Genomic DNA, 91,392 nt, shown 5'->3' with positions numbered 1-91,392 from the left:
AGCAACGGCATCGCCTCCGACACCGTCACCAGCTCCCGCAACGGAGACCGCTCCAGCACCTCCACCACCTCCGGCACCAACGCACCCGCCAGCCGCTCCAGGACCGGTCGGTCGTCGTCGCGCAGGGAGTGGGCGGCCCGCAGCACCGTGGCGCGTCCGGCGCGGTCGGGCACCCCGGCCGCCGCGCGCTCGTGGAGTTCGGCGCCCTCCTCCAGGACGAGGCCGGTGTCGATCCCCGCCGGGATCTTGATCTGGGCGTTCCGCCGCCAGGTGGTGATCGGATCAGCCCACCCCTCCACCCGGAACGTCCAGTGGCCCTGGGCGTCGGGGGTGACGTCGGCGCCCCAGCGGTCGCTGCCGGGGGCCAGTTCACGCAGGGGGGTCCAGGGGGCTATGCGCCCGTCGGGTCCGGTGAGGACGACATTCGCGCCGACGGCGCCGTCTCCTTCACGGAACACGGTGGCGGAGACCTGGAACGTCTCGCCGACCACCGCCTTCGCCGGGTGGCTGCCGCCCGCCACCGCCGGCCGGACATGCCGTACCGGGATACGCCCGATGCCGGGCCTCGCGCCCATGGTCCTCACCTCCGTCGTGCCGCGAGCCGGACCTTCGACGGCCCGGCTGATCCGATCGCCCCGAGCCCGAGCCCGGCCCTCCCATGCCCGAGCCCGATCACCCAAGCCCGAGCCCGATCACCCTCACCCATCACTCACCACCGGTCACCCGCCATAAGTCGCCCACGACCCACCACGATCCGATCACCACCAGCCACCAGCCACCAGCCACCGGCCACCAGCGGGCAGCCACCAGCCACAGCCCGACACCCCGGGTCCGGATCCACCCGGCGCCCTGACCTACCCGTCAAGGCCCCGCCGGCCGGAACCCGCCTACATCCCCACCGTCGTACGCAGCACCCCCGGCGGGCCCCGGCGCACCGGACGCCCCTGACGGCGGCGGCCGTTCTGCTCCCGCATGTATGTGGTGAGGGTGGTGCGGAGATAGCGTTCGGCGGCGTCCGCGGCCTCCCGGGCGCAGCGCTTTCCCATGAGCACACACAGCGTGTAGCCGGAGTCCTCGAACACGGCTCGCACCGCGCGGTCGGCCGGTGAGGCGAGCATCATCCGTTCCCAGGACCGGTACCGCCGCAACTGCCGGGTGACCTCGGCCTTCGCGGGTAGCAGCATGGCGCGGTTCACCTTCCGGGCGACGAAGGCACGCTCCCGACCGTCGGGCGCCGCTCGAAGCCTTCACTCATGGTGCACGGACGGCGACGCAGCGTCTTGTTGGTGCTTCAACCATCTGAGAGGTCCACCCGTTCATCCCGCATATGCACTCGAACGCCCCAACCATCACTCCCGCCCCGGCCTTCACCCCCGGCCCCCACCGCCCCCGACGCCTCACGACCTCTCTCGTGTTGCACGAATGGCGTAGTGCCCGCACGGTGGAGGTGACTCAGAAGCGATCGGCGCTCACATTCCGTGCTCGGGTCCGGGTCCGCCCGGCCCCGGAGGGATGCGCGCCGCCGGTGAGGAGCCGACGACGATGAAGACCGCAGTGCCCTGCTATTACCACCTCGACGTGGAGGCCGACCCGGAGCGCGTGGGACAGGTCAAGCGCATCCTGACGGCCCACTTGCGCTACTGGGATCTCGACCCGCTCGTGAACCTCGTCTGCGACGGAGTCGGACTGCTGCTGGAGGCCATCGGGGAACACGCCACCGACAAGAGCGCGTCGGTCGAGCTGTGGTGGAACGGCCAGCACCTGATCACCGCCGTGGCGGAGAACGACCGCGACCTGCGTCCGGACCTGGAACTGCGCGGCTGTCTGGAACGCATCGCCGCGCAGAGCGACGGCTGGGGCTGTTGTGCCACCGGCACCGGCAGCCAGGTCATCTGGTTCTCCCAACGCGCCCGCGACGGGGAACGCGTCCCCCTGGTCCCGACGGCCCCCGAACCGCGGCTGCGCGAGGTGCTCCCGTTGCCCCGCGCCCTGCCCCTCGCCGCCGTCGCCGCGGCTGCCCCCTGGCTGCCGGAACATCTGCCGGACCGCGTCCTGAACGGCGTACCCGCACCGTGTCCTGAACGGCGTACGGCACCGTGTCCTGAACGGTGTACCGGGCCGTCTCCCGGAGGGCGTACCGGACCGGATCCCCCGCGGTGTCCTGGAGGGCGCGCGGTGACCCAGAAGCCGTACCGGAAGAAGAACAGCGGGGCGGGGACCGAGGCCGGGGTGTCCGCGTGGAGCGGGCACCCCTACCCCTTGGGTGCCTCCTTCGACGGACAGGGCACCAACTTCGCCCTGTTCAGCGAGGTCGCCGAGCGCGTCGACCTGATCCTCGTGGACGACGACGGACCCGGCCGGAGCGTCCCGCTCACCGAGGCCGACGGTTTCGTCTGGCACGGCTATCTGCCCGGCGTCCGCCCCGGCCAGCGCTACGGCTACCGGGTGCACGGCCCCTGGCACCCCGCCGCCGGCCGGCGCTGCAACCCGGCCAAGCTGCTCCTCGACCCGTACGCCACCGCCGTGGACGGGCAGATCGACAACCACCCCTCGCTCTACGAACGCGCCCCGAACGGCCCCGACCGGGCCGACAGCGCCGGGCACACCCTGCTCGGTGTGGTCACTGACCCCTTCTTCGACTGGGGCGACGACCGCCCGCCGCGCCGCCCCTACGCGGACACCGTGATCTACGAGGCCCATGTCAAAGGGCTGACCATGCGTCACCCGGAGCTGCCGGAGGAACTGCGCGGCAGCTACGCCGGGCTGGCCCATCCGGCGGTCGTGGAGCATCTGACCTCGCTCGGGGTGACGGCCGTCGAGCTGATGCCGGTCCACCAGTTCGTCCAGGACGGCATCCTCCAGGACCGGGGCCTGACCAACTACTGGGGCTACAACACCATCGGCTACTTCGCGCCCCACAACGCCTACGCCGCCGGCGGCACCCGGGGCCAACAGGTCACCGAGTTCAAGGCCATGGTCAAGGCGCTGCACGCGGCCGGTCTCGAAGTGATCCTGGACGTCGTCTACAACCACACCGCCGAGGGCAACGAGAACGGCCCCACGCTCTCCTTCCGGGGCATCGACAACGCCTCCTACTACCGCCTGGTCGACGGCGACCGGGGCCACTACTACGACACCACCGGCACCGGCAACAGCCTGCTGATGCGGCACCCCCACGTCCTTCAGCTGATCATGGACTCGCTGCGCCACTGGGTGACCGAGATGCACGTCGACGGCTTCCGCTTCGACCTCGCGGCGACCCTGGCCCGCCAGTTCCACGAGGTGGACCGGCTCTCCGCGTTCTTCGACCTGATCCAGCAGGACCCGGTGATCAGCAGGGTCAAACTGATCGCCGAGCCCTGGGACGTGGGGGAGGGCGGCTACCAGGTCGGCAACTTCCCGCCGCTGTGGTCGGAGTGGAACGGCAAGTACCGGGACGCCGTACGCGACTTCTGGCGCGGCGAGGAGCACACCCTCGGCGAGTTCGCCTCCCGGCTCACCGGCTCCGCCGACCTCTACCAGCACAGCCGGCGTCGACCGCGCGCCAGCGTCAACTTCGTCACCGCGCACGACGGATTCACCCTGCGCGACCTCGTGTCGTACAACGACAAGCACAACGAGGCCAACGGTGAGGGCGGCCGGGACGGCGAGAGCGACAACCGCTCCTGGAACTGCGGGGCCGAAGGCGCCACCGACGACCCCTCCGTCCTGGAACTCCGCGCCCGCCAGCAGCGCAACTTCCTCGCCACCCTGCTGCTGTCCCAGGGCATCCCGATGCTCGCGCACGGGGACGAACTGGGCCGCACCCAGCGCGGCAACAACAACGCCTACTGCCAGGACGGCGAGATCTCCTGGACAGACTGGCGGCTCACCGAGGAGCAGCGCGAGCTACGGGACTTCACCGCGTACGTCATCGCGCTGCGCGCGGCCCACCCGGTGCTGCGGCGCCGGCGCTACTTCCGCGGCGAGCCCCTCACCGGGGCCGGACGGCCGCTGCCCGACCTGGTCTGGCTGGCCCCGAACGCCCGCGGGATGACCGAGCGGGACTGGCAGCGCCCTGATGCGCACACCGTCGGTGTCTTCCTCAACGGCGACGCCATCGCCGAGCGCGATCCGCACGGGAGGCGGGTCGTGGACGACTCGTTCCTGCTGCTGTTCAACAGCTACTGGGAGCCGGTCGACTTCCGCCTCCCCGACACCAGGTTCGCCGAGCGCTGGACAGCGCTGATCGACACCTCCGACCCCCGGGGCACCCCCGACGAGACGGAGCACAAGGCGGGCACCGGCCTGACCGTCGCACCCCGCAGCCTGGTCCTGCTCTCCCGCCCCGCACGCGTCCACGGGGACGAACCGGACCACTGAGGGGAAGGAAGGGGTGATCCGCGGGCAGCCGCCACCCGCGGAGCCCCTGACCCGGGTCTGACCTGGGTCTGCCACGGAATCCCACGGGAATCCCACGGGAGTCCACCGGGATCCACGGGGATCCCCTCGGACTCACGCTAGGGCCGCCGCTGCGACGTCACCGTGAACTGCGCCCCGTCCGGATCCCGCAGCACCGCTTCGTCGGCCGCCTTCGTCAGCACACTGCCGCCGTGCTGTTCCGCCGCGCGGGTGCAGGCCGACACGTCGTCCACCGCGAAGTGCACCTGCCAGTGCGGCCGGACCGTGGGATCGGGGGCCGCGCCCAGCGCGCCCGAGCGGATCCGCGCGACTACCTCCTGACCCCGGCGCAGCACCACCTCGTCGCCCTCGTAGTGCACCTCGCAGGAGCCCGGCCGGTCCGAGGCCCACTCCAGGACCTCGCCGTAGAAGATCGCCGCGTCGAAGGCGTCCCGGGTGTGCAGCCGGATGAAGGCCGGGGCCGAGCGGTGCCACACCTCCCAGTGGCCCACCAGCTCGCCCTCCCAGATCCCGAAGGTGGCCCCGTCCCGGTCGGCGACCAGCGCGGCCCGCCCCGGCGGCAGCGAGATCGGCCCGACGGCCACGGTGCCGCCCCGCTCCCGGGCCCGGGCCACCGCCGCGTCCGCGCTGATCGCGGCGAAGTACGGGGTCCACGCCACCGCCATCTGCCACATGCCCGCCACGGCCGCTATCCCGGCCACCGGCACACCGTCGGCGAGCGCGATCCGGAAGTGGTCGCCGAGGGTCGCCTGCCGCCACTGCCAGCCCAGCACCGCCGTGTAGAACGCCTCCGTGGTGTCGAGGTCGCGGCTGGTCAGACTGACCCAGCAGGGGGTGCCGAACACCGAGTCCGTGTAGGCGACGTCCGGCGCGGGCCTGGCGGGTGTCGTGCGCTGGTTCATGAGACTCGTCCTGCTCTCGTCGGCCGTCGGCCCTCGGTCGCCCGGTCAGACACCAGTCTCCAACCGGAATCGCCCAGGGGCCTGCCGAATGCCTGGCACTTCCGCCCCCCACCTGTGTCGGAAGGATCGTGGACCGAGGGCTGCTGAGGGAAAGCGGAGGCGTTCTTGACCTGCCCTTGGGGCAATACCTCTGTAACAGAGCTAATGTAAATCATATGGACCAGGAATCGTTCCCCGAGGAATTCGCCGACGCGCTGGTGGGCGTCCAGCGGCTGATCCGCCGCCGGGTGCGCGCCGAGATGCCGGACCCGAGGCTGCGCGGCGCCGAGGTGGAACTGCTGCGCCTGGTGACCGCCCGCCCCGGTATCCGGATCTCCGAGGCCGCCAAGAAGCTCTACCTCGCGGGCAACTCGGTCTCGACGCTGGTCAACCAGCTCGCCCGGGACGGCTGGCTGGTGCGGGAGACCGACCCCGCCGACCGCCGCGCCGCCCGACTGGTGCCGACCCCGGCCGCCGAGACCCGGCTCGCCGACTGGCGCCGCCGCCGGGCGCGGCTCGTACGGCAGCAGGTCGCCCGATTGGACGACGCCGACCGCGCGACTCTGCGCGCCGCGCTCCCCGCGATGCGCCGCCTGGCCGAGTCCCTGCGTGAGGAGGACGTGTGACCACCGAGAGCGCTGTTTCCTGCACCGGCCTGACCTATGCCTTCGGCCAGACCAAGGCCGTGGACGCACTGGATCTGGCCGTGCGCGAGGGCGAGGTCTTCGGACTGCTCGGCCCCAACGGCGCCGGGAAGACCACGGCGATCCGCTGCATCACCACCCTGCTGCCGGTCCCCGCCGGAATGGTGCACGTCTTCGGCCGGGACACCGCCAAGGACAAGATGCGCGTCCGCCGACTGCTCGGCTATGTGCCGCAGCAGCTCTCCGCCGACTCCGGGCTGACCGGCCGCCAGAACGTCACCCTGTTCGCCCGTGTCTACGACGTGCCGCACCGCGAACGTGCCGAGCGGGTCCGCCAGGCGCTGTCCGCGGTCGGTCTCTCGGATGCCGCGGACCGGCTGGCCGGCACCTACTCCGGCGGCATGATCCGCCGTCTCGAACTCGCCCAGGCACTGGTCAGCGCGCCCCGGCTGCTGATCCTGGACGAACCCACGATCGGCCTGGACCCGATCGCCCGCACCGACGTCTGGGAGCACATCAACGCCGTACGCACCGCCACCGGCATGACCGTCCTGGTCACCACCCACTACATGGACGAAGCCGACCAGTACTGCGACCGCGTGGGCCTCATGCACCACGGCCGGATCCGCGCCCTCGGCACCCCCACCGAACTCCGGCGGGGCCTCGCCGAACGCCGCTCCGGCACCACCGCGGCCGACGGACCGCTGCCGACGCTGGAGGACGTCTTCCGCGACGTCGCCGGCGGCGGCCTCGACGACGAGCCAGGAGACTTCCGCGATGTCCGAAGCACCCGCCGCACCGCAGGCCGCGTCGGCTGACCCGGCCGCCCCCTCCGACATAGGGCTGCTGCTGCGCCCGCCCCAGCCCCGCGCGGGCTGGCGGCTGCTGCCCGCCCGGGTGGCCGCCATGTGCGCGGTCGAACTCCAGAAGCTGAGCCACGACCGCACCGAGCTGTACACCCGGGCCGTCCAGCCCGCCCTCTGGCTGCTGATCTTCGGCCAGACCTTCACCCGCATCCACGCCATCCCGACCGGCGGCGTCCCCTACACGGACTTCCTGGCCCCCGGCATCATCGCCCAGTCCGCGATGTTCATCGCGATCTTCTACGGCATCCAGATCATCTGGGAGCGCGACGCGGGCGTCCTCAACAAACTCCTCGTCACCCCGACGCCGCGCGCCGCGCTGATCACGGGCAAGGCGTTCGCCTCCGGCGTCAAGGCGCTCATCCAGGCCGTCGTCGTGATCATCATCGCCGCGCTGCTGGGCGTCGCCCTCACCTGGAACCCGCTCAAGCTCCTCGGTGTCGCCCTGATCGTGATCCTCGGCTCCGCGTTCTTCGCCTGTCTGTCGATGTCGATCGCCGGGATCGTCCTCAACCGCGACCGGCTGATGGGCTTCGGACAGGCGATCACCATGCCGCTGTTCTTCGCGTCCAACGCCCTGTACCCGGTGGACATCATGCCGGGCTGGCTCCAGGCCGTCAGCAAGGCCAACCCGCTGAGCTACGAGGTGGACGCGCTGCGCGGGCTGCTGATCGGCACCCCCTCGCATCTGGCGCTCGACTTCGGGGTGCTCGCCTTCGCCGCGGCGGTCGGCATCGCCGTCGCCTCCTCGCTCCTCGGACGACTCGCCCGCTGACCGACCGTCGCGACCGGACCGTCGCGACCGGACCGTCGCGACCGGACCGTGGTGACCGGACCGTGGTGACCGGCCGTCGTACCCTCCCGCCGTGACCGGACCGTGGACGGCCGACGTGATGTGCAGCACGCGCGCCCCCGGCCCCGCGCCGGCTCCCCGAGCGTTCTTCCTGGGCACGGCTTGATCACCGATCACCGCGTCAAATTCCCTGATCACAGTGCGTTCCGTGTATTTGACAGTGTGCTCGGGGCACGGATAGGAAGCAGGCTCTTGGAGTGCGAGGGGTGCGAAAAGGTGCATGAGCCGAATGTGGTCGGGGATTGGCAGGAGTACGACGAGCACCCCGGTCTGCGTGTCCGCGTCCACCGGCTGCACGCCCAGGAACCACCGCGCGGTCGCGACGACACCGCGGAGGGGCTGACGTACTTCACCCTCCGGGTCACCGTCGAGAACCGCGGCTCCCGCCACTTCGGCGTCCACCTGGAGGACGGCCAGCTCGATGTGCGCGTCGGCCCCGACGGCGAGAGCGCCTTCCTCGACTGGCGCAACTCCCAGTTCATCGAGGGCTACGACGTCTACCCGCTGCGCCGGGCCACGGCCGTACTGTTCGCCGCCGCCCCCGAGACGGCGCTGTCCCGGGTGGACGTCCAGGTCCAGCTGCGGATCGACGAGGAGTGGACCGAGCGCCGGCTCTGGTCCGGCGGCCTCGGTCTCCAGGACGACACCACCGGCCCCTGCGCGCCCACCGTCCACGAGAAACTGGCCCACCAGATCAGCGACTTCCTGCGCGACCAGGCGGAGGAGGGCAGCGCGTGAGGCGCTGAGCCGCGTCCGGTCGGCCGCCCCGCCGCGGGTCCCGTCAGTGCGGGATGCCGTCGATGATCTCGCGGGCGCCCTGCCGCAGCAGCGCCACCGCCACCGACGTGCCGAGCGTCGCCGGGTCCAGCCGGCCCGCCCACTCGTGCGCGTTGAGCCGGGTCTTGCCGTCCGGGGTGAAGACACAGGCCCGCAGGGACAGTTCCCCGCTCCGGTCCACGCGGGCCACACCGGCGATCGGGCTGTTGCAGTGCCCCTGGAGCACATGGAGGAACATCCGCTCCGCCGTCGCCTCGCGATGGGTGTCCGGGTCGCCGAGCGCGCTGACCGCCTCTATCACCTCGGTGTCCCCCTCGCGGCACTGCAACGCGAGGATGCCCGCCCCGATCGGCGGCATCATCGTCTCGGTGGAGAGCACCTCGCCGACCATCTCGGTCCGCCCGATCCGCTCCAGCCCCGCCAGCGCCAGCAGCAGCGCGTCCGCCTCCCCGGCGGCGAGCTTCTCCAGCCGCCGGTTGGCGTTGCCGCGGAACGGCACACACTCCAGATGCGGGTGGGTGGCGGCGAGTTGCGCGATCCGGCGCACCGACGAGGTGCCGATCCGGGTACCGGCCGGAAGCGCGTCCAGCGTCAGCCCACCCGGATGGACGAGCGCGTCGCGTACGTCGTCCCGCTCCAGGAACGCCGCGAAGACCGTGCCCGCCGGCAGCGGCCGGTCGGCGGGCACGTCCTTCACGCAGTGCACGGCGAGATCGGCCGCACCGGCCAGCAGCGCCGCGTCGACCTCCTTGGTGAACGCGCCCTTGCCGTCGACCTGGGACAGATCTCCCAGCCACTTGTCACCGGTGGTCTTCACCGGGACCACCTCGGTGCGCACACCGGGGTAGTGGGCGGTCAACTCGGTGCGCACCCGTTCCACTTGGGCGAGTGCCATGGGCGAGTCGCGGGAGACGATGCGGATCAGTTCGGGGACCGGCATGGGGACACGATAGTGGGTCGTCGCGCGCCCCTGTGCCGCGCACCGCTCAGGCGTGCGGGTCGAACGGGATGCCGGACGGCTTGGCCGTCGCCAGGTGCGAGGCGAAGCCGCTGTCCCGCAGCCCGAAATTGGCGCTGCCGAAATCGTGGGACGTCAGCCGGTCGCGGATCCCGGCCGGGTAGCCGTTCCAGCCGACCAGCGGCGGGTACTGCCAGGTGCCCTTGTGGTTCTCCGGTGGCTCGTCGTTGAGGCCGGCGGCGCGGAAGCAGTGGGTGCTGATGCCGTCCTTGTGGTAGACGATCTTCGGGTGGGTGCCGTCGAAGCGGATCGCCGAGGCGTTGTGCACGGTGAACGAACCGTGGTTCGACGTGGAGACGTACTGCACCTGGTTGTCCCGCACCCACACCACGACGTGCTCCCAGTCGTGGCGGTGCCCGCCGAGGCCGGTGCCGGGCAGGGCCTGGTCCTTCTCGAAGTACAGCGCGTAGACGATGCCGCACCAGCCGTTGTTGCACTTGTAGCGCGCGTAGCCGTTGGTGGTGTCCAGGTCGACGGCGTCGCGGCAGTTGCCGTTGAGCGCGCCGGTCGGGGCGAGGCCCGGGTTGAGGGTGCCGTCGGGGCCGATCGCGGCCGTGGAGTAGCAGCCGTCGGTGTCGTAGTCGTAGGCGGGCTGGAAGGTCCGCTCGAAACCGTCGGCGTCGGCGGGGAGCGCGGGCGGCGGGGCGGCCAGCGCGGTGCCGGGGAAGGCGAGCACGAGGGCGGCGGCCCCGGCGAGAGCGGCCGACAGCCTTCGGGAGCGGCGGGGGGACTTCTGAGACCTCTGGGGGTTCTGGGACTTCTGGGACGGCACGGCTTCTCCTCCGGGCAGGGCCCAACGGGGTGGGGGGAAGGACGGGTCGGTCCTGACGGGGGGTTCAGTCTGCCGTCGTTGTGCTGTCCATGCCAAGAGTGAGGGGTGTCACGGCGGTGAAGCATGGGGCAACAACCGGCACTCAGGACGCTCCGGCCCCGCCCTGTCGGCCCGCGCCGTCACCCCGGGCGCTGTCCGTCGGGCGCCCCGGGCAGCAGGGCCGAGGACTCCTCGGGCGTGAGATCCTGCCGCAGCCGTAGCCAGGACGGCTGACGCAACTGCCCGAGGCGGGTACGGGTGCTGTAGCGGACCTCGCCGACCAGCCGGGGGAGCACCCAGTGGACGCCCGCCACGGCGGGGACGGGGTCGAAGGGGCAGACGGCGGTGGCGTACGACCCCATCAGCGCGGCCAGTTCACGCCGCTCGGCCTCGCTCCAGCCGGTGCCGACATGACCGACGTACCGCAGCCGCCCGGCGCCGTCGAACTGCCCCAGCAGCAGCGACCCGGGCAGCCCGGTCAGCCGTCCCCGGCCGGGCTGCCAGCCCCCCACCACGACATCGACCCCGAGCGTGTTCCGGATCTTGATCCAGGAGCGGGACCTGACCCCGGGCCGGTACACCGAGTCCAGCCGTTTGCAGACCAGCCCCTCCAGCCCGTGCTCCCGGGTGGCGCGCAACGCCCGCTCGCCATGCCCCACGAGCGCGGCCGGCGTCGACCAGTAGGGCCCGGCCAGCCCCAGCCCCTCCAGCCGCCGCCGACGCTCCTGGTACGCCTCCCTGAGCAGCGGTCTCCCCTCCAGGTGCAGCACATCGAAGAGCACCAGATGCACGGGAGTCTCGGCCGCCCGGCGCGCCGCCCGGCCCGGCGCGTGCGCGAGCCCCATCCGCGACTGGAGCGACTGGAAGTCGGCCCGCCCGTCCGCGTCCAGCACCAGCACCTCCCCGTCCAGCACGGCCGCCGTGTCCCCCAGTGCCCCGCCGAGCGCCGCCAGTTCCGGATAGGCGCCGGTGATGTCCTCCCCGGACCGCGCCCGCAACCGCAGCCTGCCGTCCCCTTCCAGGTACACCACCGCCCGCTGCCCGTCCTGCTTCGTCTCGTACGCCCACCGGGCATCCTGCGCGGCGGGCGGCAGCGAGCCGGGCGTGGCCAGCATCGGCTCGATCAGGGGGAGGTCCACGGCTAGAGATCTGAACCCGCCCGTGGTCCGCCACGCCCCGCCGGGCCCGTATTCCCCTGAACGGCGGGCGGCACCCGGCCGCGCGTCCGACGCCGCGGGGGCGAGAACCGGCCGTCGGCACCGCACCGGGCAACCCGGCCGATACGGACGCCGTCCGTCCTAGGGCACGGAACGCTTCCCGCCGCCCGAACGGGCCGGAGCCGCACCACCGGTCGGCGCAGCCGCACAACTCCGGCCCCCACCCCTGGATCTTGGCCGACGGCTTACTGGAGCGAGACGGACCAGCGTGGACTACTTGAGTCAGGCAAGCAGGAGATTGGGTGATCCGCATGCACTCGTTATCGTCGGCAACCCCCGTTCCCCCGACGGCCGCAGGCCCCGACGACATCGCCCGGTGCACCGACCTCGCGCGGGGCGCCGGCCAGCGCCTGCTGGTCGTGGTGCCCGAGCCGGATGTCGCCGAACTGCTCACCAGCACCCTGACCCTGGCGGGCTACCAGGTGACCCGCGCGTTCTCCGGCCGGGAGGCGCTCGCCCGGGTCCGGACCCAGCCGATCGACCTGATCGTGCTCGACCCACCCCTGCCGGACACCGACGAACTGGCCCACCGGTCCGACGCCGTCCCCGACCCGTGCCCCCCGGTGCTGCTGCTGGCCTCCTGGGACACCCTCGGCGAACTGGTGAACGACCCCATCCCGGTCCGGAGCGACTACGTCACCAAACCCTTCCGCGTCGCCGAGGTCCTCGCCCGGATCGGCGCCCTGCTGCGCGACACCGTCCCCGGCCCCGCACCCCGGGACGCCCCGCGCTACGCCGATCTGCTCCTGGACGACCCCCTGTGCCGCGCTCGCCGGGGCACCCGCACCCTCGACCTCACCCCCGCCGAGTACCGACTCCTGCTCCACCTGGTCGACAACGCCCACCACGTGCTGTCCAAGGACCAGATCAGCCAGTACGTCTGGGGCGAGTTCCGGGGCGACAACGCCATCGAACAACTCGTCTCCCGGCTCCGCCGCAAGGTCGACCGGGACGCCCCCGCGCTGATCCACACCAGACGCGGCTTCGGCTACTGGCTCGGCCACGCCGACATCGAGACGGGTACCGGACCGGACCCCGCGATGTGACCTGCGCCACGTCAGGGTTCTGTCAGCCGTCTGACCGCAAGGCGTCAGTTCGCGCTGTTTGTATGGGCCTGTCGAGATCTCACCCCCATCGCCCGGCGCCTCCGCCCAGGCGGAGCCCTGCCCACCGAGGAGAGACATGGCCGACACGTCGACCGGCACGGCATCCCCGGCCCCCGCCTACCCGATGCCCCGCGCGACCGGCTGCCCCTTCGACCCGGCACCGGAACTGCTGACCCAGCGTGAGCGCGGACGCCTGGTCCGGGTGCGGCTCTGGGACGGCAGCACCCCCTGGCTCGTCACCCGCCACGCCGACCAGCGGGCCCTGCTCCTCGACCCCCGGGTCAGCGCCGACTTCACCAAGCCCGGCTACCCCCTCCAGACCGCGCGCACGGAGGACGACCCGGACGACATCGGCTTCATCACGATGGACGACCCCGAGCACGCCCGGCTGCGCCGCATGGTCACCGCCCCGTTCACGCTGCGCCGGGTCGAGGCATTGCGGCCCGGCGTCCAGCAGATCGTGGACGACCTGATCGACGGGATGCTGGCCGAGCCGGGCCCGGTCGACCTGGTGCGCGCCTTCGCCCTGCCCGTGCCCTCGCTGGTGATCTGCGCGCTGCTCGGAGTCCCCTACGAGGACCACGATTTCTTCCAGGAGGAGAGCCGGACCCTCATCCGGCTGAACGTGCCCAGGAAGGAGCAGACGGCGGCTCTGGACCGGCTTGTCGCCTATCTGGAGAAGCTGCTGGACGACAAGGCCGAGCACCCCGCGGAGGACCTGCTCTCGGACCTCGCCGCCCGGATCGCCACCGGGGAGCTGACCCGTGAGGGGGCCGCGCGGATCGGCGTACTGCTGCTGATAGCCGGTCACGAGACCACGGCGAACATGATCGCCCTCGGTACGGCGGCGCTCCTCGCCCACCCCGAACAACTCGCCCTCCTGCGCGACACGGACGACCCCGAGGTGATCGCGGCGGCGGTCGAGGAACTGCTGCGCTATCTGACCATCGTGCACAACGGCAGGCGCCGTGCCGTACTGGCCGACATCGAGTTCGCGGGCGAGGTCATCCGGGCCGGCGAGGGACTGATCCTCCCCAACGAACTCGCCAACCGCGACCCCGACGTCTTCCCCGACCCCGACCGCCTCGACCTGACCCGCGGCAACCGCCGCCATGTCGCCTTCGGCTTCGGTGTCCACCAGTGCCTCGGCCAGCCCCTCACCCGGATGGAACTCCAGGTCGTCTACGGCACCCTCTACCGCCGGATCCCCGCCCTGCGCCTGGCCACCGCCGCGGAGAGACTGCCGTACAAGCACGACGGCTCCATCTACGGCGTCTACGAACTGCCGGTCACCTGGTGACCCGCGTATCGACAGGAGGCAGGGCATGAAGGTGGAACTCGACGGGAACCGCTGCGTCAGCTCGGGCCAGTGCGTGATGTCCGCGCCGGACGTCTTCGACCAGAGCGAGGTGGACGGCGTCAGCTTCGTGCGGGACGCGGAGCCGGGCCCGGAGACCGAGGAGGCCGTCCGCGAGGCCGTCAGCCTCTGCCCGGTCGGCGCGATCACGCTCCTGGAGGACTGAGGGGCCGAGCGACCGAAGGGACGAGGGCGCGGGGGATCCGAGGCGATCCGGGGCCGGGCAACTTACTTGACTTAGGCAATGATATGGTAAAGTCCGGGTATGCCCGCGAAAGACTTTCCCCCCGCCTCACCGGAAGTGACCGAGATCGAGCGCGCCTTCACGCGCATCACCTATCTCAGCTCCCGGGCCCGGCAGCACGACAAGCTGATGGCCGCGGCCGGGGTCCCCCTGGACCGGGCCGCCACGGCGGTGCTGCGGCGGATGGCCGACGGGGAACCGCCCCGGCCGGGCGAGCTGGCGGCCCGGCTCGGGGTCGAGGCGTCCCATGTGACGCGTACGGTCCAGCAGTTGGAGCGGGCCGGGTATGTGTCCCGGGTCCCCGACCCCGACGACCGCCGTGCCCAGCGGATCGAACTGACCGACGCGGGCCGCGACGCCATCGCCCGCGTCCGGGACGCGGGCGCGCGTGGCATGCAGGTCGCCCTGGCCGACTGGAAGCCCGAGGAGCTGCGGCAGCTCGCCATGCTCTTCCACCGCATGGTGGACGACTTCCTCACCCACATGACGGACGAGGACACCGAGGAACAGCCGGGCCCCCGGGCCTGAACGCCCGCCGGAACACACCGCGTCAGCCCTTCCGCCCCGACAGCCCCTCGGCGCCCTCGGCACCGCGCTCGGCCCGCTCCACGGTCCCGCCCGCCCCCGCCGGCTCCCGCAGCCCCCGCACCAGCAGCCACCCGATCGCGGGGAGGGCGACGAGCGGCACCAGGGCGGTGCGCAGCGTCGTGGCGTCGGCGAGTGCTCCCAGCGCCGGGGCCGCGAGGCCGCCCGCGCTGACCGCCAGCCCGAGGGTCACCCCGCTCGCCGTGCCCACCCGCCGGGGCAGACAGTCCTGACCCAGCGTGATGTGCAGCGCGAACGGGACGTAGAGCCCGGCCGAGACCAGCGCCACGAAGCCATGGACCGCCGGTCCCGGCACGAGCAGCAGCCCCGCCACGGCGACGACCGTCAGCGCGTACGAGTGCCGCACCACCGCCATCCGCCCGTACCGGTCGGCCAGCCGCCCGCCCGCCACCGTGCCCAGCGCGCCGCCCGCGTACAGCACGAACAGCGCGACGGTCCCCGCCACCTCGCCGCCCCCGGTGCGCTGCCGCACATACAGCGAGACGAACGCGCTCAGCCCGACGAACACGATCGACCGGCACACGATCGCCCCGCTCAGCCGCAGGAACGCGGGCCAGTCGTCCCGGCCGGTCGCCTCCCCGCGCGCCGCGACCGCCGCCGGGCCCCGGCGCGCGACCAGACACAGGACCGTGCCCAGCAGCGCGGGCACCACCAGCAGGGGAGTGGCCCCCAGCGAACCCGTGGCGACCACGGCCGACACCAGCAGCGGCGCCAGCGCGAACCCCACGTTCCCGCCGAGCGAGAACCAGCCCATCGCGGTCTCGCTGCCCCGCGCCGCCGCGCGGGCCGCGCGGGCCGCCTCCGGGTGGTACGCCGCGACCCCGACCCCGGACAGCGCGACCGCCACCAGCGTCGCCGCGTACGCGTCACCGACCCCGCTCAGTGCCACCCCGACCCCGGACGCCAGCACACTCACCGGCAGCAGCCAGGGCATCGGCCGCCGGTCCGTGAGCACCCCGAACAACGGCTGCACCAGCGACGACAGCAGCGAGGCGGCGAGTACGACCCCGGAGGCCGCCGCGTACGAATAGGCGCGCTCGGCGACGAAGTACGGCACCAGGGCCGCCACCGCCCCCTGGTAGATGTCCACACAGGCATGGGCGACGGCCATCAGCGTGATCGGCCGGCGGCCCGGCGCCGTGGATACGGTCCTCATGGAAGCGATCGTCGCCCGCGACACAGGTGTCCGGCTTTCAATAAACTGCCGGATGATGCCGAACATCCGCCACCCCCGCCCCGCCACGAGGGACACCGCCGTCCCCGACACCGCCGTCCCCGACACCGCCGTCCGCCACACCCCGAAGGCCCCGACGCGCACCCAGCCCCTGGCCGCCGGCGGCCGGATCGACGCGCACCGGCACGACGAGCACCAGATCGTCTACGCCGGCTCCGGCGTACTGGCCGTCACCACGGAGACGGGCACCTGGTTCGCCCCCGGCACCCGCGCCCTGTGGGTGCCCGCGGGGACCGTACACGCGCACCGCGCCCACGGCCGACTCGATCTGCACCTCGTCGGTCTGCCCGCCGACGACAACCCGCTCGGCCTGGACACCCCGACCGTCCTCGCGGTCGGCCCGCTGCTGCGCGAACTGATCCTCGCCTACACCCGCGACCCCGAGGACACCGGCCCCGAACGCCGCCGGCTGCTCGCCGTGCTCCGCGACCAACTGCGCGCCTCGCCCCAGCAGCCGCTGCTCCTGCCCACCGCCACCGATCCCCGGCTGGCCGCCGTCTGCGACCTCGTCCACGCCGACCCCGCCGACCCCCGCACCCTCGCCGCCCTCGGCGCCGCGACCGGCACCGGTGAACGCACCCTCAGCCGGCTCTTCCGCGCCGAGTTCGGCCTGACGTTCCCGCAGTGGCGCACCCAGTCCCGGCTCTACCACGCCCTGGCCATGCTCGCCGAGGACCTCCCCGTGACGACGGTCGCGCACCGCTGCGGCTGGTCCTCCGCCAGCGCCTTCATCGAGGTCTTCCGCCGCTCCTTCGGCTGCACCCCCGGCACCCACCACCGCCGCGCCCGCACGGCAGCGGCATCCGATGACCCACGAGTACGATCCGGGACGCGACCGCCCCGGCGACCGGCCCCGGCGGACCGCGCGACAGCGCGGGCATCAGCGCCGAGAGGGAAGCCATGACAGGACGAGTGAACGTCGGAGACACGGTCGAGGACTTCGAACTGCCCGACGAGACCGGCACCGGCCGGAGGCTGTCCGCACTGCTCGCCGACGGACCGGTGGTGCTGTTCTTCTACCCCGCCGCCATGACCCCGGGATGCACCGCCGAGGCGTGCCACTTCCGCGACCTCGCCGCCGAGTTCGCGGCGCTCGGCGCCCGCCCGGTCGGCATCAGCGCCGACACCGTGGAGAAGCAGCGGGAGTTCGCCGGGGCGCACACCCTCGGCATGCCGCTGCTGTCCGACCCGGACGGCACGGTCAGGGAACGGTTCGGGGTCAAACGGGGGTTCACCCTCGCCCCGACCAAGCGGATCACCTTCGTCATCGCCGAGGACCGTACGGTCCTGGAGGTCGTCCGCAGCGAACTGCGCATGAACACCCACGCCGACCGCGCCCTCGCCGCCCTGCGCGCCCACCGCGGCTGAGGGGCGGAAACCGGCCGAGGCGTGCGGCGGTTTCCCGAACGCCGGTTCGCACGGGGGGCGATCCGGGATACTGAGGCGCATGCGGTCGCCGAGCAGAGCCTGCGCCGCCCTCGGACTCGCCCTCGTGGCGGCCGTCGGCTGCACCGACACCGGGGACGACGGCTCCGCCGAGCGCCCCTCCCCGTCGAACGTGCCGTCGGCCACCGGCACCCCACGGCCGAGCCCCAGCCCCAGCACCGCGCCCCCCGACCCGGTCTCCCTCCCCGGCCTCGCCGCCCGCGAGCACACCGGCACCGACCTGCGCCTCGGCGACGTACGCGTCCGCGACGACGCCTACACCCAGTACGCCGTCACCTACCGGGCGAACGGGCTGACCATCTCCGGGATCATGAACATCCCCACGGGCGACGGCCCCTTCCCGGCGCTGGTGCTCGCCCACGGATACATCGACCCGGACGAGTACACCACCGGCCGCGGCCTCGCCCGCGAACAGGACCGGCTCGCCCGCGCCGGCTACGTCGTCCTGCACACCGACTACCGCAACCACGCCGGGTCCGACGACGACCCCGACAACGACCTCAACCTCCGTCTCGGCTACACCGAGGACGTCATCGGCGCCGTCCTCGCCCTGCGCTCCTCCGGACGCGACGAGATCGACGGCGACCGCATCGGGCTGCTGGGCCGCTCCATGGGCGGTGGGGTCGTCTACAACACGCTCGTCGCCGCCCCCGGACTGGTCGACGCGGCCGTCGTGTTCGCGCCCGTCAGCGCCCGCCCCGAGGAGAACGTCGAGCAGTTCCAGCGCGACGACCCCGCCACGGCGGAGGTCGAGGCCGAGCACGGCACTCCCGAGAGGAACCCCGCGTTCTGGCGCGAGATGTCCGCCCTCACCTACGTCGACCAGGTCACCGAGCCACTCCTCATCCACCACGGCACCGCCGACGGGACCTGCCCCGTGCGATGGTCGCGCGAGGTGGCCGAGGTGTTCGACCGGGCGGGCAAGGACGTGGAACTGCGCACCTACGAGGGTGAGGGCCACACCTTCTACGGGCAGTGGCCCGACTCCATGGAGTCCACCCTGAAGTTCTTCGGCGACCGCCTGAACTGAACGCGTTCCCCCACCGGAGGACTTCCCCCGGTCAGCACTCCTCGTGCACCTCCGGATCACCGCCCAGCCGCCGGTGCCCCCGCTGCCGCGCCGGGTCGGCCGACTGGGGACGCGGACCAGGCCCCTCGACCGTCCCGTCCTTCCCGCCTCATGGACAGGTGTCAGGCGATCAACCGCGGGGACCGATCACGGCCACCGGCGGGTTTATGAGAGGTGGCCTGGAGCAACCTGTCGCGCGGGAGGCACTGTCGCCACCGCCGGTCATCGCTGCCACGATCTTCACAGGGGCCGAGCCGATGACCGAACGAGCGACGGAGTGGGCATGAGAACGGACACGGGAGTGACGGTGGAGTCGGGTGGGGGGATCGAGGTGAAGCCGGTCGCCGGATTCATCGGCGCCGAGATCACCGGCGTGGATCTGGCCGAAGGGCTGGACGACATCCAGGTGGCCACCGTCCGGGCCGCGGTGCTGCGCTGGAAGGTGGTGTTCTTCCGGGGACAGCGGCTGGACCACACCGCACACGTACGGTTCGCCCGCCGGTTCGGGGACCCGGTGGTGCTGCGGCGGCGCGGCTCCGCCTCGCCGTTCAGCCATCCCGAGGTCGAGACCACCGCCGACCGGCTGGAACTGGGCGGACGGTTCGGGATGGGGCACGACGAGTGGCTGCGCCGCCGCCGGCACATCCCGCAGCGCGGCTGGCACTGCGACCACGGAGCCCGCATCGACCCACCCGCCGCAACGATTCTGCGCGCCGACACCGTCCCGCCCTACGGCGGCGACACCACCTGGGCCAACCTGGCCGCGGCCTACGCCGGACTCTCCGCCCCGGTGCGGCGGTTCGTGGACGGACTGCGCGCCGAGCACCGGCTGGGCGTCGGCTACCAGTCACGGCCCGGCGACGACGCGTACGTCCGCCATCTGCTGGACCACCAGATCGCCACCCTGCATCCGCTGGTCCGGGTCCATCCGGAGACCGGTGAGCGGGTGCTGTTCGTCAACGGCTACTACCTGGACCACATCGCCGACGTGTCCCGCGCCGAGAGCCGCCTGCTCCTGGAGATGCTCCTGGAACAGGCGACCCGGCCCGAGTACACGGTCCGCTTCCGCTGGGAGCCCGGCAGCGTCGCCTTCTGGGACAACCGCGCCACCATCCACCTCGCGCCCTCCGACAACGCCCATCTCGGCCACCCGCGCATCATGCACCGGGTGATGGTCGGGGGCGATGTGCCGGTCGGCATCGACGGCCGGCCGTCGGAGGCGATCGTGGGCAGCGCCCCCGGAACCTGGTGACGCGTCGCCCGCCGCGCACCCGGGGCGACCGGTCTCAACCGGCCGGTCGGCCCAGCGCCGGCCCCAGCCGGGTCGCCAGGTCCGTGAGGATCTGCACATAGTCCTCATGATCGAAGGAGAACGGCAGCGCGAACGCCACCTCGTCCACCTCACGGAACGCCGGGTGCGCGTGCAGCCGCTCGGCGATCTCCTCCGACGTGCCGACCAGGTCCGGCGCGAACATCATCCGGGCCGGCCCCTGCGGCACCTTCGTGCGCGGGGTGCGCAGGGCGGCGTACTCCTCGTACTTCGCGCGCTGCGCGGGCGTCGCGGAGTCGGTGGGGACCACCACCAGACCCTGCGAGACCCGGGCGGCCTCCCCGTCGGGGTGGGCCGCCCGGAAGGCCCGGATGTGGGAGAGCTGGATCTCGGCGAAGTCCTGCGCCTCCTCGGCCTTGACGACACTGCTGGTCAGGAAGTTCATCCCCTGCTCACCGGCCCAGCGCGCCGAGGCCAGGCTCGCCCCGCCGTACCACATCCGGCGGCCGAGCCCGGGGGAATGCGGCTGCACCCGGTCCGAGTACACCTCGAACCCCTCGGTGCCGCTGAAGTCGCTCGCGGACGCGCCGCGCACGAGGTCCAGCAGCCGCCGCACCCGCTCGTACCCGAACTCCTCCGCCTCCGCCGTGTCCGGGTACAGGGCCCCCTTCACCCGGTCGAAGTGGGCCGGCGGGCCCACACTCACCCCGGGGTTGAGCCGGCCGCCCGACAGGACGTCGACGGTGGCGAGATCCTCCGCGAGCCGCAGCGGGTTCTCCCAGCCCAACGGGATGACCGCGGTGCCGAGTTCGATCCGGCTGGTGCGCTGCGAGGCCGCGGACAGCACGGCCACCGGGGAGGAGATGCCGTACTGGAGATGCCGGTGGCGCACCCACGCGCTGTCGAAGCCGAGCCGCTCACCCAGCTCGATGATCTCCAGTGTCGACTCGTGCCCCCGGCGCGGATCGTCCCCGTCGAACAGACCGATGGTGAGAAATCCCAGCTTGCGCAGGGGGCGTGAGGCGGCGGCCACGGGATCCACGGGTTCCTCCGTACGGCGTCGGTGGACAGCTCTCGGCCTCCCGTCAACCGCGCGGCGCCGCCCCGTGTTCCCGGACGGTCAGTTCAGCGGGTCGAGGGACATCCGCGCCTGCTGCGGATTGCCGTCGTGGACCAGCGACTCATGGTTGCCGACGTCGTCGAAGGCGAACGCGTACGCCTTGCCGTCGGCCATCCGCTCATGGATGGCCCGCGCGTAGTGGTTGGTCACCCCGTCCTTGTAGAAGTTGGTTGAGGATCCGTCCGGTTGCTGCGCGTTGACCAGCAGCGTCGACCGGTTGAAGCCCGCGCACAGGGTGCGGGAGATCGGCCCGCGCACGGCGTCGTTCGGCGCGTCGAGCAGCCTGTGGCAGCCGAAGACACTGTCGGCGTCGGGCTTGCGGAAGCTCGTCACCGTGGCCCCGGAGCCGTCGGTGAAGTTCATGACGTCACCGGAGACCCGCCCGAAGTACTTCACGCTCGGCCGGTCACCGAACGGTGTCACCGTCAGTGTGGTGGTGGCGTAACGCTGCCAGACCCGGTTGATGTAGTCGTCCATCACCGAGCGCGGCAGCGCCCCGGTCTCCACCCCGTACAGCGGCGCCAGCGCGCGCAGCACCGTGCCGTCGGGCCGGGTCTGGATCAGCCCGGACCAGCCGCCGGACTGGGCCCGCAACGCCTGGAACACCCCGGTGTAGCCGCCCGCCTTGAGCTTGCCGGTGCTGGTCACCCCGCCGTCGGCGCGCTGCACCCCGACCGAGTAGGGCGCCGAGAACATGTCGACCTGGGTGCTGTTGAGCCAGATCCCGGCGTCGTTGAGCGTGTACTCCGACCAGTTGAAGAGGATGTTGCGGTTGGGGTCATTGGGGTTCTGCACGGCGGGCTGCACCAGACCGCCCGTGGTCAGCCGGAAGTCGAGCTTCTGCCCGTAGGAGAAGTAGATGCGCCCGGAGAGCTTGGGGATCCGGATCGTCTTCGACTGCCCGGCCGCCGGTCCGGGGATCGACGCGTCCGGCGCGGGCGTGGGCGGATTGCCCCCGGCGGGCCAGGCGTGGAAGGTGCCGGACGCGTCCGCCCAGCCCTGCCGGCCCTCGGGCGAGGTGCCGAGGACGTAGACGTGGACCGCGTCGGCGCGGCCGGAGTTGTTGGTGAGCGACAGCGGGATCGTGGCCGGTACGGCGGCCCGCGCGTCGGCCGGTCCGCCGAGCGAGACCAGCGTGGCGACCAGCGCGGTCGCCGCGGCCGAGGCCAGCAGCCGGGGTCGGGTGAGGGTGGGCACTCTCCACCTCCGTGCGGTGTGGGGGGACATGCGGGTGGGGGGGGATACGAGTGGGGCAGTGCAGGCAGTGCAGGCAGTGCAGGCAGTTCGGGTGGTCCAGGCAGTTCGAGCAGTTCGGGCAGTTCGGGCAAAGGGTGGTCCGGACCAAGCGTGAGAGCGCTCTCAATCTCTCGCCGCGACGCGAGCATGTCAATGCCGGGGGGCGGGCGGCCGAGAAGTCGGGGCGCACCCGGCCCGTCGCCGGGAAACCCGAAGGAGCCCGCCGCAGGTACGACGGGCTCCTTCAGGGACGCTTCAGAACGTACGGCCGAGCAGATCCAGCAGCGCCGCCCAGTGCCGTGCGTCCGCCTGCGCGTCGTAGACGGACGTGTCCGCCTGGGTGAAGCCGTGGCGCGCGCCCTCGTACACCTCGCAGGTGTGCCGTACGCCCGCCTCGGTCAGGGCCCGTTCCAGCCGCTCCACCTGGTCCGGCGGCATCGACGGGTCGTTGTCGGCGTGCCCGAAGTACACCTCGGCGGTGATGCGGTCGGCCGACCGGTGCGGACCGTCGGGGGAGTCGGGTGCCAGCGCGGCGCCATGGAACCCGGCCACCGCCGCGACCCGCTCCGGATGGGTCCCCGCCGTGAGCAGGGCGAGCCGGGCACCCATGCAGTACCCGGTCACCGCGACCGGCCCGTCCGCCACGCCCGGATCCTCGGCGAGCCGGCGCAGATAACCGGCGGCGTCCCTCATCGCCAGGTCGGGGGTGAGGGCCCGCATCATCGGCACCAACCGCTCGAAGATGCCCGGACGGGCTTCCAGATCGATGAACCCGGGCAGCTCCACCACCGGAGCCCGCCCGTGCCGGTAGAGCACATTGGGCACCAGCACGGCGTACCCGGCCCCGGCCAGCCGGTCCGCCATGGCCCTGAGCCCCGGCCGGGGCCCGAACGCGTCCGGGAACATCAGCACCCCCGGGTACGGGCCCCCTCCGGCGGGACGGGTGACGTACGCGTCGGCGACGCCGTCCTCGGTCGGCAGGTCGACGGTGGAGCCCTGTACGGCGGTCATGCGGGGTGCCTCCTGCGCGGTCGACGGTGAGCGGCCCGGCGGGCCCCGGCGCTGATCATCGTGCCACGGTCACTCGAACCGCGAGGTGTCTCCCGCGCCGCGCCGTACGATCTCCGCCTCACCGTCGGAGAAGTCGATGACCGTCGTCGGCTCGGTGCCGCAGTCGCCGGAGTCGACCACACCGTCCAGCACATGGTCCAGCCGGTCCTTGATCTCCCAGCCCTGGGTCAGCGGCTCCTCCTCGTCCGGCAGCAGCAGGGTGCTGGACAGCAGCGGCTCGCCCAGCTCGTGCAGCAGCGCCTGGGTGACGACATGGTCCGGGATGCGCACACCGACGGTCTTCTTCTTCGGGTGCTGGAGCATCCGCGGCACCTCCTTCGTCGCCGGGAGGATGAAGGTGTAACTGCCGGGCGTGGACGCCTTGACCGCACGGAACACGTCGTTGTCGATCCGGACGAACTGACCGAGCTGCGCGAAGTCCTGGCACACCAGGGTGAAGTGGTGCCGGTCGCCGAGTCGGCGGATGGAGCGGATCCGGTCGATGCCGTCCCGGCTGCCGATCCGGCACCCGAGCGCGTAGCAGGAGTCCGTGGGATACGCGATCAGCGCGCCCGCGCGGATGCTGTCGGCGATCTGCGCGATGGTGCGCGGCTGGGGGTTGTCGGGGTGCACGTCGTAGTACTTCGCCATTGGCCGAGCTTATGCGGTGCGAAGGCGGGGGGCCGTACCCGGCTCACGGACGGTGCCGTGAGGTAGCGTCCGTGGGGTGACCGGGCCGACACCAGCCAGGAAGAGGAGTGGGGCGCCATGGCCGGCCAGGAGGGGGACGGCACCGTCCCGGAGAGCGACAGAGCCGAGGCGGGGGCGGACTGGGCGGGCGCGCTGCTCGACCAGCTACGGCCGTCCGGGCGTGACCCCGGCCGGGTGGTGGCCTGGCTCGCGGACACCGTCGGCGGAGCGGTCTGTGTCCTGGACGCCCAGGGCACGGTGCTGGCGGGCCACCGGATCCCGGTGGAACCGGAGCTGATCGGCGCCATCACCGCCGGACGGATCGCCTCCGCCTCGCTGGAGGACGCCGGACGCCATCTGCGGCTGGTCCGGGTGGAGCTGCCCCCGCCCGCCACCACGGGAGTCCTGGCCGTCGTACGCCCGGAGCCCTTCGACCGGCGCACCGCCGAGGTCGTCAACCACGCCGCCTCCGTCCTGGAACTCCTGCTGCGGGCCAGGGAGTCCACCGCGGCCGGGATCCGGCTGAAGCGGGCCGCCTCCGATCTGCGGCTGGCGATCCTGCAACTCCTCATGGTCCAGGACATCGTCGCCGCCCGCCGGGTCGCCGCCGGACTGTGGCCTGGCCTCCTCGACACGGACGCGGCCAGCGTCTACGTGGCGGAGACCCACAGCAGGGAGCGGGACCGGCTCGCCGAGGACTGCCTGGACGCCACCGGCGAGCGGGCCCTGGTGGTGCGCTGCCCCGCCGTGGACGAGCATGTGATCATCGTGCTCCCCGACGAGGCCGAGGCCCGCCGGTTGCGCACCCTGGTCGACTCCCGTCCCGGCTCCTTCCTCGGCGGCAGCGTCCGCCAGGCCCTCGCCGCCACCGCCACCGCCTACGGCCAGGCCGTGAGCGCGCTGGCCGTCGCCCGCTTCCGCCCGGAGCAGTCGGCGGTGTACGCCGAACGCACCCACCCCGAGCTGCTGATGGACCCGGCCGGGCTGCGCGCCTGGTCCAGCCGGCTGCTGCGACCGCTGGACACCCTGCCGCACCACACCCGCGCCGAACTCCTCGCCACCACCCGGCTCGGCCTGGAGTTCACCGCCGTGAGCGCCGCCAAGGTGCTCGGCGTCAGCCGCAACACCGTGCGGGCCCGCATGGACCGGGTCGAGAGCCTGCTCGGCACGGACTTCTCCGACCTGACCGTACGGGCCGCCGTCCATCTGGCGCTGAACACCGAGGAGAGCCACGGCGAGACCGAGCGGCCCGGCGGCCGGCCCAACCGCCCCGAACTGGGCGACCTCCTCGCCGGTCCCGCCCTGCGCACCTGGTCGCAAGAGCTGCTCGCCCGGCTGGACACCGACGGCCGTGATCTGCGCCGGACCCTGCGCACCTGGCTCGCGGCCGGCGCCAACGCCGAACGGGCCGCCCAGTCGCTCGGCGTGCACGCGCAGACCGTACGCGACCATGTGCGCGGCGCCGAGCCCGTCCTGGAACGCCAGCTCCTCGCCGCGGGCAGTGACCTCTACGAGGTCGTCCTGTCCCATCTCGCCCTCGGCGAACTGACCCCGCCCGCCCTGACCGGACGCCCCGCCTGACCCCTCCCTCCGCCACGGGCTCCCCTCGTCGCGTCACAGCGAAGGGGGGAACACCTCCGGCTCGCCGCCCGGCCGCCCGGCCACTCGACCGCTGAACAGGCCCACGACACCGTTCCCGCCGTCCGAGTAAGGAACCACGCCATGACCGCCCCGCACGCCTTCCCCCTGGAGCCCACCCCGATCCATGTCCCCGACGAGGTCCTCGACGACCTGCGCGCCCGTCTCGCGTTGACCCGGCCGCCGTTGGACGAGGGCAACGCGGACTGGTCCTACGGCGTCCCGGCCGACTACCTCGGCGAGCTGGTCGCCCACTGGCGGGACGGCTACGACTGGCGCGCCGCCGAGGCCGCCCTCAACGCCTACGAGCACTACCAGGTGGACGTCGCCGGTGTCCCGGTGCACTTCCTGCGCCGACCCGGCCGCGGCCCCCGCCCGATCCCGCTGATCCTCACCCACGGCTGGCCGTGGACGTTCTGGCACTGGTCGAAGGTGATCGACCCGCTCGCCGACCCGGCCGCGTTCGGCGGTGACCCCGCCGACGCGTTCGACGTCATCGTGCCCTCACTGCCCGGCTTCGGTTTCCCCGGCCCGCTCACCGGCTTCCCGGACGTCAATTTCTGGAAGGTCGCCGACCTCTGGCACACCCTGATGACCGAGACCCTGGGATACGAGAAGTACGCCGCCGGGGGCTGCGACATCGGCGGGATCGTCTCCAGCCAGCTCGGCCACAAGTACCCCGACGAGCTGTACGGCATCCACATCGGCTCCGGGCTGCCACTCGACTTCTTCACCGGTCCCCGCGCCTGGGACTTCGCCCGGAACCGGCCCCTCACCGACGACCAGCCCGCCGAGGTCCGCGCCCGGATCATCGACCTGGACCACCGCTGGGCGTCCCACCTGACCGTGCACATGCTCGACGGCGCCACCCTGGCCCACGGGCTGAGCGACTCACCCGCCGGACTCCTCGCCTGGCTGCTGGAGCGCTGGAACGCCTGGAGCGACCACGGCGGTGACGTCGAGTCCGTCTTCACCAAGGACGACCTCCTCACCCACGCCACCATCTACTGGGTGAACAACTCCATCGCCACGTCGATGCGTTACTACGCCAACGCCAACCGCTACCCCTGGACCCCCGTCCACGACCGCACCCCGGTCGTGCAGGCCCCGGTCGGCCTCACCTTCGTCACCCACGAGAACCCGCCCGGCGTCCACACCGCCGCCGAGCGCGTCCAGGCGTTCGAGAACGGCCCGCTGGCCGACTGGTTCCACCACGTCAACGTCAACGCCCACGACCACGGCGGCCACTTCATCCCCTGGGAGAACCCCGACGCCTGGGTGAGCGACCTGCGCCGCACCTTCCACGACCGCAGGCCCACCGCCGCGTGAGAGGCGACCCGGCGCCCGTGGGCGGGCGGAACCCGGGTCCCGTGACATCGGTTCACGGGACCCGGAACGCCCGCCGGTAGGCGCCCGGAGTCGTCCCGGTCAGGGCACGGAAGCGGCGCCGCAGATTGACCGCGGAGGTGAGACCGACCCGGCCGGCGATCGTCTCGACCGACAGATCCGTCTCCTCCAGCAGGGTCCGGGCCGCCGCCACCCGCCGGGAGAGCAGCCAGGCACCCGGGGCGGTGCCGAGCTGATCGGCGAAGCGCCGGGCCAGAGTGCGGGGCGAGACACCGACGTGCGCGGCCAGATCGGCCACCGACAGCGGGGTGCCGAGGCGTTCGTCGGCCCACTCCAGCAGGCCGTCGAGCGCCTCCCCGGGCGGTGGCGGCGGCGCGTACTGAGCCTGCCCGCCCTCCCGGTGCGGCGGCAGCACCATGTGCCGCGAGAGCAGTGCGGCGTACGCGGCCCCATGGTCGTGCCGCACCAGATGCAGGCACAGGTCGAACCCCGCCCCCGCGCCGGCGCTGGTGGCGACGTCACCGTGATCCACGTAGAGCCGGTCCGCCTCCACCCGTACCCGGGGGAATTCCCGGCGGACCCGCTCGGCGTACGACCAGTGCGTGGTGGCCGAGCGGCCGTCCAGCAGTCCGGTGCGGGCCAGCGCGAACACCCCGGAGCAGATCGTGACCAGCCGCGCCCCACGGGCGTGCGCCCGCAGCAGCGCCTCGCGCACGGCCTCGGAGAGCGGCGCCTCCACCGGCAGCCAGCCCGGGATGATCACGGTGTCCGCGGTCGCGAGCGCCGACAGACCCCGCGTCACCTGCATCGCGTACCCGCCCGTGGTCGGCACGAGTCCGGGCGTCTCCGTGCACGTCTCGAACGCGTAGTGCCGTGGCACCGCCGGCCGGTGCGTGCCGAAGACCTCCACGGCGCAGCCGAGTTCGAACACCGACTGCACCGGCCGGACCAGAGCCACCACTCGATGCATGGCACGAAAGTACCCCATGATGTCATCGCGGACACTGTCCCGCCGTGGCCCGCGCACGGCACTGTTGCAGCCATGCATCCCGAGATCCTGGCGCAGGAGGGCTACACCTCCGCCGCCGTCGAAGAGTCCCCGGTCCGTGAGCTGTTCCCCGGAATCCGGCTGCGTCCCCTGTGGCAGGGGCCGACCGGCGCCCAGGCCCATGTGCTGGAGATGGAGCCGGGCGCCTCCTGGCCGCACCGCGATGTCCACGACCCCGGCCCGGAGGAGGTCTACGTGCTCACCGGCACCTTCAACGACGGAGCGCGTGACTACCCGGCCGGCACCTTCCTGCACGCCCCGGCCGGTTCCTGGCACGTTCCGTCGACCACCACCGGCTGCACGCTGTTCCTCTTCTACCCGGACAGCTGACCGGCCGTCCCTGGCATTTTGTCGTTTATGCGGGCATGGGCCGTGGTACTCGGCGGTCGTAACCGGCACCCGCGAGCCCGCGGGCGCCGACCGCACGGTCCAGGAAGGGCGTGGACACCATGGCCAAGGACGAGAAGGCCCGAGCCAAGGCCCAGCAGGCCAAGGGAAAGATCCAGAAGGAGGCCGGACGCGCCGTCGGCAACGAGAGCATGGCGGCGAAGGGCCGCGCGAAAGAGGCCGAAGGCGACGCACGGCAGGCCAAGGAGAAGACGAAGGACGCCTTCCGCCACTGACCTGCCCACGGTCGCCCGCGACCGCCCGTGACCGCCCGCGGTGACTCCGGTCAACTGGAAGGGACGGGTGAGGGGAGCCGCGTACCGAGTACGACCCTCTGTGCACACCCGACCACCTTGAGCGTGATCCCGCAGGAGGTGGTGGGGCCGCCGAGGCCCATGACACCTACCGGGCAGTGATCGCGGCCTTCGGGCTCCGGCACACGGCCGAGGGCGGTTGCGCGGTCGCCCCACCCGGCTGAGCACCCCCGACGATGCAAAGCGAAGCAAACCGGACTCACCTGTGCACGGCTGAGCCCTCACCGCGACCGAGCGGGCATCGACACGGTTCACAATCGGTCCGCGGTCGACATAGGTTCAACAAGCGGTGGGGGCACGACCGGTACGGGGGTCCGGTCGGGCCCCCAACTCTCCCGGCCCTCCTGCCCCGCCCCGCCTCAGCCGCGCAGGCGCACCGGCACTTCCCGCCAGCCGAACGCTATGAACGACGGCACCTGACGCAGTTCCTCGGGCGGCACCGCCAGCCGTATCGCCGGGAAGCGCTCGAACAGGGCGGGCAGCGCGGTCAGCGCCTCCATCCGGGCCAGCGGGGCGCCGATGCAGCGGTGCACCCCGACGCCGAACGACAGATGCTCGTCCGCGCCGCGCCCCGCGTCGAACACGGCCGCGTCCGGCCCGTACCGCGCGGGATCCAGCCCGGCGGCGGCGTACGTCGTGATGATGGCGTCCCCCGCGGGCACGGTGACCTCCCCGACCTCGATGTCCGCCACCGCGTACCGCAGCGGCAGCGCGGCGATCGACGGATGCACCCGCAGCGTCTCGTCGATCACCGCGTCCCAGCCCACCGCTCCGGAACGCACCGCGGCGAGCTGCGCCGGATCACTCAACAGCGCCACGGCCGCGTTGCCGATCAGATTCACGGTCGTCTCGAAGCCGGCGCCTATGACCAGCAGCAGGGTGTACAGCAACTCCGCGTCGCTGAGCCGGTCGCCGTCCTCGTCCCGCACCCGGATCAGCTCGGTCGTCAGATCGTCGCCGGGGTGCTCGGTGCGGTACCCGATCAGCGCCGGAAGCACGGTGCCGATCTGCTCCTGGACGAACGCCGCGTGCTCCGGGGTCGGATCGGAGGTGTCCATGATGGCGGCGACCAGCCGGCCCGTCGTCTCCCGCAGTTCCTCCGGCACCCCGAACAGGTCGCACACCATCCGCATCGGCAGCGGAAGCGCGAGCAGCGCCCGCACATCGACGACCTCCTCGTCCGAGGCCGCCAGCGCCTCCAGCAACTCCGCGGTCATCGCCTCCACCCGGGGGCGCAACACCTCGGTGCGGCGCAGGGTGAAGCTGGGCGCGACCAGCTTCCGCAGCCGCGCGTGCTCGGGGCCGTACGTCGAGAACATGTTGACCACCCCGACCCAGCCCAGCACCCAGCCCCACGACGGATGGTCGGCCAACTCCCCCCACAGACTCCAGTGCCGCCGCGGATCCTTGCTGACCCGCGGGTCGAGTATCAGATCCCTGAGGGTGTCGTACCCGGTCGGCGCCCACGCGGGGATGCCGCCGGGCAGCTCCACCGGCACGATCGGGCCGAGGGCGCGCAGCCGCGCGGCCTCGGCGGCTATGTCGGCGCCGAACGGATCGAGGGGTATGCGGCCGGCCGCGGTCACGGCGACTCCCCCGGCTGGTCGGGGGAGCGGGGGCTGAACCGGACGGGCAGCGCGGTGAGCGAGCGGTGGAACGGCCCGGGACGCCAGGTCAGCCGCTCGCGGGGCAGGACCGGCTCCATGTCGGGCAGCCACTGGGTGATCCGCTCGATCGCCTCGGTGGCGATGAGCAGCGCCGACTGCTTGACCGGGCAGGCGTGCGGCCCCGCCGACCAGGACATGTGCGAGGCGTCCCGGGGCCGTACGTCGTACGCGTCCGCCTGCTCGGCGAAGTGCGCCAGCGCCCCGTAGGAGATCACGACAGGAACGGCCGCGCGGATCCAGGTGCCGTGGAACGTGAGGGCTCTTCGGGCGTAGTGGATGCCGTAGTTGGCGAGCGGCGTCTCGTGGTGCAGCACCTCCACCACCGCGTCCATCACGGGCCGCGCGCCACTGGTGAGCGTGGAGTAGAACAGCGGGTTGCCGAGGATCCGCGACAGCGCGTTCGACACCAGGTTCGCCGTCGGCTCGTGCCCGGCGGCCAGCGTCAGCCACACCTGCCAGGTGACCTCCTCCGGGCTCAGCCCGGCCGGATGGTCCAGCAGCGCGCTCGGCATGTCCTCGCCGCGCCGCTCCACCTTCGCGGCGATCAGCTCCAGCACATAGACGCCGTACTCCGCCTCCCCCTCGGCCGCCTGGGCGCCGCCCTCCATCATCTTGCCGAGGGCCACATTGAGCCGCTCGCTGTGGCTGTCCGGCAGCCCGAAGAGGCTGTTGAAGACCAGCGCCATCATCGGCCGGGCGAAGTCCGCCACCAGATCGGCCTCGCCGCGCGGCCCGAACCGGCTCACCAGCAGCCGCACCGCCCGGTGCACCCGCTCCCGCAGATCGTGCGGCTCGATCAGATCGAACGAATCGATCAGCGCGGTGCGGTAGCGGACATGCGCCTGACCGTCGGCGAACAGGGTGTTGGGCCGCCAGCGCATCATCCCGAGCACCGGCGAGTCGTCGGCGACGGTCCCCTCCCACGGCCGGGGATCATGCGAGAACGTCTCCGTGTCGTGCAGCAGATCCAGCGCCGCGCGCCGGTCGGTGACGACGTACGCCGGTACGCCCGGCGCCAGTTCGGCCCAGCCGACCGGCCCCTGCGCGGCGAGCGAGGTGTAGTACCGATAGGGGTCGTGCGCGAAACCGTCCTCCCACAGCCGCACCGGCGCGGCACGGGAGAAGGTGTCCTGGGCGGGAGGATAGGTCGTCAAGGAAGCTCCGCGGGGGTGCTGTCGATGAGGTGCTGGACCAGCGAGATCAGCGCGTCGATCGAGGAGATCTGGTTGCGGGCGTCGCACGTCACCAGAGGCGTGTCGATCTCCAAGTCCAGCGCCTCGCGCAACTGGTCCTCGCTGTAGTGACGGGGCGCGTCCGGGAAGGCGTTGAAGGCCACCGCGTACGGCAGTCCGCTCTCCTCCACCAGACCGAGCACGTCGAAGGACTGGTCGACCCGGCGGCTGTCGACCAGGACGAGAGCGCCGAGCGCCCCGTAGGCGATGTCGTCCCAGAGCGAGCGGAACCGCTCCTGGCCGGGGGTGCCGAACAGATACAGCACGATCCCGTCCGGCAGACTGATCCGCCCGAAGTCGATGGCGACGGTCGTCGTCGACTTCTCCCGCACCCCGTCGAGATCGTCGACCTGTGCGGACGCCTCGGTCAGCTGCTCCTCGGTATGCAGCGGGCGGATCTCGGAGACCGAGTCGATGAGGGTTGTCTTTCCCACCCCGAAGGGGCCCGTGACCAGGATCTTCAATAACTCCTGGGCGGTGTCGGGCAGGTGGATTCCGCCCTCTCGGGCGGTGTCGCTAGCACTTGAGGGCGCGGAGGCCATCGGCCACTCTCTTCAGCAGATCGGGGGCGAACCGTTCGGCGGGCGGGATCGGCGCGCGGGCGAGGATCAGGCCACGGTCCACCAGACAGGCGGCCAGCACACGGACGGCGGAGACCGGCAGCCGCAGCAGGGCCGCCGCCTCGACCACGGTGAGGGATCCCTCGTCCAGCACATCCAGCAGGGCGAGTTGAGCGGCGGGCAATCCGTCCGGAAGGTCCTCGCCACTGCCCGTGAGCACCGACAGGCGCTCCAGGTGCGGGCGGCTGGGCCGCGCCACACCCCCCGTCGACAGATACGCGGGAACCAGGGGACGGCCGCCGCGGCGGCGGCCCGTCATGCCGGAATGCCGCCGTCGGAGCTTCGGGGCGCGGCGGCCATCGCCTTCTCGCCCAGCCGGGCCACCTGGGAGTGGACCCGGTGGGCGAGCAGGTCCAGGCGCACCTCGGGATCCCCGAGCGCGGCGACGACGGTGCCGTGGTCCGTCGGCACGATCAGCACATAACCGTGCTCGGACTCGATGACGATCTGGCGCACCTCCGCCTGCTCCCGGTCGGCGAAGGCCGCAGCCGCCGTCCGGGAAGCGCCCTGCACGGTACTGATAATGGCCGCCACCCGCTCGGCCGAGGGCCGGGTCAGGACGTCGGTGTACCCGGTCACGAGCCCGTCCCGGGTCAGCAGCACGGCCGCCCTCACGTGCGGCACCTCCAGAATCGGATCCAGCACCCATGCGGTGTCGCCCGCGTCGCGGCTGCTCATCGGGCCGCTCCCTCTCCGTGGTCGGTGTGTTCGGTCTCGTGCCCCGTGGTGCCCGGAACGGCGGCCGGATCGCCGCCGTCCGTCGCGCCCCGGTCCGTGTCGCCGTGGTCCGTCTCGCTCCGGTCCGTGTCGCCCTGGTCCGCTCGGGCCGCCGCCGTGCCGGACTGCAATGCCCCGAGCGCGGCGGCGGCGTCCTCCGGCCTGCGTGCGGCGGGTATCGGTGCGGGCGCCCGGCCGGCCAGCGCCGTCGCGCGGGTACGGCGTCTGCGCCGCGGCAGCCCCTCGCGCTCGCGCTCGCTCTCGTGCCCGATGGTGGGCACCGGTTCCGGCTCCCCGCCGAAGCCATGCGGCACCGGCTCGGCGGACCGCACCGGCAGCTCGGTGACCGGGTCCGCGACGACGGACAGCGCGTCGACGCCGCCGCGGGTCGAACGCGGGGCCGCCGCCGCGGGCGGCTTCTCGTCGGGGTCGACCCGGGTGAGCAGATGGCTCTCGACCCGCAGCACCGCCCGCACCCCGCCGTACGGCGACGGCGACGACAGGTCGACGCCCAGGTCGAACTGGCGGGTGAGCTGGCCGATCGCGGCGAGCCCCATACGGGGCGGATCGCCCAGGTCGGTCAGCAGGATCGGCTCGCCCCCGGCGACCAGCCGCTGGGCGCGGACCCGCTCGTCCTGAGTCATCCCGAGCCCGGCGTCGTCCACGCTGACGCACGCGCCGTGGTGGACGTGTTCCAGGTTGACCGTGATGTCGGTGTCGGGCGAGGAGTGGCGCAGCGCGTTGTCGAGGAGTTCGGCCACGATGATCGCGACCGGTTCCACGGCGTGCGAGACCAGCGCCGTGCCCGCCTCCAGATGGTTGTTGACCCGCACCCGGTGGTAGCCGGCGAGCCGGGAGAGACCGCCGGTGACCGCGTCCACCAGGTGCGACTCCTCGCGGGCCAGGCCCACCCACGCCCCGCAGACCACGGCCGCGACCTGCGCCCGACGCAACGACTGCTCGTTCTCGTGGTCGAGTTCGAACAGGGTCTGCGTCAGTTCCGGGTCGTCGTAGCGCTGCTGCATCCCGCGCAGGGCGTCCTGGAGGCGGTACAGCGCGGCCTGGATCTCCCGGGTGGCGCCGCGCATCCCGGCCTGGGCGGCGGCGTCGATCCGGGTGCGCTGGGCCACGAGTTCGATGCGGAGCGCGTTGAGCACGTCCTCCACGGCGATACCGAGCGGGGTGCCGGCGTTCTGCGGTCCGCGGGGGCCCGGGACCGTGAGGTGCGGATGGGTGAGCTGCCGGGCGGCGGCCGGCATCCGGCGGTCCACCAGATGCTCCAGTTCCGCCAGGAAGGAGGTCGTGGCGGCGTCCAGCCGACCGCGCAGGGCGTCGATCTCGGCCCGCTGCCGGGCCTGTCTCCGCCGGGACCGCAGCAGGCCGCCGCCGAAGGCGATGGCGGACAGGGTGCCGGCGGCGAGACCGCCGACGGCAAGCTCCGGTAGTTCGATCATTCGAGTGCGTTCCAGGGAGGGTCGGCGCGAGCAACGGGAAGGAGCGGGCCGGACGTTGGGAAGATCAACAGGCCCTGTGACGTGATGCTCGCAGCACAGTACACACTGTCATCGCCGGACATCGCGAGGCCCGGGGGCGACCACACGCAGGATCTGCACGGTTGTTGACCTCTTCCGCGGCAACTGTCGCAAATGCCAAGCGAGTTGTGTGACAGGTTGACTCGCACGGGTGACGGCGGCTCACAGGTCGACGCGTCGGACGGACGCGATCCGGAGAAACACAGCGTGACCAGGCGACCTACGAGGAAATCCCAGGGCCGGCACGGGATTTCCCCGAAGAATCCGCTGGTGGATCGCGCGGGGCCAAAGGAATGGGGCAGCTGTTCGGCCCAAAGGTATGGGGCAGCTGTTCGGTCTTCCTCGGGACGGAGAGCGAGCACAGCGGGCCGAGCGACTCCGAGTACGCCGCCGCCCGCCCGGCCTTCGACGAGGTCCACGGCACGGGCTGCCCCCACGCCCCCGGGTACCGCCCGGCGCCGTACGCCACCGGCAACCCGGCGCGACCGGTTCAGGGGAGCGGCTGTTCCGCCCAGATCACCTTCCCGCCGGGCAGATAGCGGGTACCCCAGCGGTCGGCGAGCTGGGCCACCAGGAAGAGACCGCGCCCGCCCTCGTCGGTCATCGCCGCGTACCGCAGATGCGGAGCGGTGCTGCTGCTGTCGAAGACCTCGCAGATCAGGGAGCGGTCGCGGATCACCCGGACCCGGATCGCGGAACCGCCGTAGCGGAGCGCGTTGGTGACCAGCTCACTGAGGATCAGCTCCGTGGTGAACCCGGCCTCCTCCAGGCCCCACTCGGCCAGCCGCCTGCTCACCTCCGACCGTACCCGCGCGACCGCCGCCGGATCGGCCGGCACCTCCCACTCGGCGACCCGGTCGGCGCCCAGTGCCCGCGTCCGCGCCACGATCAGGGCGATGTCGTCGCCCGGCCGCTCCGGCAGCCGCGCGTCCACCACGGCCCGGCAGGTGTCCTCCGGCGACGGCCCCGCCCGCTCCAGGGTGGACCGCAGGATCTCCAGTCCGACGTCGATGTCCCGCGTCCGGTCCTCGACCAGACCGTCCGTGTAGAGCACCAGCCGGGTGCCCTCGGCCAGTTCGATGTCCTGCGTCTCGAACGGCAGCCCGCCCACCCCCAGCGGCGGCCCGACCGGCACGTCCGCGAACTCCACCCTGCCGTCCGGGTGGACCAGCGCGGGCGGTGGATGCCCCGCGCGGGCCATCGTGCACACCCGGGTGACCGGGTCGTACACCGCGTACAGACAGGTCGCCCCGGTCACCACGGAGGCGCCGTCGATCGTCTCGTCCTGGTCGATGCGGCTCACCAGTTCGTCCAGCAGGTGCAGCAGTTCGTCCGGGGCGAGGTCGAGGGAGGCGAAGTTGTGCACCGCCGTGCGCAGCCGGCCCATGGTGGCCGCCGCGTGCAGCCCGTGCCCCACCACGTCCCCCACCACCAGCGCGACCCGGGTGCCCGACAGCGGCAGCACGTCGAACCAGTCCCCGCCGACCCCCGCCCGCGCGGGCAGATAGCGGTAGGCGATGTCGAGCGCGTCCTGCTCGGGCAGGCTGCGCGGCAGCAGACTGCGCTGGAGCGTCACCGCCATCGTGTGCTCCCGGGTGTAGCGGCGGGCGTTGTCGATGGAGACCGCCGCCCGCGCGACCAGTTCCTCGGCGAGCGCCCGGTCCTCGGCGTCGAACGGCTCGGGCGCCGAGTACCGCCAGAAGTTGACCAGCCCCAGGACCAGGGAACCCGCCCGCAGCGGCGCGGTGATCAGCGAGTGGATGCCGTACTCCACGATCTGCCGGGTGCGCTCCAGGTCCTGCGCCTGCCAGCCCGGCGCGGCCCGCAACGTGGGCTCCACCACCGCCTGCCCGGTGCGCAGGGCACGTGCCTGCGGCGACGACGGCACGAACCGGATGCTCCTGCCCACCGGATACAGCGGCGCGTCCGTCCTGACCCCGGTGAACGCCGCGCGCCGCAGCTCCGTCCCCGCCTCCGGCGGTTCACCGACGAGCACCGCGTCGAACAGATCGACCGACACGAAGTCCGCGAACCGGGGCACGGCCAGCTCCGTCAGCTCCTTCGCGGTACGGCTCACGTCCAGACCGGTCCCGATGGCCACACCGGCGTCGTAGAGCATGTCCAGCCGCTCACGGGCCACCTCGGCCCGTCCGGACAGGGCGCGCAGCTCGGTGGAGTCACGCAGGGTGGCGACACTGCCCGCCGGGCCGCCGCGCAGATCGGTCGGCCGCTGGTTGATCGCCAGCAGCCGGTCCCCGACCAGCCGCACCTCGTCCGTCACCACCCGCCCCGAGGCCAGTAGCTCGGCGGTGTCCGGATCCAGGCCGAGGGCCCGCACCTGGCGGCCCTCCGCGTCCGGGGGCAGGTGCAGCAGCCGATGCGCCTCGTCGTTGGCCAGCAGCAGCTCACCCCGGCCGCCGACGATGGTCACCCCCTCGCGCACCGCGTGCAGGACCGCGTCATGGTGTTCGTACATCCGGGTCATCTCGCGCGGGCCCAGGCCGTGCGTCTGGAGCAGCAGCCGCCGGGACACGAGTGCCGTCCCGCCGGTGGCCAGGGCCACCGCGACGGCTGCGGCGGCGAACACCAGCGGCAGCTGCCGGTTGGCGGTCCCGCCGACGTGCGCGGCGGTGATCCCGGCCGAGACCACCCCGACCACCTTGCCGTCGGGCGCCTCGATGGGCACCACCGCCTGCACCAGCCGGCCGATCGTGCCCTCGATCTCCTCGGTCACCGCACGCCCGGCCAGCGCCGGGGCGAGGCTGCCGACGAACTTCTTGCCGATCCGGTCCGGCTTCGGATGGGTGTAGCGGATGCCCTGGGTGTTCATGACGACGATGAAGTCCACCTGGGCCGCCTTGCGCGCGGCCTCCGCCTCGGGCTGGAGCAGCGCCGTCGGATCCGGGGCGCTGAGCGCCGCGCGGGTGCCGGGCGCGTTCGCGAAGGTCTGGGCGACGGCCAGCGAGCGGTCGGTGGCCTCGCGGGTGCTGTCGTAGCGGCCCTGGAGCACCAGCGCCAGCACCGCCGCCAGGACCAGCACCAGCGTGATGACGACCTGGAACAGAAAGACCTGACCGGCGACCGTACGTCCGCTCAGCGCCGCCCACAGGGACGCGAGGGTGCCGGGCCCGGAGCCTTCGCCCGCCGCACCGCCGCCCTCCCCGGACGCGGGGCGCGCGGGGTCGGACCCGCCCGGCGCACCGGCTTCCCGGACGCGGCCGTTCGAGCGCTGCGGGCGCCCTCCGCCGAGGCGACGGTTCGACCGACTCTTCCCGGTGCGCCCCAAAAGCCGGACCATGTGCCCTGTTTACACGCCTCCGACCCGGGAGGCGAGAGGTGTCACACAAGGTGACCGGCCGCGCACACGGTCCTGGAGGGCGCGGCGGGGGCCGGGACGTGAGGTGCGCGCGGCGCGCCGAGAAGGGCGGGGGCCGGGCTCTCCGGGCGGGGGCCGGCCCTCCTCGGCGCGCCGCGCCCGCCCCCTACTCCGTGTCCACCTGAGCCGGTGTCCCGGTGTCCGGTGTTCCGGTGTCCGGTGTCCTTCGCGCGGCCAGGAGCAGGGCGATGTCGTCCGGTCGGTCGGCCGTGTGGCGGGTCGCGGCGGTGAGCCGGTCGGCGACGGCCGCCAGCCAGCGGGTGCCCGGCCGGGTCGCGGGAGCCCCGCCGCGCGCCAGGGCGGTGCGCAGGGCACCGATGCCGTCGTCGATGTCCAGCCCGGGCCGTTCCACCAGCCCGTCCGTGTACAGGGCGAGGATCGCGCCCGGCTCCAGCGTCACCTCCGCCACCGGGTAGCGGGCGTCCGTGATGACACCGAGCACGACTCCTGCGGGCGTGTCGAGGCGCCCGGTACGGCCGTCCGGGGCACGCAGCAGCGGCGGCGGATGACCGGCGCGGGCGATCCGGGCCCGGCCGGTGGCCGGGTCGAGCCGGATGTAGCAGCAGCTCGCGAACTGGCCCGGGTCCAGATCGATGAGGAGGCGGTTGGTGCCGCTGAGCACCTCGTCGGGCGGCCGGTCGTCCAGCGCGAAGGCCCGGACCACGCTCCGCAGCTGTCCCATGGTGGCCGCCGCCTGCACCCCGTGCCCCTGGACGTCCCCGATCACCAGCGCGACCCCGTCCCCGGCCTCCACGACGTCGTACCAGTCGCCGCCCACGTCCATGCCCTGGGTGCCCGGCAGATAGCGGCCCGCGGTCTCCACCCCGGGCGGGGCGGACAGCCGCCGGGGCAGCAGGGCGCGCTGGAGCCCCCGGGCGAGGGCCGCCTCGGAGTCGTAGCGCTGGGCCTTCTCCATCGCGTGCGCGATCAGCCCGGCGAGCGCGGTCAGCACGGTGCGTTCCTCGGTCGTGAAACGGCGCTCGCGGTCGAAGCCGAGGATGCAGGAGCCGACCCGCCGGCCCGACGCGATCAGCGGCAGAAAGGCCCGGGCGCCCTCGGTCGCGTCGAGCGGGATGCCGGGATAGGCGTCGGCCAGGTCCCGCATCGAGCCGAAGAACAGCGGTTTGCCCGTGGTCAGCGTCTCCACCCCGGGCAACCGCTCCTCTAGCCCGACCCCCTCGAACGGCTCCAGGAACCCCTCGGGGAAACCGGTCTCCCAGGCCCGGTACAGATGCCGGTCCTGGAGCAGGTAGATCGCGAGCCTGCGGCCCCCGAACGCGGGCAGCAGCTCCTGCACCACCACCGCCGACACCTGCTGCGCGGTGACCGCCTCGTTGAGCGCGATCGCCAGCACGATCGGCCGGTACGCGGGCACGCCCGACGGGATCGACGCGGACTGCCCGGCGACCGGCTCCTCGGGACCGGTCGTGCCGTCGGCGGCCGGGTTCGACGGCACCACGGAGAACGTCAGCAGATCGGGGCCGGGGTAGACGGAGACGGCGAGCCAGTCGCCCTCGTAGTCACGCGGGTCGTCCTCCCGGCCGTCCCGGTCTCGGCCCCCGCCTCGGTCCGGGGACGGGGACGGGGCGGCCGGTGGCCGCTCCACATGGAAGTGCACCGGGTCCGGCGACAGCAGGGCCGCCCGTAAGTGGTCCTCGCAGGTCGGCTGGGAGAGCCAGGGCACCGACTCCCACAGACCGCGGCCGACGAGCCGGGCACGGGGAACCCCGAGAAGCCGCTCGGCGCGGGGATTGGCGTAGCCGACGACACCCAGCCGGTCCATGGTGAACACCGCCTGCGGCAGCCGGTCGGCGGCCTGGCCCGCCACCGGGCCGGCGTCCATCACGACACCGTGCACGAGCCGCGACCCGTCCGGCGGCCACAGATCCACCAGGCGCAGCGACCCGCCCGGGATCCGCACCGGCACGGGGTCGGCCGGGGGCTTGCCGTGAGCCGTCTCCCGCAGCAGTGTGACCAGCCGCCGCGCGTCACCGGGGGCGAGTGCGGTCGTCAGCGCCGCCTCGCCCGAGGACGGCTCGTCGGCGGGCAGCCCCAGCAGGGCCCGTACTCCGTCGTCCGCGGTCAGCGCGTCCGCCACCGGGTCCCAGGTGAACCGTCCGGTCCGCCCCGCGGCGGAGTACTCGGCCGGTGGCAGGGTGCCCACCGGCTCGGTGTCCCAGACCAGTGCCGTGCCGTCCTGCGCCAGCCGTCGCAGCCGGGCCCCCAGCCCCTCGGCCAGCCGTGTGAGGCGTTCCCGCTCGGGGAGCAGTCCGGCCGCGTCGGTGGCGGGCGGCAGCAGCGCGGTCAGGGCGCCGCCCGTCTCGTCGCCCGCCGGCAGCGGCACACTGATCGTCGCGAACGGGTAGGGCAGCGCGGCGGCGAACTGCGGATAGCGGCGCATCATCTCGGTCGCGTTCGGCAGCACGATCTGGGCGCCCGTGCGGAAGGTGTCGGCGATCGGCACCGGCCGGTCGATCTGCACCTGCCACCAGGGGCGGAACAGCCGTGCGGGCAGGCCGGTGAGTGCGGCAAGCCGCAGCACGCCGGGGTCGGCGGAGCGCAGGAACACGCCCACGGCGCGCGCTCCCACCGCGCCCGCCGCCTCCGTCGCGATGTCCGCCAGCAGTGTGGCCAGCCGGTCCCGTCTGTCGTGCGGGTCCTCGGCGCTCGCAGTCATCCGGTTCTACCTCGTCCCCGCGCCGCGCAGGCGACACAGCAAGAATGCGCCCCCCGGCGCCGTGCCCGCATCTGGACGAGCACCGGATGCCCCCCTCGCCGCACAGCACCGGGACACCGTCCACCGGGCGGACGGCCTCCCAGGGTGTATCAGCACAGGCACCGGCGCCGTAACCCCTCGGACGCGGTGAATGGGATCGGGGCGAGGGGGCAACAGGCGGGGTAGGGACGGGAGTTCGGTGTGCGGGGCCGTTCGGCCCATGGGCGGCGCTCCTTCGTAGGGGACATGAGGAGGTGACTTGCGGGGGGTGACATCTGGGGAGGGGGGACCTGCGGACGGGGCATCCGGACAGGGCATCCGGACAGGGCATGCGGACGGGCATCCGCACGGGACGTCCGGACGGGCCACGCAGACGGGACGTCCGGACGGGACATCGGGAGGGGCGGCCCGGGGGCCATCGCTCATCCGGCGAGGCTCGCCCGCGCCGCCGTCAGCGTCCGCCCGGCGTAGCCGCGTCCGAACAGGAGCACATGGACGAGCAGAGGGAAGAGCTGGTGCAGCGGTACGCGGTCGCGCCAGCCGTCGGCGAGCGGCGCGGCCTGCTGGTAGCCGTCCCGTACGGCGTCGAGGTGGGGGCAGCCGAAGAGGGCGAGCATCGCGAGGTCGGTCTCCCGGTGGCCGCCGTGCGCGGCCGGGTCGATCACCCAGGCGTGTCCGTCCGCACCCCACAGCACATTGCCGTTCCACAGGTCGCCGTGGAGCCGCGCGGGCGGTTCGGCCGGTCCCGCCAGCTCCGGCAGCCGCTCGCAGACCCGCTCGACCTCACCCGCCTCGGCGGAGGTGAGGCCGCCCCGGTCGACCGCGCCCCGCAGATACGGCAGCACCCGGTGCTCCGCGTACCACCCCGGCCAGCTCGCGGCCGGTTCGTTCCGCATCGGCGCCAGCCCGATGTACGCGTCCCGGGGCCCGTCGGGCGGGGCCGCGCCGAACGCCGGGGCGCCCGCCGAGTGCAGCGCGGCCAGTTCCCGCCCGAACCGTACGGCCGTCCCCGCGTCCGGCACTCCCGTGGGCACCCGCTCGGTCACCAGCCAGTCCCGGTCGTACCCGTGCACGGCCGGTACCCGTACCGCGTCCGCCGCGGCCAGCCACCGCAGCCCGGCGGCCTCGGCCCGTGCCGCGCCCGGCCCCTCCGCCCGCTTGGCCATCACCAGTTCCCTGCCGGCGTCCCGGTGCCGGTCCCTGTCCCGGTCCCCGTTCCCGCCCCTGCCTCCGTCGTGCAGGGCGACTTCGGCGACCGTCCCGGACACCGCCCGCACCTGCCCCACGCCCCGTCCGGTCAGCCGTGCCACCGCCCCGGCGGCCCCGTCGACCCCGCTCATGGGCGGCCTCGCATCAGCTCCATGCCGCTCAGCGTAGGGAGTGGGCACGTCCGTTCGGTCGCGCCGGGCGGTGGGGTCGTCCGGTGGGCGGTACCCGGACGACCGTCGCCGCGCGGCCGGGTGGGACGGTCGCGCGGATATCCGGGGGCGGGCATCGGAGTAAACGGGAGGAAATCCGTACCGAGAGCTTGCCGAGCCGTTGTGCCACCACTTAATTCACACCCTGAAGTGTGTCGGATCCGATGCGGGCCGTGCGGCGCAGCGCGCTGCAAGTGCATGCGCGCCCGCCCGACCGGGACACCCCGCACCGCGCACCTGCTCGTTCACCCTGCCCCCTGGCGGAGGAGCCGCATGAGACTCAGCCGGGGTCTTCGCCGAACGCGGCGGACGCGCGCGTGCTCATGGGGGAGCGCTCACGCCAGGGACTTCCCCACCCCGGGACCTCCGCCGACGGCCAGAGCTGCACCGGGGCACTTCGTCGGTGCTCCGGACCACCGGGCATGCTGGGGCCGATGGTTCCGCACCTGCCCGCCGCGATCGCCGTGGCGCCGTCCACCGCCTCAAGGGAGTCCCCCGCATGCCCACCGCCGACCTGATCCTCGCCGGCGCCCGCGTCCGTACCCTCGACCCCGCCCGGCCCACCGCCACGGCGGTCGCCGTCACCGACGGAGTGATCAGCGCGGTCGGCGACGCCTCGGACGTACGTGACTGGCGAGGACCCGGCACCCAGGTCGTACGGCTGGACGGCGCTCACCTCGTCCCCGGCCTGGTGGACTCGCACAGCCACCCGGTGTGGGGCCTGGAGTTGGCGACCGGCGCCGACCTGTCCGAGGTGACCGGGCCGGCGGAACTGCGGGCCGCGCTCACCGCCGCCGAGCGCGTCGACGGCTGGGTCATCGGCTACGGCCTGGACCACAACGCCTTCGCGGGCCGGCCCATCGACCGCGACCTCATCGAGGACGTGCTCGGCGACGCCCCCGCCTTCCTGCGCCTGTACGACGGCCACTCCGCCCTTGCCACCGGCGCCGCGCTCACCGCGGCCGGGGTGAACGGGCCGCGCGCCTTCGCCCAGCGCTCCGAGATCGTCTGCGACAGCACCGGCCGCCCCACCGGACATCTGATCGAACACGCCGCGATGGACCTGGTCACCGCCGTCCTGCCGCGGCAGTCGTACGCCGAACGCCGCGCCCGGCTGGTCGCCCTGCTCTCCGCGATGGCCGCGACCGGCCTCACCGGAGCGCATGTCATGGACGGCGGCGATCTCGACCTGGTCACCGCCGTCGCCGAGGAGACGGTGCTGCCGCTGCGGCTGCGGTTCGCACCGTGGTGCATGCCCGGCGCGAGCAAGGAGGAACTCGACGCCCTGATCGCCCTCCAGGGCCGGGGCGGGCGGCACTGGACCGTCGGCGGCGTGAAGTTCTTCATGGACGGCACCGTCGAGGGCGGCACCGCCTGGCTGGAGCACGCTGACTGCCACGGCCAGGGCACCGAGGCGTTCTGGCCCGACCCCGAGGCGTACGCCTCCGCCCTACGGCATCTGCACACGGCCGGCGTGCGCACCGCGACCCACGCGATCGGCGACGCGGCGGTGCGGCACGTCCTGGACGTGGTGGCGGGCCTCGGCGCGAGCGGGCGCCACGCCCATCGGATCGAGCACATCGAGACCGCCCCCGACGCACTGCTCCCGCGCTTCGCCGAACTGGGCGTCGCCGCCTCGATGCAGCCCCCGCACACCGCCTACACCCGCGCCGACGGCAGCGACGAGTGGTCCCGCCGTCTCGGTGAGCGCCGCGCCGACCGCGCCTGGCGCCTGCGGGACCTGCGCGACGCGGGCGCCACGGTCGCCCTCGGCTCGGACTGGCCCATCGCCCCCTTCGACGCCCGTACGGTCCTGGCCACCGCCCAGGCCCCCAAAGGTGCCGCGTCCCGCCGCGCCGGTCTGACCGGCCTGGAGGCACTGGAGGGCATGACCACCCACGCCGCCCGCGCGGCCGGCGAGGCGGACCTGGCGGGCCGGATCGCCCCCGGCCACCGGGCCGACCTCACCGCCCTCGCCGTGGACCCCGTGTCGGCCCCGGCCGACGAGACGGCGACGGCGGACGTACGGCTGACGGTGACGGGCGGACGGGTGACGCACCGGGCGAAGTGACCCCTCAGGACCACAGGCCGCAGGGTTCTCGACGCCTGCCCTCACCCGGCTCGACGCCCCAGGGCCTGCCGTCCGAGGCTCGGCTCCCCCGTGCCTGCCGCCAGGGGCCCGGCTCCCCAGGGCCTGCCGTCCGAGGCTCGGCTCCCCCGTGCCTGCCGCCAGGGGCCCGGCTCCCCAGGACCTGCCGTCCGAGGCCCGGCTCCCCAGGGCCTGCCGCCAGGGGCCCGGCTCCCCAGGGGTCCCTGGGCCCGGCGCCCAGGGACGCCGCCCCCAGGCCCTGCCGCTCAGGCGTCCGGTGTGATCACGACCTTGCCCACCGCCGTGCCGGACTCCGCGTGTCGCAGCGCGGCGGCGGCCTCGCGCAACGGGAAGGTCCGGTCGACCCGCGCCTCGATCGCGCCGGACCGCAGCAGCTCGAAGACCTGCTCCAGGTCCGCCCGCAGCTCGGTCCGGTAGCGCTCGGGGCGCCGTGACTTCCCGGCCCACAGGTTGAAGAAGTGGGCCCCGCGCCCGTTCGGCAGCGCGTTCCACAGCGCGAGCCGGGCGACGAGCCTCAGCACGGTGAGCGTCCCGTTGCCCGCCCGGTCGCGCGTGGCGGCGCTGCCGTACGACACGAGCGTGCCGCCGGGCGCGAGCATCCGCCAGGAGTCCCGGACGCCTCGGCCGCCGACGTGGTCGAAGACGGCCGCCACCCCCTGCGGCGCGCGCTCCCGCACCTGGGCGAGGACGTCACCGCGGTAGTCCACGGGCTCGGCGCCCAGCCCGGCCCCGGCCCCCTGGTTGCGGGCCGAGGCGGTGCCGATGACCCGGACCCCGTGCGCGCGGGCCAACTGCACCAGCACACTGCCGACCCCGCCGTTGGCGCCGTGCACCACGACGGTGTCGCCCGGCCGGACCCGGGCCGTGCGGAACAGCATCCGCCAGGCGGTCGCGCCGTTGGTCACCAGCGTCTCGGCGTCGGTGGCCGACACCCCGTCCGGCACGGCCACCAGATCGCGGCTGTCCAGCAGCACGCGCTCGGCCCACCCGCCGGTCTTGGTCAGCGCGGCGACCCGGGCGCCCACGGCCAGCTCGGGCTGCCCCGGCACCGGCGGCCCCAGTTCCTCGACCACCCCGACGACGTCGTAGCCGGGGACGAAGGGGAAGGCGGGCATGTCGTAGTACTTGCCGCGGCGCATCTGCTGCTCGGCGAAGGTGACCCCGCTCGCCTCCATCCGGACCAGGGCCTGACCCGGGCCCGGCCGCGACAGCTCGCGGACCCGCACCTGGAGCGACTCGGGTTCACCCACGGCGGGGAGGACGATCTCGGTGGTGGTGCGCATGATGACTGCTCCTCATGAAAGAGACGGAGAGACGGAGAGACGAGTGAGACAAGATGACGTGGAAGAGTGGTTAGTCACTCACTCTCCTGTGCCGAGAAAGGGCGACCGTCGGGGAGTCGCACGGCCGCCCGCTGCCCGGAAGGGTCAGTAGTGCCTGATGCCCGCGGCCAGCGTCCGCATCCACGGGGTGTCGAGACCGTCGCCGTCGAGGGACGCGATCAGATGGCAGAGTGCCCCGGTGGCGAAGAACCGCTGGATCTGCCGGTCGTCACCACCGGACGCGCCGCGCGTGTACTCCACGACGCGCGCGTAACCGGCACGCACCGCGTCCCGCACCGCCGGCTCGGACACGGCCGCCGCCTGTGCGTGCAACTGGACGAGCAGGAGGTCGTTGTCGCTGATCAGGCGGGCGTACGCATCGCCCATCGAGTCGAGGACGGCCTCCGGCGCGCTGCTGGTCGCCCGGGCCGCGCCCTCCTCCAGGGCCGCGCGCACCCGGACGAAGCAGTGCTCCACGACGGCGGTGAACAGTGCCTCCTTGTTCGGGAAGAGGCGATAGACGTACGCCTGCGAGATGCCGGCCGCCTTCGCCACCTCCGTCGTCGTGGTGCCGAAGTACCCGCGCGCCGCGAACGCCCCGATGGCGGTGCGGAGCACGGTCTCCCGGCGTTCCTCGGCGGTGGAGAGTCGACGCTGTTCCTTCTTCATGTGAGTACTCAACCACTCACACCCGTCACTGTCAACGCTCGCCCCTTCCCGCGGCGGCGGGATTTGCCGAACCGGCAACAAGCCTCGCCCGCCGGTGGAGGGCCCCGGATGATCGAGGCGGGGCCGCGGCCACCTCGGTGGACAGCAACCGGCGCGGCCATTCGCGACCGTCCAGGAGGACGCCATGCCACAGCCCACCGCCCCCAGCGGCCCCATCCACCGTCTCGTCCCCTCGCCCGCGGGCCGGACCCACCTGGTGGAGCAGGGCCGTGGCCCGCTCGTGCTGCTCGTGCACGGCTTCCCCGAGGGCTGGTACGCCTGGCGGCACCAACTGCCCGCACTCGCCGACGCCGGACATCGCGCGGTCGCCCTGGACGTCCGCGGCTACGGCCGCTCCTCGCGCCCGGCGGCGGTGGAGGCGTACCGCCTGCTCGATCTGGTCGAGGACGCCGTCGCCGTGGTCGAGGCCCTCGGTGAACGCACCGCGGTGATCGTCGGCCACGACTGGGGAGCCGGGGTCGCCGCCACCTCCGCCCTGCTGCGGCCGGACGTGTTCCGCGCGGTCGGCCTGCTGAGCGTCCCGTACACCCCGCCCGGCGGTCCGAAGCCCACCGACGTCTTCGCGCGCATGGGCGGCGACGAGGAGTTCTACGTCTCCTACTTCCAGACGCCCGGCCGGGCCGAGGCCGAGATCGAGCCCGACGTCCGGGGCTGGCTCGCCGGCTTCTACGCCGCCCTGTCCCCGGGCACCATGCCCGGTCCGGACGCCCCGTCGCCGTACTTCGTCGCGCCGGGCGGCACCCTGCGGGACCGCTTCCCCGCCGGGCGGCTGCCCGACTGGCTCGGCGAGCGTGAACTGGACGTGTTCGCCGGGGAGTTCGAGCGGACCGGATGCACGGGCGCCCTCAACCGCTACCGCGCCATGGACCGCGACTGGGCGGACCTGGCCGACCACGCGGGCGCCGCTGTCACCCAGCCGTCCCTGTTCATCGGCGGCGGCCTCGACGCCTCCCTGAACTGGCTGGCCGACGCGATCGAGGCGTACCCGGTCACCCTGCCCGGCCTCCGCGGCTCCCACATCATCGACGGCGCCGGTCACTTCGTGCAGCAGGAGCGCCCGGCGGAGGTCAACCGGCTGCTGACGGAGTGGCTCGCCTCGCTGGACCGGTAGCCGAGGGAGCGGCAGTCGCAGGGCGAGTGGCCGATGGAGCGGCAAAGGGAATCGCCGGGCGCCGCCGGGGAGCCGTCGGGCAGGGAACACCCCTCGGCCCGACCCGAAAGAGCAGGGGTTTAACATGTGAGCGCCGCCTAGCTCGAAAGATAAGCCTGTGACTGTCAATGACGACTCGTTCACCCACTGGAAGAACCGCGAGGAGACCGCGGAAGCGATGATCCCGGTCATCGGGAAGCTGCACCGCGAGCGGGACGTGACCGTCCTGCTGCACAGCCGCTCCTTGGTGAACAAGTCGGTGGTCAGCATCCTCAAGACCCACCGATTCGCCCGCCAGATAGCCGGCGAGGAACTCTCGGTCACCGAGACCATGCCGTTCCTCCAGGCGCTCACCACCCTCGACCTGGGCCCCGCCCAGATCGACCTCGGCATGCTCGCCGCGACCTACCGCGCCGACAGCCGCGGTCTGTCCGTGCGGGACTTCACCGCCGAGGAGGTCGCCGGGGCCACCGGCGCCAACAAGATCGAGTCCCGTGAACCGCGCGACGTCGTCCTCTACGGCTTCGGCCGCATCGGCAGGCTCGTCGCCCGGCTCCTGATCGAGAAGACCGGCTCCGGCAACGGACTGCGGCTGCGCGCCATCGTCGTCCGCGACGGCGGCGGCCAGGACCTCGTCAAGCGCGCCTCGCTGCTGCGCCGTGACTCCATCCACGGCCAGTTCCACGGCACCATCACCGTGGACGAGGAGAACAGCACCATCGTCGCCAACGGCAACGAGATCAAGGTGATCTACGCCGACAGCCCGGCGTCCGTGGACTACACCGCGTACGGCATCAAGAACGCGATCCTCATCGACAACACCGGCAAGTGGCGCGACCGCGAGGGCCTGTCGCTGCATCTGCGTCCCGGCATCGAGAAGGTCGTCCTCACCGCCCCCGGCAAGGGCGACGTCCCGAACATCGTGCACGGCGTCAACCACGACACCATCAAGCCGGACGAGCAGATCCTGTCCTGCGCCTCCTGCACCACCAACGCCATCGTCCCGCCGCTCAAGGCGATGGACGACGAGTACGGGGTGCTGCGCGGGCACGTGGAGACCGTCCACTCGTTCACCAACGACCAGAACCTGTTGGACAACTACCACAAGTCCGACCGTCGCGGCCGGTCCGCGCCGCTCAACATGGTGATCACCGAGACGGGCGCCGCGTCGGCCGTCTCCAAGGCGCTGCCCGATCTGAAGGCCCGGATCACCGGCAGCTCGATCCGGGTCCCGGTGCCGGACGTGTCGATCGCCATCCTCAACCTCCAGCTGGCCCGCGAGACCACCCGCGAGGACGTCCTGGAGTACCTCCGCACGGTGTCGCTGACCTCGCCGCTCAAGCGCCAGATCGACTTCATCAGCGCCCCCGACGCGGTCTCCAGCGACTTCATCGGCTCCCGCCACGCCTCCGTCGTGGACGCGGGCGCCCTCAAGGTGGAGGGCGACAACGCCATCCTCTACCTCTGGTACGACAACGAGTTCGGCTACTCCTGCCAGGTCATCCGGGTCGTCCAGCACGTCTCGGGCGTCGAGTACCCGACCTTCCCGGCGGCCGTCCCCGCGGTGTGACACCGACCTGATCGGCCTCTTCGGACCGGCCTCCCCGCTGTGAGGGGAGGCCGGTCCGTGTCGTGCGGGCGGCCCGCCCGGGGAGCCGCACCTGCTTCCTAAAGGGTTTAGGCAGATGCATAATGGCTGTCGGTGGAGAGGAGGGTCATGGCACGCGCAGGACTGTCCGCGAGACGGCTCACCGAGGCCGGCGCGCGGCTCGCCGACGAGGTCGGCTTCGACCAGGTGACGTTGTCGGCACTCGCGCGGCACTTCGACGTCAAGGTCGCCAGCCTCTACTCCCATGTCCGGAACTCCCAGGACCTCAAGGTCAAGATCGCGCTGTACGCCCTGGAGGAACTGGCCGACCGGGCCGCCGCCGCCTTGGCGGGCCGCGCGGGCAGGGACGCCCTCTCCGCCTTCGCCGACGTCTACCGCGACTACGCCCACGAGCACCCCGGCCGCTACGCCGCCGCCCGCCTCCGGCTCAGCCCGGAGGCCGCCGCCGCGAGCGCGGGCGGTCGGCACGCCCAGATGACACGGGCCGTCCTGCGCGGCTACGACCTCACCGGAGCCGACCAGACACACGCCGTCCGGCTGCTGGGCAGCGTCTTCCACGGCTACGTCAGCCTGGAACTGGCGGGCGGCTTCAGCCACAGCGCCCCCGACTCCCAGGTCAGCTGGGAGCGGATCGTCGACGCGCTCGACAGCCTGCTGCGGAACTGGCCCGAGCCACCCGACGCCGGGTCGCCCCGGCCCCCGGCGTAGCCCCGCGCCGACGCCGTCGACCCAGCCGGAGCGGCCGGAGCAACCGACGTACGGCACACCCCCCGAAAGCCGACGCACGCCCCCACCCCGAACCACGAGGGAAGTCCCGATCCATGACCACCGACCCCACCTGGATCACCACGCCCATCACCCCCGGCATCCTGCGCGGCGCCCTCGAACTGGAGCACACCGCCCACGGAGTGCTGCCGCACCGGCTGCCCGCGTCGGCACGGGCGCAGAACACCGACCCGGGGCTCGCCCTGGCGGAGTCACAGCCCTCCGGCGTACGACTGGCCTTCCGCACCGCCGCCACCGTCGTGGAACTGGACACCCTGCGGACCCGGCGCGTCTACCTCGGGGCCCCGCCGCGCCCGGAGGGCGTCTACGACCTCCTCGTGGACGGCCGGCTCGCCGCGCAGGCCGTCGCCACCGGGGGCCACATCCTCACCGTCGACATGGCGGCCGGTTCCGCCGAGATCCAGGCGGGCCCGCCCGGCATCGCGCGCTTCGCCGGACTGCCCGGCGGTGAGAAGGACGTCGAGATCTGGCTGCCGCACAACGAGACCACCGAACTGGTCGCCCTGCGCACCGACGCCCCCGTCACACCCGCCGCCGATCCCGGCCGCAAGGGGTGGCTGCACCACGGCAGTTCCATCAGCCACGGCTCCGACGCCGCGAGCCCCACCACGACCTGGCCCGCCCTCGCCGCCGGTCTCGGGGGAGTGGAGCTGACCAATCTGGGCTTCGGCGGCAGCGCGCTGCTCGACCCGTTCACCGCCCGCGCCATGCGGGACACCCCCGCCGACCTGATCAGCGTCAAGATCGGCATCAACCTGGTGAACACGGACCTGATGCGGCTGCGGGCCTTCACCCCGGCGGTCCACGGCTTCCTCGACACCCTCCGCGAGGGCCACCCCACGACCCCGCTGCTGGTGATCTCGCCCATCCTCTGCCCGATGCACGAGACCACGCCCGGCCCCAGCGCCTTCGACCCCGACTCCCTCGGCACCGGACAACTGCGGCTCACCGCCGTGGGCGACCCCGCCGAGGTGCCCCTGGGCAAGCTCACCCTGACCGTGATCCGCGACGAACTCGCCCGGATCGTGGAGCAGCGCGCGGCCGACGACCCGCACCTGCACCACCTGGACGGCCGCACGCTCTACGGCGAGGCCGACACCGCCGAACTCCCGCTCCCCGACGGACTCCACCCCGACGCGGCGACCCATCGCCGTATGGGCGAACGCTTCGCCGAACTGGCCTTCGCCCCGGACGGCCCGTTCGGGAGGGCGAGTTCCTGAGCGGACCCCGCGCTCACCCCGTCCGGCAGGCGTCCAGCGCGCGCAGTGCCTCGCCCGCCGCGTCCGCCACCCACCCGGGCGCCCCGGCGGCGAGCCCGGTCAGCCGCGCCCGCACCCGCACCGCGTCCGACGCCGGCACCCCGACCGCCGCCGGCCAGTGGGCGAGGCCCGTCGCGGCACGATGGACGACCCGGTCGTCCGGATCCTCCAGGGCCCCCACGAGACGCGGCAGATCACCGGGGGTACCGGCGTCGGTGGCGTGGTCCGGGTCCAGCAGGGCCAGCAGAGCGGCCCGGACCTCCGCCGACGAGCCCCCCCGGTCCCACGCCTCCCGCACGAAGGGCAGCGCCTCCGCCCAGCCCACGAGCACCTGCCCCGTGCGCCGGACCCCACCCCGCCCACCGGCCAGATGAGCCACCAGCGCCTCGGCCACCGCCCGCCGCTCCCAGGGCCACAGCCCGGCGTCCACCAGCGCGGCCAACCCCTCCACCGCCCCGGCCCGCACCTCGGCCCCGGACTCCTCCAGCAACGGCAGCAGCAGCCATACGGTGTCCCAGCGCCCCGATCCGCCGAGCGCCTCGGCCGCCGCACCGCGGGTACCGGAGGGGAGCGCCGGGTCGGTGAGGGCCGCGCGCAGACGGGCCTGGGCGGCCCGGGTGCCGGCCATGCCCAGCGCCCGCGCCGCCGCGGGACCGGCCCGGCCGTCCCCCAGCCACCGAAGGGCCGGCCGGACCGTCCCCTCCTCGCCCGCCCGCGCCAGCGCGTGGAGCAGCCAAAACGCCGCCTCCGCGACCCGCTCGGCTTCCAGTGCCGTGCGCAGCGCCGCCCGTGTCCCGGGGGCGTCGGCCCGGTGGCGCAGCCGGGCGGCGACCACCGCGCGTACCGCCGGTGAGGGGGCGCGCAGTTCGGCGAGGAGGGCATCGTCCCAAGGCCGTTCCGCGTAGATGCTCCGCAGGGCCAGCAGTGCCGGTTCGCGGGCGGGGTCGTCGGCGCGGTCGGCCGCGCGGACGAGCGCCGCGGGGACGGCGGGGTCCTTCCGCGCGTCGTGGACCAGCGCCCACGCCCGCCCCCGCACCCCGGGCACCGGATCACCCAGCAGCCCGACCAGCGCGGGCGCGTCCCCCACCGCGCCCAGCGACCGCAGCGCGTCCAGGGCGTTGATCCGCGGAGGGTGATCGGGGTCGCGGAGCAGTCGCCCGAAGGCCGCGACGACGGCCGGTCCGCGCAGCCCCAGCCGGACCGCCGCCAGGGAGGCCCGACGGCGTACCCAGGGGTCGTCGTCCGCCATCAGACCCGGGAGCACGGCGTGGCCCGCCGCGCGGACGCCGAGCCTGCCGAGTCCTGTCGCGGCGCCCTCACGGACCTCCGGCGAGGGATCGGCCGCCGAGCGGATCAGCGCCGGGGCGTGCTCGGCCCGCCCGACCCTGCCCAGGCCCTTCGCCGCGGCGGCCCGCCGCCAGGTGTCGCCGGTCTCCAACTCCCGTAGAAAGAAGGCGATCTGGTGTTCCCGCTCCATGCGCACCCCGGTCGGTAAGACCTCCGAGGCGCGGGAAGGTTGCGCCGGGGCCGGGCGGAGGGGCGGATGCGCCGATCGGGCGCGCGGACCGGGCGGGCCCGCGGGAGCCGGACTAGCGTGGCCGTCGAACGGGCCATCGAGGTCGTGCTCGGCTTCTTGAAGGGGTCGCCCATGTCGAGGAACACCGACACCGTCGAGACCTATCTGGACGGGTTCCGCAGGAACGACCACGCGCAGATCCTGTCCTGCCTCACCGACGACATCGAGTGGACCGTCTTCGGGGCCTTCCGCCTCAAGGGCAAGCAGGCGTACGACGAGGCGATTGACGGCCCCGGCTTCGCCGGCCCGCCCCGTCTGGAGGTGGTCCGCATGGTCGAACAGGGCGATGTGGTGATGGCCGAACTGACCGGCACCGCGCCCCGGGACAGCGGTGCCGAACTGCGGATGTCGATGGCCGAGGTGTTCGTCATGCGGGACGGGAAGATCGCCGAACGGCGGGCCTGGGTGATCCCCCTGGCGGACAACGAACACCGCTGAGGGCCCCGCCCGGACGGCTCAGTGTGCCGCACCGGCGATCGGCAGGCGCTCGGTGAAGGTGCCGCCGCCGTCGCGGGACTCGTACACGCCGTCCTGTGTGGCGGCCAGGAGGTGGTCCGGCGACTCGGCGGTCAGGGCCTGGGGCGCGCCACCGGGAACCGTGCCCGCCTTCTTCCAGGTGGTGCCCGCGTCGGCGCTCAGGTGCAGGCCGCCGCCCTGGTCGAGGCCGTACAGGGTCTCCGGCTCGGGCCAGGACAGGAACGCCATGACGGCACCGGAGCCGTCGGCGAACGTCTCCCCGCCGTCACCGCTCCGCGCCACCCCGGACTCCGTGGTGGCCAGCACCAGGTCCGGGTCCTCGGGGCTGACGGCGAGGTCGAGGGCGGCCAGTTCGGCCCGGGTGTCCCAGGTGGTGCGGTCGGTGCTGACCCGCAGGACCCCGTTGGTGCTGTCGTAGCCGTACACCGTGTCGTGCGCGTACTCCAACGCGTGGAAGTCGGTGGTGCCGGCCAGGGAACGGGCCGTCCAGGTCCGGCCCGAGTCGCCGGACTCGATGAGGCCCCGATCGGCGGGTTCGTCGCTGCCGGGCTCCGGGTGCCCGCTGCCGAGGAACGTCTTCGCGCCGATGACGGTGAAGCCCATGTAGTCGGCCTTGTCGCCCACCCGTTCGGCCGTGTCGTCGTCCGACACGGCGACGACGCCTTCGTGGGTGGCCACGTAGAGCCGTCCGTCGGCCGGGTCGACGCCCACTCCGTGGACATGGCTGACGGTCGGCCCCGCGCCCCCGGTGGTGCCCGAAGCGGGCTCCGCCCCGGCACCGGAGTCGGAGGAACAGGCGGTGAGGGTGGCCGCGAGGAGCATCCCGGTGGCGGCGGCGAGCGGACGGAGCGGGGTCTTCATACCGGCGTTCTTTCCGTGGGGGCGCGCCCGGGTCCGGACGGCGGGCGCGGGGCGAAGTGCGGACGGCGGGCGCGGGGCGAACCATCTCCTAAGCATCTTAGGTGTCAGGGTTCCGGGATGATCGGCGGGTGTCGGCCCGGCGGGCACCGGGTCCGGGAATCGGGTACCAAGACAGGGGAGCGGGAACGGGCGTCGGGGCAGGGACACCGCCGCACGGGCACGGCGGCCAGGCACCGCGCCAGACGCGGGCGCGGCCAGGCACCGCGCCAGTCACGCCCCGGCCAGGCACCGCGCCAGACACACAGGCCAGGCACCGCGCCAGACACCGCGAAGGAGACACCGATGAACGCCACCGGCCGAGGGCGAGGCTCACTTCAGCATCCGCGCTTCGCCCGCCAGTATCTGAAGCTCGCCCCCGAGGCCGACCGGCGCGGCGGCACCGCCCACCGGGCCCGGTTGGTCGCCGGGCTGAGCGGGCGGGTGGTGGAGGTCGGTGCCGGGCAGGGGCGGAACTTCCCCCACTACCCGGACACCGTCACCGAGGTCGTCGCCGTCGAACCCGACGACACCCTGCGCTCCGTCGCCGAACGGGCCGCGGTCGCCGCCCCGGTGACCGTCACGGTCGTGTCCGGCGAGGCGGCCCGACTGCCGGTCGGCGACGGCGAGGCCGACGCCGTGGTCGTCTCGCTCGTGCTGTGCTCGGTCACCGATGTGCCCGGCGCGCTGGCGGAGATCACGCGCGTCCTGCGGCCCGGCGGTGAACTCCGCTTCTACGAACATGTCCGCTCGGCCCGTCGCTGGGCGGGTCTGCTGGAGGACGCGATCACCCCGCTGTGGCGCCGGATGGCCGGCGGCTGCCGGCCCAACCGCGACACGGAGGCCGCCGTCCGCGCCGCCGGATTCACCGTCACCACTCTCGACCGCTTCGGCTTCTCGCCGTCGCCGGGCGTGCCGAGCATCCGGCACATCGTGGGCAGCGCCGTACGACCCTGACGGCCGGGTGGAGGAGCCCGGCCGCCGGGTCAGCAGGACCGCCGCCCCGTCACGCCGCCTTGCCGTTGGTGCAGGCCGCGCCGGGCTCCGGGGTCTGGGCGCCCTGGATGTACTTCTCGAAGAACTCGTCGACCCTGGGATCCGACGCCTTGTCCACCTTCAGCTGATGCCCCCAGGCCGACAGCGTGATCGGCGACGACGTGTCCTTGTAGGGGCTCATCAACGTGTACGGGGTGCTCTTCACCTTCTTGGTGAGCGCCTCCACGTCCGCCTTCGCCGCCTTGTCGTTGTACGTGACCCAGACCGCGCCGTGCTCCAGGGAGTGCACCGCGTTCTCGTTCTGGATCGGCTCGGTGTAGACATCGCCGTTGCAGTTCATCCAGGCCGCGTTGTGGTCACCGCCGACCGGCGGGGTCATCGGGTAGTCGACCTGCGACTCGACATGGTTCTGGCTCAGGTCGTCCCAGGTCTTCTCGCCGGAGACCGGAGCGGCCTGCTGCTTCTCCTTCTCGTTGGCGGAGTCCAGCAGATACCAGCCGCCCGCCGCCACGGCGACGACGATCGCGGTGGACGCGGCGATGGTGAGGATCCGGTTGCGGCGCTCACGGGCCCGTTCGGCGCGGCGCTGCTCCTCTATTCGGGCGCGGCGCGCGGCGGTCTTGGCCGCCTTGGTGGCGGGCTTGCCTCTGCCCGCGCCGGGGTTCGGGTTCGGGTTCGGGTTCTTGGATTTGGCCGTGGCCATGGTGAAGTCCTTTGGGTGCAGCGGTGATCGACGGATGCCGGAGAACCGACGAAGAGGAACGGAAGGGCGGGAACGGGGACGCCCTAGGTGCGCAGCACTTGCAGGAGATGCAGGTCGGGTGGGCGCGGCGGTGGCGCGTACCGGGTGGAGCGGAAGGGGACCCCCGCCGGGCGGGAGTCGATCAGGGCGGGCGGGACCAGCGGCTGCGGCTGCGGGCCGGGTCCGGTGGTCGGGGTGTCCACCGCCGGTGCCCCGTCACACTGCTGATGCCCCGGGGACAGACAGGCGAGTCCGCGCGCCTGGCCGTCGGGGGTGCCATGGGTGACGTAGGCGACGGAGGTCGGGGCATCCGCCGACGGGTACTGCGGCGGGTACGTCTTGGCGCACAGACAGGCCACGCCGAAGAGCGTGGCCAGGGCCACGATGAGGCCCAGCACCATCGAGACGGAACGCCGCCGCACGGTCATGGTCCGGCGGCCCCTCGGGGCTCGGTGGCGGGGAAGGCACGGGTGAACACCTAGGCATCATAGGAGGCAGCGGGGGTCCGTGATGAGGGGGCCGCCACAAGTCTTGGGGAGAGCGCGCTGTCGGCGCGCGGGACGGGTGTGATGTCAGGTGCCCCGGTCCGCGGGTGCCTCCGACAGCGGGCACATGTCCAGGGGGCAGGCGTTCATGTGCAGGAGCGTCAGGGCGGGTTCCACGGCCAGGGCCACCGGCAGCGCGGCGACGGCCAGCGCCACCAGTGCCCCGGCCCCCACCACCGCCCCGTGCAGCGGCCGGTGCGGGGACAGCAGACGCCTGACTCGGCGCACCACATCGCCGCCCGCGGACAACGAGGCGGCCGGGGCGCCCGCCCCGGCCAGTTCCACCAGCGCCCCGGCGAGCGCCGGCCGCCCTGTGTCACGGGTCGCCGTGTCGTCGACCGCCATCTCCACCAGACGGCGGGTCTCGTCGGCCGCCGTCCGGAACAAGGGGACCCGCCCGAACGCCCGGGCCAGTGCGTCCGCGTACCCGAGGACCAGATGGTGGCGGCCCCGGATGTGCGCGCGCTCATGGGCGATCACCGCGGCCAGGGCGCCCGGCCCCAGCGCGGCCGGCGTCGCGGACGTCAGGACGATCCGGTGCCCGAGGCCGGGCAGACAGTACGCCGCCGGACGCGCGTCCTCCAGCACCGTCACCCCGAGGTCCGCGCGCGGCGTGCCGACCAGCGCCAGCACCGCGGCGTGCCGGGACCGCGCCCGCCGCGCCCGCACCAGCCCGGCGGCCAGACACCAGCCGACCCGGCCCACCACCCCCACCGCCAGCGCGACTCCGGCCGTCGCGACCGCCGCCCCACCGGGCGCCGCGTACCGCGTCCGCAGCACCGCCGCACACGCCTGGAGCAACTCGGCCAGCCCGCCGCCCACCGCAGGCGACGGCACCGCGACCGCCAGCCCGGCCAGCGTCACGGACACCACCACGGCCGCGGTCAGCGCCTGCCACACCCGGACACCTAGGGTCTGTCGTTTGGATCAGCCTGGCTATGAGAAACGGTGCCGCTCGGTCGGGCCGAGCGGGGTCTGGTGCGTGGAGCTGCAAGGCGGAGGAGGGCGGCGACGCGGAGCGTCGGCAACCGACGACAACGCCGCAGATCCGCGTGCCAGACCCCGCGACGCCGGGATGATCCAAACGACAGGCCCTAGGCGCGGCGAGCGCGCGGTCCAGGCGGCCCGCCGGAGCCACTGCGGCCCGAACGCCCCGAGGACGGCGGCGTACCCCAGCAGGAGGACGGCGATCCTCATGCGCGTTCACCGCCCGCCCGCTCGGCCAGCGCCGCCCGCAACTCGGCGCGTTCCCCCGGCTCCAGCTCGTCGAAGAGCCGCACCAAGGTCGCCGTACGGTCCGCGCCGGTCGCCCACACCTGGTCGATGAGCGAGGCGCCGTACTCCTCGCGGCTCTTCGTCGCCCGGTAGTTGAAGGCCCGCCCGGACTTGGCGCGGGCCAGCCACTCCTTGCGGTGCAGGATCTCCATCACCGTCTGCACGGGTGTTGTACGCCAGCGGCTGCGCCCGGCCGTCGTTGAGCCGCTCCAGCACCTCCCGGACGGTCCGGGGAGCACGGTCGGCCCAGACGACATCCATGATCGCCTGCTCCAGCTCACCGAAACTCCGCACCCGTACGCCCTCTCGACCGTTCGCGGCCGTCCGCGACAACCCGAACGTCATGGTAGACACCGGCTTGTGCCGGTGTGATCACCCGGCCCGCCCGTACGCCGAGGCCAGTACGGGCGGATACTCCCGCCGTCGGACGACCCGCACCCCGGTGGGCGGGCACGGTGGGGCACGTGAAACTCAGCCGCCCCGCACGCCGGGCCTCTCTCGTCGTCCATGTCGTCTCCTCCGCGACCTGGCTCGGGCTGACGCTCGGGCTGCTCGCGCTCGGCGTCACCGCGGCCACCGACGGATCCGCGGTGACGGTGGAGGCGTCCGTGCGGGCCATGAAGCTCTTCGCCGACCTGCTCCTGCTCCCCGTCGGGTTCCTCACCCTGCTCAGCGGACTGCTGCTGTCCCTGGGCACGGCCTGGGGACTGGCCAGACACCGTTGGGTGCTCACCAAGTTCTGGCTGACCCTCGCCACCCTCACCGCCACCGTGTTCGCCCTGCGCCCGGGGGTGGACGACGCCGTCACCGCGGTGGCGGCGGGCGGGACACTGCCCGACGCGGGAGAGGTGCTGTTCGGGCCGATCGTCTCACTGTCCGCCTACCTCTTCATGACCGCGCTCTCGATCCTCAAGCCCTGGGGACCGACCCGCCGCGGCCGACGGCCGCGATCCGCAGGGCGCGGCCGGCCCACCCCGCGACCGGCGACCGGGTCCGTGCGGGCCGATTAGCTGAGTAACCTGCCTGGCGACGGGCTCGTCGGGGCCTGAGCACCGTCGACCGCGATCACGGCCGACGGGCGGGGCGGCGGGCCGTCGCGGCGAGCGGACGACGAGGGGACGACAACGGTGGACGTGATCAAGGATCTGGCGTACCGGGACCGGCGGGAGGCGGCCCGGGCCCACCTGGTGGCGAGCGGCCGGGCGGCGGTGCGACCGCTGATCGAGGAACTGTTGGACGAGACCTCGGCCGTTCCTTACCGCGACATCCAGAACCTGCTGGCCACCGGCATCGGACCGGACGCCTACGACGAGGTGCTGAGCGCGCTGGCCGGGGCCGAGGACGAGGAGGCACGCCGCCGACTCAGCGGAACCTTCACGTCGTTCGGAAGCGTCGAGCGCTACCGGGAGGCCCTGAGCCATCCGTCCGCGGAGGTCCGCAACGCCGCCGCGGTCGGCATCCAGTTCGCCTGCTCGGTCGCCTACGGCCGCGCACCCCGTCCCGGCGTGGACTACGCACGGCTGATCGAGGCACTGATCCCGCTGCTCGCCGATCCCGACCCGGGAACCGCCCAACGCGCGGAATGGGTGCTGACCATGCTCGGGCCGGGCGTCGAGGAGCCGCTGCGCCGTGTACGCGCGGACGGACCCGGAAAGCTGCGGGCCCGCGCCCTGGGCGCCCTGGCCGCGGTCGGTGGCGAGGAGGCCCTGTCACCGAAGGACCGCGCCGCGGTGGAACGCCTCATCCGCGTCACACTGCTCCACGACGAGGCCGTGCCCCTCGACACCTGCTTCACCTCCTGGATCGCCGTGCCCACCGGCGACCAACGGAGCGTCGGCGAGGTGCTCGGCCTCTTCGACGCACGGCCGGCCACGTTCGCGCTGGGGCAGAGCATCGGCGCCCACGACAGCCATGACGGTGCCGAGTTCGGTCGGGTCTACGTCACTCCGGAAGTGGACGGCTGGACGCTGGTGCTCGGCCCGTGGTGCGATCCGGCCGACCCGGAGCGGGCGGAGGAGGTGCTGCACGCCGTCACCGAGCTGAGCCGCCGTCACGGCCGGGCCCAGGCGTACTACTTCGGTGAACAGGGCGGCGGCTCCGCCTGGCTGATCGCGGAGAACGGCTCCGTCGTACGCCGTTTCTGCGCCTCCTGGAAGGACGACGACGCGGCCCTGCGGCTGGGGGAACCGCTGCCCGAGGAGCGCGCCGCCTGCGTCGAGGAAGGCATCACCCCGGTCGGCGACACCGAGGACGGCGAGAACGACGAGGAGTGGCTGGACCTCGCCCCCTATCTCGCCCCGCACCTGGCCGCACGCCTCGGCGTGAGCCCCTTCGACCTGGGGCCGCACACCACGGTCCACGGATCCGGCCTCGTGGCCCTCACCCCCTACGCCCGCGCCCACGGCCGACCGTCCACGGGGGCCTACGCGATCTGAGCCACCGTGGCTGCGAGCGACGCCGCTCCGACGGGGGAGGCCGGTGCCGTCAGCCGATGTCCACCACCCGAGCCCACGCGGGCGGGGTGTCGGGCACATAGTCGGGTTCGGACTCCCGCACCGTCGAGGCCGCGTCGAGCCGCGGGAACAGCCCCACCACCGTCCGGCACGGCGGACGGTGACCGGGCCACGGGGTCTGACCGTCGGTCAGCACCACGATCACGTCCGGTCCGGGCCGCGCCCGCAGCGCCCGGCTGAACCCGGCCCGCAGATCCGTGCCTCCGCCGCCGACCAGCGCGATGCCCTCCGCCCGGCACAGCGGCTGCACCGACCCCGACGAGGCGTCGCACGGCACCACGCTCACCAGATCGCGCCGCCCGCCCACCGCGCGGGCGATCGCGGCGACCTCACGCAGCGCACTGCCGAGTTCCGCGTCACTGACCGACCCGGAGGTGTCGATGACCACCGACACCCGGGGCGGCATCCGGCGCAGGCTCGGCAGCACCACACCGGGCACCCCGGCCGCGCGCCGCGCGGGACGGCCGTAGGTGTAGTCCTCCCCGGCCCCGCCGGCCGAGACCGCCGAGCGGATCGCCGCGCCCAGCAGCTCACGCCACGGTTGCGGCGGCTGGAACGCCTCCTCGGCCCACCGTCGCCACCCCGCCGGGGCGCTGCCCGGCCGCCCCTTGATGCCCTGCGCCACCCGGAACCGCACCGCGTCCCGCTCCCGCGCGCTGAGCCCGTGCCCGCCGTCGGGCCCGCGGTCCCACTCCCGCTCCAGCCCGTCCGCCCCGCTGCCGCAGTCCAGCCACACCAGTTCCTGCGTCCGCGGCCCGAGCCGGAACTGCCGGAGGTAGTCCTCCATCAACTGGCCCGGGTCGAGCCCCAGCGTCGACGGTACGACCGCCCCCCTGGGCCTGGTGAGGCCGTCGCCGTACACATCGTCGTTGATCTCCAGGTCCGCGGCGATATTGATGCGCAGCCGTTCGCCCGGGCCGGTCAGCCCGCGGTGCCGTGCGCCCCGGTCGCCCCGGTCGTGATGGTCCCGCAGCAGATGGGACACCTCGTGCACCCAGACCCCGGCCAGCTCCTCCACCGGCGTCCGGTCCACGAACGCCGGGGACACATAGCACCGCCAGTACCGGTCCACCGCCATGGTCGGGACACTCCGGTCCTCCACCACGTACAGGGCGAACAGCGCGGTCGCCAGATACGGCCGCACCTGGGCGGCGTGCAGGCGCGCGGTGCAGAGCTTGTCCATGTCCAGCTCGCCGGAGGGAGGGGACGGCGGGGGCGGGGCCGGGAGCGGCGCGGGTGCGGTCCGGCTCTGGGGTTGGGGCCGGCTCTGGGGCCGGGGTCCGGTGTGCGTTCGCCTCTCCACGGTCATCGGGGCGCCCCACTGCGGGCCTTGACCCGTGCCGTCATCTCGTCGGCGCGCCGCGACAGGACGGCCACCCCGGCGAGCCGCTCGATCTGCTCCGGCACGTCCCAGTCCTGCTGCCGCAGCGACGCGAGGGTGGTCGCCGGTACGACGACCAGGTCCGGGGCACCGGTGTCCAGAGCCCGTACGAGCAGCGCCCAGGCCGCGTCCCAGCGGGCCTTGTCGGGCCGCCGCCGTACCGCCTGGACGACCGCGTCGAGCGCCGCCTGCCGCAGGTCCCCGCGTCGGGGCAGCTCGGCGGCGCAGGGGTCGGCGAGGAGGTCTTCCGGGTCCGGCAGGTCCATGCGGTCGACGCTCGCGAGCAGTTCCAGGCCGGGTCCGTCCCCGACCGTGCCCCTGACCAGCAGGGAGAGCACATCGCGCGAGGAACCCGCCGCCGTCACGAAGGCGATCAGGCGCAGGGTCATGTCCCAGCTGCGCGGGGAGGGCCAGGCCCCGCCCCGCCGGGTCTCGGTGCCGGGCAGCCGGTGGGTCAGCTCCGGCCGGGCCGTAAGTAGCCCGCACACCGCCCGCCGGGCGAAGTCGACGGCGTCCGGCAGCCGTCCGGGGTCCAGTCGGGGCAGGTCGGCACGGGGCCAGGTACCGCCCAGTCCCCGCACGACGACCTCGGGGTCGTGCGTCCACTGAAGGTGCACGAACCGGTTGGCCAGCGGCGGACTCAGCTCCCAGCCGTCGGCCGCCGAGGCACGCGGGTTGGCGGCGGCCACGATCCGGACACCGGGAGGCAGCCGCAGTGCCCCGATCCGTCGCTCCAGCACCAGCCGGAGCAGGGCCGCCTGCACGGCCGGGGGAGCGGTGGACAGCTCGTCGAGAAACAGCAGCCCCCGGCCGGCCCGCACCAGCCGCACCGCCCAGTCCGGCGGGGCCATCGGCACGCCCTGCCCGGCGGGGTCGTCCCCGACGACCGGCAGCCCGGAGAAGTCGGACGGTTCGTGCACGCTGGCGATGACCGTGGTCAACGGGAGGTCGAGGGAGTCGGCGAGCTGGGTGAGCGCCGCGGTCTTGCCGATACCGGGCTCACCCCACAGCAGTACGGGGAGGTCGGCCGCCACCGCCAGGGTGAGCGCCTCCAGTTGGAGGTCGGCGCGTGGCTCGGTCGCCGTGTCCCCCAGCAGGGACAGCAACTCACCGGCGACCTTGAGCGGGTCGGCCGGGGCGGGGTCGGTGGCGTACAGGGTGGGTGTGGTCATGAGGCATCACCATGGGGTCGTGCCGGGGTGCTGGAGGGCGCCCGGCGAGGGGTGTGGATTCGCCGCACCGGCCTCATCGAGGGGGTGGGGCGTGCGGGTGGGGGAGCCGGCGCGGGCCCGGCCGCCGGTGCGGGGTCCGGCGCCGCTTCAGCCGTGCTGCGCGTGACGTGGGTGCGGACTGCGAGGGGGAGTGACGCCGCGGCGCGGGCGGGAGAGCGGGGGCGTGCGGCGCGCTCCGGGTTGGCTCAGGCCCGCCCGGAACAGCCCGTACAAGATGCGTCGCCGCGCCGCCGTCTCCAGGGCGTCCCGCAGCGCGCCGTCCCGCAGCGACGCGTCCGGGCCGAGCAGGCTCTCCACGATCGCCAGCGCACCCGTGGTGTCCCCGTGCCGCAGGCGTTCCTCGATGTCGGGGAGCAAGTCGGGACGCCGATGGGCCTGGTCGACGGCCTGGAGGCAGCCCAGCGGAGTACCGGTCAGCGTGGCCAGCAGCGTCTCGCGCCGGATCTCGTCGGGAGGGTGGTCCAGCGGGACGAGGACCCCGTCCACGAGCCCGATCCGATGGGTCTCGCCCCGGCATTCCACCTCACGCGGACCGGCCGCCCGCCGCGCCGTGGGAGCCGGCTCGCGCCCGGGTACGAGCGCCTCGGCGACCAGCGGATGCAGCCGCCCGGCGTCGATCGCGCCGGCGCGGAGCAGCTCCACGTCGGGCGGCACCCAGGTCGCCGCGTCCGGCAGCACCGGCAGCGCGGTGGCCGTCCGCGCGCCCTCGGCACGGCGCAGGACCGTCCCGCCCGCCTCCAGCACGAACCGGCGGCGGCTGTCCACCCGCACCAGGACGGCCCCTTCGGTCCGCCCCGCGTCCCTGAGCACCCGCTGCGCCTCGGCCGGCCAGCGTCCGACGGCACAACGACGGCCGTCGGCGGCCAGGTCGGCCAGGTCGGCCAGGTCGAGCGGGCCGAGAAGGTCGAGCGGGTCGAGAAGGTCGGTGTACCGGTCATGGTCGGGCGGGGATCCGGCGCCCGACCGGAACCGCAGCTCGGCCGTCCTGCGCGCATCCCACAGATGCCGGTGCAGATCGAGCCGGAAGCGCGGGTTCGGACGCGGGTGCGGATGCCCGTGGGCGGTCCGCAGATCGCCGTTCCAGAGGCCGAGGGCGAACCGCTGCCCGGCGTCGGCCCACGCGGGCACGGTCCGTGCCACCAGCCACACCGGGGACGTACCGTCCCGCGCGGGGGCGTCGTAGCGTGCGAGAGCGATCGTCAGGCCCGTCCTGAGCAGCCCGTCGGGTGCGACCCTCGGCAGGTGCCAGCGCAGCAGATCGGGCGCCAAGTGACGTAGATCCGTGCGGAGTCGGGAGGCCAGTTCACGGCCATGGACACGGGCCGCGGCCCGTAGGTCGAGATCGACCTCGACCCGCGCGGCGGCACACGCGCCCGCCCAGTCCCCGGCGAGACGCCGGGCGGTCGCTGTCTCGATCATCGAAGGCGGCACGGCGAACTCGCGCACGCGCGGCCAGAAGGAGGTACGGGAATCCCCGTTCGCGAGCGAAGTGAGCATCAGCACTCACCTTGCGCGGACGGGACCCCCGATCTGTCACCGGAAGGAGTAGTCATCGCGAGGAGCATAACCACCGGACTCGCCGTGCCGCGAGGGTATTTCGACTCCGGGCGCATCCCCGGCCGTCGGAAGGGGAGACGAGTCACTGTTCGCGCGCGGGGTCCTCGCCCGGCACGCGGTGGCCGGCGCCCGCACCGCCGTCGTCACCACGACGTGGGCGCCCGGCACCCGGCGTGCCGTCGAACTCGCCCGAGCGCTACGGCATCTGGGCGCGGGCGCACCCCGGCTGCTCGGCTACGCCGACGCCCATTTCCCGCCCCGGCATCCGGCGCGGCCCGACTGGTCGACGCACCCCTGGACGAGTCCGTACGGCGGCTCGTGACACATATCCGCGCGGTCCGCCCGGACATCGTCGTCACCCACGACGCCTGCGGCGGGATCACCCGTCACCCCGACTATGTGCACACCCACCGGCTGACCGTGCTGGCCGCCCACGCGGCCGGTCTCGACCTGCGCTGTCCCGACGCCGGCCCCGCCTGGCAGCCGCGTGCCGTCCACCGCGCCACCCACCCGCACTCGGCGGCGGACGGACTGCGGGACATCATCGGCGGGGACGACCTGAGACACAGCGTCCCCGACGCGCAGATCGGCGCCGCCGTCGATGTCACCCCGTGGCTGGACCAGACGATCGCGGCGATCCTCGCCCACCGGAGCGAGGTGGCACGGGGCGCCGTGCCGGGGGGTCGTCGCGGCGGCGTCACCGGAGGACCGTCGGCGGCCGGCGGCAGGGGGTGGCGGACGTACCACTCGATGCCGAGCAGCCGCGACCGGCGGCCGGACCGCCGGGACCCGCAGGTCAGGGCGGCTGTCAGTGGGGCGACGTACCATCGCGACCATGACCAGCCGCCCCACCTCGGACCAGTACCTGCGCGATCTCGCGCGGCTGCGGCGCGTGAAGGACCGGATCGACCGGGAGTACGCCCAGCCGCTCGACGTCGAGGCCCTCGCGCGCGGCGCGCACATGTCGGCCGGGCACCTCAGCCGCGCGTTCCGGCGCGCGTACGGGGAGTCGCCGTACAGCTACCTCATGACCCGGCGCATCGAGCGCGCGATGTCGCTGCTGCGCCGGGGCGACCTCAGTGTCACCGAGGTCTGCTTCGCGGTCGGCTGCTCCTCGCTCGGCACCTTCAGCACCCGTTTCACCGAGCTGGTCGGGGTGCCCCCGAGCGTCTACCGGCGGGAGGGGGAGAAGGCTGTCGCGGGGATCCCTTCGTGTGTCGCCAAGCAGGTCACCCGGCCCGTCAGGAATCGAGAAGCGTCCCTGTCGGGCCGCGGTTAGCGTGAAGGCCATGGACATCACCATTCACGCCAGCTTCCTTCCCCACGACGACCCGGAGGCCGCCCTGGTCTTCTACCGGGACACCCTCGGCTTCGAGGTCCGCAACGACGTCGGGTACGAGGGCATGCGCTGGATCACGGTCGGCCCCGCCGACCAGCCCGCCACCTCCATCGTGCTGTACCCGCCGGCCGCCGACCCCGGCGTCACCGAGGACGAGCGCCGCACCATCTCCGAGATGATGGCCAAGGGCACCTACGCCAGTCTCGTCCTCGCCAGCAAGGACGTGGACGGCACCTTCGAGCGGCTCCAGGCCGACGCCGAGGTCGTCCAGGAGCCCACCGACCAGCCCTACGGTGTGCGGGACTGCGCCTTCCGCGACCCCGCGGGCAATCTGATCCGGATCCAGGAGAAGCGCTGACCGCGCGGGCCGAGACCGTCTGACCCGGGGGCGGGGCGCGCGGAGGGCCACCGCAGGGCTCCCCTCCAATCGAATGCATGAGCGAAGAAAGGTCCCGTGATCCTGCCGTCGGCGTATACCCTGTCCTACCGATCGACCCGGCCCACCGAACCTCTCGGTCGGCTCGGTCGGGTGCACACGGGCGACGCCGGCGGGGGACGGCGGCGGCGTTCCGGCAGCGGACGACAGAACGGGGAGCGTGCGGCGGCCCCCGCGTGAAGGCGAAGAACACGCGGACCGCCCGGCACGACATGGACCACGACCGCGAGGGCGCCCCGCGGCACATCGGCGCGCGGGCGGTTCGCGGCGCAGAGAAAGACACGGAGAAATGGCCAAGACGACGGACACCCACTCGCCCGAGCCCCATGCCGCCGACAGCCACGACATGATCCGGGTGCACGGCGCCCGCGAGAACAACCTGAAAGACGTCACCATCGAGATCCCGAAGCGCCGTCTCACGGTGTTCACCGGGGTCTCCGGCTCGGGCAAGAGCTCGCTGGTGTTCGACACGATCGCGGCGGAGTCGCAGCGGCTGATCAACGAGACGTACAGCGCGTTCGTCCAGGGCTTCATGCCCAACCTGGCCCGGCCCGAGGTCGACGTCCTGGACGGGCTGACCACGGCCATCACCGTCGACCAGCAGCGCATGGGCGGCGACCCGCGCTCCACGGTCGGCACGGCCACCGACGCCAACGCGATGCTCCGCATCCTCTTCAGCCGGCTCGGCGAGCCGCACATCGGCGGGCCCGGCGCCTTCGCCTTCAATGTGCCCTCGGTCAAGGCCAGCGGCGCGATCACCGTCGAGCGCGGCAACCAGAAGGCCGAGAAGGCCACCTTCTCCCGCACCGGCGGCATGTGCCCGAACTGCGAGGGCCGCGGCAAGGTCTCCGACATCGACCTCACCCAGCTCTACGACGACTCCAAGTCCCTGGCCGAGGGTGCCTTCACCATTCCCGGCTGGAAGTCCGACAACGTCTGGACCGTCGGCGTCTACGCCGAGTCCGGTTTCCTCGACCCGGACAAGCCCATCCGTGACTTCAGCGAGCAGGAACTGAAGGACTTCCTCTACCGCGAGCCCACCAAGGTGAAGGTCAATGGGGTCAACCTCACCTACGAAGGGGTCATCCCCAAGATCCAGAAGTCCTTCCTGTCCAAGGACAAGGAGGCCATGCAGCCGCACATCAGGGCCTTCGTGGAGCGCGCGGTCACCTTCACCGACTGCCCCGCGTGCGGCGGCACCCGGCTCGCCGAGGCGGCCCGCTCCTCCAGGATCGACGGACTCAACATCGGTGAGGCGTGCGCGATGGAGATCCGCGACCTCGCCCGCTGGATCCGCACCCTGGACGAGCCGTCGGTCGCCCCGCTGCTCGCCAAGCTCCAGCACACCCTCGACTCCTTCGAGGAGATCGGGCTCGGCTATCTCTCCCTGGACCGCGCCTCCGGCACCCTGTCGGGCGGTGAGGCGCAGCGCGTCAAGATGATCCGCCACCTCGGCTCCTCGCTCACCGATGTCACCTATGTCTTCGACGAGCCCACCATCGGACTGCACCCGCACGACATCCAGCGGATGAACGACCTGCTGCTGAGGCTGCGGGACAAGGGCAACACCGTGCTGGTCGTGGAGCACAAGCCCGAGGCCATCGCCATCGCCGACCATGTCGTGGACCTCGGCCCCGGTGCCGGTAGCGGCGGCGGCACCGTCTGCTTCGAGGGCACGATCGAGGGACTGCGCGCCAGTGGCACCGTCACCGGCCGCCACCTCGACGACCGGGCCACGCTGAAGGACACCGTCCGCACCCCCAAGGGCACCCTGGAGATCCGCGGCGCGACCGCCAACAACCTCCAGGACGTCGACGTCGACGTCCCGCTCGGGGTGCTGTGCGTCGTCACCGGCGTCGCGGGCTCCGGCAAGAGTTCGCTGGTGCACGGCTCGATCCCCACCGCCGAAGGCGTGGTCTCCGTCGACCAGAGCCCGATCCGCGGCTCGCGGCGCAGCAACCCGGCCACCTACACCGGGCTGCTGGAGCCGATCCGCAAGGCGTTCGCGAAGGCCAACGGCGTCAAGCCGGCGCTCTTCAGCGCCAACTCCGAGGGCGCCTGCCCCACCTGCAACGGCGCCGGGGTCATCTACACCGACCTGGCGATCATGCAGAGCGTCGCCACCACCTGCGAGGACTGCGAGGGCAAGCGGTTCCAGGCGGCGGTCCTGGAGTACCGGCTCGGCGGCCGGGACATCAGCGAGGTGCTCGGCATGTCGGTGACCGAGGCGGAGCGGTTCTTCGCGGAGGGCGAGGCCCGCACCCCCGCCGCCCACAAGATCCTCGCGCGGCTCGCCGACGTCGGCCTCGGCTACCTCACCCTCGGCCAGCCCCTCACCACCCTCTCCGGCGGTGAACGCCAGCGGCTCAAGCTGGCCGTGCACATGGCCGACCAGGGTGGGGTCTACGTCCTGGACGAGCCGACCACCGGCCTCCACCTCGCCGATGTCGACCATCTCCTCGGTCTCCTCGACCGACTGGTCGACTCCGGCAAGTCGGTCATCGTCATCGAGCACCACCAGGCCGTCATGGCCCACGCGGACTGGATCATCGACCTCGGCCCCGGTGCCGGCCACGACGGCGGAAAGATCGTCTTCGAGGGCACCCCGGCCGAACTGGTCGCCGCCCGCTCCACCCTCACCGGCGAGCACCTCGCCCGGTACATCGGGGACTGAGCGGGCCCGCTGGTCGCGGACGGGCCGGGAACCCACCGTTCCCGGCCCGCCCCCGCCCCGCCGGTCGGGGGGGCGACACGGGTGGCCCCGCACGCGGCCACGGCGGCACCCGCCACACCGGCACCACCCGGTCGGACATCAGACCCGCCCGATCAGCTACGGCAGGTCACATCCCGCCCCGGCAGCTCACCCGTCGCGAGATAGGCGTTGACCTGTCCGTCGGCGCAGGCGTTGCCGTACTCGCCGAACACGCCGTGCTGCCCTGCCTTCACGGTGACCAGGCGGGAGGACGACCACTGCTCCCGCACCTGCCGCGCCCCGCTGTAGGCGGTGCGGGTGTCGCCCGTGGCGTTCACCAGCAGCGCCGGTACGTCGTTGTCGACCACGGTCGGCGCCTCCACGGGGGAGTCCCAGAACTCGCAGGCGGAGACGTTGTTCACCAGCGGACCCGCGAACGGCGTCGTGGCACGGCTCTTCTGGATCGCCTTCCAGTAGCTCGCGACCCCGCGCCGCTCGGCGATGTCCCCGCACAGGATGGCCATCTGCACACTGCCCTGCTCGGAACCGTCCTTCGTCGTGAGGAACGTCAGCACCTCGGTCAGCAGCGCGTCAGGGCGCACATCGGGTTCGCGGTCGGCGGCCCGGGCCATCGTGCGTACGAAGCCCGCCAGCGCGTCGCGGTTCTCGTCGAGATCGCTGCCCAGCCCCATGAAGAACACGACCGGCGCGTAGCGGGCGTCGAGCCGGAAGTCCCCGATCCGCAACGGCTCCTCGTCCGCCTCCCGCAGAATACGCTCGACGGTGGCCAGCACCTTCTCACGCGAGTCGCCGAGACCGTACGTGTCGTCCCGCGCCGCCGCCCAGGACGCCCAGGCACGCAGGGCCCGCTCATTGGCCGGCCCGGAGTCCGCGAGGAGCGTCTGGGTGTACCGGGCGGGGTCGAGCACCCCGTCGAGCACCATCCGCTCGATACGGCCGGGGAACATCTGCGTGTACACCTGGCCGAGATAACTCCCGTACGAGTAGCCGAGGTAGGAGATCCGCTCCGCACCCAGCACCGTCCGCACCAGGTCCATGTCGCGGGCCGTGTTGCGGGTCGTGACGTACGGCAGCAGCTCGCCGTTCGTGCGCTCGCACCGCTGCGCCAGGTCACGCTGGAGCGCCACGGCACCCTGGAACGAGGCCCGGTCCGGGCCCGCCGAGAAGACCCCCGAACCGACGTCCCAGCCGCAGTCCAGCGGCGTCGAACGGCCCACGAACCGGGGATCCATGCCGATCAGGTCGTAGGCCGAGGCCACCTCGCCCATCGCCTTGCCGACGGTGAGCGGCATCTCCAGACTCGGACCGCCGGGACCGCCGTTGTTCAGCAGCAGCGGGCCCACCCGTCCCTCCTCGTCGGAGGCCGGGAGCCGGGAGAGGGCGACGGTGAGGGTCCGCCCTTCGGGATCCGCGTAGTCGAGCGGCACCGTCAGATCGGCGCACCGGGCGCCCGCCGCGTCGAGTTCCTGTCCGGTGGTGTCGTCGGGGCCGAGGGCGCAGCCGCGCCAGTCGAGCTGCTGGGAGGTGAACCGCTCCAGCCCGGCCGGAGCCGGCGGTTCCGTCGGTTGCGCCGCAGAGGCCGGAAGGGCCGCCGCGCCGCAGACCAGGGCTGCTGCGCCCGCGACGGCCAGGTGCATTCGGGTAGTCGTCCGCATACACCGAACCTAAGCCGTCATCACCCTTCCCCGCTGTGTGGGCATCCCCCCGGTTCCGGTGGGGCCAGCCCTACCGTGTGACGGGCCGGGAAGGTGTGGCACGCGGCTGGTCGTCGTCCTGCGTGACCTGGTCGAACCGGCCCATGAACCGGAACCGCCCGCCCCTCGCCCGGTACAGGAAGGCCGACCGCTCCAACTGGAGCAGATGCATGTCGTCCTTCGTGAACGTGAGCGGCTTGACCATCCCCTCGTACCGCGTCGTGAAGATCCGCTCGGCGACCTCCCCGGGCCGTACCGTCGCCCGGGACCCGAACCCGTCGAGCGTACGGGCCAGCAACCCCGTGGCGTCGTACGCCTCGGCGGCCCAGCGCCCGGGCACGGTGCGGTACCGGGCGCGGTACGCGGCGGTGAACGCCCGCGCCGCCCCGCTGTCCGAGGACTGCACCTCGGTGTAGGGCGCCTCGAACACCCAGCCCTCGGCGGCGCTGCCCGCCGCGTCCAGGAACTCCTTGCGCATCGCCGGCTCGAAGCCCGTGCGCGCCCCGGCGAAGCCCGCGTCGGCCAGCGCGCGGGCACAGGCCGCCGTACGGGCCGGCGAGGATCCCGCGAAGACGACCGCTTGCGGGGCGTCGGCGAGGGCCTGTGCGACGACCGGCCCCAAGTCGTCCTGTCCGGCGGCCACCGGATGGACCGTGACCGTGCCGCCGAGGTCCTCGTTGGGCGGCGAGTCCTCAAGGTTGCGGCGCACGTTCTGGGCCAGCGTGTCTGCCGCCCCGTCCACGATCACCGCCGTACGGCGGATGTCGCGCACCCGGGTCAGATAGCTGGTCACCGGCAGGACGCGGTAGGTCGACGGGGCCCGGGTGACGACGAGGCTGCGGGTCGTCACCTTCGCGGGCGACAGACCCGCCTCGTCGGGGTCGGCCGAGACCAGCAGGAACGGCATGGACGCCGCCCCGTACAGCGGGCCCGCGGCCCGTGCGGCGGCGACGGTGCCGGGGCCGATCACCGCGCACACGTCCGGGTCGGCGAGCAGCGCGCGCGCCGTCGACGCCGCCCGCCCCGCCTCACCCCGGTCGTCCTGGACGGTGAGCGCGAGACGGAAGGCGATGCCCGCGCGGGCGTTGTGCGCGGCGATCGCGAGCCGCACCCCCCGCTCCTGCGCCGTACCGAGGTCCTTGTGGGCGCCCGAGAGAGCGGCCTGGAGAGCGATCGTGCGGGTCGGCACCGGGGGAGCGGCGCCGCGCCCACCCGGATCGCGCCGCCACAGCAACCCCGCTCCCGCGGCACCGGAGGCGGCCACCGCCGCGAGTGCCGAGCCGCCGATGACAAGCGCCCGGCGCCGGGTGGGCGGCCGGTCCCGGACGTCCCCGGCGGCCATGGCCGGGGCGGCGGCCTGCGGACGCGGCGGCGGATCCAGCGCCCGCGCGGAACGGTCGGCGACCAGCCGCACCACCTCGGGCGGCAACCAGCCCTCCCCACCGCCCGCCGAGGCCGCCTCGCACACCGCCCGCAGCCCGGTCGCGAGGGGCCGCCGGGCCGGTTCCTTCGCCAGGCACCCGGCGATCGCCGCGGCCAACTCCGGCGCCACCAGCGCGCCGAGCCCGTCGAGATCGGGCTCCTCGTGCACCGTGCGGTAGAGCACCGTGCTGGGATCCCCGGAGCCGAACGGACGCCGCCCGGTCGCCGCGTACGCCAGCACACAGCCGAGGGCGAAGACATCGCTGGGCGCCGCCACCTCGCCCGCCGAGGCCCTCGCCTGCTCGGGCGCGAGATAGCCGGGCGTGCCGATCACCACGTCCGGCGCGGTCAGCGCCGTCACGCCCGCGCCCTGCGCGATCCCGAAGTCGATCAGCCGCGGGCCGTCCAGGGCGAGCAGGATGTTGCCGGGTTTGACGTCCCGGTGCACCAGGCCCGCCGCGTGCACCTCGGCCAGCGCCCGCGCCAGCCGGGCACCGAGCACGGCGACCGTACGGCCCGGCAGCGCCCCGAGCGCGGCCACCGCCTCGGCGAGCGAGGGGCCCGCCACGAACGCCGTCGCCAGCCAGGGCGCCGCGGCCTCCGTGTCCGCCGCCGTCACCGGCACCACCCAGTGCCCGGTCAGGCCGCCCGCGAGCCGCACCTCCCGCCGGAACCGGGCCCGGAAGGCCGGGTCGGCCGCGTACTCGGCCCGGATCACCTTCAGGGCGACCGGCGCCCCGTCACCGGCACGGGCCAGATAGACCGTGCCCATACCCCCCGACCCCAGCCGGGCGAGCAACCGGTGCCCGCCGAGGCTCTCGGGGTCCTCGGGTCGCAGTGCGCGCATCGTCCGTTCCCCTACGAGCCGTCGGCGAACAGGTCCAGCGGACCCAGGTAGTCGAACCGATCGCCCACGACCCGGTAGCGGTGGACCTGTGAGACATCGAGGAAGTGGTTGTCGTCGAACACGTACCGCGCCGTCAGCCCCTGGTAGCGGGACGTGGCGAGCGAGGCGGTCAACTCCTCACGGCCGCCGTCGCCGAGCGCGGCCAGCCGGTTGGCGAGCAGCCGGACCACGTCGTACGCCTCGGGGCCGGTCGTGCCCGGCGCCTCGTCGTAGCGCTCGGTGTAGGCGGTGGTGAACGCCTTGACGCGCGCGTCCTGCGGGTCGATGTGGGAGGAGAGGCAGTACCAGTCCTCGGCCGCCTCGCCCGCCGCCGTGATGAACTCCTGCCGGGCCGAGCCGGGGTCGAGGAACAGAGGCCCCCGGAAGCCGCGCCCGGCCACGGTCCGGGCCACACGGGCGGCCCGCTCGGGGGTGCCGGTGTAGTAGAGGCCCTCGATGTCGTGGTCGAGCATGTCGTCGATCACCGCCGAGGGGTCCTCGGTCTCCGGGACCACCCTCGTGTACAGCTCCAGCGACTGGTTGGCGGCCGACCCCTTGACCATCGACGTCATCTCGTAGCCGCTGATGCCTCCGGCCCGGTCGATCAGCAGCCCCGCGCGGCCGATCTCCTGACCGGCCAGCGCGACGGCCGTCCCGAACGCGGTGTAGGGCGCCATCGCGGCCCCCCTGAAGTACGACTTGGGCAGGCTGAGCAGCACACTCTGGGTGGCCGCCAGCGACAGCTCGGACACCGTCACCACCGGCATCCTGGCGCCCTCGTACACCGCCACGGACGCCTCGGCGGAGACGAACCCGGTCGGTCCGACGACGGCCAGCACCTCGTCCATGCCGCTCAGCCGACGGGCGGCGGACTCGGCGCGCGCGGGCTCACCCCGGTCGTCCATCACATCCAGCACCAGCGTGAACGGCTTGGTCCTCGCGGCGTTGAACTGCGCGACGGCCAGCCGGGCGGCCCGCTCCTGGGCGCGGCCCAGCGCCTTCTGCGGGCCGCTGAGATCCGCGTGCAGACCGATGACCCGGCGCTCCCCGGTGGCCTGCGGCGACTGCTCGCCGTCGTCCCGCAGCGCCGCCCACAGCGCCGTGCCGCCACCCGCCGCGAGCAGGGCCGCGCCGCCCGCGGCCAGGGTGAGGAACCGACGGCGTCCCGGCCGCGGCTGCGGCGGCGCGGGCTGCCCGGGGACCAGGGTGGGCTCGATGCCCGGCAGCGCCAGCATCGCCTCCGACCGCTGGGCGATCAGAAGCACCATCGGGTCCGGCAGCCAGTCGACGGACCCCTCCGGGGCGTCCTCCACCAGCGCCCGGTCCACCTCGACCGCGGTCGGCCGCCCGGCCGGGTCCTTGGCGAGACAGCGCCCGAGCAACTCCCGCAGAGCCTCGTCCTGAACGCCCGTCAGCTCGGGGGCGTCATGGACGGTGCGGTACAGCAGCGCGTCCACCGCGCCGGTGCCGAACGGCGGACGGCCGGTGGCCGCGTACGCCAGCACACACGCCAGCGAGAACACATCGCTGGGCGCGCCCACCTCATGTGCCCGGGCCTGCTCGGGGGAGAGGAAGCCGGGGGTGCCCACCATCATCCCGGCCGAGGTCAGCTCCGTGGCCTCGGCGGCGGTGGACCGGGCGATACCGAAGTCGATGAGCCGGGGCCCGTCCATCGCCAGCAGCACATTGCCCGGTTTGACGTCCCGGTGGACCAGCCCCGCCGCGTGCACCGCGGCCAGCGCCCGCGCCAGCACCTTCCCGAGCACACGCACCGCCCGCGAGGGCAGCGGCCCGCACGCCAGGACCGCCTCGGCCAGCGCGGGACCGGGCACGAACGCCGTGGCCAGCCAGGGCGACGCGGTCTCGGTGTCCGCCCCGAGCACCGGCACCACCCAGGGGCTGCGCACCTGCCGCGCGGTGGCGACCTCGCGCCGGAACCGGGCCCGGAACTCGTGCTCCTCGGCGTACTCGGGCTGGATCACCTTCACCGCGGCCAGATCGCCGTTCACGGCGCGCGCGACGTAGACCACGCCCATACCGCCCGCGCCCAGCCGGCCGAGCAGCCGGTAGGCGCCGAGCCATGACGGGTCGGAGGGGAGCAGCGGCTCCATCACTCACCCTCCTTCGAGACGGACGGCGACGCGCTGCCGGCCTTGCCCTCGGCGGGGCGGCCCACCTCGTCCTGGACCCGCAGCAGCATCCGGGGCAGTGCCTCCTGCACGATCTCCTGCAACGCCTTGAGGTCGTACCCCTCGCCCCCGCACACCGACGTCGAGGCCACCACCGGTCCGTAGGTCGCCTGCGACCACCAGTAGGGGTACGGTCCGCCGTGCTCCTCGCTGACGCACTTCCCGGTCTCCATCAACGAGTCGTCGCTGAACCCGTTGTTGCCCTCGCCCCACTTTGTCGCGAGCGAGGTCAGACCGGTCAGCCGCGCACCGGCCGTGAGGGTCTGCTCGCCGCAGCCCACGGCCTCCTCCAGCATCCCGGCCTGCTCCCAGGCCGCCGCTGTGACGGTGTGGTGCACGGTGACGGTGGCCGTGAGCCGCACCTCGCCCCGGCCGCCGCGCGCGGGCACCTCGAAGTACCGGGTGAGGGTGCCCAGTACATCCCGCGGCAGCGGCTCACGCCGCCAGGTGCAGTTCTCCCCGAGCACCGCCCAGCGGCTCGGATCGCTCTCGTACGGGGTGGCCCGCCGCACCTCGGGGGTGAACAGATCGGGTCCCGCGATCACCTTTCCGATCAGCGCCCGCGCCTGCTCCGCCGTCTCCGGCTGCCGCTCGGGGTCCATCTCGTCGAGCGGCTCGGACGACTCCTTCGCCTTGCCCGGCTCGGCGACCGTCACCCCGGTCGCGTTCGGCCGGGCCCCCTCGGCCCCGCCCGTGCCGTCACCGTCACTGTCCCCGCCGTCGGTGCAGCCGGTCAGCAGCACCCCGCACACGGCGAGGGCTCCCCACCCGCGCCGGTCTCTCCCACGCACCACGATCCCCGTCCCCGTCCTCTGCATCGTCCCCGTCCGGTGCACACCCCGTGCCCCCGTGCGCCGCTCCCCCTGAGCGGGCGTCCGCTCCGTAGCGGTGCGCGCCGGACGCCGCAGGGTCCCGGGATTCCCACCGGAGAACAGAGGCGGCCGACGCCGACGGGATCGTATCCGTGAGCGCCCCAATATGAGTTCACGTGGGCAGAGTTGACTGTTCTTGTTCCATTTTGATTCCGGGGGTGTGCCGCTTCCGCCCACCGGCCAGAAACTTTGGACTCTCCGTGGACGAAGTATGGACCGTGCGGGGAAAAGTCCTTAGTCTCTGCCGCATGTGAGTGCCTGTAGCACGCACCCCAGCTGACACACCGTCGCCGACAGACCCGTGCCATCGCGCAAGCAACACCGCTCACGCCCCCTGCCTCGCGGGGGCCGACTGCGCGCACTCCCGGACGAGCCGCCGCTCGTCCCGCTCCGACCCAGTGCCAGGAGGAAGTGTGAGATCACGGTCGTACCGCCGATTCCCCAGACGCACGGCGGCAGTTGTGCTCGCCGTGCTGGTCGCCGGAGGCTGGTCGCCCGCCGCCGACCCGCCGGACCGGGCCGTGGCCGCCGACATCCCGCCGCAGGAGCCCGGCGTCACGATGCGGGTCTTCGATCTGCAGGCGCCGCTCAAGAAACTCTGTGAGCTGAAAGCGGGCCAGACCCCCAACGTCGACAAACTCATGCCGGTCGTGGACTGGTCCAGCGACGCCGACTTCGGCCTGGCCGACCGGTTCATGAGCCAGGCCATCGGCTATCTCGACGTCCCCCAGGACGGATCGTACGACTTCCGGCTGATCAGCGACGACGGCTCCCGACTGCTGCTGGACGGCCGGCAGGTCATCGACCACGACGGGCTGCACGGCGCCGAACCCAAGGACGGCACCGTCCGACTGAGCGCCGGGGCGCACCCGTTGCTCATCGAGCACTTCGAGGCGGGCGGCGGCCAGCAGCTCACCCTCCAGTGGAAGCCCCCCGGCGCCACCGACTTCACCCTCGTGCCCAACTCGGCGCTCAGCACGGACGCCGACGTGGTCCGGGTCACCGCCCCCGGCCGCAAGGAGTGCGTCAGCGGCCAGGACAGCCCCGGCGACGGACTGCCGCTGGCCGGCGTCCACCCCGACTACACCCTCACCGATCTGCGCCCGGCCGGCTTCGAACCCAAGGTCTCCGCCATGGACTGGCTGCCCGACGGCCGGCTCGTGGTGTCCACCTGGGGCGAGAGCCAGACCACCGACGGCGAGGTCTACCTCCTCGACAACGTCACCGGCGCCACCGGCCCCGACCAGGTGACCGCCAAGAAGGTCGCCTCCGGGCTCCGCGAGCCCATGGGCATCAAGTATGTCGACGGCCGGCTGTACGTGTCGGAGAAGCACCAGCTCACCGAGTTGCGCGACACGAACCGCGACGAGGTCACCGACGAGTACCGCACGCTCGCCTCCTGGCCCTACGGCGGCAACTTCCACGAGTTCGCCTTCGGCCTGCTCTACGACAAGGGCAGCTTCTACCTCAATCTGTCCGTGGCCATCAACTACGGCGGCGCCACCACCGACCCCCAGCCCGCCAGGGACCGCGGCACCACCGTCAAGGTCGACAAGCGGACCGGCAAGGTCTCCTATCTCGCCGGCGGACTGCGCACGCCCAACGGCATCGGCTGGGGCCCCGGCAAGGAAATCCTCGTCACCGACAACCAGGGCGGCTGGCTCCCCGCCTCCAAGCTGGTCCAGATCAAGAAGGACCGCTTCTTCAACCACTACACCCGCTACCAGGACGGCGCCACCAGCGTCCCCGGCCGCTGGGACGACCGCCCGGCGACCAAGCCGGTGCTGTGGCTGCCGCAGAACGAGATCGCCAACTCGCCCAGCACCCCGCTGACCCTGAAGAAGGGCCCCTTCGCCGGGCAGATCCTCTTCGGGGACGTCACCTACGGCGGACTCCAGCGGGCCAGCCTGGAGAAGGTCGACGGCGAGTACCAGGGCGCGGTCTTCCGCCACACCCAGGGCCTGGAGGCCGGCGTCAACCGGATCAGCGTCGGCCCCGACGGCGCGATCTACGCGGGCGGCCTGGGCGCCGAGGGCAACTGGGGCCAGGAGGGCAAACTCCGCTTCGGCCTCCAGAAGCTCACCCCGAACGGCACCGACGCGTTCGACATCCACTCGATGCGCGCCACCGAGGACGGCTTCGTCCTGAAGTACACCGACCCCCTCTCCCAGGCCACCGTCGACCGGATCGCCCAGAACCTCGCCCAGAGCTACGAGGTACGGCAGTGGCGCTACTCACCCACCCCGCAGTACGGCGGCCCCAAGATCGACGAGGAGCCGCTCGCCGTCTCCGAGGCCGTCGTCTCCAAGGACCGCACCCAGGTCCGCCTGGAGATCCCCGGCCTGCGCGCCGACCGGGTCGTCCACCTCCGCTCCCCGCGCCCCTTCACCGCCGCCGACGGTGACGCGCTGTGGAGCACCGAGGCGTGGTACACCCTCAACGCCGTCCCCGGTGGCCGGTCGACCCCGACCGCCTACGAGGCGGAGGAGGCCAAGCTGTCCGGCGGCGCCGACGTCGCCACGGAACACAAGGGCTACTCCGGCGGCGGCTTCGTGGACTCCTACGGCACCCCCGGCGCCGCCACCACCTTCCACGTCGAGACCGCCAAGAAGGGCGCCTACGACGTCGGACTGCGCTACGCCAACGGCCCCAACCCCTTCCACGGCACCAAGAACCTCAGCGTCTACGTCAACGGCGAGAAGGTCCGCCGGACGGCACTGCCACCGACCGGGAACTGGACCACCTGGGCCACCCACAACGAGCGGCTGAACCTGGACAAGGGCGCGAACACCATCGCCTACCGCTACGACGACGGTGACGACGGCCATGTCAACCTCGACATGCTGCACCTCAACCCGGCCGGCGCCCGGATCGACCTGCTCGACGGCGGCAGCCTGTCCCAGTGGCAGCACACCGACGGCCGCGCGGTGACCTGGCCGCGCGCCGCCGACGACTCCATCGAGGTCTGCTGCGGGGACATCCGCACCAAGCAGTCCTTCGGCGACTACAAGCTGCATGTGGAGTTCCGCGTCCCGCGACTGCCCGACGACGTGACCGGCCAGGACCGCGGCAACAGCGGCGTCTACCTCCAGGAACGCTACGAGATCCAGATCCTCGACTCCTTCGGCGTACCGAAGCTCGCCGCCGACGAGGCCGCCGCCGTCTACCACCAGAAGGCGGCCGACCACAACGCCTCGAAGGCGCCGGAGACCTGGCAGTCCTACGACCTCACCTTCCGCGCCGCCCGCTACGACAGCCAGGGCCGCAAGACGGAGGACGCCCGGGTGACCCTGGTCTGGAACGGCGTCAAGGTCCACGACGACGTGGCCGTCACCGGACCCACCGGCGGCAGCATCCCGGAGGGCGCCTTCACCGGCTCCGTCCGCCTCCAGGACCACGGCAACAAGGTCCGCTTCCGCAGCATCTGGATCCAGCCGACGCACTGACGGCCGGAGCGCGAGGAACCGACGGCCCCCGGCGCCGGACCGGGGGCCGTCGGGCGGCGTCAGGGGCGCCGTCAGGACATCCGGACGACCAGATCGGCGTACCGCTGCGACCCGGCGACCGTCTCCGCGTTGCGCTGATCGCTGCCCTGCGCCCAGGCCCGGGCGGCGGCGGGCGACTTGTCGTACGCGAGATGGCGGGCGACGAGCCGCTCCAGCCGTACCGTCTCGTCCAGCCGCAGGAACCAGGCGGCGTCCAGCAACTCCCGCACCTGACACCAGGGATGGCTGTCCAGCAGGAGGTAGTTGCCCTCGGTGACGACGATCGGGAGGTCCGGCGGTACCGGGACGCTGGAGCCGATCGGTTCCTCCAGATCGCGGCGGAACGCGGGCGCGTAGACCACATCGGGCCCGGCCGCACGCAGCCGCCGCAGCAGGGCCACGTACCCGGCCGCGTCGAAGGTGTCCGGCGCCCCCTTGCGCTCGCGCCGGCCGAGCGAGGTCAGCACGGCGTCGGCGAGATGGAAGCCGTCCATCGGCACGAGCACCGCCACGTCCCGGCCGAGCGCGGCCACCAGCGCCTCGGCGAGGGTGCTCTTCCCGGCCCCCGGCGGCCCGGCGATCCCGATGATCGTGCGGGGTGAGTCCGCCGCCAGGGCGCGTGCCCGGGCCGCGAGGGCGTCCACCGCCCCGTCGACCGCCGAAGGCCCCGGCGCCGTCGTCGCGTCGCCGTCCCGCGGTGCCTGCGCCGCCAAGAGACAACCCCCTGATCCGTGGGTGAGCCGGTACCGGCCGGTGTCCCGGCCCGCTGAGCAGCGTACGCCCGCCTGTCCGGCCCGACCCCACGGCGTACGGGCCTCACCCGGGCGGATCGCCCTGCTCCTGGCAGGGCCGCCGCCGAGCGGGGCGGCCCACGGACGCACCGTTCTGGAGCCGGACGGGGCCGGGCCCTTGGTGGCACAGCGTGTCGTCGGGGTTGAGCAGCAGACAGGCCCGCATCGACAGACAGCCGCAGCCGATGCATCCGGTCAGTTCGCGCTCCAGGGTCTCGATGGCCCGGCGCCGCTCCTCCAACTGCCGCTTCCAGATCAGCGAGACCCGCCGCCAGTCGTCGTGCTCCGGTGCCCGGTCGGTGGGCAGGGTGGCGAAGACGGCCGCCACGTCGGACAGCGGCACCCCGAGCCGTTTGGCCACGATGATCAGGGAGATACGGCGGAGCATATGGCGTGGATACCGCCGCTGGTTGGCGCTGTTGCGCCCCGCGAAGATCAGTCCCTGGCGCTCGTAGAAGTGCAGGGCCGAAACCGGCACGCCGGTTCGGCGGACCACCTCTCCGACGGTGAGCGGATCCTCCGAACACACGAGCAAGATGACCTCCAGGTCTGCGGACGAGATGACCGGCCGGCCCATGGAAGCGCGCATGGCGAGCGACGCGACCACCACCGACCGCACCCGGCCCAGCGGGCCCGGGCCGACACACCCACCCCACCACCTCGACCAAGGTTGAGGTCAATCGGCAGACTCGCAGCCACCGGGCGAACCGAACGGGCCCGTGCCCCGCTGCGCGACGCGATGCCTAGAATCGCCGGATGGACTGCATGAGCACCCCGTACTACTGCTTCGTCTGACCGGAAGCGGATGAGGGCGGCGCCGGACGGCACCGCCCTCATCGACGTGCCCGCGTACCGCCCCCCTCCCGGAGCGTCACCCCGAAGGTGACCCGGGCCCGGAGCGCGGTCGGGCACGCCCGTTCCCCGCTTCCCGTCACCCGCCGGAGTGCCTCATGCCCACGCCGTTCCCCCCTGCCCTGCGCCGCTCGCTCGACCTGCTCCGCTGCCCCGCCTGCCGCAACCGCCCCCTGCACCTCGACGGCACCGCCCTGCGCTGCCCGGACGGACACACCTACGACATCGCCCGACACGGCTATGTGAGCCTGCTGACCGGCACCCGTGCCCGCAGCGGCGACGACGCCCCCATGGCCCGCGCCAGGGAACAGTTCCTCGCCACCGGCAAGTACGCGCCGATCCGCCGCACCGTGGCCGACCTGGCGGCCCGCTCCCTGCCCGAACGCGGCACGGTCCTGGACGCCGGCTGCGGCACGGGCCACTACCTGGCCGGCGTGCTCGACCGGGCGCCCCACGCCCACGGCCTCGGACTCGACACCTCGGTACGGGCCCTGCGCCGCGCCGCCCGCACCCACTCCCGGGCCGCCGCCGCCACCTGGGACCTGTACCGTCCCCTCCCGCTGGCCGACCGCACCGCCGACGTCGTCCTGAACGTGTTCGCCCCGCGCAACCCGGCCGAGTTCCACCGGGTGCTGCGACCCGCCGGACGGCTGATCGTGGTCCGCCCCACCGGACGGCACCTGCGCGAACTGCGCGAGCGGACCCCGGGCATGGTCGATGTCGACCCGGGAAAGGAACAGCGCCTGCACCGGGCACTCACCCCCTATTTCACCGCGGAGCGCACCGAGCGGGTCGAGTACGCCATGGCACTCACCGCACCGCAGACCTCGGCCCTGCTGGGGATGACACCGAGCGCCCGCCACCTCAACCCCTCACACATCGAAGCGGCCGATTCCCCCGAGGTCACCGTCTCCGTGCTCGCCACCGTCTACCGCCCGCTGCACGGCGACCCTCATGACATCGGCCCCGGGAAAACGCGTTGCGGGTGACCGGCCCCTCTGCCAGGGTCGCCCGATGAGTTCATCCCGACATGATCTGCTGCGCCGGCAGTCCGAGCTGGCATGGGCGCTGTTCGAGTACCACCTGGAGCGGCTCACGGCCGACGACTTCCTGTGGGAGCCGGCCGGGCTGTGCTGGACGCTGCGGCAGGACGCCACCGGCACCTGGGTGCCCGACTGGGCGGACACCGAGCCCGACCCGGTACCGGTCCCCACCGCGGGCTGGGTGAGCTGGCACCTCGGCTGGTGGCTGGGCGCGACCACGGACCAGGTGCGGGGCCGCACCCCCCGCGCGCGGACGGACGTCGTGTGGCCCGGGCCGGACGACGCCGTCGCCTGGCTGCGCGCCCTGGGCGAGGACTGGCGGGGCGGGCTGGAGCAGCTCACCGAAGCCGATCTCGACGGCCCCGCGGGGCCGCTCCCCTGGCAGGACGACCCCGAGCGCACCCTCGCCGACACCCTCGCCTGGGCCACCGCGGAACTCATGAAGAACGTGGCCGAGATCGGCCAACTGCGCCTGCTGCGGACCGCGTCCCGGCACTGAACCGGCCGGAGCGCCCCGTCACACCGGCCGGACCACCTCCGACGGCAGGAACGTCACCTGGGGCGCCCCCGTACGCGGATGGACCGTGACCTCGCTCGCCACGCCGTACACCTCGGCCAGCAGCCCGGGGGTGAGCACCTCGACGGGCGGCCCCGACGCGGTGATCACACCGCCGTCGAGGACGTAGAGGCGGTCGCAGTAGTACGCGGCGAGGTTGAGGTCGTGCAGGGCCACCAGCACCGTCGCGGGAAGGCGCCGCAGGGCGCCGAGGACGTCCAGTTGGTGGCGGATGTCGAGATGATTGGTCGGCTCGTCCAGCACCAGCAGCGACGGCTGCTGGGCCAGGGCGCGGGCGATCAGCACCCGCTGGCGCTCCCCGCCCGACAACTGGTCGAAGGGGCGGCCGGCCAGCTCCACGGCGTCCACCGCGTCCAGCGCCCACTCGATGAGCCGCGCGTCCTCGGCGGTGTCCCCGTCGAGGAGCCGCTTGTGCGGGGTACGGCCCATCGCCACCACCTCACGGACCGTCAGATCGAAGTCGGCGCCCGCCTCCTGGACCACCGCCGCCACCGTACGGGCCACCTGCCGCACGGGCAGCGCCCAGGCGTCGGCACCGTCCACCCGCACCTCGCCGCTCGCCGGACGCAGCACCCGGTACACGGCCCGCAGCAGACTGGACTTGCCGCTGCCGTTGGGGCCGACCAGGCCCACCACCTCGCCCGCGCCGGCGGTCAGGGAGACATCCCGCACCAGCCGGTGGGCGCCCGCGGTGAGAGTCACCCCCGAGACGGCCAGTTCGGTCGCCGTCATACCGCACCTCGTTCCGTGCCGCGCCGGGCGTCCCGGCGCATCAGCCACAGGAAGAACGGCCCCCCGCACAGCGCCGTGAGCACCCCGACGGGGATCTCCAGCGGCGCGGCGACCGTCCGTGCCGCGATATCGGCCCAGATCAGAAAGACCGCCCCGCCGAGCGCGGCCGTCGGCAGCACCCGGCGATGGTCGCCGCCCACGAACAGCCGCACGATGTGCGGCAGGATCAGACCGACGAACCCGATCGGCCCGGCCGCCGCCACCAGCACCCCGGTGATCAGGGAGAGCAGGACGAACATCCGGGCCCGGAACCGGGCCACGTCCAGCCCCATCGTGGTCGCCGCCTCCTCACCCGCCAGCAGCAGATTCAGATTGCGGGCCTGCGCCAGCAGAATCCCGATGCCCGACGCCAGGGCGGTGCTCGGCAGCCACAGCATGCCCCAGTTGACACCGCCCAGCCCGCCCAGGGTCCAGGCCAGCACCTCACGCGCCTGATTGCCCCGGTCGGTGGTGAGCAGCAGCAGATCCAGCAGGGCGGTCAGCACGGCCGCGATCGCCACCCCGGCCAGCACCAGCCGCACCGAGGTGATCCGCCCGCCGGAACGGGCCGTCGCGTACACCAGCAGCAGCGCGCCGAGGGCACCCACGAACGCGGCGGCCGACAGCGACACCGTGCCGAGCAGGTTCACCCCGAACACGATGACCAGGACCGCCCCGAGGGACGCCCCCGAGGACACGCCCAGCAGATACGGCTCGGCGAGCGGATTGCGGAGCAGGGCCTGCATGGCGGTGCCCACCACCGCGAGCCCGGCGCCGACCACCGCGCCCAGCAGCACCCGCGGCGCCCGCACGTCCAGCACGATGGTCTCCCGCGCGCCCGACCAGTCGGGCTCGGTCCAGCCGGCGCCCAGCGCGTGGGTGACGATGCCCCACACCTGGCCGGGCGGCACCTGCACCGAACCGATCGCGAGGCCCGCCGTGGCGGACACCACGAGCAGCACACCCAGAACGGCCACGGTGCCGGCGAGCGTGGCCCGGCCGGCCCGGCCCGGCCCCTTCACGGTGGTGGACCTCCCCGTGACCGGAACGGTCACCGGACGCTCTGGGGGTGCAGCGCCTTCGCGAGATCCTCGACCGCGTACGCCGACCGGATGCCGACCAGCGTCGCGGTCAGCGGCAGCACGACGAACCGCTTGTTCTTCACGGCCGGCACCTCGGCGAGCGCCGGCTGCCCGAGCAGGAACTCCTTCTTGCGCTCGACGTTGCCCGCGCCCTCGTAGTCGTAGATGGCGATGACCTCGGGCTTGCGCTCGACGACCTGTTCCCAGGAGACGTCCCCGAACACCTCGTCCAGGTCGGCGAAGACGTTCTCGCCGCCCGCGAGGTCGATCAGCTCGCTGCCCAGCCCCTTGCCACCGGCCGTGAACGCCGATTTGTCGCCGCTGTCGTACACGAACACCGGCACCTTCGACTCGCCCTTCACCGCCGAGGACGCCTCGCCGACCCGGTCCTGGAGGTCGGCGACCAGCGCGTCGGCCCGGTCCGGCACCCCGAAGATCTTCCCGACGGTGCGGATCTCGTCGTAGGTGTCCCGCATCGTCACCCCCTTCTCGCCGCCGCAGTACTCACGGTTGAGGTAGGTGTCGATGCCGGCGTCCGTGAACGCCTTGCGCGAGCGGCCCTCGTTCTCGGCGAAGGCGCTGCCGTACCCGCCGTAGACGAGATCCGGCTCGGCCTCCAGCACGGTCTCGAACGACGGCTCCTTCTTCGCCAGCTCGGGGATCGCCTCGTAGTCCTTCTCCAGCTCCGGCAGCACCGCCGAGTCGGGGAAGGCGGTGCCGACCATCCTGTCCTTCAGCCCCAGCGCCAGCAGCAGCTCGGCGGGGTGCTGATGGATGGTGACGACCCGCGACGGCGGCTCGTCGTACGTCGTCTTCACACCGCAGTTCTCCACGGTGACGGGAAAGCCCTCGGCCGAGCCCGGCGCACCGGACGAACCGGCCTCGCCGTCGGCGCCGTTCCCGGAGGAACCGCAGCCGGCGGCCAGCAGCGCGGCCGACAGGGCGAGGGCCGCCGCGCGCAGGGCCGGGCGACGACGGGCAGGGGTGGACAGCGGGGGACGGGACAGGCCGTCGTACACGTGAAGCCTCCTGGGGAGTCCGCGCTCCTAGGATCGGGCCCGCGACAGGCCAGTGTCCTGACTCCCGGATCGACGTTCCCCTCGCCTTCCCGCGCGGCGCGCAGTGGCGTGGTGAAGGGTGCACTCCCCGGTCACAGTGGCGGGACCGTGCCGGATTCGCACCGGCTTCCTGATTCCCGTCGCGGCGATGACCCGCTGATCCTACGGTCTGCCCACCAGGTGTCCCAAGGCAGGCCCCCGCCGCCTCACTCCTCCCGCACCGCCCGCAGCACCAGCCGCTCCGCGTTCTCGTCGTAGGGACGGCCGTCGAAGCCGCCGAAGACCTCGATCCGGCCGAACCCCGCCTCCTCGGCCATCCGCCGCAACTCCACCGCGCTGTACACGAACCACACGAGGGTGGCCCGCGTCACCCGCTCGCCCCGCACCAGCACCCACTCGCTGCTCAGCCGCGCCCAGTCGTCCAGCACGGAGTCCGTCTGCACCATCAGATCGTCCCCGCGCCGCACCACCTTCGGCGGGGTGACCCGGCGGGCCAGCAGTTCCTTGCCCGCGAGATCCAGCACGAGCGTGCCCCCGGGCACCAGAGAGTCCCGCATCGTGCGCAGCACCCGCGCGTTGTCGGCCGGGTCCTCGAAGTATCCGAACGACGTGAACATGTTGAGGACCACATCGAAGGCGGCCGGCTCCGTGTACGCGCGCGCGTCGGCCCGCACATACGTCACCTGGACCCCCGCGTCGGCGGTGTGCTTGCGGGCCCGCTCCAGCAGGGCCGGGCTCAGGTCGACGCCCGTCACCTGGTGCCCGCGCCGTGCCAGCGGCACCGTGAACACCCCCGGACCGCAGCACAGGTCCAGCACCCGCGCGCCGGACGGGAACGCCAGCAGCGGTGAGGTCGCCAGCAGTTCCTCCGCCTGGGTGTGGCGCTGCTCGGAGAAGAGGAAGTCGTGGAACTCGATCCAGAAGTCGTCGTCCTGGAATCCGCCGGTCCGTGTCATACGGCCTCATGTCTCCTTCGGTGTCGCCGTGGGGGAATCGGTGGAGCCGTGCGGGAGGGGGTCCGGCACGGTGTCGCGACCGCGCAGCGCGATCAGCACCGGCGGCAGCAGCGCGCACTGCACGGCGGCCAGCAGCCAGAACCAGCCGGTGCTCCCGGCCTGTTCGCCGAGGCTGTAGAGCTGACCGCCGACCACCCCGCTCGCGCAGGCGCCGAGCCCGGCGGCCAGCCGCTGCTGCCCGAAGACCACCGCGTCCGAGCGCCGGCTGCGCGCCAGCGCCTCCAGGTCGTTCTTGAGGAACAGCACGATGTCGCCGAGGGTGATCAGCGCCCCGCCTGCCAGCAGCGCCGGCCGGGTGCCGATCGCCAGCACGGCGAGCCCGGCCGCCAGCCCCGTGAAGCCGACCACGAGGGCCGTGGCGTACGGCATCCGCCGGATCAGCCCGGACGCCAACGGCTGGACGACGATCACCAGGGTGAAGCAGAGCAGCAGGACCAGGCTGTAGAACGCGCTGGACGCCCGCTCGACCGCGTACACCGCGAGGAAGTGCTGGAAGTGGAAGTACAGATAGAAGGCGATGAGATTGGCGGCGAACGGCAGCACCGCCACCCCGGTCAGCAGGCCCTGCCGCTCGCCCCCGCCGTCCGCCGACCGGTCCCCGCCCGTCTCCGGGAGCCTGCTGTGGCCCGCCGTGACCAGGACGAACAGGGCCGTGACGGCGACGAACAGCCAGCCCGGCGAGGACAGCACGAACGGCCCGGCGATCAGCGGACCCACCGCCATGCCCGCGTTCAGCGCCGCGTTCCCCGCCGACAGGAACGCCGGACGGCGCTCCTCGTCCACACCGTGCACCAGATACGCCTTGTTGGCGGGCAGATACAGCGCCGCGCCGCAGCAGGTCAGCACCAGCGCGGCGACCGCGAGCGGCGGCCAGCGCAGGGCGAGGAGCAGACCGACGAACCCGGCCGTACGGATCACCAGCGCCCACAGCATCGTGCGGCGCAGTCCGATCCGGTCCGCGAGGGCGCCGCCCGCGATCCCGCCGGAGAACTGCACGAGCGACGCCACCGCGAGCACCACCCCGACCGTGCCGAGCCCCATCCCGAGCCGCTCGTGCAGGAACACCGACATGAACGGCAGCACCATGAAGCTGCCGAGCGGGATCAGGAACGAGCTGAGCAGCAGAAAGCGCAGGGGAGCGGTGAGCCGGCCCAGCGGGGAGCGCGCCGGACGGGCCCCGGCCGCCCGCCCGGCGCGCTCCGCCCCCGGTTCGGTCACGGGACCGGTGACCGGATCGGTCACGGGATCGGTTCCGCGTCCGGGAACGGCTCCGTGCGCACCCGCACCGCGTTCGCCGCCGCCACCGCCCGGTGCGTGGCCAGTTCCGCCGTCTCGGCCTCCGCGTACACGATCCCCGCGTACCCCCGGCTGTCCGCCAGATGCTCGACGGGGTCACCGGTGCGCTTGACCGGATACCAGAGGGGTGATCCCGGCATGTCCGCCAGCCGGTCGAGACCGTCGACGCCGGTGAGCACACCGGGCGCCGACGGGTAGCCGAGGACGAAGGCGACGGCCGGTCCGCCGGGCTGGTCGGCGTCCATCAGCCCGGGGCGGCGGCCGAGCGCGGCCTCGACCATCGCCTCGTACACATTCACCCCCAGCGCCCGGCACAGCCCCTCGCCGACCAGCGCGCCCCCGATCCGCGGGTTGACCTCCACCACCTCGGGACCGTCGGTGGTCAGCACGAACTCCACATGCGCGAACCGGTCGGTGTACCCGATGGCGGCGAGCACCTCGTCCAGCCGGCGCTCCAGCGCGATCCGTCGACCCTCGGGGAAGGCCACGGGGAACGCGGTGATCTCCTCACGGAAGTACGGCTCCGGGGACATCAGCCGGCTGGACACCCCGAGCAGCCGGGTCCGGCCCGACCAGGTGAGGGTCTCGGCGCTGTAGATCGGACCGCTGAAGTAGGGCTCGGCGAACAGCCGGCCCTTCAGGGGCCGGCCCGCCGACTCGACCAGTACCGCGTCGAGTTCGCTCTCGTCGCGCACCAGCCAGACGTTCTGGCTGCCGGTCCCCGCCGAGTCCTTGAGGACGGCGGGCAGCCCGACCTCCTTGAGCACCGCCTCCCGCAGCCCACCTCCCTGCCCCTGCCCCGGGGCGTCGGCCAGGTCCGTGGAGTCCACCGCCCGGCCCCGGCTCAGCCCGGCCCGGTGCAGCAGATTCCGTACGGCCGCCTTGTCCCGGGTCAGCCGCAGCACCTCGGGGTCGAGGCCCGGCAACCGGAACCGGGCGGCCAACTCGGCGCCGACCAGCATCCACGTGTCGGTGGAACTGATCAGCCCGCGCAGTTCGGGTGTGCCGCGCAGCCGCTCCGCGACCCCGTCGACATCGAAGGTGTCGGTCTCCACCACGTCCAGCGCACCGGCGGGCAGCCGTTCCAGCTCGTACGCGTAGTAGGCGGGATCGCGGGTCAGCAGCACCAGGCGCTCGCCGAGCCCTTCGGCGGCCCGGACGAGATGTCCCAGTCCGAAGGTGAGCGCCTCCAGGCAGACCACGGTCATGCCGCGCGCTCCTTCCACTCGACCGGGCAGGGGGTACGGTGCCAGGCCATCGTGGACCAGGGCATGGACATCTCCTCGGGGGCGGCGACCTCTACGGGTTTCAGCGCGGCGGGGTCGAGGGCCTCGCTGTGTCGGGCGAAGACGCGGTCCACATAGCGGTGGCCGGTGTCGGCGCCGACGACCAGATGGAGCCGGTCGGGGTGGCGGCGGGCCTCGTGCGCGGCGGCCAGATATCCGGCGCCGGTGGACAGACCGGCGAACACGGCGTGCTCGCGCAGCAGGGCGACGGCCCCGGACATGGCGTGGGTGAAGTCCATCCAGTGCAGGCCGTCGTAGAGCTGATGGCGGACGTTGTCGAACACGATGGACGAGCCGATGCCCGCGATGATCGCCTCGGGGTCGTGATGATCCTGGCTGCCGAAGGTGATGCTGCCGAACGGCTGGACACCCACCAGCCGTACCGTGGGGTCGGTGGCCCGCAGCCGCTCCACGAGTCCGCCCGTCGAAGCACCCGAACCCACCCCGCCGACCAGGGTCAGCGGTCGGTCGGGGAACGCGGCGGTGATCCGGTCGGCGACCTCGTGGTAGCCGAGGTAGTGCACGTCGTCGTGGTACTGGCGCATCCAGTGCACATCGGGGCGGGTGGCGAGGATCTCCCGCACCCGCCGCACCCGTAGCTCCTGGTCCAGTTTGAGATCGGGCGAGGCCCTGACCTGTTCGACGGTCGCGCCGAGGATCTCCAACTGGGCGCGGGTGGTGGTGTCCACGGTGGTGGAGGCGACGATGTGGCAGCGCAGGCCGTGGCGGTGGCAGGCCAGGGCCAGCGCGTAGGCGTAGATGCCGCTGGAGCTGTCGACGAGGGTCTGTCCCGGCCGGATCGCGCCCCGGTCCAGCAGACTGCGGACGGCGCCGAGCGCCGAGTAGATCTTCATCGACTCGAACCGGATCAGCACGAGGCCGTCGGTGAGCCGTACCAGGTCGGGAACCTTCAGGGCGTCGGCGATGTGGGGGTGGATCATCCGTACCCTCCTTGGACGAATGAGCACTGGTGGCCGAGCGAGTGGAAGAAGGCGGACAGTTCGGAAGTGGTGTCGGCGCCGGGGCGGCGCGTGAAGAGATAACCGATCAGGGAGCCGGTGTGGGCGACGAAGATCCCGTCGGCACCGAACCGCTCCCGCCGGGCGGAGATTTCCTCGAACGTGGCTTTGGGCAGCACCTCCTGGGACAGCGCGGCGCTCGCGGTGGCCGCCCGCGCCACGGCCGCCGGGTCGCCCGAGGTGAAACCCCTGAGCAGATCCGTCAGACAGCGCTCGTACGGGGCGCCCCGCCGTCGGTAGTGCGCGAGCAGCACCTCGGTGACGGCGGCGGTGTCCACCGTGCCGGGCTCGGTGATGTACGCGGTGTGGAAGCCGAGGTCCGTGCCGAGCCGCCGCACCACCCGGTGCCGGGCACTGAGATGGAGCGCGAACTCGTCCAGGAAGACACTGTCCGCCCGTTCGATCCGCGCGAGGACACCGAGCACCACCTCCGTGTCGTACGGCAGGGCGAAGAGCCGGAACAGACAGCGCAGGGTGGCCACGATGTCGGCCGTCGAACTGGCCATTCCCACGCCCACGGTCAGATCGGAGTGCGCGCCCCAGCGGCCCGGCGGAAGCGTCAGCCCGTAGTGCTCCAGGAAGAGCCGGGCCGCCGTCGCCGCCTTCGCCCCGAGGACCGGCGTGCTCGACGGCTCCGCGGATGGCGTGAAATGAACCCAGGAATGACGGTCCACGGGAAAGGACACCAACGCGATGTCCGGCTCCCCGCCGGCCTTGAGCGGACCCTGGTACAGCTCGCCCAGGGTGCCGTGGCAGACCCCGGACACGGTCTGCGCCCGCCCCGCCGGCCCGTCGAGCCGCCGGTGCGCGGACATGACCGGCACCCGTGTGCCCACGTACGCCTCCACCGCCTCCACCTCCTGGTCCGAGCGCTGAACCGCGACCAAGGGCGAGGTGCGGCGGTACGTGTGCCGTGGTGCCGTCCGGACAACCCGTGTGCCCCGCAGACACCTTCACCACACCGGCCGCCGCGGGGCACCACACAGAAGCGTAGGCGGGTGCGCTCCGCTGCGGCAGAGGCACATCAATGAGTTGTCCTGATGTGGGTGGTTGCCGTGAGGCGTACGGTGCGCGGGGGGCGGATGGGGACGAGCCCCGGGGGAGCCATGGGGCCGGGGGAGCCACGGGAGTCGCACGGAATGCCGGAATGCCGTGGGCGTCACGAAGACCGCCGCGCCGCGGTGGCGGGAATCGTGCTGGCTGGAATTGGCCTCGAAGATCCGGGTTGGTCTAGTCCAAGCTGAAGTCTCGCCCGAAGCACGCACCCGCACCGTGTCCGCCGCTGGTCCATGCCCAGGAGGCCCCGGAATGCTGCCAGAGACGCCGCCGGAATCCCCCGGCATGTCAGTGAGGTCGGTGCGGGAGCGGCGTCCGGTGGAGCGGGTGGGTCTGGGGTCGGATCTGCGGGCGGCGGTGCCGGACGGGCTGGCGGCGGTGGTGGTGA

The 91,392-nt window shown here is 73.1% G+C and carries 79 protein-coding genes, 1 pseudogene and 1 riboswitch; of the genes and pseudogenes, 33 read left to right on the top strand and 47 right to left on the bottom strand.

Annotated features, from left to right (window positions below; genetic code table 11):
* Positions 1–575, bottom strand: a 575-nt coding sequence (locus tag ACIQNG_RS36635; protein ID WP_401491252.1) for a maltotransferase domain-containing protein, incomplete at its 3' end; no start/stop codon positions are given.
* Between the two features lie 312 nt (positions 576–887).
* Positions 888–1,184: a DUF5133 domain-containing protein gene (locus ACIQNG_RS36630; RefSeq protein WP_401440401.1), complete on the bottom strand. Its 297-nt coding sequence runs from the start codon at positions 1,182–1,184 to the stop codon at positions 888–890.
* A gap of 1,045 nt (positions 1,185–2,229) precedes the next feature.
* Between ACIQNG_RS36630 and glgX the strand changes: the two genes are divergently transcribed.
* On the top strand, positions 2,230–4,362 hold the full coding sequence (gene glgX / locus ACIQNG_RS36625) for a glycogen debranching protein GlgX (RefSeq protein ID WP_401491257.1): 2,133 nt from the start codon (positions 2,230–2,232) through the stop codon (positions 4,360–4,362).
* Positions 4,363–4,499: 137 nt separating this feature from the next.
* On the opposite strand, the gene ACIQNG_RS36620 is transcribed toward glgX, so the two are convergent.
* A complete protein-coding gene (locus ACIQNG_RS36620) occupies positions 4,500–5,303 on the bottom strand; it encodes a VOC family protein (RefSeq protein ID WP_401440403.1) in 804 nt (267 codons plus the stop codon).
* A 215-nt stretch (positions 5,304–5,518) separates the two neighbouring features.
* Between ACIQNG_RS36620 and ACIQNG_RS36615 the strand changes: the two genes are divergently transcribed.
* From ACIQNG_RS36615 to ACIQNG_RS36600, 4 genes are all read left to right on the top strand, one after another.
* Positions 5,519–5,968, top strand: coding sequence for a MarR family winged helix-turn-helix transcriptional regulator (locus tag ACIQNG_RS36615; RefSeq protein ID WP_401440405.1), 450 nt, complete (start codon positions 5,519–5,521; stop codon positions 5,966–5,968).
* Positions 5,965–6,804, top strand: a complete 840-nt coding sequence (locus ACIQNG_RS36610; protein ID WP_401440407.1) for an ABC transporter ATP-binding protein — start codon at positions 5,965–5,967, stop codon at positions 6,802–6,804. The genes ACIQNG_RS36615 and ACIQNG_RS36610 overlap by 4 nt, the downstream gene beginning before the upstream one ends.
* Positions 6,764–7,624, top strand: coding sequence for an ABC transporter permease (locus ACIQNG_RS36605; RefSeq protein ID WP_401440409.1), 861 nt, complete (start codon positions 6,764–6,766; stop codon positions 7,622–7,624). Before ACIQNG_RS36610 ends, ACIQNG_RS36605 begins: the two co-directional genes overlap by 41 nt.
* A gap of 294 nt (positions 7,625–7,918) precedes the next feature.
* Positions 7,919–8,440 carry a hypothetical protein gene (locus ACIQNG_RS36600; RefSeq protein WP_401491249.1) on the top strand — a complete coding sequence of 174 codons (522 nt, stop codon included), beginning with the start codon at positions 7,919–7,921 and terminating at the stop codon, positions 8,438–8,440.
* A 43-nt stretch (positions 8,441–8,483) separates the two neighbouring features.
* Here the strand turns inward: ACIQNG_RS36600 and hemC are convergent, their stop codons facing one another.
* The 3 genes from hemC to ligD all read right to left on the bottom strand — a co-directional run bounded on the left by hemC (position 8,484) and on the right by ligD (position 11,447).
* Positions 8,484–9,419: a hydroxymethylbilane synthase gene (gene hemC, locus ACIQNG_RS36595; RefSeq protein WP_401491247.1), complete on the bottom strand. Its 936-nt coding sequence runs from the start codon at positions 9,417–9,419 to the stop codon at positions 8,484–8,486.
* 46 nt (positions 9,420–9,465) lie between these two features.
* The gene (locus ACIQNG_RS36590) at positions 9,466–10,269 is read right to left on the bottom strand and encodes an NPP1 family protein (RefSeq protein WP_401491245.1); all 804 of its coding nucleotides are present in this window, start codon (positions 10,267–10,269) and stop codon (positions 9,466–9,468) included.
* A 179-nt stretch (positions 10,270–10,448) separates the two neighbouring features.
* Positions 10,449–11,447, bottom strand: a complete 999-nt coding sequence (gene ligD, locus ACIQNG_RS36585; protein WP_401491243.1) for a non-homologous end-joining DNA ligase — start codon at positions 11,445–11,447, stop codon at positions 10,449–10,451.
* A gap of 329 nt (positions 11,448–11,776) precedes the next feature.
* Here ligD and ACIQNG_RS36580 point away from each other — a divergent pair, with 329 nt between their 5' ends.
* The 4 genes from ACIQNG_RS36580 to ACIQNG_RS36565 all read left to right on the top strand — a co-directional run bounded on the left by ACIQNG_RS36580 (position 11,777) and on the right by ACIQNG_RS36565 (position 14,760).
* Positions 11,777–12,571 carry a response regulator transcription factor gene (locus ACIQNG_RS36580; RefSeq protein ID WP_401440419.1) on the top strand — a complete coding sequence of 265 codons (795 nt, stop codon included), beginning with the start codon at positions 11,777–11,779 and terminating at the stop codon, positions 12,569–12,571.
* Between the two features lie 136 nt (positions 12,572–12,707).
* A complete protein-coding gene (locus ACIQNG_RS36575; protein WP_401491241.1) occupies positions 12,708–13,931 on the top strand; it encodes a cytochrome P450 in 1,224 nt (407 codons plus the stop codon).
* 25 nt (positions 13,932–13,956) lie between these two features.
* Complete coding sequence (locus ACIQNG_RS36570) at positions 13,957–14,154, top strand: ferredoxin (protein WP_401491240.1); 198 nt, start codon at positions 13,957–13,959, stop codon at positions 14,152–14,154.
* A 99-nt stretch (positions 14,155–14,253) separates the two neighbouring features.
* The gene (locus ACIQNG_RS36565; RefSeq protein ID WP_401491238.1) at positions 14,254–14,760 is read left to right on the top strand and encodes a MarR family winged helix-turn-helix transcriptional regulator; all 507 of its coding nucleotides are present in this window, start codon (positions 14,254–14,256) and stop codon (positions 14,758–14,760) included.
* Between the two features lie 22 nt (positions 14,761–14,782).
* Here the strand turns inward: ACIQNG_RS36565 and ACIQNG_RS36560 are convergent, their stop codons facing one another.
* Positions 14,783–15,994, bottom strand: coding sequence for an MFS transporter (locus ACIQNG_RS36560; RefSeq protein WP_401491236.1), 1,212 nt, complete (start codon positions 15,992–15,994; stop codon positions 14,783–14,785).
* A 52-nt stretch (positions 15,995–16,046) separates the two neighbouring features.
* Here ACIQNG_RS36560 and ACIQNG_RS36555 point away from each other — a divergent pair, with 52 nt between their 5' ends.
* The 3 genes from ACIQNG_RS36555 (at position 16,047) to ACIQNG_RS36545 (ending at position 18,548) form a co-directional block, all read left to right on the top strand.
* On the top strand, positions 16,047–16,976 hold the full coding sequence (locus ACIQNG_RS36555) for an AraC family transcriptional regulator (RefSeq protein ID WP_401491233.1): 930 nt from the start codon (positions 16,047–16,049) through the stop codon (positions 16,974–16,976).
* Positions 16,973–17,440: a peroxiredoxin gene (locus tag ACIQNG_RS36550; protein ID WP_401440429.1), complete on the top strand. Its 468-nt coding sequence runs from the start codon at positions 16,973–16,975 to the stop codon at positions 17,438–17,440. The genes ACIQNG_RS36555 and ACIQNG_RS36550 overlap by 4 nt, the downstream gene beginning before the upstream one ends.
* Positions 17,441–17,519: 79 nt before the next feature.
* Positions 17,520–18,548, top strand: coding sequence for an alpha/beta hydrolase family protein (locus ACIQNG_RS36545; RefSeq protein ID WP_401491230.1), 1,029 nt, complete (start codon positions 17,520–17,522; stop codon positions 18,546–18,548).
* Between the two features lie 31 nt (positions 18,549–18,579).
* On the opposite strand, the pseudogene ACIQNG_RS36540 reads toward ACIQNG_RS36545, so the two are convergent.
* Positions 18,580–18,672: pseudogene (locus ACIQNG_RS36540) on the bottom strand (aldo/keto reductase); the annotation flags it as partial.
* A 198-nt stretch (positions 18,673–18,870) separates the two neighbouring features.
* Here ACIQNG_RS36540 and ACIQNG_RS36535 point away from each other — a divergent pair.
* Positions 18,871–19,839: a TauD/TfdA dioxygenase family protein gene (locus ACIQNG_RS36535; protein WP_401440433.1), complete on the top strand. Its 969-nt coding sequence runs from the start codon at positions 18,871–18,873 to the stop codon at positions 19,837–19,839.
* Between the two features lie 34 nt (positions 19,840–19,873).
* Here the strand turns inward: ACIQNG_RS36535 and ACIQNG_RS36530 are convergent, their stop codons facing one another.
* The 4 genes from ACIQNG_RS36530 to ACIQNG_RS36515 all read right to left on the bottom strand — a co-directional run bounded on the left by ACIQNG_RS36530 (position 19,874) and on the right by ACIQNG_RS36515 (position 23,914).
* Positions 19,874–20,890 (bottom strand): LLM class flavin-dependent oxidoreductase, encoded by a 1,017-nt coding sequence (locus ACIQNG_RS36530; protein WP_401440529.1) that lies wholly within the window; start codon positions 20,888–20,890, stop codon positions 19,874–19,876.
* 87 nt (positions 20,891–20,977) lie between these two features.
* Positions 20,978–22,204, bottom strand: a complete 1,227-nt coding sequence (locus tag ACIQNG_RS36525; protein WP_401491227.1) for a glycoside hydrolase family 64 protein — start codon at positions 22,202–22,204, stop codon at positions 20,978–20,980.
* Positions 22,205–22,468: 264 nt separating this feature from the next.
* The gene (locus ACIQNG_RS36520; protein ID WP_401440437.1) at positions 22,469–23,224 is read right to left on the bottom strand and encodes a dienelactone hydrolase family protein; all 756 of its coding nucleotides are present in this window, start codon (positions 23,222–23,224) and stop codon (positions 22,469–22,471) included.
* A 69-nt stretch (positions 23,225–23,293) separates the two neighbouring features.
* A complete protein-coding gene (locus ACIQNG_RS36515; RefSeq protein ID WP_401491224.1) occupies positions 23,294–23,914 on the bottom strand; it encodes an L-threonylcarbamoyladenylate synthase in 621 nt (206 codons plus the stop codon).
* Between the two features lie 117 nt (positions 23,915–24,031).
* Here ACIQNG_RS36515 and ACIQNG_RS36510 point away from each other — a divergent pair, with 117 nt between their 5' ends.
* Together ACIQNG_RS36510 and ACIQNG_RS36505 are read left to right on the top strand one after the other, a co-directional pair.
* Positions 24,032–25,534 carry a helix-turn-helix domain-containing protein gene (locus ACIQNG_RS36510; RefSeq protein WP_401491221.1) on the top strand — a complete coding sequence of 501 codons (1,503 nt, stop codon included), beginning with the start codon at positions 24,032–24,034 and terminating at the stop codon, positions 25,532–25,534.
* Between the two features lie 141 nt (positions 25,535–25,675).
* Positions 25,676–26,920, top strand: a complete 1,245-nt coding sequence (locus tag ACIQNG_RS36505; protein ID WP_401491219.1) for an epoxide hydrolase family protein — start codon at positions 25,676–25,678, stop codon at positions 26,918–26,920.
* A 52-nt stretch (positions 26,921–26,972) separates the two neighbouring features.
* Here the strand turns inward: ACIQNG_RS36505 and ACIQNG_RS36500 are convergent, their stop codons facing one another.
* Complete coding sequence (locus ACIQNG_RS36500) at positions 26,973–27,908, bottom strand: GlxA family transcriptional regulator (protein WP_401491216.1); 936 nt, start codon at positions 27,906–27,908, stop codon at positions 26,973–26,975.
* 72 nt (positions 27,909–27,980) lie between these two features.
* Here ACIQNG_RS36500 and ACIQNG_RS36495 point away from each other — a divergent pair, with 72 nt between their 5' ends.
* Positions 27,981–28,316, top strand: a complete 336-nt coding sequence (locus ACIQNG_RS36495) for a cupin domain-containing protein (protein WP_401440444.1) — start codon at positions 27,981–27,983, stop codon at positions 28,314–28,316.
* A 119-nt stretch (positions 28,317–28,435) separates the two neighbouring features.
* Positions 28,436–28,609 carry a CsbD family protein gene (locus ACIQNG_RS36490; RefSeq protein ID WP_401440531.1) on the top strand — a complete coding sequence of 58 codons (174 nt, stop codon included), beginning with the start codon at positions 28,436–28,438 and terminating at the stop codon, positions 28,607–28,609.
* 437 nt (positions 28,610–29,046) lie between these two features.
* Here the strand turns inward: ACIQNG_RS36490 and ACIQNG_RS36485 are convergent, their stop codons facing one another.
* The 9 genes from ACIQNG_RS36485 to ACIQNG_RS36445 all read right to left on the bottom strand — a co-directional run bounded on the left by ACIQNG_RS36485 (position 29,047) and on the right by ACIQNG_RS36445 (position 41,887).
* Entirely contained in the window at positions 29,047–30,273 is a 1,227-nt protein-coding gene (locus ACIQNG_RS36485; RefSeq protein WP_401491213.1) for a cytochrome P450, read from the bottom strand.
* Positions 30,270–31,508: a cytochrome P450 gene (locus tag ACIQNG_RS36480; protein WP_401440447.1), complete on the bottom strand. Its 1,239-nt coding sequence runs from the start codon at positions 31,506–31,508 to the stop codon at positions 30,270–30,272. The genes ACIQNG_RS36485 and ACIQNG_RS36480 overlap by 4 nt, the downstream gene beginning before the upstream one ends.
* A complete protein-coding gene (locus tag ACIQNG_RS36475; RefSeq protein WP_401440449.1) occupies positions 31,505–32,128 on the bottom strand; it encodes a GTP-binding protein in 624 nt (207 codons plus the stop codon). Before ACIQNG_RS36475 ends, ACIQNG_RS36480 begins: the two co-directional genes overlap by 4 nt.
* On the bottom strand, positions 32,103–32,465 hold the full coding sequence (locus ACIQNG_RS36470) for a DUF742 domain-containing protein (RefSeq protein ID WP_401440451.1): 363 nt from the start codon (positions 32,463–32,465) through the stop codon (positions 32,103–32,105). The genes ACIQNG_RS36475 and ACIQNG_RS36470 overlap by 26 nt, the downstream gene beginning before the upstream one ends.
* Entirely contained in the window at positions 32,462–32,884 is a 423-nt protein-coding gene (locus tag ACIQNG_RS36465; RefSeq protein WP_401440453.1) for a roadblock/LC7 domain-containing protein, read from the bottom strand. The genes ACIQNG_RS36470 and ACIQNG_RS36465 overlap by 4 nt, the downstream gene beginning before the upstream one ends.
* A complete protein-coding gene (locus ACIQNG_RS36460) occupies positions 32,881–34,377 on the bottom strand; it encodes an ATP-binding protein (protein ID WP_401440454.1) in 1,497 nt (498 codons plus the stop codon). The genes ACIQNG_RS36465 and ACIQNG_RS36460 overlap by 4 nt, the downstream gene beginning before the upstream one ends.
* Positions 34,378–34,945: 568 nt before the next feature.
* A complete protein-coding gene (locus ACIQNG_RS36455; RefSeq protein WP_401491208.1) occupies positions 34,946–37,753 on the bottom strand; it encodes a SpoIIE family protein phosphatase in 2,808 nt (935 codons plus the stop codon).
* A gap of 184 nt (positions 37,754–37,937) precedes the next feature.
* Positions 37,938–40,508: a SpoIIE family protein phosphatase gene (locus tag ACIQNG_RS36450; RefSeq protein ID WP_401491205.1), complete on the bottom strand. Its 2,571-nt coding sequence runs from the start codon at positions 40,506–40,508 to the stop codon at positions 37,938–37,940.
* 461 nt (positions 40,509–40,969) lie between these two features.
* Complete coding sequence (locus ACIQNG_RS36445; protein ID WP_401491203.1) at positions 40,970–41,887, bottom strand: fructosamine kinase family protein; 918 nt, start codon at positions 41,885–41,887, stop codon at positions 40,970–40,972.
* A 577-nt stretch (positions 41,888–42,464) separates the two neighbouring features.
* On the opposite strand from ACIQNG_RS36445, the gene ACIQNG_RS36440 reads away from it, so the two are divergent.
* Complete coding sequence (locus ACIQNG_RS36440) at positions 42,465–44,036, top strand: amidohydrolase (protein WP_401491202.1); 1,572 nt, start codon at positions 42,465–42,467, stop codon at positions 44,034–44,036.
* Between the two features lie 284 nt (positions 44,037–44,320).
* Here ACIQNG_RS36440 and ACIQNG_RS36435 read toward each other — a convergent pair whose 3' ends face one another.
* On the bottom strand, positions 44,321–45,358 hold the full coding sequence (locus tag ACIQNG_RS36435) for a medium chain dehydrogenase/reductase family protein (protein ID WP_401491200.1): 1,038 nt from the start codon (positions 45,356–45,358) through the stop codon (positions 44,321–44,323).
* A gap of 144 nt (positions 45,359–45,502) precedes the next feature.
* Complete coding sequence (locus tag ACIQNG_RS36430; RefSeq protein WP_401491198.1) at positions 45,503–46,066, bottom strand: TetR/AcrR family transcriptional regulator; 564 nt, start codon at positions 46,064–46,066, stop codon at positions 45,503–45,505.
* Positions 46,067–46,250: 184 nt separating this feature from the next.
* Here ACIQNG_RS36430 and ACIQNG_RS36425 point away from each other — a divergent pair, with 184 nt between their 5' ends.
* The 4 genes from ACIQNG_RS36425 to ACIQNG_RS36410 all read left to right on the top strand — a co-directional run bounded on the left by ACIQNG_RS36425 (position 46,251) and on the right by ACIQNG_RS36410 (position 50,891).
* Positions 46,251–47,237, top strand: coding sequence for an alpha/beta fold hydrolase (locus tag ACIQNG_RS36425; RefSeq protein WP_401491195.1), 987 nt, complete (start codon positions 46,251–46,253; stop codon positions 47,235–47,237).
* Positions 47,238–47,394: 157 nt separating this feature from the next.
* Entirely contained in the window at positions 47,395–48,846 is a 1,452-nt protein-coding gene (locus ACIQNG_RS36420) for a glyceraldehyde-3-phosphate dehydrogenase (protein ID WP_401491192.1), read from the top strand.
* 147 nt (positions 48,847–48,993) lie between these two features.
* Positions 48,994–49,593, top strand: coding sequence for a TetR/AcrR family transcriptional regulator (locus ACIQNG_RS36415; protein WP_401491189.1), 600 nt, complete (start codon positions 48,994–48,996; stop codon positions 49,591–49,593).
* A gap of 113 nt (positions 49,594–49,706) precedes the next feature.
* On the top strand, positions 49,707–50,891 hold the full coding sequence (locus ACIQNG_RS36410; protein WP_401491187.1) for a GDSL-type esterase/lipase family protein: 1,185 nt from the start codon (positions 49,707–49,709) through the stop codon (positions 50,889–50,891).
* Between the two features lie 13 nt (positions 50,892–50,904).
* Here ACIQNG_RS36410 and ACIQNG_RS36405 read toward each other — a convergent pair whose 3' ends face one another.
* The gene (locus ACIQNG_RS36405; RefSeq protein ID WP_401491185.1) at positions 50,905–52,407 is read right to left on the bottom strand and encodes a HEAT repeat domain-containing protein; all 1,503 of its coding nucleotides are present in this window, start codon (positions 52,405–52,407) and stop codon (positions 50,905–50,907) included.
* Positions 52,408–52,524: 117 nt separating this feature from the next.
* Between ACIQNG_RS36405 and ACIQNG_RS36400 the strand changes: the two genes are divergently transcribed.
* On the top strand, positions 52,525–52,944 hold the full coding sequence (locus ACIQNG_RS36400) for a nuclear transport factor 2 family protein (RefSeq protein WP_401491184.1): 420 nt from the start codon (positions 52,525–52,527) through the stop codon (positions 52,942–52,944).
* 18 nt (positions 52,945–52,962) lie between these two features.
* Here the strand turns inward: ACIQNG_RS36400 and ACIQNG_RS36395 are convergent, their stop codons facing one another.
* Positions 52,963–53,844 carry a F510_1955 family glycosylhydrolase gene (locus tag ACIQNG_RS36395; protein WP_401491181.1) on the bottom strand — a complete coding sequence of 294 codons (882 nt, stop codon included), beginning with the start codon at positions 53,842–53,844 and terminating at the stop codon, positions 52,963–52,965.
* 342 nt (positions 53,845–54,186) lie between these two features.
* Here ACIQNG_RS36395 and ACIQNG_RS36390 point away from each other — a divergent pair, with 342 nt between their 5' ends.
* A complete protein-coding gene (locus ACIQNG_RS36390; RefSeq protein ID WP_401491178.1) occupies positions 54,187–54,837 on the top strand; it encodes a class I SAM-dependent methyltransferase in 651 nt (216 codons plus the stop codon).
* A gap of 49 nt (positions 54,838–54,886) precedes the next feature.
* Here the strand turns inward: ACIQNG_RS36390 and ACIQNG_RS36385 are convergent, their stop codons facing one another.
* The 4 genes from ACIQNG_RS36385 to ACIQNG_RS36370 all read right to left on the bottom strand — a co-directional run bounded on the left by ACIQNG_RS36385 (position 54,887) and on the right by ACIQNG_RS36370 (position 57,695).
* The gene (locus ACIQNG_RS36385) at positions 54,887–55,579 is read right to left on the bottom strand and encodes a DUF3105 domain-containing protein (RefSeq protein ID WP_401491176.1); all 693 of its coding nucleotides are present in this window, start codon (positions 55,577–55,579) and stop codon (positions 54,887–54,889) included.
* Between the two features lie 83 nt (positions 55,580–55,662).
* A complete protein-coding gene (locus ACIQNG_RS36380; protein ID WP_401491174.1) occupies positions 55,663–56,046 on the bottom strand; it encodes a hypothetical protein in 384 nt (127 codons plus the stop codon).
* Between the two features lie 144 nt (positions 56,047–56,190).
* Positions 56,191–57,063, bottom strand: coding sequence for a M56 family metallopeptidase (locus tag ACIQNG_RS36375; protein WP_401491172.1), 873 nt, complete (start codon positions 57,061–57,063; stop codon positions 56,191–56,193).
* Between the two features lie 293 nt (positions 57,064–57,356).
* Positions 57,357–57,695: a BlaI/MecI/CopY family transcriptional regulator gene (locus ACIQNG_RS36370; RefSeq protein ID WP_401491169.1), complete on the bottom strand. Its 339-nt coding sequence runs from the start codon at positions 57,693–57,695 to the stop codon at positions 57,357–57,359.
* A gap of 207 nt (positions 57,696–57,902) precedes the next feature.
* Between ACIQNG_RS36370 and ACIQNG_RS36365 the strand changes: the two genes are divergently transcribed.
* The gene (locus ACIQNG_RS36365; RefSeq protein WP_401491168.1) at positions 57,903–58,448 is read left to right on the top strand and encodes a DUF2269 domain-containing protein; all 546 of its coding nucleotides are present in this window, start codon (positions 57,903–57,905) and stop codon (positions 58,446–58,448) included.
* A 117-nt stretch (positions 58,449–58,565) separates the two neighbouring features.
* Positions 58,566–59,873: a HEAT repeat domain-containing protein gene (locus ACIQNG_RS36360; RefSeq protein ID WP_401491166.1), complete on the top strand. Its 1,308-nt coding sequence runs from the start codon at positions 58,566–58,568 to the stop codon at positions 59,871–59,873.
* A gap of 49 nt (positions 59,874–59,922) precedes the next feature.
* Here the strand turns inward: ACIQNG_RS36360 and ACIQNG_RS36355 are convergent, their stop codons facing one another.
* The 3 genes from ACIQNG_RS36355 to ACIQNG_RS36345 all read right to left on the bottom strand — a co-directional run bounded on the left by ACIQNG_RS36355 (position 59,923) and on the right by ACIQNG_RS36345 (position 64,061).
* A complete protein-coding gene (locus ACIQNG_RS36355; RefSeq protein ID WP_401491164.1) occupies positions 59,923–61,134 on the bottom strand; it encodes a VWA-like domain-containing protein in 1,212 nt (403 codons plus the stop codon).
* A gap of 122 nt (positions 61,135–61,256) precedes the next feature.
* A complete protein-coding gene (locus ACIQNG_RS36350) occupies positions 61,257–62,504 on the bottom strand; it encodes an AAA family ATPase (protein ID WP_401491161.1) in 1,248 nt (415 codons plus the stop codon).
* Positions 62,505–62,651: 147 nt separating this feature from the next.
* Positions 62,652–64,061, bottom strand: coding sequence for a hypothetical protein (locus tag ACIQNG_RS36345; RefSeq protein ID WP_401491160.1), 1,410 nt, complete (start codon positions 64,059–64,061; stop codon positions 62,652–62,654).
* Positions 64,062–64,239: 178 nt separating this feature from the next.
* On the opposite strand from ACIQNG_RS36345, the gene ACIQNG_RS36340 reads away from it, so the two are divergent.
* The 4 genes from ACIQNG_RS36340 to ACIQNG_RS36325 all read left to right on the top strand — a co-directional run bounded on the left by ACIQNG_RS36340 (position 64,240) and on the right by ACIQNG_RS36325 (position 68,570).
* Positions 64,240–64,443: a hypothetical protein gene (locus tag ACIQNG_RS36340; RefSeq protein ID WP_401491157.1), complete on the top strand. Its 204-nt coding sequence runs from the start codon at positions 64,240–64,242 to the stop codon at positions 64,441–64,443.
* 513 nt (positions 64,444–64,956) lie between these two features.
* Positions 64,957–65,400, top strand: a complete 444-nt coding sequence (locus ACIQNG_RS36335) for a helix-turn-helix transcriptional regulator (RefSeq protein ID WP_401440532.1) — start codon at positions 64,957–64,959, stop codon at positions 65,398–65,400.
* A gap of 10 nt (positions 65,401–65,410) precedes the next feature.
* The gene (locus ACIQNG_RS36330) at positions 65,411–65,818 is read left to right on the top strand and encodes a VOC family protein (protein WP_401440499.1); all 408 of its coding nucleotides are present in this window, start codon (positions 65,411–65,413) and stop codon (positions 65,816–65,818) included.
* 367 nt (positions 65,819–66,185) lie between these two features.
* Positions 66,186–68,570, top strand: coding sequence for an ATP-binding cassette domain-containing protein (locus ACIQNG_RS36325; protein WP_401491156.1), 2,385 nt, complete (start codon positions 66,186–66,188; stop codon positions 68,568–68,570).
* A gap of 152 nt (positions 68,571–68,722) precedes the next feature.
* On the opposite strand, the gene ACIQNG_RS36320 is transcribed toward ACIQNG_RS36325, so the two are convergent.
* From ACIQNG_RS36320 to ACIQNG_RS36305, 4 genes are all read right to left on the bottom strand, one after another.
* A complete protein-coding gene (locus ACIQNG_RS36320; protein ID WP_401491153.1) occupies positions 68,723–70,264 on the bottom strand; it encodes an alpha/beta hydrolase in 1,542 nt (513 codons plus the stop codon).
* A gap of 70 nt (positions 70,265–70,334) precedes the next feature.
* A complete protein-coding gene (locus ACIQNG_RS36315) occupies positions 70,335–72,572 on the bottom strand; it encodes a bifunctional serine/threonine-protein kinase/ABC transporter substrate-binding protein (RefSeq protein ID WP_401491151.1) in 2,238 nt (745 codons plus the stop codon).
* An 11-nt stretch (positions 72,573–72,583) separates the two neighbouring features.
* On the bottom strand, positions 72,584–74,722 hold the full coding sequence (locus ACIQNG_RS36310) for a bifunctional serine/threonine-protein kinase/ABC transporter substrate-binding protein (protein WP_401491148.1): 2,139 nt from the start codon (positions 74,720–74,722) through the stop codon (positions 72,584–72,586).
* The gene (locus ACIQNG_RS36305; RefSeq protein WP_401491145.1) at positions 74,722–75,594 is read right to left on the bottom strand and encodes a hypothetical protein; all 873 of its coding nucleotides are present in this window, start codon (positions 75,592–75,594) and stop codon (positions 74,722–74,724) included. Before ACIQNG_RS36305 ends, ACIQNG_RS36310 begins: the two co-directional genes overlap by 1 nt.
* Before the next feature lie 491 nt (positions 75,595–76,085).
* Here ACIQNG_RS36305 and ACIQNG_RS36300 point away from each other — a divergent pair, with 491 nt between their 5' ends.
* Positions 76,086–79,118 carry a family 16 glycoside hydrolase gene (locus ACIQNG_RS36300; RefSeq protein WP_401491143.1) on the top strand — a complete coding sequence of 1,011 codons (3,033 nt, stop codon included), beginning with the start codon at positions 76,086–76,088 and terminating at the stop codon, positions 79,116–79,118.
* A 71-nt stretch (positions 79,119–79,189) separates the two neighbouring features.
* Here ACIQNG_RS36300 and ACIQNG_RS36295 read toward each other — a convergent pair whose 3' ends face one another.
* Together ACIQNG_RS36295 and soxR are read right to left on the bottom strand one after the other, a co-directional pair.
* Positions 79,190–79,801, bottom strand: coding sequence for a nucleoside/nucleotide kinase family protein (locus tag ACIQNG_RS36295; RefSeq protein ID WP_401440534.1), 612 nt, complete (start codon positions 79,799–79,801; stop codon positions 79,190–79,192).
* A gap of 172 nt (positions 79,802–79,973) precedes the next feature.
* Entirely contained in the window at positions 79,974–80,477 is a 504-nt protein-coding gene (soxR, locus tag ACIQNG_RS36290) for a redox-sensitive transcriptional activator SoxR (RefSeq protein WP_401491254.1), read from the bottom strand.
* A 421-nt stretch (positions 80,478–80,898) separates the two neighbouring features.
* Here soxR and ACIQNG_RS36285 point away from each other — a divergent pair, with 421 nt between their 5' ends.
* Together ACIQNG_RS36285 and ACIQNG_RS36280 are read left to right on the top strand one after the other, a co-directional pair.
* On the top strand, positions 80,899–81,789 hold the full coding sequence (locus ACIQNG_RS36285) for a methyltransferase domain-containing protein (protein WP_401491140.1): 891 nt from the start codon (positions 80,899–80,901) through the stop codon (positions 81,787–81,789).
* Between the two features lie 25 nt (positions 81,790–81,814).
* A complete protein-coding gene (locus ACIQNG_RS36280) occupies positions 81,815–82,342 on the top strand; it encodes a DinB family protein (RefSeq protein ID WP_401491137.1) in 528 nt (175 codons plus the stop codon).
* Between the two features lie 18 nt (positions 82,343–82,360).
* Here the strand turns inward: ACIQNG_RS36280 and ACIQNG_RS36275 are convergent, their stop codons facing one another.
* The 8 genes from ACIQNG_RS36275 to ACIQNG_RS36240 form a co-directional block, all read right to left on the bottom strand.
* Complete coding sequence (locus tag ACIQNG_RS36275; RefSeq protein WP_401491135.1) at positions 82,361–83,152, bottom strand: ABC transporter ATP-binding protein; 792 nt, start codon at positions 83,150–83,152, stop codon at positions 82,361–82,363.
* Positions 83,149–84,246 (bottom strand): FecCD family ABC transporter permease, encoded by a 1,098-nt coding sequence (locus ACIQNG_RS36270; RefSeq protein ID WP_401491133.1) that lies wholly within the window; start codon positions 84,244–84,246, stop codon positions 83,149–83,151. The genes ACIQNG_RS36275 and ACIQNG_RS36270 overlap by 4 nt, the downstream gene beginning before the upstream one ends.
* Positions 84,243–85,292, bottom strand: coding sequence for an ABC transporter substrate-binding protein (locus tag ACIQNG_RS36265; protein WP_401491131.1), 1,050 nt, complete (start codon positions 85,290–85,292; stop codon positions 84,243–84,245). The genes ACIQNG_RS36270 and ACIQNG_RS36265 overlap by 4 nt, the downstream gene beginning before the upstream one ends.
* A gap of 29 nt (positions 85,293–85,321) precedes the next feature.
* Positions 85,322–85,503, bottom strand: a riboswitch (cobalamin riboswitch).
* Between the two features lie 34 nt (positions 85,504–85,537).
* The gene (locus ACIQNG_RS36260; protein WP_401491129.1) at positions 85,538–86,287 is read right to left on the bottom strand and encodes a class I SAM-dependent methyltransferase; all 750 of its coding nucleotides are present in this window, start codon (positions 86,285–86,287) and stop codon (positions 85,538–85,540) included.
* A 6-nt stretch (positions 86,288–86,293) separates the two neighbouring features.
* Entirely contained in the window at positions 86,294–87,589 is a 1,296-nt protein-coding gene (locus ACIQNG_RS36255; protein ID WP_401491126.1) for an MDR family MFS transporter, read from the bottom strand.
* Complete coding sequence (locus tag ACIQNG_RS36250) at positions 87,586–88,851, bottom strand: ATP-grasp domain-containing protein (RefSeq protein ID WP_401491125.1); 1,266 nt, start codon at positions 88,849–88,851, stop codon at positions 87,586–87,588. Before ACIQNG_RS36250 ends, ACIQNG_RS36255 begins: the two co-directional genes overlap by 4 nt.
* The gene (locus ACIQNG_RS36245) at positions 88,848–89,870 is read right to left on the bottom strand and encodes a cysteine synthase family protein (protein WP_401491123.1); all 1,023 of its coding nucleotides are present in this window, start codon (positions 89,868–89,870) and stop codon (positions 88,848–88,850) included. Before ACIQNG_RS36245 ends, ACIQNG_RS36250 begins: the two co-directional genes overlap by 4 nt.
* On the bottom strand, positions 89,867–90,835 hold the full coding sequence (locus ACIQNG_RS36240) for a hypothetical protein (protein ID WP_401491121.1): 969 nt from the start codon (positions 90,833–90,835) through the stop codon (positions 89,867–89,869). Before ACIQNG_RS36240 ends, ACIQNG_RS36245 begins: the two co-directional genes overlap by 4 nt.
* Between the last annotated feature and the right edge of the window lie 557 nt (positions 90,836–91,392).

This window comes from Streptomyces sp. NPDC091377 (assembly GCF_044757045.1).
Classification (GTDB): Bacteria; Actinomycetota; Actinomycetes; order Streptomycetales; family Streptomycetaceae; genus Streptomyces.
This window is presented reverse-complemented; position numbering and strand designations above follow the sequence as displayed.

Bases quoted from the DNA above. Each gene is read 5' to 3' on its own strand.
- ACIQNG_RS36250 (WP_401491125.1), bottom strand. From the start codon at position 88,851: ATGACCGTGGTCTGCCTGGAGGCGCTCACCTTCGGACTGGGACATCTC.
- ACIQNG_RS36565 (WP_401491238.1), top strand. From the start codon at position 14,254: ATGCCCGCGAAAGACTTTCCCCCCGCCTCACCGGAAGTGACCGAGATC.
- ACIQNG_RS36465 (WP_401440453.1), bottom strand. From the start codon at position 32,884: ATGAGCAGCCGCGACGCGGGCGACACCGCATGGGTGCTGGATCCGATT.
- ACIQNG_RS36395 (WP_401491181.1), bottom strand. From the start codon at position 53,844: ATGAAGACCCCGCTCCGTCCGCTCGCCGCCGCCACCGGGATGCTCCTC.
- ACIQNG_RS36260 (WP_401491129.1), bottom strand. From the start codon at position 86,287: ATGACACGGACCGGCGGATTCCAGGACGACGACTTCTGGATCGAGTTC.
- ACIQNG_RS36320 (WP_401491153.1), bottom strand. From the start codon at position 70,264: ATGCGGACGACTACCCGAATGCACCTGGCCGTCGCGGGCGCAGCAGCC.
- ACIQNG_RS36445 (WP_401491203.1), bottom strand. From the start codon at position 41,887: ATGAGCGGGGTCGACGGGGCCGCCGGGGCGGTGGCACGGCTGACCGGA.
- ACIQNG_RS36330 (WP_401440499.1), top strand. From the start codon at position 65,411: ATGGACATCACCATTCACGCCAGCTTCCTTCCCCACGACGACCCGGAG.
- ACIQNG_RS36325 (WP_401491156.1), top strand. From the start codon at position 66,186: ATGGCCAAGACGACGGACACCCACTCGCCCGAGCCCCATGCCGCCGAC.
- ACIQNG_RS36630 (WP_401440401.1), bottom strand. From the start codon at position 1,184: ATGCTGCTACCCGCGAAGGCCGAGGTCACCCGGCAGTTGCGGCGGTAC.
- ACIQNG_RS36535 (WP_401440433.1), top strand. From the start codon at position 18,871: ATGAGAACGGACACGGGAGTGACGGTGGAGTCGGGTGGGGGGATCGAG.
- ACIQNG_RS36505 (WP_401491219.1), top strand. From the start codon at position 25,676: ATGACCGCCCCGCACGCCTTCCCCCTGGAGCCCACCCCGATCCATGTC.
- ACIQNG_RS36545 (WP_401491230.1), top strand. From the start codon at position 17,520: ATGCGGTCGCCGAGCAGAGCCTGCGCCGCCCTCGGACTCGCCCTCGTG.
- ACIQNG_RS36410 (WP_401491187.1), top strand. From the start codon at position 49,707: ATGACCACCGACCCCACCTGGATCACCACGCCCATCACCCCCGGCATC.
- ACIQNG_RS36615 (WP_401440405.1), top strand. From the start codon at position 5,519: ATGGACCAGGAATCGTTCCCCGAGGAATTCGCCGACGCGCTGGTGGGC.
- ACIQNG_RS36355 (WP_401491164.1), bottom strand. From the start codon at position 61,134: ATGGACAAGCTCTGCACCGCGCGCCTGCACGCCGCCCAGGTGCGGCCG.
- ACIQNG_RS36580 (WP_401440419.1), top strand. From the start codon at position 11,777: ATGCACTCGTTATCGTCGGCAACCCCCGTTCCCCCGACGGCCGCAGGC.
- ACIQNG_RS36405 (WP_401491185.1), bottom strand. From the start codon at position 52,407: ATGGAGCGGGAACACCAGATCGCCTTCTTTCTACGGGAGTTGGAGACC.
- ACIQNG_RS36430 (WP_401491198.1), bottom strand. From the start codon at position 46,066: ATGAAGAAGGAACAGCGTCGACTCTCCACCGCCGAGGAACGCCGGGAG.
- ACIQNG_RS36605 (WP_401440409.1), top strand. From the start codon at position 6,764: ATGTCCGAAGCACCCGCCGCACCGCAGGCCGCGTCGGCTGACCCGGCC.
- ACIQNG_RS36390 (WP_401491178.1), top strand. From the start codon at position 54,187: ATGAACGCCACCGGCCGAGGGCGAGGCTCACTTCAGCATCCGCGCTTC.
- ACIQNG_RS36520 (WP_401440437.1), bottom strand. From the start codon at position 23,224: ATGACCGCCGTACAGGGCTCCACCGTCGACCTGCCGACCGAGGACGGC.
- ACIQNG_RS36440 (WP_401491202.1), top strand. From the start codon at position 42,465: ATGCCCACCGCCGACCTGATCCTCGCCGGCGCCCGCGTCCGTACCCTC.
- ACIQNG_RS36370 (WP_401491169.1), bottom strand. From the start codon at position 57,695: ATGTCGTCTGGGCCGACCGTGCTCCCCGGACCGTCCGGGAGGTGCTGG.
- ACIQNG_RS36380 (WP_401491174.1), bottom strand. From the start codon at position 56,046: ATGACCGTGCGGCGGCGTTCCGTCTCGATGGTGCTGGGCCTCATCGTG.
- ACIQNG_RS36315 (WP_401491151.1), bottom strand. From the start codon at position 72,572: ATGCGCGCACTGCGACCCGAGGACCCCGAGAGCCTCGGCGGGCACCGG.
- ACIQNG_RS36460 (WP_401440454.1), bottom strand. From the start codon at position 34,377: ATGATCGAACTACCGGAGCTTGCCGTCGGCGGTCTCGCCGCCGGCACC.
- ACIQNG_RS36310 (WP_401491148.1), bottom strand. From the start codon at position 74,722: ATGGAGCCGCTGCTCCCCTCCGACCCGTCATGGCTCGGCGCCTACCGG.
- ACIQNG_RS36500 (WP_401491216.1), bottom strand. From the start codon at position 27,908: ATGCATCGAGTGGTGGCTCTGGTCCGGCCGGTGCAGTCGGTGTTCGAA.
- ACIQNG_RS36515 (WP_401491224.1), bottom strand. From the start codon at position 23,914: ATGGCGAAGTACTACGACGTGCACCCCGACAACCCCCAGCCGCGCACC.
- ACIQNG_RS36275 (WP_401491135.1), bottom strand. From the start codon at position 83,152: ATGACGGCGACCGAACTGGCCGTCTCGGGGGTGACTCTCACCGCGGGC.
- ACIQNG_RS36345 (WP_401491160.1), bottom strand. From the start codon at position 64,061: ATGCTCACTTCGCTCGCGAACGGGGATTCCCGTACCTCCTTCTGGCCG.
- ACIQNG_RS36245 (WP_401491123.1), bottom strand. From the start codon at position 89,870: ATGATCCACCCCCACATCGCCGACGCCCTGAAGGTTCCCGACCTGGTA.
- ACIQNG_RS36495 (WP_401440444.1), top strand. From the start codon at position 27,981: ATGCATCCCGAGATCCTGGCGCAGGAGGGCTACACCTCCGCCGCCGTC.
- ACIQNG_RS36475 (WP_401440449.1), bottom strand. From the start codon at position 32,128: ATGGCCTCCGCGCCCTCAAGTGCTAGCGACACCGCCCGAGAGGGCGGA.
- ACIQNG_RS36550 (WP_401440429.1), top strand. From the start codon at position 16,973: ATGACAGGACGAGTGAACGTCGGAGACACGGTCGAGGACTTCGAACTG.
- ACIQNG_RS36490 (WP_401440531.1), top strand. From the start codon at position 28,436: ATGGCCAAGGACGAGAAGGCCCGAGCCAAGGCCCAGCAGGCCAAGGGA.
- ACIQNG_RS36425 (WP_401491195.1), top strand. From the start codon at position 46,251: ATGCCACAGCCCACCGCCCCCAGCGGCCCCATCCACCGTCTCGTCCCC.
- ACIQNG_RS36285 (WP_401491140.1), top strand. From the start codon at position 80,899: ATGCCCACGCCGTTCCCCCCTGCCCTGCGCCGCTCGCTCGACCTGCTC.
- ACIQNG_RS36350 (WP_401491161.1), bottom strand. From the start codon at position 62,504: ATGACCACACCCACCCTGTACGCCACCGACCCCGCCCCGGCCGACCCG.
- ACIQNG_RS36385 (WP_401491176.1), bottom strand. From the start codon at position 55,579: ATGGCCACGGCCAAATCCAAGAACCCGAACCCGAACCCGAACCCCGGC.
- ACIQNG_RS36415 (WP_401491189.1), top strand. From the start codon at position 48,994: ATGGCACGCGCAGGACTGTCCGCGAGACGGCTCACCGAGGCCGGCGCG.
- ACIQNG_RS36555 (WP_401491233.1), top strand. From the start codon at position 16,047: ATGATGCCGAACATCCGCCACCCCCGCCCCGCCACGAGGGACACCGCC.
- ACIQNG_RS36280 (WP_401491137.1), top strand. From the start codon at position 81,815: ATGAGTTCATCCCGACATGATCTGCTGCGCCGGCAGTCCGAGCTGGCA.
- ACIQNG_RS36435 (WP_401491200.1), bottom strand. From the start codon at position 45,358: ATGCGCACCACCACCGAGATCGTCCTCCCCGCCGTGGGTGAACCCGAG.
- hemC (WP_401491247.1), bottom strand. From the start codon at position 9,419: ATGCCGGTCCCCGAACTGATCCGCATCGTCTCCCGCGACTCGCCCATG.
- ACIQNG_RS36560 (WP_401491236.1), bottom strand. From the start codon at position 15,994: ATGAGGACCGTATCCACGGCGCCGGGCCGCCGGCCGATCACGCTGATG.
- ACIQNG_RS36570 (WP_401491240.1), top strand. From the start codon at position 13,957: ATGAAGGTGGAACTCGACGGGAACCGCTGCGTCAGCTCGGGCCAGTGC.
- ACIQNG_RS36575 (WP_401491241.1), top strand. From the start codon at position 12,708: ATGGCCGACACGTCGACCGGCACGGCATCCCCGGCCCCCGCCTACCCG.
- ACIQNG_RS36525 (WP_401491227.1), bottom strand. From the start codon at position 22,204: ATGTCCCCCCACACCGCACGGAGGTGGAGAGTGCCCACCCTCACCCGA.
- ACIQNG_RS36470 (WP_401440451.1), bottom strand. From the start codon at position 32,465: ATGACGGGCCGCCGCCGCGGCGGCCGTCCCCTGGTTCCCGCGTATCTG.
- ACIQNG_RS36455 (WP_401491208.1), bottom strand. From the start codon at position 37,753: ATGGTCCGGCTTTTGGGGCGCACCGGGAAGAGTCGGTCGAACCGTCGC.
- ACIQNG_RS36450 (WP_401491205.1), bottom strand. From the start codon at position 40,508: ATGACTGCGAGCGCCGAGGACCCGCACGACAGACGGGACCGGCTGGCC.
- ACIQNG_RS36510 (WP_401491221.1), top strand. From the start codon at position 24,032: ATGGCCGGCCAGGAGGGGGACGGCACCGTCCCGGAGAGCGACAGAGCC.
- ACIQNG_RS36335 (WP_401440532.1), top strand. From the start codon at position 64,957: ATGACCAGCCGCCCCACCTCGGACCAGTACCTGCGCGATCTCGCGCGG.
- ACIQNG_RS36620 (WP_401440403.1), bottom strand. From the start codon at position 5,303: ATGAACCAGCGCACGACACCCGCCAGGCCCGCGCCGGACGTCGCCTAC.